Origin of the sequence: Pseudoalteromonas sp. McH1-7 (genome assembly GCF_013366255.1) — a bacterium.
Taxonomy (GTDB): Bacteria; Pseudomonadota; Gammaproteobacteria; order Enterobacterales; family Alteromonadaceae; genus Pseudoalteromonas; species Pseudoalteromonas peptidolytica.
On record NZ_JABWPQ010000017.1, the window covers coordinates 1 to 115,343 of the forward strand.

The window sequence follows — 115,343 nt, forward strand, 5'->3', positions numbered from 1 at the left end:
TTCTTCTAGCTCTGGTTGTGATTCATCTTGTGCTTCGTCCAACAAAGCATCAATGTCATCCCCTGCAAGTATATCCGTCTCTTCTTCTAGCTCTGGTTGTGATTCATCTTGTGCTTCGTCCAACAAAGCATCAATGTCATCCCCTGCAAGTATATCCGGCTCTTCTTCCAGCTCTGGTTGCGATTCATCTTGTGCTTCGTTCAACAAAGCATCAATATCATCAGCATTGATTAAACTTTCGTTTTCAAGGTCACCATTGAATTCAGGCTCTTCATCCAATGCACCATCTAAAATGGAGTCAATGTCATCGTTAGTTTCTGCACTGACTTGTTCATCAGCTAGTTCTTCACTCAATGCAGCCAGCGCATCATCACTAACGTCGACCTCCTCATCCTGAGGCTCATTAAAGAGATCGTCTAAATCACCGTCACTCAAGATATCGTTGCTATCGTCAACATCTAGAGGGATCTCATCGCTAGAGTCCTCGAAGCTTTGCTGCATAAAGTCTTCTTCATGACTGTCGTCAAACGAAATATCTTCATTTAGTAAGCTATCAAGTTCATCTTGATCTAGTGTATCGTTGCCATCTTCAAAATCATCGTCGAGAGAGTCAAATGTGATCTCATCATCCTCTGGCAGTATGTCATCATCGAGTTGTACACTACTTCCTAAAGTATCCTCATCACCGACACCAATATCTAGCGGATCCGGCTCTGCTGCAAATGTCGCGGCAGCTGCTGTGGCTGTGGCTCCTGCAGCAGGTGTGCTTGGTAAAAACTCATCATCATCTTCAGCTTGAGGTGCTTGATTTTTTCTGCGCATAAACATGATGAACCCAGCAAGCGCCAGTAGTGCCGGTAAAGTCGCTAACAACACAATACCTGGCATAGAACTGAAGAAATCTCCCAAACCGTCGCTTTCCTCAGCTTTTGCCTGCGCGGCCTGTTGTTCAATCATTTCATTTTGCAGGTCGATTACCGCTTTAAGTTGTTGTTGTATTTCACTATCTTTACCAAGCTGAGTTCGTACTGTTTGAAGTTCTGTGGAAATCGCACCAAGTTGCTGCTTCAACTTATTATTTTCTGACAGGATCTCTTCTACATTGCGCACTGAAGATTTGAACTCTTTTTGTAAGTCCATCAACCGCATATCTTGCTCCATTTTTAAAGAGCGTAATTGGTTGGTTAGGTCTTCTTTTGCTTCTTCAACGTCGACTTTGCGCGCTTGTGTGACTTTTTTATCCGCTTGCTCTATCGCATTAGGGTTTAGCAGCCCTTTGCGTTTCATGTCCCACAGCCTATCGTCCTGATCGGATTTTTGCTTGGCAAGCGTAGGATCTACGCTGCGGATTTCATTAATGGTTGGAATGCGCAGGTAGGTACCGTACTGCATGTGGTTGAGGTTTTTATCTAAAAATGAGTTCGGATTCTTGTCATAGAGGGCCTTCATCACTTGATAAATAGTGACTGAATCGTCCGGACGCACTTTTTGTGCTATTCGCCATAGTGTATCCGTGGGTCTGATAGGCCCTATAGATCGACCTTGAGCCCCGTAGTCAACCCCTTTAGGGCCCTTTAACACTACCCCCTCTTGGGTGTATACCGGTGTTGCAAGTAGTGCGAATACAAAGATACTAAAAAAGGCTAAACCGCGCATGCCGATCCTTTACTCAAATGTTTAACACTCGTTAAACGACATTTTATTATTATGGCTTTGAAGCAAGCTCTATTCCAAATGCAAACTATAAACCAGTTACACCTGAATATCCATTGCAACGTATTGAAAGTTAACATGGTTGTAATGCTTTTTGCTGATGTAGAAAAAGCATAATATAGAAGAAGAATAGTCAACTAATTGACTTTTCGGCAAACTTATTGGCATAAGTTTGCCGCAATGGTCAGCTATTTTTAAAACTTTAAGGGGGGACCGGCTTAACAAAGCACCTTAAAGATAACTTTCAATCAATGCTTCAGCTATTTGAATACTATTGGTTGCCGCACCTTTTCTAGTATTGTCAGAAACAACCCATAGATTAAGCCCTAGAGGATGCGAAATATCTTGTCTTACTCGACCCACGTATACAGTATCATTACCGCTTGCGTCGCTGACCGGTGTTGGGTAATCGGTTTCATCTTCAATTAACTCAACACCAGGTGCATCCGCCAGTAACTGCTTTACATGCTCTAGATCAAAAGGCATACGTGTTTCAAGGTGAATAGCCTCGGCGTGACCAAAAAATACAGGGACACGAACTGCTGTTGGGTTTACCAACACGCTAGAGTCACCTAAGATCTTTTGAGTTTCCCACACCATTTTCATTTCTTCTTTGGTGTAGCCATTTTCTTGGAAAGCATCAATCTGTGGAATAACGTTAAACGCAATTTGTTTCGTGAAAACTTCATTTTCCATTGGTCTTGCGTTCATTAAGTTAGCTGTTTGCTTGGCTAACTCATCAACAGCTTCTTTGCCTGCCCCTGATACCGCTTGGTACGTTGACACATTTATTCTATCGATGCCATACGCATCATAAATTGGTTTGAGTGCAACTAACATCTGAATTGTAGAGCAATTTGGATTAGCGATGATGTTACGATTTCTAAAGTCAGCTAAGCTTTCCTTATTAACCTCGGGAACAACTAATGGTACGTCAAAGTCATATCTAAAGTGAGAAGTATTGTCTATCACAACACACCCAGCTTCCGCTGCAATCGGCGCGTACTTTTCTGATACCGAACCTCCGGCAGAAAACAGTCCAATATGCGCATTCGCGAAATCAAAAGTTTCAACATCAATGACTTCTACTTTTTCACCTTTAAAGTCAATCTCTTCACCCGCACTGCGACTGCTCGCCAACGGATAAAGTGTATCCACTGGAAACTTTCGCTCTGCTAATAGTTCTATAATCTGCTTACCAACAAGACCTGTTGCCCCAAGCACCGCAACATTAAATTTTTGCGACATTGTTCTTCCTCAATTCTGTAATATACCAATCAAGTTATTAGCTGCTGCACTTTGAAAAGCCAAGCTGATAAAGCTTGTCACTGATTGGAGAGTCATCATTTAATTCAATTGTACTAAATTCTCGGCGCACAGGATATGCTTTACGCAAAGCATCAAACCCTTGTGAAGTTAAGTTAGCTCTCATGATGCCATCATCGCGACGGACGTCATACACCAGATGTACCAAATTTAGTAAGTCGTTCTCGTTTGCTGTATTTTGCAGCTTACATGCAGTAACACTAGGTTTAGGTAAAAAGTCAGCTATCGTTTTTTGCAGCTTAAGATTTAGCGTATTACAAACCGCTTCATATAGCATTTGTGTACCACGCGCTTTGCCCTCGAGTGTATGGCCAGCAATATGTACAGTGGCAAAACGTACGTATGGTAGTAGTGATTGCAAAATATTAGGTTCATTCTCCCACACGTCCAGTACCAACTCTAACGCCTGCCCGCCTTCTAGCGCCCTTAATAAAGCTTGGTTATCAATAACATCACCACGACTTGCATTGATTAACACCATACCTGGCTTTAATGACGCAATTCGTGCTTCATTCAATAAATGTATGGTTTTATGCTCACCATTTTTTACAAGTGGAACGTGAAATGAAACAATATCTGCGGCCTTGAGTGCATCATCAAGCTCGATATGAGAGTCCAAACTGCCGTCTTGGTATCTTAGCGGGTCGCACAGCAATACTTTGAGGCCCAACGCGCCAATTTTTGCAGCTAAACATTTACCAATATTCCCAACCCCGACAATAGCAATGGTTTTCCCTTGCAAGGAAGTGCCGCTTTCTTGTGCATAGGCCATGATAGCGCTAATCACATATTCTGCCACTGCAATCGCGTTACACCCAGGTGCACTGCTAAATGCGATACCTGAGCTTGCCAGTAATTGTGTATCGATGTGGTCAATACCGATAGTTGCTGTACCAACAAACTTAAGTTGCTTGGCCTTTGCTAACAAGGCTTCATTCACCTTAGTCACTGAACGAGTAAGGAGAATATCAGCATCGCTTAATTCTTCTGGGCGCAGGTTGCGGCCGTCAAAACGGATAACTTCACCAATATCTGAGAAAAAAGACTCTACCAGGGGCATATTTTGATCGGCTAATATACGCATCGGGGTTCCCTATAACCAATTTTATCAAGTTCAAGTGCGAAAACTGTTCACTGACGGGAGTCTAACATGGCAAGGTAGGTAACTAATAATAAAACCTTTTATTCTGAGCTACTTCCTTATTGCATCCAAATGCGATCGCAAAAAACATCACACAACATACAAACACCACCGCACCTTTAAGACTTAACCAACCACCAGAGTCAAGTAAGGGACAAAAGGTCATCGCGAGTACATTGATACAGCATAACAAAAGTGCCCATCGAGTGTATGAACGATAGCCAATCAAGGCTGCAAATAAGCTACTAAAAACATTAAAAATTACAGCTTCTGGAAGTAAATGAAAAGCCGCTAACATCGCAACGAAGGCTAAAATAATAATGAGGCAAAATATACTCTGTTGCATCTTGTTTCTCCTTAACATAGACAACAACTATCACCACTTTACTCGAGAAGTCAGTGGCAAAATGAAAGATAAATCAGTTACCAACTGCTCTACTAAAAATGAGCAAGTAATACCAAAACCGAAAAAGTAGATGACACTATTTTGCTGTTCCTTTGCAGTCCATCAATACATTACTTTTCAGATAAGGCACTCCAAAGTGTAGAAGCTTTATAATAGATTTCAATATCAACCTTAGATGAAGTTTTGGCAATTATAGTGGACAGAACTAGGGATTTTTTGAAAGAAAATTCATGTGCATTTTCGCCACATTGCACTACGTTACTTACACTTCAAAAGTATCTAACACTACCGAAGTTAAAAATACTGCTGGTTTTACGGTGATTTTCAAATATGTGTGGCACACGTAAATAAATTGTCACAAACAGACTGCAATTAATTAATCGTGATGATATCAAGACGCTTGAAATATCAGCGTTAACCAGCTAGTCTAACTGGGTGGTCAGACCTCTTATAAGGAAGAACAACATGACACTTATATTTGTTCTCGCTTTGATTGTCTTGCTCAGTGCAGCAAGTTATCATCGCGCAAGCTGGAATACCGCTATCGGGATTGCAGCAGTTACTATGCTCGTTGGCACCTTTGCGGGTGCATTCGGCATTATCTCTTGGTTAATTTTCTTAGCGATTGTTATTCCGCTTTCAGTAACGAACCTGCGTCAGCAGTACATCGTGGCTCCGGCATTTAAAGCGTTCAAAAAAGTTACGCCAACAATGTCAGAAACGGAAAAGTCAGCGATTGATGCTGGTACTACGTGGTGGGAAGCCGACCTATTTTGTGGTAACCCAAACTGGGATAAACTTCATCAGTTTCCAAAGCCACGCTTGAGCGTTGAAGAGCAAGCGTTTTTGGATGGTCCAGTTGAAGAAGTGTGTGCCATGCTTAACGATTGGGAAGCTACGCACGAGCTGACGGACTTACCGCAAGACGTGTGGCAATACTTAAAAGACAACAAGTTCTTTGCGATGATCATCAAAAAGCAATACGGTGGTCTTGAGTTTTCAGCTTACGCGCAATCTTGTGTACTACAAAAGCTTACTAGTAAATCAACTTTGCTATCGTCTATCGTGGGCGTACCTAACTCGTTAGGCCCAGGTGAACTACTTCAGCACTATGGTACTGAAGAGCAAAAAGAACATTACTTACCTCGCCTAGCAGTGGGTGATGAAATCCCTTGTTTTGCATTAACGTCACCGGAAGCAGGCTCTGATGCTTCATCTATCCCTGACTTTGGTGTTGTGTGTAAAGGCGAATGGGAAGGCAAAGAAGTGCTGGGTATTAGCTTAACGTGGAACAAGCGTTATATTACCTTAGCGCCCGTTGCGACTGTACTTGGTCTGGCGTTTAAAATGCGTGACCCGGACGGCTTACTAGGCGATAAAGAAGAGCTAGGTATTACTTGTGCCCTGATTCCTACTAACACACCAGGTGTAAAAATTGGTCGTCGCCACTTCCCTCTAAATGTGCCATTCCAAAATGGTCCAACACAAGGTGAGAACGTTTTTGTACCACTCGATTTCATTATCGGTGGCGCAAAAATGGCAGGACAAGGCTGGCGCATGCTAGTTGAGTGTTTGTCGGTTGGTCGTGTTATTACGCTTCCTTCAAACTCTGCCGGTGGTATTAAATCTCTTGCAGTGGCAAGTGGTGCGTATAGTCGTATTCGTCGTCAATTCAAACTACCTATTGGTAAAATGGAAGGGATTGAAGAAGCACTTGCGAAACTGGGTGGCTACGCGTATAGCTCTGATGCTGCGGTTACCATGTCAACTGGCGCGGTAGATTTAGGTGAAAAACCTTCAGTAGTTTCTGCCATTTTAAAGTACCACCTAACCGAGCAAATGCGAGCTTCCACCATCCATGCTATGGATATTCATGGTGGTAAAGGAATTTGTCTAGGTCCAAACAACTACGTTGGCCGTGGTTACCAAGGTGCACCAATTGCAATTACGGTAGAAGGTGCAAACATCCTAACCCGTAACATGATCATCTACGGTCAAGGCGCTATTCGTTGCCATCCATTTGTACTGGCTGAACTTGAAGCTTGCTCTATCAAGGATAAACAAGAAGCGCTTGACAGCTTCGACAAATCCCTGATGGGTCACATCGGTTTCACCATGTCGAACTTGGTAAGAACTAAATGGCTAGCACTGACCGGTGCACGTTTCACCAAAGTACCATTTAACGATGAAACCGCAGTTTATTACCGTAATGCTGCCCGTTACAGTGCATCTTTGGCATTAATGTCTGATATTTGTATGGCTGTATTTGGTGGTTCACTTAAGCGTAAAGAGCGTATATCTGCACGTTTAGGCGACTTATTAAGCTACCTATACTTGGTTTCAGCAACGCTTAAGCGCTATAACGATGAAGGTCGTCGTAAAGAAGACTTACCGTTTGTGCAATGGTCTTGTCAAGAGCACCTATATCTTTGCCAACGTGCCCTTGCTGACTTAATTAACAACATGCCTTCTGCTGCATTACGTGGCTTATTGAAAGTGGTATTGTTCCCATTTGGTCGTCCGGTTCGTAAACCAACCGACAAAATGGAGCATAAACTTGCTCAGCTACTTCAAGTACCTAGCGAAACCCGTGACCGTCTTGCAACACACATCTACTTAAAAGACGAGCCTCTGTGCTTGCTTGGTAAGCAAGAACAAACGCTAAAAGACATTCTTGCCGTAGAGCCTTTATTTGAAAAGGTATGCCGTGGTACTGGTAAAAAGTTACCGTTTATGCAGCTTGATAAAGTAGCAGCAATGGGGCTTGAAGCTGGCGTACTAAGCGAAGACGAAGCAGCGAAATTAACTGCCGTTGAAGCAAAACGCCTTGCCGTTATCAACGTTGATGACTTTGACCCTGAAGAATTACTTGCTGGTAAAGCGAGAACCAAAGAGTCAGCTAAGGCAGACGCAGCATAACTACTTTTGTTTATTAGGTAGTATAAACCATACTATCAATAGCAATTAGCGTGGATAAAGGTCAGAGTTTTCTGACCTTTTTTTCTTGGCAGATTATACCAATTTGACTTGATACTTGCTCAATTTGAAGGAGTAAATCTGACGCTAACAGCGTTAAAAATTTCTTATTTAGAACAACTAAATAAGAAATTTTTGCCTTGCCTACAAGGATGTAGGTACCTTGGCGATAGCAGGATGCGGTAGCGGGGTTATCGACAAGATTTTCTCGCCTCAACATAGACCACTTAATTAAGAAAATTGGTATTAGAGCCGGGGGAACACAGCTCTAGTGATTTAAAATAAATATCGCACCTTAAACGTCACTAAGTCTTGCACTGGCTGTTGCCATAAATCGGCAACACTACCAAACCAATCTCTGCGCCCGACCTGAGACTTTTCAAGTGTCAAAAAGTTTGCTCCTCCTCGTTGATACACTAAAAAAATGTCTGAATATGCCCCCATTCGATGACGCAGTTTTATCTGGCTCGCCAAGCGCCTATCGTCAAAACTCGTGTCACCATGAACTTCGCGAAGATCACCATTGGTAAGTTGATAAATTGTCTTACTTCGCGCTTCAAGTACCGTCCACTGTAGCGAACCACTAAGCTCAAGGTTGTCAGTGATCCGGCCATTAAATTCAAATTTATTGGAAAACTCATCTCTGTCGTATTCACTCAAGCGGTTGTGCCCGTTTGCCATTAGCCAGCCATCACCGCTTCTAAAGAAATTACTCAACTTAAGGTTCCAGTTATAATGTGGCATCCACGTCAAATCCACGGCGTACTGCTGTGCTGAGCCTGATATTCCCTCTTGGTCAAGCTCTATACTTGCAGCCCAAGAAAAATCTCCTACATAAGGGCTTTGATAAAATACCCGAGACTCCGTACGACTTGGCATTTCAAACATCTCTGTGCCTCGCCCTAAATTATCTTGTTTACCGCTGGTGTAATAATCTAGACCGAGATTGAGCTGACCACCATTTGCCAGCAAAAACTGTGCTAAATATGCTTGTCTGGCCGCTAAGCCTGTTCCTGCATTATTTTGCTCATGTCTTAATGTGAGTGACTGCTTTAATCTGGTAAACCAGCTGTCTTTTGGATGCATTGAGTATTCACCATAAAGCTCTCTCACCTGCCAGTCGTTTCGTTTCATATAGCCGAGATCACGATTATCAAATTCGTCATCCACTGCAAAGTAGCGCGCAGCGAACTTTGTCTGTAACGACTGTTGATACTCCGCCTCTAGCGATACACCTTCACCTGTAACACGTTGCTTTTGTGTTTCTACCTCAGTTTGTAATAGCGCACCTTTGAAAGACCAAGTATCACTACGATACTGACCATCAAGGGCATAACTTGTGGCATCACGCTCAAGAAGCGGTCTGTCTGTTTTGGTTGCAAGCACACCAGCCTGCCAATCTTGCGTGCGATAATTAGCTCTTGCGGCAAAAAACTGCTTACCGATATCATCCGAAAAGTCCGACTCAGACACAGCAAAAGTACCAAATTGTACCGACTTACCTTTATGTACAAATCGTAGCGCAGCATCTATGGGGGAGATTGCACGTGTACCATCATCACTTGATGCCCCTATACGACGGGTATGAATAAGCTTAGTGCTTTCAAGTGCAGCAACTTCAAACAGGCTGATATCTTGGGTGAAAAATGGACGTTTATCGGTGCGAAGCGTTTCCACGGCCGAATAATTCACATCAACATCATCGATATCCACCTGGCCAAAGTCGGGATTCACGGCAAGACTTACCTTCTGATGATGAGAAGGCTTGTAGAATAAATCAAAACCAACATCGAACTGATGTTGGCGCTCGGAAGGCGAAGTGCTTAGAGGTGCAAATTGAGCTTGATGCGCAAAGTAAGGCACAAATGCCAATTGAGAATGCGCGGGGATATGTGCTGCGATCTTTGGCATAGACAAAAAGAAGTCGTTGTTTGCTGTTGTATCCTCATGGTTTGCATAGATAAAATTACTTTTAAGCTCATATAATTGTACCGAAACCCCAATGTTTTTAAGCCCCTGCTCATCTCCCGGCTGAAACGACACGGTATGCCAAGGGATCAATAACTCTGTGGTCCAATACGTATCGTCAATGTGATTGGCATAGTGCCAGTCCCCATCCCAATCGTAATCCACGTTTAAGCTTGGGGTTACAACACCATCTTGCGAGCCGCCACCTAATGTCACCGAGAATTGATATGCGCTGCTGCCGTCACCTGAAAAGTCCACAACTACCCGATTGAAGTCAGCTTGCATAAAGCGGTCATGGATATTGAATTGTCGCTTACGCTCGGCTTTATGCTGGAAGTTTTTAATACCAATATAAACACCGTCGGTGGTTGCAAAGGCTTTTGCTGTAATTTTGTCATTGGCAGATGCCAAAGTTACAGGCACAACCTGAACAAATTGTTCAAAGTGCGTAGCAGAGCCCCACTGCGCTTCATTTAACTTACCATCAATCACGATAGGTTCCGCAAGTACAGCTCCTACCATTATGGGATAACTTAAACCAAGCCAAAATTTATTGCTTTTATTCATACATACTTTCCTCAGAGTTATGCCTGCTATTGCAACAAACTTTGCCGTAAAAAGTTCTTAACTTTTTCTGAAGAAAGCTGACTTAACCTTTATAAACATTGACTTAATCTTAAGAAACGCTAACGTTATAGGAACAATTGGCTTTGATTATTGAAATTGGTACTCAGCGTGCAGGCACAGGAAGTAGAGATGGTTTGTTTTGGACATTGGCAGTTTGATCTCCAGCAAGACTGCCTAACACATAGGCAAAGCCAAGAAACCGTAAAACTTGAGCCACAAATGGCAAGGTTACTCGCACTTTTTATTGAGCATCATAACGAAGTACTAGAGAAATGTTGGCTTACTGAGAAGCTATGGCAACACGCGGTTGTCGAACCTAATAGCCTGTATCAGCTACTGACTAAACTGCGAAAAGTGCTTGGGGATGACCCTAAAAATCCGATTTATATCAAAACTATCCCCAAACGGGGTTATCGCTTTATCGCGCCACTTACAAGCCATGATAAGGTGTCTCAGCATACGATAAAACCCGTAAAAACAATAACCAAGTCCCACTTTTTCTCTTTTAGCGCCGTTGTTATGGCAGTGTTATGCTTTGGCGCAATCGCCTTTTTTAATCAAACACCGACTGAAAAAACACCATCACGCTACGAAACCTCGAGCCTTAGCCATGATCTAGGCCTTGAATTTGACGTTGATGCCCACCAAAGCCAAGATCTCATCGCCTACATTAAAGATTTTACTCACCTTGTGATTGCCAACAAGCAAGGCTATCAGTTAAATGCACACCATTTCGACTCTCGTATTAGTTTTCCAAGTTGGAGCCCCGACTCAGATAAGCTGGCGTTCTGGCAATATCAAGGCAGTGGCTGTCAACTTCACGTGATGACTGCTGCGGGGCAATTTTTCCACAGCTCTCAAATTATCCCCTGTCAGGTTGGTACTAAACCTGTCTGGAAAAATGATAAGGAACTTATTTTAACGTTCGGCCAATACAATGCCAAAGCAGCGCACCTTTACCGGCTAGAGTCCCATCAAATGGTCAAACTGCCACTCGCTTTGGCAGCCAATGAGCAGTTAAAAATGGCAATTCGAGGTTGGGGAGGCAAAACCTATTACTTAGTGCAAGATAAACAGAGGCTGGCAAGACTTCAAACACTCGATGGTACGGTTCATATAAAATGGCCTGTCCCTGTGACTTCCGTGGCATTTGATATTTATCATCAAGCCGTGATTGCGAGTCAATATGGCAGCTTGTCACGGCACTTTAGAGACGGTGACATTCAGGCTATAAAAGAAACGGAGATTGGCCTCTATACAAGCTTTTCGAGCGATCAACATGGGGATATTTTTGCCGCATTAGAAAGCTTCCAAGTTAATATTAAAGACCGGGACAACCTCCCCTTATTTTCAAGCTCAAGCATCGATTACCTGCCACTGACCAACAGCTTGGGGGAAACCGCATTTATGTCTAGGCGCAGCGGCGTATGCGAGGTGTATCTTTATCGCGATGATAAAATCAGCCAGCTTTCTTTTCATCAGGGACATGAGTACGTTGGCTTTTTAGTATGGAGCCCAGAGCTAAACTATTTGGCCTCAAACCGTGATAACGATTTAGTGATATACGACCGAAAACGTCCACTCACTCAGTTCGACTCTCAACTGAGTCAGCCAGTCAGAAGCATGGGCTGGATTGATGAACAGACACTATGGGCTTATGACGGTGAAACTTTAAATCAATACAGTTTGTCTGGGGCGCTTATCAGTAGCCATCAAAGCGCAGCGGATTTTGTCTTTTATCACCCCACAAGACAAACTTGGTTTGTGCTACAACAACCCCTACTGCTTGAGTACGAAACGCTCTTCGAAAGCGACTCAGAAGCAATAAATAAATATTCGCTAAGTCAAAAACAAACTAATCAATTTAGTAACTTAAGAATTCGCGGCAACGACATCTATTGGCAATCTGCTTGGTCAAAAAAGGACTACATTTGGCAACTCACATTGATGCCAGAGCAACAGCCTAGACTTAAAAAAGTAGGCCACCTGATCTGGCACTACGATATCGACGCCCTTGGCAATCTGCTCATCGCGAGAATGGAGAGTATCGAAGGCGATATCAAAAAACTGACTCGCCTTTCTGAAGCTGCAAATTAGCAGTTGGTATTATACCAATTTGACTTAATACATACTCAATTTGAAGGAGTAAATCTGACGCTAACAGCGTTAAAAATTTCTTATTTAGAACAACTAAATAGCAAAATTTTTGCCTTGCCTACAGGACGTAGGTACCTCGGCGTGAGCAGGACGCGGAAGCGGTGTTATCGACAAGATTTTCTCGCCTCAAAATAGACCACTTAATTAAGAAAATTGGTATTAAAAAAGCACAAACGCTGTATAGCTAAGTACTAAAGTACTGAGCCAAGTCATGGCTAAATGTTGTGGACCTTTTAATGCACTTAAAACCAAAAGTGGTAGAAAAACGTAAGGCAATAAACTGACTACAGTCATCCCTAACAAAATATAAACCGGTACGGAAAAGCCAATGGCTGCCGTCAGGACAATTATCCAAATGCTCTGCTTAGCCGATTGCAGTTTATCGAGACTCAACCAATATGCCACACGACCGTATATCTCAGGTTTTAGATCGATAGCCAGGCTCGACCACCACAATAAAATTAAAGTCACAAGCCCCGGCACATAATTGGCAACTAAATCTGGACGTTCAGTTTCTAAAATTACACCAAACCACAGCACCAGAGCACTCAACACAATTCGCCAAAGCAACACAAAGTAGTGGTTATAGGCAAAACTTAGCCAAAATGTCGCTAACCCCGTAACAGATATTGACATCAAGAGTGTGCGTGGCAGCAGCGTTGAACATCCCAGTATAATGAGGTTTAAAGCAACCAAGTACCACGTAATGTTAGTCGTATATAGCGCTATGGCCGCCGCAAGTAACAACCCACTTCCAGTACCAAGCGGACGATAAATAAAACAAACCGCGACAAAAAACTGCGTTACGACAAACAATATTAGCTGCCATGCTTGTGTCAGTTTCTCAAGTCCCATCGAATAACAAATAATCAAACTCATCAATAATAAAGGATGAACAATAAGCAGAGATACGCCATCGGCTAGCTTTTGATGAATCGTTTGGGTCAATATGGTGTGATGATAGCGACGATGTGTCGAGTCCAGCACGGCATCTCGAAATACCAACAAAATAAAGCTCTGCGCTGCAAGTAATCCCCACGCAATTTGCACCTGTGTCGCGGGACTATCGCTTTCAACTATTTTACCTATCCCCATAAATAATATCGCAATAAAGCCTAGTAAATAGATTTGGAACAGCGCCGCAATCATAAGACCAAATTGTTGTATCTGTTGGCCAATCCCTTGGAGAGATAAAACAAAAGATGCTTTTCTGTAACGGTAATAATAAAGCATATCAGTTGCTCGGTTTTGGAATTAGCGGCACGCAGTGAAAACCTACTTGTAGAAATGGCTCTGGTTCGTGACTTGTCATCAGCACCATGCCTTCATAATTGCTGACCACTTCGACGATATATTCGCAACCTGCTGCATCCAAAGCTGCCGTGGGTTCATCCAATAGTAGATAAGGTGTATTACGCATCAACGCATTTATAAGCTGAAGCTTCTTTTTGTTACCAGAGGATAGGTCTTCGTAACGCGTGTTTAAAAATGGGTCAAATTGAAAGTCGTGAATAAGCTCGGCTGGAAAGTCACATTGCCATGCTGTCGACGTGAGATTGAGTAACTCTTTAGCAGGTAAGAAACTAGGATAAGGAATATTATCCGAAGCTAACGCGACACAGTTTTGTCGTTTTTTCACTTCTTTATTTTGCAACAAGATCTGTCCGCTGAACGCAATGTCTACTCCTGCAATCATACATAACAATGTTGTTTTACCAATACCATTGGGCGCAGACAGGCAGGTTTTTTCATGAGTAAATTTCTGAGAGTAGTTTTTAAATAAAGCATTTTTAGAAAAATACTTATCAATATTATTAATTTCTATCATGTTACCTTTTATTCCATTAAAAATTTGGAATTTATTATTTTGTTTAAATTTGTAGCAGATTAAAAATCTAACATATAACAAATCTCAATAATAATCACTGAGTTAAAAGCGTATCTCGCAAATACAACGTACCACTTTTTGTTACAAAGTCTTTCTACTTACAGTTTTTAACATATTCCGAACATCATTAAGCAACGTTTCATTTGGCCATCTTATATTCTTTCTTCGCAATCTGATTAAGTTCGTAATTCAACACATTGATTAAGGAGATCAATAATGAATTTTCGCCCGCTTGCTATTACTACACTTAGTATTTTAGCTGTTGCCTGTTCATCAGAAGATATTGAGACTGCCAACTTTGGTTCTGATCTATACAAGAATGAATACAATTTAGTGAATGCCACCGATTATGAAATTGCATTCCACCTTGCTAATACAAAATTAGATGGCGATGAGCGTAATGCCGCAGATGAAAAATATCGAGTCAAAGTCTTACCCTCCAACTCTGCGCCGACCCGCATTACACATGAGCACAATGTTAATAGAGAAATTAGCTTCTATGCCGAGTCTATTAATAAGCTGGGAATGATAGAACAAAAGAAGGTCAAAGTAAGCAATAACAAAGATTATCATTTTGTAGTCATGCAGCAGGCTAATGACACTTTGGATATCCAACTAGTACGCAAGTCTAAAGAGGATCATGATAATCAATTTACCGTTCGTATCTTAGCCACAGCATCAATGAAGTTGAGCATAAATGAGCAGGAAGTGGAAGTAACAAAAGGTGAAGTAACTGGTTGGTATCAAGTCAATGACTGTAACGAAGATATAATGATGGGCGACAAAGTACTGAGTCTGTGTAACGCCTCTTTAGATCGCTCATACCTTTTAGTGGTTGGAGAAGCTGGTCTAATAAGTACGGTACTAGAGTATTAAAAAAGTCTAACGCTTTTGGTTGCTGGATACGGGTACGCTTCTCAGCGCGGTATAACTTCAATCCATGCAACCTCAATAATCACAGAATAAATCATACCTTTTTACGGGACTCTACATCCATAAAAAATTCACTTTTTTGAACACTTTCATCAATATTATCTATTCCCTCATCCGACCATTGAAAATAGTGACATTTGTCATAAGTCAGTTTTATTAAACTTTTTACCCCTGCAAAAAATAGAGCATTCACTTTAATAATAAATTAATTCTTTATATCTCATTAAGATATAAAATAGTGATTAACAACTCTTCCCTGTCACCAAAACTTAACATTTCAATTATTTTAACGTTAGGTTTAATTAACATTAAAATGGCAAATTTTCAGTGTTGACACCCCAAAATCTCAGACTTAACCTAGCCGCCATTCTTAAAACACAACAATCAAAAAATCACATTTAATAATTTTTATTTACAAACAAAATAATTATGTAACAAAAATAGTGACAATAGTATCGCGATAGAATTGAACATATAAACAGGTTTAGAACTCACGGGACGTTGGTTAAGTAGTACTCGCCTATAACAGGGTGTAACTCACATTCATAGAGTATGTCAGTTACAGCAAAAATAAACATTGTGAACAACACAATCAGAATCATTATTTTAGTCAGAGTAGGAAAGTCATGAACCAGTACAACACAGAAAAGGAAACAATTCAGGTCGAGAAGCAGCTCGGTAGTATTGTTTTTATCTCGCAAGATCAATCACTTTCTCTAGAGTCAGTACAAGAGTATGCAGGTCAACCAACTTCTAAAGTTAAACTAGATGAGTTAGCACTTAAGGCAAGAATCGATCAGAATCGTCAATACCTTGATGACAAACTAACCAATCAAGAAGACATTTATGGTGTAACAACTGGTTTCGGTAACTCAGCAAGCAACCGAATTTCAACTTCACTTTCCGAAGAGTTGCAACAAAACCTTATCGCTTATCATGGCTGTGGTGTAGGCGATTATCTGTCAGAATCTGACTGTGCGGCCACATTGTTAATTCGCATGAATTGTAATGCCAAAGGGTTTTCAGGAGTAAGCTGGGCACTGCTATCTCAAATGGAAACCTTTTTAAACAACCGTATTATTCCTGCGATTCCTGCAATGGGTTCTGTTGGTGCTAGCGGCGACTTAACACCACTTTCATATATCGGTGCTGCACTTGGCGGCAAACGCAAAGTCTATTATCAAGGACAAATTCGTGATACTGCTGAGGTGTTGGAAGAACTCAATATAACGCCTTACAAACTCAAGCCTAAGGAAGGCCTTGCAATTATGAATGGCACCTCTGTGATGTCAGCCATCGCAACCAATGCACTCAAAGACATTCAGCGTGCAATTGACCTTAGCTGTAAGCTAATTGCCCTGTATGTAGAACTGATAGAAGGTCGTGCTTCTCCATTCCATAAACGTGTACACGAATTAAAACCACACCGTGGCCAACAAATTTGTGCCGCAAAAATACTCGAGCGCCTAACCAATGTTGATCAACGTTTAGGGCGCAGAAATCGTACCGACGACAATATCGAGTTTGGTAAACAGGAAACCTTCAGACTACAAGATAGCTACTCAATTCGTTGCTCACCACAAGTATTGGGGCCATTAATTGACGCGCAAATGTGGGCCTCACAAATTCTCACCACAGAGATCAACTCAGTAAATGACAACCCACTTTTTGATGATGAAAATGACCTTATCCTCAATGCTGGACATTTTTACGGCGGCCACGTTGCGGCGGTATGCGATACCTTAAAGCCACTGGTTGCAAACATGGGAGCATTACTTGAGCGCGAGCTGGGCATTTTAGTTGACGATCGTCTAAATGGCGGCATTTCTAACAACTTAGTGGCCCGCGATGACTTAGGCGACAAAGCATGGGTACACCACGGCTTCAAGGCAATGCAGATCACCTCCTCTTCGCTTGTTGCTGAAGCGCTAAAAAATGCAGGCCCAATGTCAGTATTTTCACGCACAACAGAAGCATTAAACCAAGATATTGTGAGCATGGGAACCATTGCTGCACGAGATCTGCGCCGTATTACCGATCTTATCAAGCCAGTTATTGCCATTCAGGCAATGGCAATCAGACAGGCATTTTATGTTGATGGAAAAGATGCGAAAGCGGAAAAACTCAACCAGCTTTCTCGTGAGTTTTTCGACGAAATTAGCAGCAACTTCCAGCCTGTAATCGAAGACAGACCGATGGATGCTGAAATCAACAACATGGTTAATGCCCTTTTTAACGAGCAATAAACCTCTCTGAGCCGTTTTTTGAGCTGACAGACTTACTTGGCTGACGTGTGAATACGTCAGCCACAGGCTGCTGTTGCTCCAAAACTCTCAAAGAGTCGCTTAACACACACCGCACAAAAATCAAAAAGGATATAAAAATGAGTAACTTAGAGTCAATAACACAATTTATTAAGCAAGATATCATTGTTGATAATTTGGAAGTAGTAGACAGCATTGAAGAAATCGAGGATGACGCCCCGCTTATCGGTGATGGCTTAGATTTGGATAGCATTGAAGTGCTAGACCTTGTGGTATCGATTGAGAAGCAATACAGCCTCAAGTTTAAAGATTACCCAGAACAAACCATTCAGGAAAAAATGAAAAATGTCGCTACATTAGCTCAATTTGTGCACGAGCAAGTTGCAGCTAAAGCGACTGCCGAAGCTTGTTGATCTACTAGTAACCATTTCGCTTGGAAGGACACCATGCAAACAAACAGTGCCATTCGTTCAACACTCATACAGCTGATTGAAGCTGAGTTAGAAGTAGATATAGAACAATTAAACCTATTAGATGATGATGCCAACTTGCTAGAGGCGCCACTATTTCTCGATTCGGTCGACCTCATGCAGTTATCCGCAGCATGTAAGAAAGCATTCAAGCTCAGTGATTTGGGCGAATTGAGCACTGTTACTCTGAACACACTAGCAGAACAAATCATCACCAAGCTTACACAGCAAAAGCAAGCTAGCCTGTTAGATACTTGGACAGATCAACATTCCGCACTAGGTGAACAGGCACTATTAACGCTTATTCAGGCAAGCAAAGATATTGAGATTACCGGCACAGTAAGAGTAATAAAAGATAGTGCACCATGCGATATTATTAAAAGTGTGATGATCTTACTTGCACATAACATCACACCTGTACTCTGTGCCACCGCTACAACCTCACAAGATGCTTTTAGTTGGAAAGACTTAGTCATCACACCTCAACATGAGGTAGTACAACCAGGCTCCATTACCCAGTTCTTACAACAATATAGCGATAAAACCATTGGCTTTGAAACCTCGGGTAGTACTGGTAAGCCGCAAATTTGGCAAAAGTCCATCGCTTCTCTTCATGCTGAGGCTGTTACCTTTGCCGATACCTTTGGCTTTGGCGACGTCGATTACTTTTGTGCGTGTGTCGATATTCGCCATATGTTTGGGTTTATTTGGGCATTTATGCTCCCACTCCAGCTTGGTAAGCCTGTTTGCTATGAGCTGGGATCGACACCGGACTTACAACCTATCAAAAACAAGCATATTGCCGTGATATTGACACCAACCATGTTTGATTTTGTTGCAGATCAAATCAGTTACCAACACCATTACTTGATTAGCTCTGGTGCCCCCTTCAAAGGTGAGAAGGAGCAAAAGCTAACTCAATTGACTGAGCAAAAAGCGTTATCAATCCGTGCTTTTGAGGTACTAGGAAGTACTGAAACTGGCGGTATTGGGTATCGGCCACTTGCTTGTAACGAAACCTTATTTACCAAATTTAGTGTCGTCGACATCTATCAAAATGCTGAGCAAAAAACGATGCTCCGCTCCCCATTTTTAGTGGTTGATTGTGAAGCATTTGAACTCAAAGACAAACTGGTCTTTAGCAGCCACCAACAGTTTTCTCACGCGGGTCGAGCTGATCAGATTTTTAAATATGCCGGTAAGCGTTTCTCATTACAAAGTATCGAAAAAGTCCTCACGGAGCATTTTGCCGGGCTGCGCCACAAGGTCTTTTTTATTGAAGATAGTAATAACAATAAAGGAGGCGAGCTAGTCGCCTTTGTCGAAGGATTGTCACACACACCAGCACTTCAAGATATTAGGAGTTGGTTTAAAGACTTACCCACGCCACAAGTTCATTTTCTCGCGCAGTTTCCTGAAAACGAACTCGGCAAAATCACCCTCTCGGCACTACAGGAAAGCGTACATGAATAATAAACAAGAAACTTTCATCACTGGATATGGCGTACTCTGTGCTGCTGGCGAAAATCGCCAAGCGATGCTGACTTGCATCAAAAAAAACCGTACGGGGATCGGCCGTATTCACCGTTTTGACACTCAGGGGCTTGCACATAATGTGGGAGCGCTCGCCGTCAATTTTGAAGCATATGTTGCGGATAATTATGAAATGGATCTGGCAAGTCAGTATGCCATCCATGCTGTAGAAGAAGCACTAACACATGCAGATTTAGTATTAGGCGAGGTCGACAACACTAGGGTTGCTTTTATTTTAGGTAATGCTAACTGTGGCATGTTTTCATTAATAGAGAGCATAAAAGGTAAACATCAAAAAGGATTTAAGTTTTACCCTCCACATCAGATAGCAACTGATGTAAGCCGTCACTTTGGTATTCAGGGGCCGATAATGACGTTTACCTCAGCCTGTACAGCAAGCAGCAGCGCCATAGCTTTTGCCAAACAACTTATTGAGAACGACCAAGCTGATGTAGTGATTGCAGGTGGCGCCGACGCGCTAAGTGAGCTGGTCTATGGTGGCTTTCAATCGGTACAATCACTGAGTCCTGAACCTTGTGCCCCGTATAGTGAAAAAATGGGCTTAAGCCTTGGTGAAGGTGCTGGTTTCTTAATCTTCGAGTCAGCACAACATATCAACAAACGCGGTGGGGCGGCACGCTATCAATTGCTGGCTACAGGTTCTAGTTTAGATGCGCACCACGCCACCGCTCCCAACCCTGAAGGCGACGGTGTGCGCCGAGCGCTATTACAAACACTCTCTTTTGCGCCTGTTACAGCCAGCAATATTGAATACATCAATAGTCATGGTACCGGTACTCCTGCAAACGATGGCGCAGAGCTCAATGGCATTCAAACGGCAATTGGCACTCAGGCGATGCAAAAAGCATGGGTTTCCAGCAGCAAATCTTACTTTGGCCATACCCTTGGCGCAGCCGGTGCGGTAGAGCTTATCTCAACACTTGTTAGCCAAGATGACGGACTATTACCCGCAACACTTGGGGTTGATTCAGTTAGACCATGCTGCAAAGACTATCAATTAGTCACTAACCAGCCAAAGTCTCACACTGTCGATGTCTTTGCCGTGACTAACTCAGCATTTGGCGGTCATAACACTAGCATGCTACTTAGTCACCAAGAAAAGCCCATACCCAGTCAATCGCTACAACCAGTTTATTTACTCACCGCCACCAGCCTCTGTGATGAAAGAGTCTACTTCGCCAGAGAAAACAAAACCGATGGCTTTAGTGAGTTTAACTTGAAAAAGCAATTCCCATCGCTATTTCAGCGTCGTACGCCAAATGTAACCCAATTTGCCTTGGGCGCCTGCCAGTTTGCATTGCAAGACAGTGAACTTGACCTAACTCAATTACCACTTGCCGAGTTCGCCGCGTACTACGCTAACCCCATAGGCTCGTCAGAAACACTCAATAAAAACTTAGCGTCGTTCTGTGAAGGTATTGCAGAGCTTAAAAGCACGCATTTTCCAAACACAGTCGTCAATGCCACTTTGGGGCAGCTAGCTTTGGGGTTTGGTTTCAAAAACTCCGCTACGTGCGTGAGTGACTTAGGTAACGATTTTTTACATGCTTTATGGAGTGCAACGCTTGATATGCGTGAAGGCCGTAGCCGTTACGCAATGGTATGTGGGTCACAAGATGACACAGCGCTGTCAAAGCAAGTGTGGGCTGCCCATCAGTTCAATGCGGATATTGGCCATTTTGCTAGCGCAGCACTACTTGCCACCAGCGCAGTATTGCCTGCAGGTTACCAACCCCTTGCTGAAATAATCGAGTTTATTCAAATCAATGATACACAACAGCCTAATTCACTAGATAAGCTGCTGAAAGCTCACGCTAGGAAACTGAGTCGAGTCGGCAATATCGTGTTAAGTGCCCATCACGACAGCGCCTTTGGTGCAATCGCAGCCAGCTTAGATTGTCATTTACCACAAGCGCAACTTATCAAGTATCAACCTCAATGCGTACCACGACATAGTACTGAGTTAGCGGTGCAAGCTTTAATGCACGCACTAAATACACCAACGAATAATACCGAGTTAGATCAAACCCTTCTCCTGAGCGTTAATCTCGCGGGAAGTATGACGGGATGTATTTTACGAACAGTAAGGAAATAACATGACAACCGTGATTGAAGTGAAAAACTTAAGGAAGGTCTATAAAAGAACACGCAAAGTCGCTGTAGACGATGTGTCGTTCAGCGTGAGCGAAGGAGAATGCTTTGGACTGCTTGGCCCCAATGGCGCGGGTAAAACAACCACGTTGGAAATACTTCAAGGGCTGCGCAGTGCCACTGCTGGCGAGGTGATTTTGTTTGGACTCAACTGGAAGCAGGATGAAACGAAATTACGCAGCCTGATGGGTGGTGTAATGCAGCACAATAACCTCTACGAAAAACTCAAAGTAAAAGAATGCGTTGAGTTATTTGCCAGCTTTTACCCAAGTTATACGCCAATTGACACTCTGTTAGCGCGCTTCAATTTGAGCGAGAAAAAAGATGCTTGGCTGAGCGAGCTCAGCGGCGGGCAAAAGCAACGAGTATTTCTCGCCATGGCTGTTGTGGGTAACCCAAAACTGGTGTTTTTAGATGAACCAACCACAGGGCTTGATCCCACCAGCCGCCAAGAATTTTGGCATATCATCAAAGATCTTAAAGCAGCAGGAACCTGCGTGTTGTTAACGACCCATTACATGGATGAAGCCGAATTTTTATGTGACAACTTGGCCATTATCAACTCAGGTCAAATCATTGAGTCAGGTGCACCAAGCGCCATCATTAATCGCACCTTTAAAACACCAGTGATCAAAGAACCAAGAAAAGCCACGCTCAACGACGTATTTTTAAAACTTACAGGTTCCACAATGGAGGCGCAAAGCTATGCCTGAGTTAAGTCAAACTAAGTTAAACCAAACGCAGCCAAGTCAAACAAAGCTATATCCTTTTTGGCAATTAATGATGGTCAATATTCGGCCTTTCTTCCGCGATAAAGCGGTGTTGCTATGGACGTTCGGCTTGCCTATTTTCATCGCTTTATTGCTCATTCAGGCCTTCTCTGGCGGACCAAAAATGTCACCAATTAATGTAGTCGTAATGCATGGTGAGCAAATTGAACAAAAGTGGTTAAAAGCCATGGAGGAAGACCCACTGATCACCGTTACCCGCCTGTCGCAAACGGACTCAATTGTAATCGAAGACAGTTTCGCATCGGCACAATTGGCTGAAGTGATTAGCTCTCCTGGGTCCGTGTTGCGTAAGTTACAAAATGAGATAAGCCCTGAAGTATATCTCGCACCAAATGCGATGTTTTCTACCCATAACTCCGATGAGTCGTTAATGGCACGTAATTATTTATTGCGCCTAAAAGAGCAAGCTAACGGTCAGGTGATGCAAAGTAATGTGGTTAGCGTCAAAGGCTACCGTTATACAGATTGGTTGATCCCTGGGATCATCGTTTTGCAGGTTCTGGGCCTGGCACTAGTATCGATTGCCAATAGCCTAGTATCTGATAGGCAGAACGGCTTTTTCAAACGCCTTCGCCTCTCCCCTTTTAAGCGTCGCGATTACATTATTGGGATCGTGCTTGCACGTTTGTTCTTGCTGGTATTTCAAATGGCTATCTTGTTTGTGGCATTTCACTTTTTATTTGGCTACACGCTACAGGGCAATGTTGTCGACATCATTTTAGTCATGGCGTTAGGCTCATTTTGTATCTGTATGCTCGGTGTTTTAGTTGGCGCACGCAGCCAACGCGTCGAAGTATCTTCTGGTATTGCCAACCTACTTTATTTTCCATTGATGTTTTTATCAGGCATTTACTTCGACACCGCCAACTTCCCTACTGTGTTACGGGAAATTGTGTCGCTCCTGCCCACTACTGCTTTTTTGGATGCCCTGCGCTTAGTAGCCAACCAAGGTGTTGAGCTTGTGGCTGTCAGTCGACAATTGATTATTTTAGGTGTCACCAGCGTGGTGTTTTTTCTCATTGTTTACTTTTGCTTTGACTGGGGAGATGAAAAATCATGATCACCGACAACTTGCCACATCAGGCACCATTTAAATTCGCCGACAAGATCATTGAACACTCACCAGGTGAGATGATTGTTGGGCTTAAGTTTATCTCACATAACGAGCCGGGGCTTCAAGGGCACTTTCCCGATGAGCCTATTTTCCCTGGGGTACTCATTATTGAAACCATGGCGCAAATAAGTGGCCTTTGCTGCAACAATTCCCATACAGGAGGCATGCTGTCTTCAATTGAGAAGGCTAAGTTTAACCGCCCTGTACGCCCGGGCGAGATCATAAAAGTGACTGCGAAATTAGAGACCGAGTTTGGCGCGCTGGCTCGATTCAAAGCGCAGGCACATGTTGAAGATGAGTTGGTCGCCAAAGCCGAACTCACCATTGTTTACACGGATTAAGGAATTAGCTTGTGTTTACTGGAAAAACAGTCGTAGTAACTGGCGTATCCAAAGGGATAGGCAAAGGCATTGCACTGGCCTTTTTACAAGGGGGTGCTCGCGTATACGGTCTTTGCCGCACACAAACCCCGATTACAGAATTACATCAGCCTGAGTATGAAGCTCGCTTTGTCCAGCAAAGTGGCAATATTATTGATTGTGAATTTGTAAATGCAGCTATTCGCCGAGCAGTTAACGACACAGGTCGAGTCGACGTGCTGGTGAATAATGCTGGCGTCACCCAAGATAGTTTGTTTTCGCAAATGTCTTACGACGCATTTCACGACGTGTTAGACATAAACTTTAAAGGCACGTTACAGTGCTGCCAGGCCGTGTTGCCTGTAATGACAAAACAAAGCGCTGGCAAAATTATCAACATGGTGTCGCAAAGCGGGATCAGCGGCCGTGAAGGACAAGCCAACTACGCCACTTCAAAAGGCGCAATCATTGGGTTAACTCGGACAATTGCTCGCCAATATGGGCACTGTGGCATTTATTGTAATGCCCTCGCGCCAACCTTTATCGCCACCGATATGATTGATGATATTCCTGCCAGTATTATCAACCCGGTGTTAAAACACACCGCCCTTGGCCGCGTTGGGAGCGTAAAGGAAATCGCGGATGCCACGCTTTATCTCGCTTCAAGTGCGTCAAATTATCAAACTGGAAATGTCCTCCGGCTAGACGGAGGGCTTGCGGTATGAATGCTCAAGCGTTTATTTTGCTCTATCCAACTGGTGAGTTTGATAACCACTTTATTGCCCATTTATTATCACAAAAACACCCGATACTGCTGATTAATGCCAGCCCTTTGGTTGTTGCACAAAACCCAGAAGCTACATATCTATCTTTAGATGCGCCGCTCAGTACATCTGACACCGCAGTACTATTAGACTGGTTTGAAACCCACAACAAGCAACAAGAAGTGATGGTGTTACATTGTGCCAATCGCCTCGATGAGAGCAAGTTGCTTGAAGACATCAGCGTCGGTGAGCAAGTGATAGCTCGGCTGGAAAATGCCTTTGTTGTGCTTAGAGTAATCGCCGATAGCTTACGGATGAGTGGTGGTAATCTGGTGTTTTTGACCCAATCAGACACGCTAAATTACGAATTAGAAGCCACTGCTAGTGTCTGTAATCACGCCCATAATGCGCTGATGATGACACTCGCTCGAGAGTATCAAGGCAGTAAGCTTGCGGTAAATAGTTTTGTGCTCCCATTGCTTGCAACTGATAGCAAAGCCGCAAGAATGCAAAAGCGCAATCTTAAAGGCGGTGTACTCGGGGCCCGCCCTGCGGTGTTTAGCCATCAAGATCTCGTTGAATACCTAGTCAACTTTATGAGAACCAACACCATGCTAACCGGCCAGTCGATAGCATTTACCCCTACGTTGGAGCTCAAGCTATGATGCCAGTTGATCTCTATTGCTTTCATCACGCCGGCGGCTCATCACTGTTTTTTCGAAAGTGGACACAGTATTTACCTGACCATTGGCAGCTGCACGGTATCGACTTACCCGGTCGCGGTACTAAAGCAGGGATACAATCTCAGCAGGATTGGGAAGAAGTACTTGATCACTTAAGTAGAAATATGCAAATTCAGTCACGCAGTGAGCGGCTTTGCGTATTCTTTGGTCATAGCCTCGGTGGCATGGTGGCGTATAAGCTCGCTGATCACCTCCGTAAACATGCCTTGGCAACCCCAGATTTAGTGTGTCTATCAGCCTGTCGTGCTCCTTGTATTCCATCTGTGACACAGTACGCGAAACTGAGTGATAGCGACCTACTCGCTACTTTGTATCAGCTTGATATGCTGCCAGCGCACCGCCTAAGCCAAGAAGTGGAAACCGTAATCACAGGTATGTTTAAGGATGATTTTACCCTCGCGGAGCAAACCGTAAGCACGGATATTACCCTTACCATGCCTGTAGAGCTTATTTTGGCAACACAGGATCATTTAGTAAGCCCGGAGTCTTATCGCGCTTGGTATCCCTACTGTGAGAACCATTTTCAGCACCATCATGTTGTGGGCGATCACATGTATTTACAACCTCATCCAACGCTTGCATGTGAGGTGATCACCCGTGCAGTAACACGGCATCTAACCCGCATACAACAAACCAAATACCACAAAGTAAATTGGCAAAAGCCGCTGTGTTAGAGCGAAAAAAGGATAACGTAATGAACTCACTGTCTATTAACGCCAACTTCAAGCCTCTTTCAACAAGACAGCTTCACGTATGGCAAGCGCAACAACTTGATTTGGCCAACCCGGTTTATAATATCGCTTGTGCTGTGACATTTACCGGCGAGCTTAACAAGCCGGTGTTACAACAAGCCCTCGAACTTTTATTTGTACGCCACCCTATCCTGTCAAGCTGCATCAATGACACAAAAAATGAGCCGCAACTGGAGTTACTCAGCACCCCTCCTTTATTACTTAATGTTGCGCCAGAATTCATTTCACACACTGATGCTGACACCGCTAAGACAATAATTGAACAGGCTATCAATATCGAAAAAGAAACCTTTCAGTTTTATGTTTGTGGATCTGACACTAGACTGTTACTGATCATTAAAGGTCATCACATCAATTGTGACCAGTGGGCGCTGCAAGTGCTCATGAGTGACTTACTCGCTTGTATTGAGGCGGTGCTTGATAACACGGAGCTTAACCTTGCACCACTTGATTACAACGTGATGTTTGAGGAAAAGCCATCCCGCGACAGCAAATCAGAAAACCAAGCGCTCTATCCAATCGACTTTTATCAAAGTAATACCGAGACACTCAAACACCATTACGACGGTATTGCCTTTCGCGAAGAAAATCCGCAGGCATTAAAACAAGTAAAACAGGCAGCCGCTCAAGCTGGCGTGACCAGCTTTAGCGTGGTGCTCGCCAGTGTCTTTTTGACTTTATTTCATACTACCGGACAAACCGACTTAACCATTGGTATTCCAATGGCTCGTCGTACCCGAAAAACGCGAGCAATTTTGGGTCACTACTCTGACGTGGAAACGGTTTCTATTTGCGATATTGAGCAATACAGTGGCGCGTCGCTTATCAATGAAGTCAGTAACCAGCTGACGCAGTTATTACTCTCTGGTAACAGCAATAAAGACGCTGCAAAACATATTAATGTCACCTGTAACTACTTGGCCAGATTAAAAAGCAATGGTATTCGTCCGGGGATCACCCCGTTGATGATTGGTCGTCAGGGGTATGAACTGACTCTAGGTTCAGCAGGTAACACTCTCGTTAAAGGCGTATCTATTGAGCCTGGCGTTTCTCAATTTGATATCGAGTTTACCCACTTTGAAACAGAAGGCGGCCTGTGCCGCAAAGTGGTCGCGGCAAAATCTGTGTTCTCTCGTGTCGCCATGACACGGATCACCGATATTCAAGCACGCTTTATTGAATTACTTACCCACTCAAGCGATATAAATGTGGCCGAACTTCCCGTACTTGATGAGGCAGAGCAACAGCTTATTTTGGCACGCAGCAACCAAGAAAATAAAACCTTCTTCTCAGACATCACCCTAAATCAATGGTTTGAGAAAGCGGCAATCGAGCACCCGCATCGGATTGCACTACGAACCCAAACGCAGTCTATTGATTATCAAACCCTGAACGCCAGAGCCAATGCCCTTGCTCTGCATTTACGAGACCAATACCAGTCTGAGTATCAACAGCCACTTAGCGCTGATACGTTAATTGCGCTATATATGCAGCCTTCTATTGAGATGCTAATTGCAATTATTGCGGTGGCTAAAGCGGGTGCGGCTTATGTGCCACTGTCTCCTGATCATGCCAGCGAGCGGACAACGTTTATTTTGAGCGATACCAACCCAAGTCTATTACTAGTCGATGAACAGCAGTACGCGGCAGCGCAAGATAAATGTCATGTGGCGCAGGTGACTTGTCCATTAGTTACACCACTTGCTCCCCAGCAACAGTGCAATGAAGCGCCAAAAATCAATCAGTCGCCGAAAGATTTGGTCTACATCATTTATACCTCAGGTACGACAGGCAAACCAAAAGGCGTAATGCAAACCCACGAAAATGTTGCCAGGTTGTTTAGTGCAACCGCAAAAGACTATGGCTTTAACCACCAAGACGTATGGGTCTTATATCATGCCTATACCTTCGACTTTAGTGTTTGGGAAATGTGGGGGGCGCTGCTGTATGGCGGCCAACTGTGTATTCCTGACAATCGTCTTATTCGTGATTTTGAAGCATTTGCACAGTATTGCTCAACCAACCACATTACTGTACTCAATCAAACGCCTGCAGCCTTTTACGAATTTAGTGCCGCCGCCCTTCGTGCCAAATTAAACTTTGACCAATTGAGATATGTGATTTTTGGTGGCGACAAGCTTAACCCTGAAATGCTCAACCCATGGTGGCATCACTATGGCGATGAACAGCCTCTACTAGTCAATATGTATGGGATCACAGAAACCACCGTCCATGTAACTTATAAAGCATTGCAACAGCACTCTAGCTCTAAGGCGTCACACATTGGCAGACCGATTGCTGATATGAAAGCCTACGTATTAAACAGCAAATTGCAATTAGTCGAACCCGGCGCAAGCGGAGAGTTATATATTGGCGGAGCCGGTCTAGCTCGGGGATATTTAAACCGTGAAGAGTTAACCCAAACACGCTTTATTAGCAACCCATATGCAACCGAGCAAGATGTTCAACAAGACCATGTCAAACTCTATAAAACCGGCGATTTAGCAAGACGCTTACCGGATGGAGAACTGGAGTATATTGGTCGCAACGACAACCAAGTGAAGATCCGAGGCTATCGCATCGAGCTTGGTGAAATCGAGGGCGTACTCAACCAACTGCCTGAAGTCGCCCAAGCTGTAGTTATTGACCGCACCTTACAAAACGTCCCATACCTGGCCGCTTACTTGAAGTTTAACCCTGAATTTATGGGCCAAATTGAGCAAGTCAAAGCACAAGTATCACAAGCGCTTCCTAATTACATGCTACCGAAAACTTGGACAGAATTGACTGAAATTCCATTAACCGGTAACGGTAAGTTAGACCGCAAAGCCTTGCCTGAGCCCGTGCTTACAAGCCAAAACGAATACGTGGCGCCAGAGGATGAAACCCAAGCCCTGCTATGCGAGGCATTTAAATCGTTACTGGGGATTGAAAAGGTCAGTACCAAAGACGACTTTTTCGCCATCGGCGGCGACTCAATTTTGACAATTCAGCTCGTTGCTTCACTCCGACAGCAAGGTATTGAGCTACAAGTTAAAGATATTTTTGACTGTCCAACAGCATACACGCTGAGTAAACGCATTCTCAGTGTGCAGGCAACTCAACGCGAAATCGTACAAGAACAGGGGCTATTAACTGGGCGTTTTGATTTACTGCCAATACAACAGTGGTTTTTCAATAAGGAATTACCTGATGAAAACCACTGGAACCAAGCCTTTGCCATTCGAATCCCAACTGGTTATAGCCACGCTCAACTGCAAGAAGCATTACATAGTTTGAGTGAACAACACGATATGTTGCGCACAACTTTTATGGAATTTGAAGGCCATATTAGCCAAGAATATCGCGATACTAGCACGATGGCAGCGCTTGATACCCTGGATGGCCAGTCTCCTATACTTGTTACCGAACTAAACAAACGACAAAGTCAGTTTGATATTTGTCACGGCCCGCTTTGGCAAGTCACGCATATCCAAGCATTTTGTGAAGAATATGACCTACTTCACTTTGCGCTGCATCACTTAATTATAGATGCTGTTTCTTGGCGGATCATTGCCCAAGATCTGCAAACACTGCTAGAGCGTGGTGAGCTGCTCGCTAAACGTACCAGTTATCGTCAATGGGTGGAGATGATGCAGTCTTATCCTGCGGCACACCCTCAAGAAATGACATTTTGGCAACGTGTAGCAACCAACTTGCCTAGCTATCCACCAGTTATGGCAGCCACTCCTTCAACAGTTTGGTTGGAATTAGACGCAAAAGCTACGACTCACTTACTGCGTGACGCCAACGCTGGGTTTAATACCCAAAGTGAAGAGTTATTACTGGCGGCATTATGCCAAGCGTTGAGTAAAACATTTAGACAAACTCAGCACGCCGTTACCCTTGAAAGCCATGGCCGTGAAATGTGGCGCGATGATGTTGACATTAACCAAACTCTCGGTTGGTTCACCTGTTTATATCCACTACGGCTGACACAACAGCGCACCCTGGGCGACACCATTATTGATGTCAAAGAGGCCCTGCGCCAAATCCCGAACAAAGGACTTGGTTTTGGTTGTGCACAACTGCAAGACACCAGCTTAACATTGCCAAGCATCAGTTTTAATTACCTAGGTCAAATGGGCAGGCAAAGTGATGCGCTATGGCAGATAGACAACCAGCTACAAACTGAGACAAGTTCAGCTCAGAACAACTCAAATTTACTTCTCGATATCAATGCACTAGTTCAAGGGGAACTGCTGAGAATAAAAGTAGATTCCTTGCTTGATGGCAATCTCACCGAGGCATTTGCACGTCATTTAACACACGCATTATATGAAGTAATTGAGGTAGCGCTTGAGGCTAAAGCCCATGGTGGAGTAAGTACACCGAGTGACTTTGGTGCCGAATCCCTTTCACAGGAGCAACTCACCGCATTGCAATCTCAGCTACATGAAACACCACAAGAACACACCTCAACTCAGTCTGAAAAAACACAAGAATTAGAGATATAAACCATGTTGAATTTATGCCAATCACTTGCAAAGGATAATATTGCGCTTTGGGCCAACGTAGACAAGTTGAAGATTGTCCACGGTGAACAAGGACTCAGCCAACAGTGGGTTGACTACCTCAAAGCAAATAAGACCGTATTACTTGACTATCTTACGTCGCAGCAGGTTTTTTCTGAGCAGGACTTTGAACAACTCCTCGCGACAGAGCGCAAAAGAGCCTCTGAGATCCGTGCTATTTATGATGCCAACAGCATGCAAAAAGGCTTTGTTTACCATCACCTTGCCCAGCCTAACGACGATGCGTATCGCGTCCAATTAGTGATTGATTACCATCAAGCGCTCGACATTGATGCTTACCAACAAGCTTGGATACTGGCTTCAATGCGCTACCCTGCACTACGTACCGCATTTAACTGGGATAATGAAATTATTCAAGTGATCAAAGGAGGAGCTGGGTTCACTCCAGATCACTTTAGCTTTTACGACTTCAGTACATTAGGCCAAATCGAGCAACAAGCACGTATAGATAAATTAATACACGATGATCGCCATACGCCATTTGACCTCACTAAACCTGGATTAATGCGCTTTGCTATCGTTAAACGCAGCGCTACACACTTCACCTTGATTAAAGCAGAGCACCATAGTATCAGCGATGGTTGGAGCTTTCCGGTAATGTTACAAACCGTGCACCAAAACTATGGCAAGCTCGTTAATGGCGAGCCGGTGATCGTAGAAGAGGAAACTGCGTACCTAGAAACGCAGGCGCTGTACCAGCAAAACCAAAAATCTAGCGACACGTATTGGCAGACTCAAAAAGCAAAATTTGCTGAGCCCAATGATATCAATCGATTATTAAGCAAAAGTATTGACCAATCCGGCTCTTCACAAATCAGACAAGCAGCGGCAAGGGAGTTAAAACTCTCCTCAGAGCGTTATCAGCAACTTAAGTCGTTTGCTAAGCAACAAGGACTAACATTGAATGTATTGATGCAGTTTGCTTGGCATAAATTATTGCAATACTACTGCGATGCTGAGCAAACCATTGTCGGTACGACAGTTTCTGGTCGTGAGTTACCGGTTGATGGGATCCATACCAGTGTTGGCTTATACATCAACACCCTGCCCCTGGCACTGGAATGGCAAGAAGACGCTAGTATTGCCACCCAACTGAGCGCTTTGAAAGACAAAATTGCTGAGCTTAACGGCCACAGTAGCGTTTCATTGTCACAGCTACAGGAGCCAAATACTCGCCTGTTCAACAGTTTATTTGTATTTGAAAATTACCCAACGCCAGCAGGGCAAGATGTACTCAAGTGGTCATTCGATAAAATGATTGAGAAAGTAGACTACCCGCTCACCATCAGTGTCGTTGAACAGCAAGACATTTTATTACTCAAATTAAGCTTTTGCGAAACCATGCTAGCACCGAGTAAAGCACAGCGATTGCTCTACCAGATGACATTGGTGTTAGATGCCCTGGTTGCTGATGAGAACCAGCCGCATAGTCAAATTTCTTTGTTAAGTGCTGATGAGCGAGCGCCAATGGTTGAAGTAGATGAGCATGCGGATTATTTGCACACTACTATCCATGAATTAGTTACTCAGCAAGCACAAAAAACGCCGACGCGAATCGCGCTGGTTGAGAACGAAACACAGCTGACATATCAAGAATTAGAACAAAATGCGAATAGGCTTGCCGCCTACATTAAAGATCATGTAGACCTTAGTGTTAGCCAGCGCTTTGTCGGTCTATTCTGTCAGCGCTCTGCCGATATGGTTGTGGCGAAGCTCGCGATTTTAAAGGCCGGATGTGCATATGTGCCGCTGAACCCTGATTACCCAGATCAGCGCATCGAATATATGCTCAGCGATACTCAGCTCGGCCTTATCTTGACCCAAAGTGAATTGCGCCCACGCATTGCAGCGCTGGTTTCAAGTTGTCAAGCTCACCCGCAAATCACCTGTTTGGATAGCCTAGTGCTTGCAGGCGCACAACCTGTGTTAACAGATGCAAACGCACACACAGAAGCCTATGTGATCTACACATCGGGCACAACGGGCGAACCAAAAGGTGTGGTCGTACCCCATCGTGGTGTGGTTTCTTTGGTGCAAAACACCGACTTACTAAATACCTCTGAAGACGATGTATTTATTCACCTATCTAATCCAAATTTTGACGCCGCCACGTTTGAAATCTGGACACCGCTGATAAACGGCTGCAAATTGGTCGTAGCAAGTGCACAACAAGGTGCTGAGCCTGACAGCCTATCGAGATTAATCAAACAGCACAGCGTAAGTGTGCTTTGGTTAACGCGAACATTATTTGATTCACTGTATTTACAACAGCCAACTATCTATGACCATGTGCGCTGCGTTATCACAGGCGGTGAAGCTATCACCCCAAGCATAGTGAAGAGTATTCTTGCCAGAAGCGCTCGACCAGAGCTGATTGTTAATGGTTATGGGCCGACTGAAAGCACCACATTTACTACGTTTTATCCGTGTGCCGAGGTTGACGGTCCAGTCCCCATTGGTCAAGCCATCAATCATCGCCAAGTACTGTTGTTAGACAAATACCAAAAACCCGTACCTCATGGAGCAACAGGCGAGATATTTATCGCAGGTGCCGGACTTGCGTGCGGTTATCTGAATAAACCAGAGATGACGGCGTCGCGCTTTATCGATAATCCATTTGCAAGCGAAAAGGCCAAACAACTTGGGCTGGATAAACTTTATAAAACAGGGGATTTAGCACGTTGGTCTGAATCAGGGGCGTTAGAGTTCTTAGGCCGTAACGATCACCAAGTGAAGATCCGCGGGTTTAGAATTGAGCTTTCTGAAATAGAAGCACAACTGAATGAATTGGCACAAATCAAAGTGGCTGCCGTGGTGGTATTCGAGCAAGCTGGCAACAAGCAGCTTGCCGCTTATATCGTGCCAGAGAACGGCGAACTAGACTTAACTGCCGTAAAGCAGGAGCTGGCTCAGGTTTTACCAAGCTATATGATCCCAAGCTACTTTGAAATCATGTCGGCATTACCGGTTAATAACAATGGTAAGCTTGATCACAAAAAACTGCCTACTCCCACCGTGGTGGATGAGGACAATTATCAAGCACCCAGCAGCGAATTAGAAAAGCAACTATGCAGTATTTGGCAGTCAGTATTGGGATTAGAACAGGTGGGTGTCAACGATGACTTTTTTAGAGTCGGTGGCGACTCTATTGTCAGTATTCAACTTGTGTCTGCACTGCGTAAAGCTGGTTTTAACCTTCAGGTTAAAGACATTATTGACGCCCCAAATATCGCAGCGCAAGCTTATCTCATTCATCATGTTAGTAACGACACCATTGAGCTACGTACAGAGCAAGGCACGTTAAGTGGCGAGTTTGCACTACTGCCAATCCAAAAGTGGTTTTTTGATTTGGCGCTACCAGATCCAAATCATTGGAACCAAGCATTTACTCTTAACTTGCCAAAGCACATTGAACATCGTGCACTGACGCAAGCTATTCAAGCGCTGAGCGCACATCATGATATGCTACGTTGCCACTTTGTTCAGACATCCAGCGGGATAAAACAAGCGTATCAGGAGGCAATGGAGTTTGAAGTGCCATTACTTGATGCAACCGAGCTAAGTAAAAGTGTATTGTTTGACGAGCTGACCAAACTGCAAAGCCAATTTGATTTATTTAATGGCCCACTGTGGCAGGCAGCGTTAGTAAAAACAGCACAGGGCAATCAGGTATTTTTTGCCTTCCACCACCTCATTATTGATGTCGTATCGTGGCGTGTGCTAAGCCAAGACTTACAAACCTTATTGAGTGGCAAAGCACTGACTGACAAGCTCACCAGTTACCGTCAATGGGTAGATGCCATTGCAGCCTACCCTGCAACTCACCCAGAGCAGGCGTATTACTGGCAAAAAGTACAACAAGGATTTACCAGCCAACCTACTTACTCAGCACAATCACAGCACAGCATCATGTTAGAACAAGAAGCAACCGCTAAGCTGCTACGAGAGGCCAACCTGGGTTTAAACACTGAGATAAACGACTTGCTGTTGGCCGCCCTCAATATTGCCCTGTACAGCACGTTTGAAGAAAGTAGCATCAACCACATTCAACTTGAGGGCCATGGCCGAGAAAATATCGACCCTGGCTTGGATGTGTCACAAACCCTAGGCTGGTTTACCAGTATGTATCCGGTGCGCCTTGAACACCACAACGACGTTATTACAACCATCGCAAACACCAAAGAAATGCTGCGCCACATTCCAGATAAAGGCGTAGGTTATGGCGCTTTTGTACAAGCAGATAAAGTCAGTGCAATCCGCCCTCAGGTGAGCTTTAACTACTTAGGTCAATTGAATCAGCAGCAGCAAAACCAAGACTGGCAGCTAGATGATACTCATGCAGGTTATGTGATGACTAAGGCGAACGCTCAGGCTGATAACACACTACTACTCAACATCAATGGTGCAGTTCGCGGTACTGCGCTTCACTTTGATGTAGTTTCAAGGTTAACCCCATCGCAGTCTTTGGCATTTGTTGAGCACTTTGAAATGGCGCTTCTCCAAGTCATCAATGCAGGCTGTGAACTAGCCGCGCAAGCGCCGCAGCAAACCCCAAGCGACTTGGGGTTAAATGATTTGTCTTATGACCATTATCAAGCGCTGAGCAAGCGCTATAATATTGAAGCGCTTTACCCTGCTAATAGTTTACAGCAAGGTTTTATCTATCATGCCGTAAATTTCCCAACAGATGATGCCTATCGGGTGCAACTCGTCATGGATATTGAGCAAGCACTAGAGATTGAGCATTTTATTCATGCTTGGCGTTTAGCGTCGGTTCGCTTTCCAATTCTTCGCACCGCTTTTGATTGGCAAGAGTGCCTACTTCAAGTGGTGTGTCGCGATGCCAGTATTGACGACAGTCACTTTACCATCACAGATCTGTCATCCCTTGACGAACACAGCCAACAACAAGCTATTCAAGAGGCGCAAGCCGCAGACAGACAAATACCGTTTGATCTGAGCCAACCTGGGCTTATTCGCTTCAGCTTATTTAAGCGTGGTGAAAACTTCTACACGCTTATCAAAACCGAGCACCATGCCATTAATGACGGCTGGAGTGGACCGTTAATGCTGCAAGCGGTTGCGGGATATTATCGTCAACTTTGTGCTGGGGATACACCTGAGGTGCAAACCCAGCAAACCTATTTAGAAGCGCAAGCTTATTATCTTAAAAATGCAAAGAAAACGCAGGCCTACTGGCAGCAGCAACAAGCTGACTTTAATACCGCAAACGATATAAACTTGTTGCTTGGTGGCCAGTATGACTTGTCGCAAAGTCGAATTGTTGAGCAAGTGCAATCGGTACAGTTTAGCCTTCAAGGTGAGACATTTAGGTCACTACAACATACTTGTCAGCAAGCTGGCGTCACCCTCAACGTGGCACTGCAATTTGCTTGGCATAAGTTACTGCAAACCTATTCTGGTGATAACCAAACGATTGTTGGCAGCACCGTATCTGGCCGTGAAATTCCAGTCAATGGGATTGAACAAGCAGTCGGTTTATTCATCAACACCTTACCTTTAGTGGTGAATTGGCAAGCAGAGGCAAGTTGCAATGACATCCTCAAAGCGATTCAAAAAGGCGTAGCTGCACTCAATAGCCACAGCGACATGAGCTTGTCGAAATTACAGCGTGATGGTCAACGCTTGTTCCATACCCTCTTTGTATTTGAAAACTACCCGACTCCAGAAAATACTGGCAGCTGGAAGTTCAGAGAATCAATAGAAAAAGGTGACTATCCACTTTCTGTGGTGGCTCAAAGCGAGTCAGACCGCTTAGACTTTGTAATGCACTACAACGCTGAGTGGTTAAGCGCAGCGCGGGCAGAATGGATCCTTGACCAAGTGCAAGCCATTTTGATTCAGCTGGGGGAGCGGCTAACACAACGCCATCAAAGCATTAGCTTGGTCAATAAGCAAATGCAGACAACGCTCAGTCAATGGCACGACAACGCCGAGTTATTTGCCACCGATAAAGATCTGGCAAGCATCGTGGAGCAGCATGTCGCGAGTCACCCTGAACAAACAGCCATATTAACCAGCAGCGGTGACGCACTGTCTTATGCCGAGCTAAACGGTAAAGCCAATGCCCTTGCCAACCACATCATTACTCAGCACCCCAAAGCCCAAGCTGGCCTATTGCCTGCCGATACCCCTATCGCGCTTTACTTTTCTCGCAGCAGCGAGATGCTCATTGCTATGTTGGCTGTGCTCAAAGCCGGTGGTGCCTATGTCCCTGTTTCACCAGACTACCCCGAAGCTCGGGTTGAATTTATTTTAACCGACACCAATACCGACTTGGTGCTAACGCAGGAAAGTCACTTACCCTCACTTAACCCTGTGCTTGGAAAAGGCGTGAAAGCGCTCCGTGTCAATACCCATGCACTGGCGGTGGAGCATGAGAATTTAGTGCGTCCAACGGCTTTGACTAACTTGGCTTATATCATCTACACCTCAGGGACAACCGGGCAACCCAAAGGCGTGATGCTCACTCAGCACAATGTGCTCTATTACCTTCATGCCTTAACCCGCCAGTTAGGGGATAAGTATCGTAACATCGACTTTTCGTCTAACTACTGTTTTGACCTGTCAGTCACGACCACCTTATGTCCGCTCCTCGCGGGGCAAACCGTGTGTGTCTATGAAGGCGATATTCTTGATGCTGCCGCCTTTAGAGTTCACCTCAGCGCCGCGAATATTGGTTTTGTAAAAACCACACCGAGTCTTGCCATGGCACTCTTACCAGGCAGTAACGCACAAGTCGATACCCTAATGCTCGGTGGTGAAGCGCTGACTGAGCAGGCCATTGACGCCTTAAGCGGCCATGTTAATGCTATCTTCGACGAATATGGCCCCACGGAAACCACTGTCGGTGCGATGCTGGCACAAGCGTACCCTCGCCTTCATCAAGGCATAGGTAAAGCCTATCCTAACGTTAATCTTCATGTATTATCTGAGTCGCTCCAGCCCATGCCTATTGGCGCACCGGGTGAGTTGTATATTTCAGGTCTTGGGGTTGCCCGCGGTTACTTAAATCGCCCTGAGTTTAATGCCGAGCGCTTTATTGATAACCCGTTTAGTCATGACCCCGGCCATAACAAACTCTACAAAACAGGTGACCTTGCCCGCTTCCTAGACAACGGCGACTTGGTGTATCTCGGTCGTAACGATGAGCAGGTAAAAATCCGTGGTTATCGCGTTGAATTAGGTGAAATTGCCGCTGCCATTGCCAATCAGCAAGGCGTACAAAACGCCGTGGTGATTGATGTACCTGCACCGCAAGGCAAAGCATTGGCCGCCTACCTTGTTGCAGAGTCTACTCTTGAAATTACCGAGTTAAAGCTTGCCCTAAGTGCTGCATTACCAGAGTACATGGTGCCCAGTCACTTTATCCTAGTTGAACATATTCCACTCACCGGTAACGGCAAGCTTGACCGTAAGGCTCTGCCTGCACCAGAGCTTCAAGCCGATAACCTCTATGTGACACCGCGCAATGCTTTAGAAACCCAGCTTTGTGAGATTTGGCAGCAGGTACTTGGTCTTGAGCAAGTGGGCATTGAAGATAATTTCTTCCAAACCGGCGGCGACTCTATCTCAGCTATCCGGTTGATGAATGCGTGTAACAAAGAGCTGGATTTAAACATCCCAATTTCGGCTTTGTTTGAGCATACCCATATTGCCGCAATCGTCGACAACCTAGAAACACTGAGCGCCGATATCGAGATCAAAGCAGACTCGGGATCACAACAAGAACAAACTAATAGCATGAGGATTTAGCCATGTTGTCATTGCTCGCTGAACTCAAAGATCACAATTTCTCAATCTGGTTGCAAGATGGCGGACTAGAGCTGTCATTTGGCGCGCAAGCGCCAGATGCAGCGCTTGTTGCAAAGTTAAAATCAAACAAAACGCAGTTAATGGATTACCTTGAAGCAAAAGCAATTTTTTCAAAGGATGCGTTTAACACATTACCTGAATTAAACCGCTATCCGCTTTCGTTTGCGCAAGAGCGGTTACTCTTTATCGAACGCTTAGAAAATGGCACCAGCGCTTATCATATCCCCTTTTTGGTGAGACTCTCTGAGCACACCGAACTGACACATTTAGCAAACGCGCTAAATATCGTGTTAGATAGACATCAAGTACTTCGTAGTGTCTATCGTCAAGACAAGCAAGGCCATGACTATCAAGAAGTATTGAGCGCCAGTATTGATATTGCGCCGACCTCGGTAGCTGACTTAGCGGCGCTTAATGCGGCTGTGAAAAAAGCGATCAGTACACCATTTGATTTAGCCAATGAGCCTATGTGCAAGGTTTGCTGTTGGACGTTGGGCGCTGAACGTTACGTGCTATTTATGTGGCATCACATTGCGTTTGATGGTTGGTCTACAGAAATCTTTATGCGTGAACTACATCAAGCCTATTTTATGCTAGCTTCAGGCAAAACGCCTGAGCTACCAACGCTTGAGTTACAGTACAAGGATTACGCCAAATGGCAGCGCGAGTACCTCAGCGGCGATACCTTAACTACGCTTTTAGAGCACTGGACTGAGGCGCTCTCAGGCGCTGAGCAGCTCGAATTACACTCACCCCTACCACGGCCAAAGGAATACCAATATCGCGGTGCCGATCATCGTATTCATTTGGGTAAGGAAAGAAGCGAAGCCTTAAAGACCATAGCCAAAAAGCAGCAAACTAGCCTTTATGTTGTGCTGCTTAGCAGCTGGGCACTGACCTTACAGGCGACCAGTGGTCAGTCAGACTTAGTCATCGGCACCCCGTCTGACAACCGCCACCTAAGTCAGACGCAAAATCTTATTGGCTTTTTGGTCAATAGCTTAGCCCTGCCAGTTCATATTGATAACGCACTCGACTTTAATGCCTTAGTGCAACAAGTGCACCAAACCCTAAAAGCGGCCAAAGCACACCAAGATTTACCATTTGATAAATTGGTCGACGCCCTGAAATTACAACGAGATCCGTCTCGCCATCCACTATTTCAGATGATGTTTTCACTTGAGCAGTTTAAAAATAATAGTGATGACAACAGTCAACAGCTATTTACACCTGAGGATGAGTCACAAATAAAAGCGCTCCATAAAGTCGCTAAGTTCGACATTAGTTTACTGCTACAAAATGGGAACCAAGAAGTATTTGGTGATATTAACTACGCCACCGCACTATTTCCCAGTGACTGGATCGCAATCCTTGCTGAGCGCTTTATTAATATTATCGATCAGGTAATCGCCAGAACCGCACAGCCACTTGCAAAAGTAGCGCTACAAAATAAATTGGAGACTGACACACTCCGTACTTGGCACGACAACGCCGAGTTATTTGCCAGCGATACAGATCTAGCAAGCATCGTGGAGCAGCATGTCGCGAGTCACCCTGAACAAACAGCCATATTAACCAGCAGCGGTGACGCACTGTCTTATGCCGAGCTAAACGGTAAAGCCAATGCCCTTGCCAACCACATCATTACTCAGCACCCCAAAGCCCAAGCTGGCCTATTGCCTGCCGATACCCCTATCGCGCTTTACTTTTCTCGCAGCAGCGAGATGCTCATTGCTATGTTGGCTGTGCTCAAAGCCGGTGGTGCCTATGTCCCTGTTTCACCAGACTACCCCGAAGCTCGGGTTGAATTTATTTTAACCGACACCAATACCGACTTGGTGCTAACGCAGGAAAGTCACTTACCCTCACTTAACCCTGTGCTTGGAAAAGGCGTGAAAGCGCTCCGTGTCAATACCCATGCACTGGCGGTGGAGCATGAGAATTTAGTGCGTCCAACGGCTTTGACTAACTTGGCTTATATCATCTACACCTCAGGGACAACCGGGCAACCCAAAGGCGTGATGCTCACTCAGCACAATGTGCTCTATTACCTTCATGCCTTAACCCGCCAGTTAGGGGATAAGTATCGTAACATCGACTTTTCGTCTAACTACTGTTTTGACCTGTCAGTCACGACCACCTTATGTCCGCTCCTCGCGGGGCAAACCGTGTGTGTCTATGAAGGCGATATTCTTGATGCTGCCGCCTTTAGAGTTCACCTCAGCGCCGCGAATATTGGTTTTGTAAAAACCACACCGAGTCTTGCCATGGCACTCTTACCAGGCAGTAACGCACAAGTCGATACCCTAATGCTCGGTGGTGAAGCGCTGACTGAGCAGGCCATTGACGCCTTAAGCGGCCATGTTAATGCTATCTTCGACGAATATGGCCCCACGGAAACCACTGTCGGTGCGATGCTGGCACAAGCGTACCCTCGCCTTCATCAAGGCATAGGTAAAGCCTATCCTAACGTTAATCTTCATGTATTATCTGAGTCGCTCCAGCCCATGCCTATTGGCGCACCGGGTGAGTTGTATATTTCAGGTCTTGGGGTTGCCCGCGGTTACTTAAATCGCCCTGAGTTTAATGCCGAGCGCTTTATTGATAACCCGTTTAGTCATGACCCCGGCCATAACAAACTCTACAAAACAGGTGACCTTGCCCGCTTCCTAGACAACGGCGACTTGGTGTATCTCGGTCGTAACGATGAGCAGGTAAAAATCCGTGGTTATCGCGTTGAATTAGGTGAAATTGCCGCTGCCATTGCCAATCAGCAAGGCGTACAAAACGCCGTGGTGATTGATGTACCTGCACCGCAAGGCAAAGCATTGGCCGCCTACCTTGTTGCAGAGTCTACTCTTGAAATTACCGAGTTAAAGCTTGCCCTAAGTGCTGCATTACCAGAGTACATGGTGCCCAGTCACTTTATCCTAGTTGAACATATTCCACTCACCGGTAACGGCAAGCTTGACCGTAAGGCTCTGCCTGCACCAGAGCTTCAAGCCGATAACCTCTATGTGACACCGCGCAATGCTTTAGAAACCCAGCTTTGTGAGATTTGGCAGCAGGTACTTGGTCTTGAGCAAGTGGGCATTGAAGATAATTTCTTCCAAATCGGCGGCGACTCTATTGTCAGTATTCAGCTGGTTTCACGCTTAAGAGAAGCTGGATTAACGGTACAAGTTAAAGAGATATTTGCCGCCCCAACTCCGGCGCGGCTGGCAAAACTTCTCAATGCCAATGGCGATAAGCAGGTTGAGATAAAAACCGAACAAGGCCAGCTTGAAGGCGAGTTCGATCTGCTGCCTATCCAGCAGTGGTTCTTTGCCAATCAGTTTGCTCATCCTGCACATTTTGCCCAAACTTTTGCCACAGTGATGCCAAGTGCAATCAGTGATGAGCGATTAGTCGAACTCTTGTCTGCATTGGCTGAGCAACACGATGTACTACGCCTAGTGTTCAATCAAAAGACTGCGCACTTTACCCAACAGTACCAAAAAAATAGCACCATGGCGCCTTTGGCTAGGCTCGATGCAGATACACTCAGTGACGACGAACTTGCCAAGCAGTTAACCCGTTTGCAATCACAGTTTGCGTTAAGTTCAGGCCCGTTATGGCAGCCAATTCGCGTCAAACGCCAAGGCCAAGATGTATTGGTATTGGCCTTCCATCACTTGATCATTGACTTTGTCTCTTGGCGGATCCTAATTGAGGATTTAAATAGCCTTTATCAAGGCAAAAAATTAGCACAAAAAACGTCAAGTTATCGCCAGTGGGTTGAGACCTTAGCCCAATATGCACAGGTTCAATCTGAACAAATTAACTACTGGCAGGAAGTACTTGATACTTGCCAAACGCACTTAACAGCCAAGAGCCCACCGAAAAACCGAGTGATTAAACTAGATTCTGCATTCACGCAACCGTTGCTATTTGAGGCTAATCAGGGTTATCACACCGAGCCTAGGGATCTTGTTGTTGCCGCGCTATCACTGACACTTGCTCATATTACTGGTAGTAACAATCAGGTTATTGCCCTTGAAGGGCATGGTCGTGAGCACATTGCAGAAGACATTGACCATTCACGCACTGTTGGTTGGTTTACATCATTATATCCACTGGCACTCCATGCAGGTGAAAGCCTCGAAAACGCTATCGTCAATGCTAAGGAGCAGCTGCGTAATTTACCAGATAACGGCGTTGCTTTTGGTCAGTTTTATTTTGCCAAACAGGTAACCGGTGCTTTGCCAAGCGTTGCATTCAACTATTTAGGCCAAATCGGTGGCACAAAAGTGCAACAACCTAGTGGCGACTTCTACTTAACCGAGGCCATTACTGGTCAACAAGTCGCCGCCGAGAATAACGGTCATTATGTGTTGGATATCAACGCAGCTATTATTCATGGTCAACTTGTGTTGAATTGCACCACAGCATTATCTGATGAACAATTTGCTCTGTTCCAAAGCCAATTCACCGCCAGCCTTAAAGCGGTGATCGATAAAGCATTGAGTACCAAAGCGCTTGGTGCCAAACACACACCGAGCGACTATAACCTGACGGGTATCAGCTTCAGCCATTTAGATGCCCTGTGCACACGCTACGACCTAGCCGCAGTTTATCCTGCAACAAACTTACAGCAAGGCTTTATCTTCCATCAGCTTAACAACCCCACAGACACCGCTTATCGAGTGCAGTCACAGATGCAGTATTTCGACAAAATTGACCCCTCACTCTACCTACAAGCATGGCAGTTAACCTCACTACAATATCCGGCTCTGCGCTGCGCCTTTGATGTTGAAGAAACCATGCTACAGCTTATCGTTAATCACACTTGTGTTGATGATGATAACTTTAGTGTGATTGATATGAGTCAATATCCTCAAGATGAACAAGAGCAGCACATCGCAGCGCTGGCAAAAGAAACGCTCGCCCAGCCGTTTAATTTTGCAAGACCGGGACTATTTAACCTGCATGTGGTCAAACGCGGTGAAACCCATTATCACTTAATAAAAACTGAGCATCACAGCATTTGTGACGGCTGGAGCGGTCCACTCGTTATGCAGACCGTTCACCAGAACTACACGCAATTACTACAAGGCCAAGCGCCTGTTTTTCAGGTGGATAATGCCTATTTAGATGCCCATGCTTACCTAAGAGACAACCAAGCTGCCACCAAAGCTTTTTGGCAAAATCATGTCGCTGATTTATCACAGGCAAACGATCTGAATACCTTGTTTAGTCACTCAACAGATTTAGAAACACTGCGTCATAACCACGACCCACGGACACGACATTTTACTCTGCCAAACGAAACATTAAGTAAGTTGCAACAAGTGTGTCAGCAACACTCGGTCACACTCAATGCAGCCGTTCAATTTGCTTGGCATAAACTTATCCAGATTTACACGCGCGACGAATTTACGCTTGTTGGCACAACTATCGCAGGCCGTGACTTACCAATTGACGGGATCGCGCAAAGTGTTGGTGCTTATATTAATACGTTACCGCTTTATCTTGATTGGCCTAGCGATACCACCATCGCGCAGCAACTTGAGAAGATCCAAACGGCCATTTTAGACTTAAATAGTCATGCGAATGTGTCACTCGCATCACTGCAACAAGGTGGCACGCGTTTATTCCAAAGCCTAGTTGTTTTCGAAAATTACCCAAACCTTGAAAACGAACAAGCTGAAGCCCAGCAAGCTCGCTGGCAGTTTGACGCAGCGCCAGAACAAGTTGAGTACCCACTGGCGCTAATCGCAAAAGAGCAAGGTACCTTGCAACTTGAACTAATGTATGACGGCAGTTTGCTCAGCGCGCTACGCATAGAGCAATTACAAAACCAACTACTGCTTATCCTTGAGCAGATTGCTGTAGATCCTCACCTACTACACAATCATATTGAAATAATTACTGCTGAAGAAAAAGCACGTATTCTTAATGAATGGAACCAAACTGAGCGTGCACTATGCAAGTTCAATAATTTTAATGACTTGCTTTGCACTCAGGTCGAGAGTACCCCCGATACAGTCGCTGTAGTTTGCCACGATAAACACTTAACTTATGACGCACTCAATCAGCAAGCTTGTCAGCTGGCGCAGCAGCTGTTGCACTACAAGGCTGAGATATATGGTCATGAGTACCAAGGGGATTTTCCGGTATTGTTGATGCACGAAAAACAGCTGGACTCGATTGTCGCCATCCTCGCTATTCTCAAAGCTGGCGGTGGTTACGTGCCAATCTCACCGGAGTTTCCTGACTCAAGAATTGACTATATTGCCAAAGACTGTGATGCAAAAATCGTTATCACTCAGTCTCAGTGGCTAAATAAACTAGCAAGCTCACCATTAGCTGCTCTGGACTATCTAGTCAGTGACGCGCCATCACATGAAGCCACCGTTGAGCCCAAGGTATCTGTACAACCATCTGATCTGGCATATATTATTTATACCTCTGGGACCACTGGCAATCCAAAAGGCGTAGAGGTAAGCCACGAAGCATTGTTAAATTATGCTACTGACGACCACTTTATTGACGCCACCTTGTTAAACAATGTGCTTAGTCTGTCAAGCATTACCTTTGATGCCTTCATTTTTGATTGCTTTGTAACGCTTTGCCATGGAGCAACATTACATCTAATAGACAAACATACCCAACTTGATCCAACCAAGCTCGTAAGCTATTGCCTGCAAAATCATGTTGATACCTGCTTCGTCACAACTGCGCTATTCAACCGTTTAGCCAACGAAGATTTTTTTGTGCTCGCAGGACTGAAACAAATTAACTTTGGGGGTGAAGCCGTTGATTTGACTATGGTTGAGCAAGTAAAAAGTCAAGCCCCCAATCTCAGTCTCTATCACGCTTATGGCCCTACAGAAACAACCGTCTATGCAACATGCTGTTTACTCAATGACACCACTCAAGGCGCGCCCATCGGCCGTGCTACTGCTAATAAGTCTGCTTACGTGTTGTCACCTACAGGAAAATTACTGCCACCAGGAGTCGCAGGAGAGCTGTATATTGGTGGCGCAGGTATGGCAAGGTGCTATTTGCACCGCCCAGATTTAACTGAACGAGCATTCTTAATTAATCCATTCGCATCGACTAAGTATCTCGAAAATGGTTGGAACAAAATGTATAAAACGGGCGACTTAGTTAAGTGGCGTGAAGATGGCCTACTTGACTACGTTGGACGAAGCGATTTTCAGGTTAAAATTCGCGGCTACCGTATTGAGCTTGGGGAAATTGAAGCTGCCATTAAACAGCATCCACACGTTAAAACAACCTTTATAAAGGTAAACGAGCAAGATGGAATTAAACGTATTGTCGCTTACTTGGTACTCGCAAACACAGAGTCATTCAATGAAGCTGCACTAGAGCAATCGCTGTGTCAACTACTGCCAAGTTATATGCTGCCCAGCGCCTACGTGGTGTTAGATGCGCTACCTGTAACAATAAACGGTAAAATTGATGCTCGCGCGCTGCCAGAGCCAGAGTTTTCTCACGCACAGCACCGCCGAGTACCACAGACAGCGCAAGCAAAACAGATTGCACAGATTTGGTGTGCAGTACTTGGACTCAAGCAAGTGGGGCTGGATGATAACTTTTTCCATATTGGCGGCGATTCCATTATTAGTATTCAGTTGATGTCCGCGCTAAAGCGCGCAGGTTATGCTTTATCCACCAAAGACATCTTTACCTATCCTACACTTGACGCACTATGCCAGTTTTTAGCAACGAGTGAACTGGTAATAATCAATGCAGAGCAGGGCGAACTTGATGGCAAGATCCCTCTTCTGCCAATTCAGCAGTGGTTTCTTACCTCTCATTACCAACATAAAGCGCATTTTAATCAATCTGTAATGCTGGCGCTGCCACATGATATTACACTAGATGCGCTAGAGAATGCCCTTGCTCAGCTTCATTGTCACCATGACATATTACGAGCACAGTTTAGCCAAGGTGAAACATGGCAATCTCAGTATCAAAGCACCAAAAGCTGCCCTGTGCCAAAGCTGATCCACTTAGATACGACTTCCCTTGATGCTGAGCAAACGGCACAAGCACTGACCAATATACACGGGCGCTTTGAATTAGGGAGTGGCACCCTTTGGCAACCTGTCCTGTTGAACAGTGAAACCTGTGCGCCTAGACTGGCCATTATTGTCCATCACTTAATCATCGATGGTGTGTCATGGCGGGTGTTTGTTGAAGATCTCAACAATTTGCTCCAAGGAGGCATGCTTGCAAATAAAACAAGTAGCTATCGTCAGTGGTCAGAAGTATTAGCCCAACATCCGTTTGAGCCACAAATCCCATACTGGAAAAATGTGCTACATACCCACCAGCCACTCAATGCAACAGCTCCACAGCAACACTTTACACATCGCTTCGATAGGCATTTTACCGAGCAGCTTTTACGCCATGCGCCTGCTGGTTTCAATACTGAAATCAATGACTTGTTACTGAGTGCATTTGCCAGAGCATGGTGTCACAGCTTCACCACAGACTACTGTCACCTGACATTAGAAGGCCACGGCCGCGAACATTTGAGCAATGAGATTGATACTTCCAGAACACTTGGCTGGTTTACCAGTATGTTCCCCGTTGCGTTAAAAAATGAGGACGACTTGTCTACCTTGATTATTAGTAGCAAAGAAACGCTTCGGGCTATTCCAGACAAAGGGCTTGGCTTTAGTGAGCTGGTAAGGCGTGGCGAGTTTGCTTTTAGCCAACTGCCCAAAGTAAGCTTCAATTATTTGGGACAGCTTGACAACAATAGCGATACTCAGGGTAATGGTATAAGTATGCTAAGCGCTGACTCTGGTAAAGCAAGCAGTGAAGAAAACCGAGACGAGATGGCATTAATAGTCAATGCGCAAGTGCGTCAAATGCAGCTGCAACTTACCTTTGCAAGTCAGTTAGGTGACAACCAAACGCAAAAATTTATCACTGCATTTGCAGCGACGCTAACACAAATTGTTGAACATTCACTTGGCGCGTGTGAACAAGGTAGTCTAAAAACCCTAAGCGATATAGAAGTCGGTGCATTAGTGAATGGCACGGATACCCCTATTGAGTGGTTTTTATTTCCACCTGGAGGTGGAGGCGCTGAGAGTTACTTACAATCGCTTGCCCCGAAACTTTCGTCACCCTGTTATTGCTTCAACAACATTTATGCTGCGCAAGACAAGTGCGAAGGCTCACTGGCTTATGAATACTACCAGTTCCAAACGCTAGCCCTGCAATATGTTATCCACCTTAAAAAGTTAAAACCAAGTGGCCCTTACCGACTTTTTGGTTGGAGCTTTGGGGCAACACTGGTACTAGAGGTCGCAAAGTTATTACAGAAAAACGGCGACACGATTGAGCACATTGTGTTTGTTGACCCATGTTTTGACTACGCAAAAGTTAATGATGAAGCTTTTACTTTATACCCCGAATTTGCAGCGCTAGCACCTGATAGTATTAATTACAATTACTGTGCTGAACCTCGATTTGTATGCGATGCAAAAGTGACCCTGTTTAGTGCCGGATCAGAGGTAGAGATCTCCCCCTCGGACAGTTTAGAACTACAACTATCCAATCGTATTATCAACTTATATCTCAACAAAAAGCATAATCTTATTAATACAGTCATGGATATTAAACAGCTCCAAGAAATCGTGATGACAGGCTCTCACAACAGCTGGATTAAAACCCCTGATGACTTAATAAAAATGTCAGAAATTATGAACACTATTTAACAATTTCACTGTTAATATAATGTTAAATTAAAATCCTAGTGTGATGCTTAAGTGTATCACTCTAGGACTAACTCAATGCCACATTTCTCACAATATATGATTAAGGAATTACAAAATGGCTAAGGAAAATGTAGATGTACTTATTATCGGTGCTGGACCCGCCGGCACCATGACCGCAGCAAAACTTATCAAAGCTGGACTCACAGTAAAAATTGTTGAGCGTAGCCACTTCCCTCGCTATGTCATCGGTGAAAGTCTTCTACCACAAAGTATGCAGCACTTAGAAGATGCGGGATTTATGGAAGCCCTTGTCGCACGCAATTACCAGAAAAAAATTGGTGCCAATTTTAAGCAAGATGATTTCCACGAATTTTTCGACTTTTCAAAAAATTATACTGATGGCTGGACTTGGACTTGGCAAGTACCTAGAGACGATTTTGATAATGTACTTGCAGAAGAAGTACAAAAAATGGGCGCACCTATTGCGTTCGGTACATCAGTTGTTGATGCTAATATGGAGCTTGAATCACCTATTGTTAAAGTAGTAAACGAGGCCGGTGAGCAACAAGAAATCCAAGCAAAATTCGTAGTTGACTCCAGTGGTTATGGCCGTGTGCTAGCTAACTTATTGGACTTAAACGAGCCTTCTTCTTTACCTACACGTGCAACACTGTTCGCACAATTTAAACCAGCAAACGGTGTCAATACAGGCGCTGAAAACAATAAAGTCACTATTTTAGTTCACGAAGAAGAAGTTTGGGCGTGGCTGATCCCTTTCTCAGATGGCCGCGTTTCCGTTGGTTTTGTTGGTGATCCGGTTTATTTAGAGAGCGCAGAAGGTGATACCAAAGCACGCTTTTTAACTTATCTTGCTCGTGATAAACATGCCTCCGCGATGCTAGAGGGAATGGAGCTTTGCATGGAGCCTAAGGAGATTAAAGGTTATTCCAAAGGGATTAAGCAGCTTTATGGCAAAAACTTCGTGCTAACTGGTAACGCTAGCGAGTTTATTGATCCTGTTTTTTCAGCGGGAGTTATGTTTGCGATTGAGTCCGGAGCTAGAGCCGCAGACTTAATAGTCAAGCAACTTGAGGGTAAAGCCGCAGACTGGCAACAAGAGTATGAGCAGCACATGCTTGATGGTATCGCAGTGATGCGCACCTATATTGAAGGCTGGTATGACGGTCGTCTGCGCCGTTTATTCTTTTCAAATAACAAGCCGGAAAAAATAAAAAGCCAAATCACTTCTGTTTTGGCTGGTTATGTTTGGGACGACACCAACCCATTTGTGAAACGTAGTGAAAAAACATTAAATTTACTTTCGGATCTTCACAATAACCCAGAGGTAGCGTAAGTTAACCTGACGTGAATATAATGATGCACGTCAAATTATACTAATAAGATGCGTTTCAGTAGTAGTGAAAGTAGTTGTGCGAACTCTAAGAGCTCACGAGATTAATACTCGGTCTTAGGCTAGTTATAGATGTGTCACTTGGCGCTTTAAAGGACGAAGACAATGAAAACTAACTTTGTATACACTGCTGTTATTTCAGCGTTATTATCCGGCGTGGCACTTAGCACTCCGGTACAGGCCGCAAACTATAAAACCATTCTTATCCATGGCTTTCAAGCGGATCAACTAAACCGCCCAACTAGCACCAATGTTGAGCTTGAAGGTCAAGAGTACTGGTCATCTTTTTGGATAAACCATGCTGATGCTCGCATCGATTGGCCTTCTTATGAGCGCCTAGAAGGTAAAATTGCCACTGACTTTATTTGGCCAAAATTAAAGTCATTTGCCGAGAATGGCACCTGTGATCCAGGGTGTGTGTTTGTGACTCACTCAACCGGTGATCTAGTCGCACGTTATATCTTAGATAACCAAGCAACTTGGTTGCAAAATGCAGGCCTTTCTCCTTTGAATATTGTCGCTACCTTTGATTTAGCAGGTGCCGGTGGGGGCAGTGAATTAGCTGACACCGCAATTAACGCGGCAACTTCTGGTGGCATAGTCGGTGGACTAACACGTCAAGCTATTGAAGCGTGGCTAGGCAGTATGCCCGAAGAGTTTGGGATAATGTGGGATTTAAAGGTTAATAATGCCAGACAAGTCTCGCAATACCCGAGTGACAATGCGCCACGCCTGCGATTTGTTGCTGATGCAAGTGACTATTTTGGTCTCACGTCAGGCTTTTTACCTGGCAATGACGATGGTGTGGTATCTACTCATTCCTCTTGCGGTGCGTCGGCAAAAGGCAGTTTTGGAAGCTGTAGTAGCAGTGTTGCTATCAATGGTCAGCTCACTGCACAAGATGATGCAGTAACAAACTTTATGCCCTATCACTACCCACTTCTCATGAGTGCTGAGTATAGTCACGGCAATCTTCCTGATAGAGACTATCAAGGCAAAGTAACCGCAGCACGCACCCAGTTCAATGCTGGATATAAGACTATTCGCTTCAACACTTACGAAGAAACAACTGGCAGTTGGTTTTGGAAAAAAACCTATCGCTACGTAAGCGAGTCTGACTCTCAAAGCTTTTCACAATTGATTTTAAGTTCACTGTGATCACAGTGTCACTTTACTAATTTCTATGTTGAGGAACTGACTTGCGCAGTTCCTTGTATTAACAGAGTAAGTTTATGAAAAAGTTTTTCTTAATCAGCACGCTTTTAGTCATCGTCTGTATTGCGGCAGTTTTTTTTGCCTTGCAGCGCCCAATGCCTCCCTCACCTACACCCGCCTTGCAGGCAACTCCTCCCCTTAATGCAAGTGCGATAACACCAACTCCGAAGGCGGCTACAGCGCAAGCCACAGCGTCAAAAAAACAACCTCTCATCGATGCCCTGCCCCTTGCACAAGCAGCGCAATCTGCGGCAGCACATTATGAGTACAGCATCTCCTTGCCACCCTATTCACAACCACTTGGGAAAGGGGATTTTGACAGACTCAACCCCAACCATTTTTACGCCGTTACTATGTTATTAGAAGATACCAACCAACAGGTGTCTTTGACATTAAATCAATATCGCTTTATTCATCCAGCAACCATCGAAGTTAGTTTATCTGGCAGTCAGTTTTCCAGTGCGGTTGCTACAATCGTTGATCCAATGACACAACAGACCATCGCAACCTCTCGATTAATAAAAAAAGCAGAGGTTTGGCAAGGAGAAATTGCAGGACAAGCAGACTGGCCACCTGAGTTAAATATCCAAGTTAGAGCAAACCCAACCAATGCCAAGCCCGTGGCACTAACCGCCAATGCTCGTTACTATCAACCCAGCGCGACTTTACTAACGATTGCCCAGCCATATCCCCATAAAAGCGATTTAGTCATCCCGCTTCAGCTTGAGGTAAAACAAAGCGGTAGCTATCGGATCCGCGCAAACCTGTTCACACCTGATGGCACTCCCGTAAGTCATCTAGTAGAAAAACAAAAGCTCAGCGAGGGTAAACAGGTCTTTCATTTAAAAGCCCATCACTCAGTGCTTGAGCCATTTTCAGCGAAGTCAGGCCCTTCACGATTTACACTAAAAACCTTTGTTATTGAGAAAATGTCACCCATGCCAGGAAAACGGGCACAATTTGGCGACAGTAAAGTCTCTGAGTATGAGATCACCGATTTTTACTTTGACGCATTGGAGCGTCAGCCATATCAGCCAAGCGCAGCGGAGCAACAGCGCCTTAGCTACTTACAGAAAATGGCTGGTAATTAATACCAGTTAAAAAGGTAAGCGGTGATACAGGTTCGAACACCGCATATACTGTGAGCGCGGGATATTTACGAAGCTTCAGCGGCCACGCTTGGTTTTACCTGAGCAATACGATAAAAACCAAGCGCCGTGATTGATACTAATGCCATTACTATAAACAACATCATCCCTGAGTGCAGATCCAAGATAAGTCCACCTATTACTGGTGCCACAGCATATCCTAGGGAACAAAGTCCAGCGGCACCAAAGTAACTAGCTTTTAAATTATCAGGAGCCAACCTATCGATGTACACATTGATATTTGTGAACATAATCGCCTCGCTTAAACTCAACACCATCATTGCTGCTATCCAACCCCAGACATTTTGTACATCATTGATAGCCATCATCAATTGAGATATCACCAAAACTATCCCGCCTGCATATAGTCGATGTTCAATTCGCCAATTTTTCATCAAATGGAGCAGCGGAAACTGACAGATAATAATGACACTTGAGTTCGCTATTATGAGGCTTGAGATCAACCATGCTAATTCAGGTACTTGAGCACGGGTAAGGTATTGAACTAAGCTCGAATCACACTGAGCATATACTAAGTACACCAAAGTCGTGGCAACAAGCACTATCAGAAATACTTTATCTTTACGTAAAATCCCAAGCCACTTTGAAAACTTTGGTACAGATTTAGCTACTGACTGAGCAGTTGCAAGCTGTGCTTCACTCAACTTAGGTCGAAAATAAAGCAGAGCAAATAGTAGACCGATATAAGATATACCGGTGTAGATAAAACTAAATTGCTCCCCGTTGAGCCCCGCCCATAACCCATAAAGAGGCCCAAGCGCTGCTCCTACATTGACTAAGAAATAGAGAAGGTGAAGCGCTAGTTCTCTGTCTTTTACATCTGCCAGTTCTTCGGTAAGTAACGCCTTACTAGGTGCATCCCAAAGCGTTCTGGGCAAACAGGCCAAAAATACCGATGTTGCGAATAGCCATAATGACTCTGCCACCGCTAGCATAGAAAAAGAAATCGCTCCTATGCTGACAGCAATGTATAACATTTTGGTGCGACCAAAACGATCAGCCAAATTACCGGTGTAAAAGCCTAAAAAGACTGCGACCGTCGCAGATAACGTCAGCAGCAAGCCTACCTCAGTAGCGCTTAGCCCATAGTTTTCATACAGTATTACGGCTAAAAATGGCCACACCATGTAATAGCTGGCACGAACAAAAAAGTTGCCAATTAGCATCACCCAAACTAATGGGGTGAAACGTGTTAATCGTGTAGTTACAGAGCTTATTTCCATGGTTCTTCCTGCTTTATTATTGTTTGGAAAAAGACCTTAATTCCTAAACCTAAGTTTAGGTCAAACTTTTGTTCGCAGTATTACACCTGAACTCAAGATAAAAGGTTATAAAATACCCAATCTCAAAAGGCGTAATATAACGCTAGTCAGAAGTTATTTGTCGTTACAGCTGAACACTGCGGCCAAAACATCCCTAAAACAGCAACATCAGCAGGTAGATTCTAACGCGTTACCAAAGGAAAATAATCGTGAAATAAGTAAGAAAAGATTTCATCCTTGAAATCATAAAAGGGAGAAAAAACCGTTGTGCAAACCGGATCCGACCTGTTTGCAAAATCACGCTAAGGTTGAGCAATAACAGCCAACCTACTGTTTGAATACGAAAGTTGGTTTAGTAAACCGTATTAGAACCGCCTAACGTAAAATAAGTTAAAGAAATCCAGACCTGGATTATGATCACTTAGACCAGCATTTGAGTAATGTAAGTACCTCATTCCCACTTTGCTATATGGTGTTACGCTTAAATTGATACCAATTCGGTCTTCAAATTGATAATGCACACCAATATCTTTACCGGCAAAACGTGTGTCACTGACGTATGACATGCCAATACCAAATTCAAAATTAACAGGCATCGTGCCGAGTTTGGTTATTGGCACATTGAGCACTGGCGATAAAGCAATTGCAAAACTGGTGTCTGAACGTTTTGGGTCGCCATACTCCCAATAGTTCGTACTCAACTCAAAGTAAATGTACGAACCTTCACTAAACCCATATTCTGAAATACTAAAGTATGCTGGCCGATAACCAAGCCTTAAGCCTTTAACGTCACCCTCTCCCATCACATAATCCAGTGCAACTTCACTACTATATGAAGGGATAGACACCAATAAGAAACCTAGCCAGACCATTATCAATGAAACAAAACGCATAACAACTCCTCAACCACGGAGACTAGTTTACGTCATTATTTAATTCTATAAACACACCAAAACGCACTTTAATGATGCCATAATGACACCAAATAAAAATTATCAAGGCACAAGGAAAACCAATACCAAATTATGAGTTATACTACCTAAAACGACCTTGAGAACGTTATATGCAGTATTTCATTGGGAGCGTTATCGCTATATTCAGTGCTTTTTATACACACGCTGACATACCAAAGAAAATAGATATCTACACCGAGCATTTTCCTCCTTATCAAGTCAAACAAAAAAATGGCGCCATCGGCGGTTTTGCTAGCGAAATTGTCAGACTCATTATGTGGGAAGCCGATTTAGGCTATCAAATCTATATGTTGCCATGGGCACGAGCCAAGTCATATGCCAGTAAATCGCCTTACGCATTGCTGTACTCATTAGCCAAGACCAGTGATCGAGAAGCGAATTACACTTGGATTGCACCGCTGTGTGAATTGAACGTCGCGTTTTATAAGCGTACCGATGTAAACACTCACTCTCAGTGGAGTATAGAAAAAATAAAACAACATGTTGTTGCCGTTGGTGCCGACCAACTCTCAGAGAATTACCTGAAACAGCACGGTTTTAATCCTGACAATAACCTTGTATCGGTCAGTAGCTTTAATCGAGCTGGCGGTCTGCTTGAAAAAGGTAGAATAGACTTCATCTTCGGTGCGGAGAATTTTGTTGAAAGAATGGCAACTAGAATGGGCGCTCGTGCGCAATGGGATAAAGTCTTAGAAGTCCCCGACTTGAGTAAAACACTTTACCTCACTGCTCGTAAAAATGCGCCAGAAGCTTACGTACAAAAATTAAAAAAAGCAGCAGCTCAAGTACTTGAAAAACGTCATATGACTGACGTTGGCTGTCAAGTTAGGCCGTAACACCCAGCTGATCATTTTACTCGCAATCTCGATATGATAAGTCTACAGTACAGACTGGAGGTATTAATACCAGTTTGACTTAAAACTTGCTCAATTTGAAGGAGTAAATCTGACGCTAACAGCGTTAAAAATTTCTTATTTAGAACAACTAAATAGCAAAATTTTTGCCTAGTTATCGACAAGATTTTCTCGCCTCAAAATAGACCTCTTAATTAAGAAAATTGGTATAACCTTACAAATTTTACTGCGATTTAATTGGTATTGGGCTGTAGTCTGCGTCATACAGCTAACACAGCCTTACAATGCTTCATCTTACCAATTTCGCGCTCTTATTCTCAGTTATAGGTAGGTAACTATGAATTGGTTCTATCGCATTTACCATTTTGCACTCAAATGTATTGTGATTTTTATTGGTATTCCAAGCCCCAAACTACATCAGGGTAAACAAGGATTAGACAGTGCGATACAAGCACTGGGATTGCAAAAAGGGGACAACGTTCTGGTTGTCACAGATAACGTCCTATTACAGCTAAACCTCCATAACATCGTTGCAGAGGCATTAGAAAAAGCCAATCTGGTCGCGCATTATTACAGTGAGGTATTACCCAACCCTACCATAGACAACATTGAAAATGGTGTCGCGACATATCATCAAAAACACTGTAAAGCTATTATTTCTCTTGGCGGTGGCTCGGTATTAGACAGCGGCAAACTCATTGGTGCAAGAATTGTCAGGCCTCACAAGCAAGTTACCCAGCTAAAAGGCCTGTTTAAAGTACTCAAGCGCTTGCCTGCCAATATTGCTATTCCAACCACCGCAGGAACTGGATCAGAGACTACCGTTGCAGCTGTGGTAAACGACCCACAGAGCAATACAAAATACGCTGCAACAGACTTCTGCTTGGTGCCCCATCACGCTGTGTTGTTGCCAGAATTAACCACCAGCATGCCTGCACATATTAGCGCAACCACTGCGATTGATGCCTTAACTCACGCAATTGAAGCGCTCCTCAGTATCAACTGTTTGAAATTTAGTCAAGAGCGCGCGCTTTGCGCATGTAAAGCCATTTTTGAGTTTTTACCTAAAGTGCAACAGACCCCTAATGATTTAAACGCAAGAGCGCAGTTGCTACTCGCTTCTCATTACGCTGGTCAAGCCTTTACCAGAACATCTGTAGGTTATGTACATGCTATTTCGCATCAATTAAGTGCACAGTATGGCACGCCTCACGGCCTTGCCAACGCAGTGTTATTGCTACCTGTACTCAAATGGTATGGTGATAGAATAAACCAGCAGCTAGCCTTAATCGCCAGATACTGTGGCCTTACTTCGTTGGACTACCCAATAGAACGACAAGCAGACGACTTGCTTAACCACATAGAAAACTTGCTGCGCGAGCTAAATATTCAAACCAAGCTTCATGAAGTTCTACAAAGCGACGTGGCATATTTAGCAGAGCTTGCATTAAAAGAAGCCCACCCAGATTATCCGGTACCACACTTTATGGATCCTTGCGCATGTCAGGGAATTATAAAAGACATTGCTTGTTAGCTGAATACGGTAACGATGACACTGCACTTCGTAACGTGCGTTGTCATCATCACTGATATTACAATTTAAATCGCTCAACTAGTGTAGCAAGGCGATGCGAGAAACTACTTAAAGACTCGCTGCCCCTTGCTAAACTTTGCATAGCTTGAGCGTTATCGCTTGCAGTGCTCTGTGCGTCTAGCATCACTTGCTCTATTTGTTGACAGTCTGTCGCTTGATGTCCCGCAGCTTGATTTACTTCTTCACTTAGCGTAGTCACTTGTGCAATCGCGGTGGCTATCTCATCCATTGCCAGTGCAAGCGCTTCGCTTTGTTGGACACTGAATTCAACATCTCGTTGGCCAGAGTTAATCGCCTCGGCGGCAGTATGTGTATCTTGTCGCAGTGCAACAATTTTTTGATTGATTTCATTAGTTGATTCTTGCGTGCGAGACGCAAGTGTTCTTACTTCATCAGCAACCACTGCAAAGCCCCGCCCCTGCTCTCCAGCACGCGCAGCTTCAATAGCAGCATTTAACGCCAGTAGGTTAGTTTGTTCAGCAATAGAGACGATAGTATCTAAAATACTGCCAATACTTTCACTGTGTGAGGTCAGCTTGGCCATACTCTCGACCGCCTCTGACATACGTGTACTCAAAGACAAGATATGCTGCTTATTTTCTTGTGCATTTTTGCTCACTTCGGTTTTGTGTTGGTTGGCAGTGTGAATGCTTGCAAGACTCTCAGAAGAGCGCTCAGACACAGACAAGGCACTGGCTGAAATACTTTGTGATAGCCGGTTTGCATTGTCCATACGTCGCATCTGCTCTGTGGCATTCCCTGCTATTTGCTTACTTTCCCGCAGTGAAGCTTGTGATAATGCTTCGAGCTCATGTACCTGCTTGTTAATCGACTCTAACAACTCCCTTAAGTTGTCTTTTACTTGGTTGATGTTATCAATTAACTGTCCAAACTCATCGTCATTACGTTTGCTCATTTTTTTTGAAAAGTCACCAGCAGCTAAGTGCCTCAACATTTTATTTACCGCAGCCAAAGGCCCTAACATCGCACGGCTGGTTGATACAGAAATAAACGCCCCCAGCACAATAAACACCACAACTAGTATCATAGTCACATTTTGTGCCCGCTCGATTAGTACACTGATCTCGCTTTGTGCACGATTAAAAGCAGCATTGGCATTTTGCTGCATTTTTTCAAGCTCAGCTAAAATGGTAAAACCATGCTGCTCAGATTGTTTATACAGTGTAGCGGCTTGCTGTTGCTTATTTAGCTTCTCTTTTACTGCGCTATAAAGGTAACCTGGCGTTTCTAGCTTTTCCCTCAGTCTAGCCATTCCCTCACCAAACTGCGCCAGTAGCGGCTCCGCATTCATTCCTACAGCTTGGCGCTGTAAAAATGCCACGTTATTATCAATATTATCCAGTAAAAACAGCATGTCTTGTTGATGAGGCGTTAGCTGTTGAAGTGATAGCCCACTTATCCTCTCACTGTTGTTTTCAAGGGTAAAGAGCATGTCATCAATACGAACCCCTGTACCTATCATTTCCTCTAATTGTCTCGTATTGCTGGTCTCTAGTAACTCAAGATCCAGCATCGCATTGCTGGCCGTTTCTTTATCTTTTTTCAACGCTTGATATTGCTCATGAATGCGTTGTTGTGCTTCTACAGCATCGGCTTTAGCCTGTAGCATTTGCTCTGCTGCAAGACTTAGTTTACGACCAAGGTTAAGTGTACGTTTTAGCGGCTCTGCAAACGTAGGCATGGATTCCGTTAATGATGTCAAATGCTGTTGGCGCTCAACATACAACGCGTTTCCAGCAGCGAATCGCTGCTTTGCGTCACTTATCTCGGCTGCACTTTCTAATGTGTAAGCTTGGGCAATAAGCTTGCTGAGTTTAAGTTGTTCAAGCTGCAGAGCATCAGCACTGCGCTGAATTGGTAGTGTGACCTCGCCCATATCTTGATTGGCTGATTTGATTTGCGCTAACGCTAAGTAGGCTAGGATACCTGCAATTAGCAGCAGCAAGCCTAATGCACTAAAGCCTAAAGTAATTTTTTGTTTTATTGTTAGTTTACTTAGCATAATGTCATTGCTCTAATTTGAGTAACCAAACTATGTTACAAACGGAATAAAAAACCAAGTAAATACTCTAAATTTTATGAACTCAACTATTAAAAAGGTAGCTACAAAACCTTACTTTTGCTTACTTACTTTTTGATTTTATTTTTAGTTTTAGCGATCATAGTGGAAAACCACCTGATTATTTATGAGCATATTACAGTGAGAAAAACTGCTATCATAGAAGCTAAGGCCTTGTGTCAAAAACATAAGAGCGCGTTTTTATCTACCCTATCAAGCAATCAAAAAGGGTTTCCTTTTTCCTCTATCGCCCAATATATCTTTCTTGATGATAACCACTTTTATTTTTTTATCAGCGATATAGCACAGCACACGAAGAATTTAATTAAACACTCTGAGCTTTCTTTTATGATTTTAGACGATGGTGATGTCGCAGACGTTGAAAATGCTCGAGTCACTATTTTAGGCCATGCCCATAAATTATCGAGAGATGAAAGCCGCGCGCAAATTGACCAGTTTATTGCCACCCATGAAAAGGCACAGCAATATGCCATGCTCGGCGATTTTAACCTTTGGCGAGTGGTTGTTACACGAGTACGGTACGTTGGTGGTTTTGGACGCGCATTTTGGCTTGAAAAAGGTGAGTGGTATTAAACGGCGAAGTCGAATGTATTTTGACTTTGCTTCGCAGACTTGCCTTTGGTATTCAAAACAGCATGCCAAAATGCACGAGAGCTGGGTGTATCGCCCTCTTTCTTGACCTTCCAGCATCCCTTATAAATAGACCAGATATGCGCCATAAACTGGCTGGCATACCCTTTTCTGCGTTCTGAGGGAATAATATAGAGTGCACAGACCTCAAACTCTCTGCGGCTTGAAATACATATCGCAATGAAGCCCACCAACTTGCCATCTACATATAATAAATATGCCATGTTCGTTGCACAGCATAACTCAAACAAGCCAAGTTGACGCGGATAATCGCTCTGCTCCAACAGATGTGTCATTGTCTGTTCACTGTATTTATCAACTCGAATAAGTTCTAATTCTGCCACGCTCGCTCCCCCTAAACAGTAGGCCTATATCATCCGCAACGTTTGTGGGTAAATTGTGAAGTTAAATAAAATTGTTCGATTTGCACTTAATATCTGAAATTTGGTTTGCGTGATTGTTTGTCATAATGCAACAAATCAGCCTGGTATCAATACAAGCTTTGATTAAGACGCAGGGCTTATATGTCCCAATCAGCGTAACAAATTAACCTGCCATAATTACACTCTTTTACACTTCCATCCCGTACCTAAGTTAGTATATTTTCTGACCTTAATTGATACCAATTTTCTTAATTAAGTGGTCTATTTTGAAGCGAGAAAATCTTGTCGATAACACCGCTACCGCGTTCTGCTATCGCCAAAGTACCGACGTCCATGCAGGCAAGACAAAAATTTCTTATGTCGTTGTTTTAAATTAGAGATTTTTAACACAGTAAACGTCAGATTTACGCCTTCAGATTGAGCAAGTATTAAGGTCAATTGGTATAAAAGGTTGCTCTACTTATTATGAATTACAGATTCGCTAACCCGTTTCACTATTTTGACTCAGCACTTGAGCTGTTTGAGGAAGTACATAACTAAGATTGCGTTAATAGCCTCTTTCTAACATCACCAGATGGAGTCCCCCATCACCCAAATAGGTACTTTGTTAGATGGAAACGTAATGTAGATAAAATCTTATTGCCTCAATACAGAATGCTGAGTAAAGCAAATGGTGTTACTTTTGAAAGGATTTTATTATGCGTGTAATACTGACTATACTCGTTTGCGCTACCACATCGCTGGTAGGCTGCGGTGGAAGCGCTTCAGACTCAAACACTGTGCCTCCCCCAAAAAATATTGCTCCCAACCCTGCGCCTAACCCTCTGGAAAATAAACTCAACCTCAGCGCACTTGATCAACAAAATAGCCTGTACTCCAGCGATTTGGGTTACACCACAGCTTTGGAGCGCGTCTTTAACTTAAAAAATGACAAGCTATTAGTGCTAGGAGAAACGTCAAGTATTGAAGAATCGGGAAATAAAGAAGGTTTTTATGCCATCACTGATCCTAACGGTCAAACTTATCAGTTCGAACAATCGACTGAGGGGTTTGTTGATGCTTGTGTATTCGATTCGGGTGAATACATTCTTGGTCGATTTATACAAGAAGGCGACGATATATTCAGTGTGCAACTAGAGCGTTATGATGAAACTGGCGTACAGCTAAAAAGCGCACCAATGCAAGCACTATCAATGGATGTCAAATATGATATACCCACTGACAAAAACGCTTGGCTTCTCAATCCTTTCACTATCATCCCGACAGGTGACCCTCTTAGCGACACAAAATACACTCAAACCAGTATCACGTGGTGGCGCTTTAATAATGCTAAGTTCACCTGCCATGATGAAAACTTATATGTTAGTTATAATAATGGCGGACGAAAAATTGCAAAATATGACGCCAATTTACAACTAATGTGGCAAAAACCTATCGATATTCGGTATTGGGGTAATAGCTCTCGGGCTTCAGAAGCAATAGAAATTGCCGTCTCTGATAATGGCTACCTTTATAGCGCTCAAAACATCAGCACAGATGCAATCCCCGCATATAACCATAAATTTTCGACGGTTCATGCAGTCCCCCAAGATGTTGCGCAAAGTGACATGCACGTCATTGTAAAAACATATGACCTCAATGGCGAGTTGCTTAATGAGCAGTTTATTAGCGATGAACACTCTTCTTTGATTGACGATATCAAAGTGCATCAAGATACCGTGTTTATCGGTGTATCAGCGCGGCGAAGCAAAGCAGATAGTACGCGCTATTCTAGTGAATGGGATGTTGGTTTAATACAGGTTTATCATGGTGAACGAATACCTCAGCGGTATTGGTATAACATAGACAAAGAAGATGTGCTGAGAGGGTTGGCAATAGCTGATAATACACTTTATCTTTACGGTCATATCGGTGGTGTGCAAGTAGACACAAATAGCTGGGTTGAACACACCAATGGGTTTATCGGACAACTGGACATAGAAAACTTGTCTGATCTATCCATCGAAACATACCACACCGAGCGCTCTGCGAGTATTCAAAGTTTATCGGTACATGACACAGGTACTATTACCGCTGTTGGTATTGAAAATGCACCGATGACGCACTCCGCAGATACCTCTATGGCGGGACTGTTTATAAAAGTGAACAGTAACCCATAATGTTACTCTCGCGAAGCGCTATATAAATGAAATACTTAATCTGAGGTTTGGGGATAGCGATGCAACTTCATTGGCAATAACTGGTTGCCAGCAAGGCGTTAATCACCCCAAACCCAGATCTGGTAATATCAATTATTTTAATTAAGTAGCCTATTGTGAGGCGAAAAAATCTTGTCGATAACTCGGCAAAAATTTGCTATTTAGTTGTTCTAATATAAGAAATTTTTAACGCGGTTAGCGCCAGATTTACGCCTTCAAATTGAGCAAGTATTAAGTCTAATTGGTATAACAGACGCTCTGTACAATTAGCACAAAGGAAACGTGATCAGCGCTTTAGCCCCTTGATTGTCCGCTAAATTACTCAAGTACAGCTCGCCTTGTTGATTGCGAATGATTTCTCGACTGAGTACTAAACCAATGCCCGAACCGTTCGGTTTAGTGGAATAAAATGGGACAAAAAGATTATCTAAATTATCAATGCCACCGCCATTATCTTGTAGGCAAAGTTGCCATTGTTGCCGTTTTTCAATGGTGAGTGTAATACCTTGCTTCGAAGCTAATTGATTTGCTTGTAGTGCGTTATTCACGAGATTAATCATGGCTTGTGTGAGCTGCGGTTCATCACAATACAGTACACCTGAACTCAGTACGTCTATTTGCACTTCAGGAAAGAGCGCTTGCCAGCGGTTAGCTAATACTTCAACCGCTATCGTTTGTTTTTCTACCGCAGGTAATTGAGCAATTTGCGCATAATTTGCAACAAATTGCTGTAAGTGTGCCGCACGACTCTCTATCACCCCTAGCATTGTTTGCTGCGTTACCAATGGAATTGCGTCTCTGTCTTGTTGTAATGATTGCGCCATGGAAGACACGGGAGTAAGGGAGTTACGAACCTCATGGTTTAGCACTGAAAGTAACTTTTGCCAGACTTGTTTCTCGTTGTCTCTTAGCGCTTGCTCCACCGATACAAAAACCAGCAATTGATAGACACGCTGCCCGCGATAAAGTGGGTGTGATGCTATCTTGTAGCGCGAAGAGTGTTGTTGTAACTGCCACTGTTCATCGACCTGATTTAATGCCAATTTTGACGCTGGTATCCCATCTAGGGTCATATTTGGATATATGTCCGCCATAGCACGATTGGCAAAATAAACCTGTTGGTGACCATCAAGCACAAGTACTGGCAGTGTTAGCTCACTGATAAAATTAAAGACAAAAGCCTCGTTTTGACCATATTCTTGCCGTTTTTGCTGTAATCGTTCAACAACTAACTGAATTTCGGCTTTTAGCGCTGCGACTCGACCACCTTGATAGCTAGATAATTGCCATACAGTTAGCTCCTCGTTGGAGATGCTATCTAGCTGCACAGCAAGGTTATCAAGTACTGACATCACCTTGTTGTAGCTATACCAAAGTGACAGTAAAGAAGGCACTAGTAAGGCTAAAAGTAAGGTTATTGCCCCCAATAAAGTCAGCTCAAAATAAATAATGGTCGCAATTAATAGCACAGCAAGAGTGACTAAAGGGACCGCAAAACCAAGCCATAGTTTTTGCTCAACGGATGTGAGCTTAGCCACCTTGGTTGCCCTTTAATTTGATTTCATGTTTTTCTACACGTCGATAAATTGCAGATTTACTCAGCCCCAAAAACTCACCAGCGGCAACCACATTTCCCTCAAAGTGACGAATAGCATTTTCTATCATCCGCTTTTCAGCCTCTTCAAGGCTTAGCAACGGCATATCTTGCTCGTGAAAATCTTCATCTAACTCAAGATCTTGTGCACCTATCACAGAGTGCGCCCCTAAAATCACTGCACGCTCAATCACATGGGATAATTCTCGAATGTTGCCAGGCCACGAGTATGCTTTCATTTTTGCAATTGCTGCATTACTTAAGCTGCGTTCACCACCGGTGTCATTGCCATGGCGCTTGGTATGTAGCGCTAAGAAATGAGTCGCTAAACTGGGTAGCTCATCGACTCGCGCTCTAAGTGCAGGGACGGTTAAGATAACCGTATTTAAACGATAGAGTAAATCTTGGCGAAATAGTCCAGTTTTCACCGCGTCGCTTAGATCAACATTAGTAGCCGAAATTATCCTCGCATTACTGTTACTGGTTTTTGAGTCGCCGAGCACTTCATACTCTCCGCTTTCCAGCACTCTGAGCAGTTTTGCCTGTTGTGCTACCGGCAAACTGCCAATTTCATCCAAGAATAAAGTCCCATTTTGAGCCATTTCAAAGCGCCCTGTGCGATTCGCTTTCGCATCAGTAAACGCCCCTTGGCGATGACCAAACAACTCACTTTCAAATAGCTCTGTGGGAATTGCGGCCATATTAACACTAACAAAAGGCTGCTCACTACGTAGACTATTGTTATGGATGTACCTTGCTAACTGGCTCTTACCACTACCATTTTCTCCCAATATCAATACATTTGCATCGGTTTTTGCAACCCTTAGTGCCTGTTGTAGTAAACGACTGGGCATTTTATTTTGCGTGTTATTTGTGGGTGGCTCAGTAGTTGTTTGCCTTGTTTCAATGTGGCGTTTAACGGTTTTTAACAAGCGCTGGTTTTGCCATGGTTTTTCGATTAGATCACACGCACCTAGCTGCATTGCTTGTACCGCCAACTCGACTTTGGCCCAAGCCGTGATGACTACCACAGGCACCTCTATCGACACTTGCCGAAGCCACATCAAAAATTGCAGCCCTTCTTTTCCCGAGGTAGTGTCTTTATTGAAGTTCATATCCAGTAAAATCAGTGCAACAGGTTGCTCTGCAAGTATGACTTTTGCCTCGTCAGGGTGTGAAGCTTCGATACTCTGATAACCGTGGCTTTGCAGCAAAATAGTTGCAGACATACGCACATCAGGATTATCTTCAATGATTAAAACAGCTGTCATCGTTTCCTACTTCTTGTTTGTTTATACCAATTCTCTTAATTAAGTGGTCTATTTTGAGGTGAGAAAATCTTGTCGATAACAACGCTTCCGCGTCCTGCTCACGCCGAGGTACCTACATCCTGTAGGCAAGGCAAAAATTTTGTTATTTAGTTGTTCTAAATAAGAAATTTTTAACACTGTTAGCGTCAGATTCACTCCTTCAAATTGGTATTAGGTTCTTACCCACACTTTTATTGCCTTATTGCGCTCATTGGAGCGGAATTGATGAGTTGTCTCATCGGATATACTGCACAGAAAAGTGCAAAAGTAAGTAGTGTCATCAGCACTACCAAAAACCAGCTTGGCTTGACTAAAACCCACTCAGATGATGGCGCGCTCAAGTACAGCCCAACTACGACTGTCACAGCGACAAAAATTGCCGCACAAACTGGTATCAGCGTGTCTGATATTAACAAGCGATATAAACGATGTTTTTTCGCACCCAGCGCCATGCGCATACCAAACTCATATCGTCGTTGCTCAAAGCTATAGCTGAGCACGCCGTATATACCTACACCGCATAACAATAAGCTAAAGCCACATAGCCCAAAGCTTAACAACAATGTGAGACGTTCTAAATATGTAAGCTTATGATATGTTTGTGTTAGGTCTAAAAACCGCCATATACCAGCCTGACCTGCTACGGATTGAATAGCCGATTGAACTTGAGCACGCGTCAGTGTTACATCAGGTTCCATTTCAATAATAAATGGGTAACCAAAAGGAAGCGCAGGCAACCAAGCCGTCTTGCCTTGAAGCTCGGTATAACGTTTTGGATGGTTGAAATTTTGTGAGATCCCGACCACTTCAGCTGGGACATCGGGGTTAAATATAAAGAATGTATCTCCGAGAACATTGCCCCCCGGCTTTAGCGCATGTGCGGCTGCTTCTGATACAATGACTTCTTCTTTGTCCCCCCTAATCGCCGCTTCACTAAATGTGCGCCCAGCAATCAGCGAAAGCCCTGTTAATGCAAAATAATCTGGACCTACATTTGCTCGGATCATACTTGGCATCCATTCACCAGCCAGATCCCGCATCGCAACCACCGCTAAGTCGTTTTGTAATGGGCTTTCACCATGTGCTACCCCCACCACACCGGGTATTTTTCTGAGTGCCTGTTTAAAGTCTTCAATGTGTGTGTAGCGCTTGGGAAATGGCGTCGAGTCATTTGGTATATGTAGCATCACACTGTACATATTATCTACCTGAGTTCCAAGGGGTCGCAACAGTGTATCCGCACTTTTGCTCAGCACAAGCGTTGCACCAAACACCAGCACGGTGGTAAAAAATAGCTGAACCGCAACCAGTGTTTTGGTCATCTGCATGCTGAGCGCTTTCACACTCCCTTTGCCCGAAGTACGTATGCTTTGACTGAGTTGATTAAAATTAACCATACGCGACGTTACAAAAGCAAACAATAACGCCAACAACAGCACTATCAAAACTGCGCTAAGCAACACAGTAGAGTCCAGAGAGAGTGTATCAATAAGCGGTAAGTAACTGTGAGTCAGGGATTGTACTAGCCGCAGTTGCCACGCCGCAAAAAATAGCCCAACCACCACGGCACTTGCAACTAGCAATAACGCTTCGAGGAAAATGCCACGAAACAATACACCACGCTTTGCACCAAGCATTGCCTGCAGCACAAGCTGTTGTTGAAGCGTGTGAGCGCGAGAGATGAATAAGTTACTTACATTAAAAATGGCAATGAGCACCAAACACATCACACTGAGTAGCACAACAATAGCCAAGGTATCATGGCCTGCTACTTCTACATCCCGGTATAGACGTATGATAGGTTTAATATCCTGTAATTCTTGCTCTGCTGATTGCCATTCTCCTCGATGCCTGAGACTGTTTTGATAAAGCTGCTGCGCTAAAGTGCTGTGTGTGCCTTGCTCGGTAAGTATCGCCAATAACTTGAGATTTTCCTGCCTACTTGTCCATGGATGATATTCACCACGCTTGGTACCAAAAAATCGTTCATTCTCTGAGAAGCTTAACCATAGCTCTCCCTTACCTTGGTTTAAAAAATAAGGGTCTGAATAGGCCTGAGCAGCGACACCGACCACGGTATATAGCTTATCAACAATCCGTAAGCTCGCGCCCAGCACGCGAGCTTCACCATTGAAATACTTTTGCCACAATGGATAGGAAATAATCACTTCAGGGTTTTTCTGATTAATATCTTCAGTCGTAGTCAAGTATCGACCCAGCGCAAGTGGCATTTTCATCATAGTGAAGTAGTCATCACTTACAAAACTCAGCGTCAGTTTAGGTGAGCCTGGTAGGTTTTCGACGACATCCGAAAAACTACTGATCAAAGCACGCTTTTGATAAAGCGCCTCGGTTTGTCGCCAATTAAGCATGTTTTGAACACTTTGCATGCCTTCAAATACCCGATCTTGATAGATATTGCTTTGCTCAATGACCACAAAGCGTGACTCACTCTCTATATCAAGAGGTTTAATAAAAAAGCCGCTAAACAGGCTCAGTGCAACAAAAAAACAGCTTAGTGTCAGCGCCAAGGTCAACACTAATGTAATACAGAAACTAGGCACTTGAAGTAAGCTTTTGATGGCCAGTGTGGTTTGCCGTTGGAGCTGCATCAAAGTCATCACATAACCTCCGATAAATCAGCTGAGTGAGACTCTTTGCTTTTTGACACCAATACTCCATCCAGCAGTTGAATTTGCTGTTTTGCGTAGCCTGCATAGCGGGTGTCATGAGTAACCATACAAATGGTAACACCTTGTTCATTGAGGCTGTTTAGCAAGGCCATCACCGCATCACCATTCTTAGAATCTAAGTTACCTGTGGGTTCATCCACCAGCAAAATACTTGGCTCGCCCGCAAGCGCTCTGGCAATAGCTACGCGCTGTTGCTGACCTCCTGATAATTGACTCGGTTTGTGATTGGCTCGGTGGGACATCTCTACTTGCGTTAACGCTCGTATCACGCGCTGTTCGATTTCTTGAGCTGTGAGAATTGGTTCTCGGTAGTGTAGCGGTAACGCAACATTGTCAAATACGGTTAACCCATCGAGCAGATTAAATGATTGAAATACGAAACCAATATGTAAATTCCTCAGTTCTGCCTGAGTATCTGCATCGAGTGAACTGGTTTCAACACCTTGAATGCAATAGCTGCCTGAGGTGATCTCCTCTAGTAGCCCTAAAACACTGAGTAACGTCGACTTACCCGAGCCGGATGGCCCTGTAATTGCGAGATAATCACCTGCTTTGATGTTTAGACTGATGTTACTAATCGCATGGGTTTCTACATCCTGACCGTAGTAAACCTTGCTTACTTGGTGCAATGCCAAAATTGTATTATCCATTTGCTTTTCCTTTACCGATTGAGTGATGTAATTGTTATTTTTTTTAAGTGTTGATGAGCTGACATATCTGACATCACCACTTGCTCACCGGCTGAGCCGCCTTCAAGTATTTCAATGGCATTGCCGGCTAGTTTACCAAACTTGAAACTTTTTTTGATGAGTACATTTTCTTGTTTATCTAAAACAAATAAGTCGCTATTGGATTGTGGAGACAGCCACGGTAATTGGGGGATTGAGAGCGCGTCCTGTATCCTTGCAGTAAAGATTTTACCCTCAATGGTCAGCGCCGGACGCGCGTTACTTGGCAGGGTCCCCATTAACGCCAGCTCAATGGCGATACGACCGTCTTGAACAACCGGTACAACACGACTCACCGTTGCAGCAACTTTACCGACAAAGGTATTGATCATCGCCGGCTGCCCTATCACTACCTCACTGGCCTCTCGTTCAGGTACTAACAAGTCTGCCACCAGCAGACGTTCACTGCCCACCACCGCAAGAGTTTGCCCCGGTGTAATTGCTTGCCCTTGACTCACATTCACAGCTTGCAACATCCCTGCGATCCCAGCTTTGACGTTCAGTTGTTCCACAGCTTGTTTTGCTATGTCATGGCTCAGCTCATATTCTTTTAGCAACTCCTGCTCAATCTCAATACTTCTTGTATGTAGTGCTTGCATTTGTTTAAGTTGTTGCTCACTGAGTAAAACGCGGGTTTTTAGCTGTTCAAGAGTCAGGACGGAGCGCTTATGATCAAGTTCTGAAACAATGCCTTGTTTCACTAACAGTCGCTCAGCTTGCTCTCGGAGTTTGGCACTCTCACACTCACTATGGAGCAGTGCTATTTGCCCTTGCAAGGTAAGTAATTCACTTTGCTGACTGAGCTTCAATGCGTCAACACTGGCGCGTTGCCTAGCAAGTGTTAACCGTTCACGCTGCAATCTTTGCGTCAGCTCAGGATTAATCAAGCGCATAATAACGGTATCTGGCTCCACTTTTGTGCCTGCAAGATACTCGACCGTGCTTACTTGAGCGGAAAATGTTGTGGTGATTTCTCGGCTAAGTTTCGAACGTAATTTTCCATACCCAGAAACGCTATACTGTATCGAGCTTTTTTGAATTGGTGCAAAGGTAATCGTATTCGCATCAAGCTGATTATGCTCTTGAGATAGCAAAAAACTCAGTGCCACAAACACACTAAGCGTTATACCTAGCCACCGCCAAATGGGTGACTGACGAGAGGATTTATTGCGGCTGATTTTAATGTCCATAGTGTTATCGCACTGTTTTTTGATTTCATAAAGCGAACACCATGCCAAAAGTAACCTGTTGATATATAGTCAATTTAACAGTCTCCTTTTCGTTTACTCTCCCAATAATGGGACAATATTCAACAGCGCTGGGACAAGCATGTAGTGCGCGTCGCCAAAGTCTGTAGTTTGTGATTGCAGTTGCTAATTTTTTGAGCTAAGTTAGTCCCTGATACATTAACGAAGGAAAGTAATAAAATGCACCGCTTACTCATCTGCTCTGTTAGTGCAGTACTGGCGCTTTCAGGCTGTAATTCAACTCCACATAACGACACACCCGCAGATAAAAACCTGACTGTTGGTGTGGTTCAAAAAGAAATCAAAAATGGCCTTCCGGCCAGTGACGTCGCTATTGCATTAGGCAGCCCTAATATTGTCAAGACCGATCCTGATGGCAAAGAAGTGTGGATCTATGACAAATTTACCAAAGAGCAAGTGTTTCAAACGAACTCGGGAACATTGGGCTACTTTTCAGGGAATGGCGGTGGCATAGTGTCAACGGGCTATGACAAAAGTAAGGTTAGTACTAAGACGCTCACGGTTGTCATCAAGTTTGATAAGAGAGATACAGTCGAAAAAGTAGCGTATCATACCAGTTCGTTCTAGGAGCAATAATCAATGAACGCCCTAGTAACAGCAACCGTTAAAGGTGTCGTACTTGCGACAACACTGCTTATGCTGAGTGGATGTAAAAGTTCCGCGCCACAAATGTCAACGATGGAAGTGCGTAGCTTACAAACCAAAGAATATAGCGATGCAGAGTCTATTTTGGTTTACCGTGCACTTGTCAACGCACTGCTGGATAGAGAGTTTACTATCAGTGCGTCAGACTCATCTTCAGGTGTGCTAATAGCAAATTACTCCACCACCCAAACCAATACCACCGAAGCGGTCACCAAAGCACTGGCAACCTATTTCACCCTCGGCTTAAACTGGATATTTGGTGACAACAACATGGATGATATACTTACTGTTGATGTCTCTGCCAATGTTGCCCCAATAAAAAGCGGTAGTCGACTTAGGATTAATGCGGTGGCTAAACGCCTAAATAGCGATGGTGAAATCGTCGAGTCGCAAATGATAGTCGACCCTAATTATTATCAGGGTATCTTTGAACAAATAGAAAAGTCGGTGTTCTTAGAGCAAAACATCAACTAAACCCAAAAGCTGAGCCTACTACTCAGCTTTTTGATACCCTTTACGTTACTGCGTTCTGATCTTTAAGCAAAGCTTACATTATACCAATTCGCTTAATTAAGTGGTCTATTTTGAGGCGAGAAAATCTTGTCGATAACGAGGCAAAAATTTTGCTATTTAGTTGTTCTAAATGAGAAATTTTTAACGCTGTTAGCGTCAGATTTACTCCTTCAAATTGAGCAAGTATTAAGTCAAATTGGTATTATGCTCATGAAGCAGTGTGATGATATCGCCAAATTCCCTTAAAGGCTTTACTCGCTAAATAGAAAAATAACAGTGGCATGAGTACTAATTTTAATATTAGTAGCGAAACCACATTCAAAAAATCAATAAATAAAGACTCTGCGGCATTAAGCATATCAGTAATTCCACCAGATACCGCTTTAATTGCTCGACTGAGTGTGCCTTCTGTATCACCTTGAAGCTGCTCATTTAATTCATTAATAGCTTGTTGATGTTGGTCTTTCTCTCTATTAATGAGTGCGATTTGGTTATCTAGCTTTGCCTTTTTACTGTCTAGTTGTTGCTGCTTCTCTATAAGTGGCTTAGCTTCTTCACTTTTAGTAAATGTTAGCCACTGTGACAAACTGCGATTAGCTTGCGCTGCTTCAATGTCTTTTGATAGTGCTTGAAGTTGTGCGCTGAGCTCAGTCGCTTCACCGTGCAGCTGAACTTGTTGATTGGTTAGTTGTTCAATATGCCCACGATGTGTTTGTTTTTGCTCAGTGACCTTGGACTTTAACCTAGCACTTTGGCTGCTGGTCTGCGTCGCCTGTGATTGAAATACATCAACACTACTAGAGACAACTTGGTTTTGTTTATCTATTTCATTATCTAACAACAACTGACTGGTGACGCCTGTCGATAAAATAACGAAAGGTACTAAAAACCGGATCAATATCATAGTCGCTAGTATTTTAGTTCGCACATGTTGCCAAAGCCCCATGTACGAGCACACTATGTAACCAACCACGGTTACCGTAAACGCGATACTAAACATAACATGGGTTGAAATAGAGTATAGAATTCGTTGAATAAACAGTGAGCCTATCGCCAGCTGCATTACATTAGATATGTATTCTGCTAAGTCATTGATAGGATCGAGCAACTGAGCTGGCTGAATACTCGCTACGCCTATGCCGAGTTCTGCCGATTGCAGCAAAGAAATCGCACCATTCACGGTACGAGCAGAAGCATAGACCAATGAAGACTGAAGTAACGCTTCGTCAATAAACGCCATCATCGCAGCGTTAAATGGCGGCAGCCAACTGGCCAACACCAGCATTATTAACAATAAAAAAATAACTAGCTGCCTGCTTTTTATTTGCATCTATTTCTCCCCCTCAACTATAGCCACGCGTTTTATACCAATTTTCTTAATTAAGTGGTCTATTTTGAGGCGAGAAAATCTTGTCGATAACTAGGCAAAAATTTTGTTATTTAGTTGTTCTAAATGAGAAATTTTTAACGCTGTTAGCGTCAGATTGACTCCTTCAAATTGAGCAAGTATTAAATCAAATTGGTATTACATCAAGCTTAACGAGTAACCGCGTTTGTTGCGAGCGAAGTTTTCCGATAGACCTAAATACAAAGCAGGCCATTTTCAATCATGTCTAATACTTCTGCATAAAAGCTAGATATAAGCCTCTTTACAGCATTAATTTATGCAGACAAGAACAAGATGGAGTTTTTCCTACCACTCGCCTTTCGTCAATTAATGAGATTTAGGTTTTATCGAGCGACCAGGTTTTTCTTCTAGCGGCTTATCTGGCCAACGGTGCTTGGGGTATCGGCCACGCATCTCTTTAGCTACATCAAAGTAAGAGGTGCGCCAAAAATTTCCTAAGTCACTGGTAGTTTGAATAGGCCTTTTGGCTGGCGACAATAATTCGAAGCGTACCGCAACCTTACCACCAGCCAACATGGGTGACTCTAGCTGTCCAAACATTTCTTGCAGCACCACGGACACCGTCGGACCTTGATGCTCGTCGTAGCGGATCAAGACACGTTTTTCACTGGGTGTAATATAAAATTCGGGAGCCTGTGACGCTAATTGTTGCTGTTGATCCCACGTCAGTGTTGCCTGTAGCAAATTAAAGATGTCCAATTGTTTTAATTGCTTAATAGTACTCACACCGCTGAGATAAGGCAGCAACCACGTATCTAACTGCGCGATTAAATGGGCTTCTGAGATACACGGAAATTCATCCACGTGTTCGCCAAGCCATTTCGCTCGTGCAAGCCAAGCTTGACTTTTTGCGGACCAGTTTAATAGCCCAAGTCCTTGTGAAGTTAAAATATCCTTCACACATGACTCAAATTCACAAGCAGGGATCTGACTTAGGTTTTGTTCTTTTAAGATAAGTGCCTGGTAACATAGACGGCGACGCCCAAGTATCGCTTCTTTTTTATTGTCTAGCTGATAATGGGTTTCCTCGCTTAACTGCGAGGCTAACTGTTCAAGGAGTAGGCTCTGGCTCACCGCACAAGCCAGATATACTAGGCCATCTTTGTTTTTCCCATCCACATCACATACCACTAAATATTCCTCACCTTGCAGCGTATCTGCTTCGCGTAGCGTTACGCCTCTACCATTGGCAAGTAAATAACGATTGTCACCGTGAGCACGCTTTTGCGCAGCGCGGTCAACAAAGGCATGCAGTAGCAAACTAGCAGTATGGTTATGTATATCGGTAAGTGAGAGGCGTTCGATGTTTAACACAATACCCAACTTTTTAGCAAAAGACTTGGCTAAAGTAAGTACAACTTCAGTGGTCGCACGATGCAGGCGGTAGGCACTAGTGGCGGTCTTTTTGTCTTTACTATACTCAACTAATGCCAACAATCGCCGAGTAATATCACTGTTTTTGGCTTGTATTTGAATATCTCGTTCACTTAACATCGCTGCTAACAAGCAAGCAATTTGCTGTTCTTGTAATGTGCTACTATGCAATAGCATGCTTGCCAACCTTGGCGCAACCCCCAGCGCCAATGCCATTTGCCCAGCGGTTAAAATTTTATTTTGTTCATCAACGAGGTTTAGCGCGTGATTAAGTTGACGGGCAACCGTAAAGTGTCGTTCTGGCGGTGCACTTAGCCAATTAGCATCTTGGTATTGCGTTATACCCCAAGCACTTAACTCCAACGCTAGCGAGCAAAGATCGGTGGTCGTTATCTCTTCTGGCTGAAAGTCACTCAAGGTATTGTGCGCACTTTCTTGCCATAAACGTAAACAGTACCCTGGCTGTAAACGTCCTGCTCGTCCTGCCCTCTGAGTGGCAGAAGCTTTAGATATCATTACCGTATCCAACCGAGAGAGGCCACTTTTCACATCATAAGTCAGACGCTTTTCAAGTCCTGAGTCAATCACACCCGTGATCCCTTCTATGGTCAGACTGGTTTCAGCAATATTTGTGGCAAAAATTACGCGTCTCACCGCGGCACTTTGTTTGCTCAATACTTTTTCTTGCTCTGCCAATGGTAAACCACCGTATAGCGGCAAGCATATAATGTCCTCTCCAAGTGTGGCTTTGCAGGCTTCTATACAGCGTACTATCTCTCCTTGACCTGGGAGAAACACCAAAATATCGCCACTCTCTTGCACCCTAAGTACCTGTTGCAATGCACGCAGAACATGATCAGACAAATACTGCGACGGTTTACCAAAATAGGCGACGTCAACGGGGTAAGTTTTTCCTGGACACGTCAGTATCGGGGCATCATCGAGATAGCGAGATAACAGTGCGGTATCTATGGTTGCCGACATGACTAGCAGCTTTAGGTCATCTCTGTAAGCTTGTTGTACTTCATATGCCAGCATCAACGCTAAGTCAGCATGAATAGAGCGCTCATGAAATTCATCAAAAATAATCAAGCCAACATTCACCAGCTCAGGATCCGCTTGCAAACGGCGTGTTAATACCCCTTCAGTGACTATCTCTAACCGTGTTTTAGCCGACAGGCGTTTTTCGTTGCGAATTTGGTAACCCACCCGCTCACCAACGGTTTCTCCTAGCTGCTTTGCTAAATAATGCGCAATAGATTTAGCTGCAACTCGACGTGGCTCTAGCATGATAATTTTTTTATCACCGAATAAGCCTGCCTGTAATAATCGCAGCGGTACTAAGGTAGATTTACCTGCACCCGGCTCCGCTTGTAATACCAAACGACTATCTGAGGCAAGTGTTGAAATAATATCGGGAATAACAGCTTCTATGGGTAACAAAACGGGTCGTACTTTTTAGGTTGTTTTACCCTACATAATACACTTAAATGGCGCCATAATGTATGCTATTGCCTGCACAGCTTGTTACCCCGCTTTTCGAGAATAGATAAGATCAGCAAGATTTGAGAGCGTGCTCAGTCTCCCTGTTTGTAAATACGTCTGTAGGTTATGTGCAAGTGGACTGCTGCCGCTAAGCTCCTCACCCTCTCCTGCTAAAACACCGACCCACGCGTTTCTGCGCGATGCTTTTGCAAGATATAACCCACCATCAGCCAATTCTAGTACGTGCTCCCAGCCAAGCTTTTCAGGCTCACTAGGGTAAAAAGGAAAAGGAGCGAAGCCGATTGAGCAAGTACAATTGATAACTTGGTCATTGACGATAAAAGGGTAAATTTCCACTTGCCGCCTGATCCGCTCCATCACTTCCTGTGCTGCCACATAGTCTAAATCAGGCATCATCAACAAAAACTCTTCTCCACCCCAGCGAACTATCGTGTCTGACTCACGGGTGCACTGCTTTAAAATTTCAGAAAAATCTTGTAAAACTATATCACCAGCGGCATGACCAAAAGTGTCATTGATCCCCTTAAAGTGATCAATATCTACAATCACAAAAATAAGATCTGCATTGCCTTTTGGTGGCGCACCGTGCCAAATTTGACGGCATGCTTCAATTTTACTGTCAATAACACTAAAAAAATGATGGCGATTATTAAGGCCTGTCAGGCTGTCTGTAAAGCTCAAGGTTTGCAGGCGTTTGTTGCGCTCAGCAAGCTCTTCTGTTCGTGCTGTGACTTGGCTTTCAAGTCGTTTGGTGTACTGCCTATTTTGCCAGCGCCAATAAATCACTGTGATAAGCGTAAAGGTAAGTAGTGCAATTAACAGCCAACGCTGCTGATTGAGCCTTGCATTCTCAATCTGCTGTTGGTGAGCAATAATAAGCTTTGCCTGCTGAGCATTATCACGCTCAAGTGCATCAAGCGCTTGTTGTTGCTGCGCAAGCGAATACTGCGCTTCGAGTTTCAAAAGTTTGCTATTACGCTTTTGCAAATTTAACGACTTTTCAGTCACAGTATATCGCTTTAGGTATCGATGCGCCTGTTGATAGTTACCTCGCTGGGCATACGCTGCCGCTAATGTCCATTGAAGCTGAGACTGAAACAGCAAAAATCGCGTACCTAATGTGATTTCTAATCCCTGTTGAGCAAGTGTTATCGCATCTTTATATTCACCGGCTTGTAACGCGATCCGCGCTCGCTGCACCGCAGCCATAATGCGCATCCGCTGATTCTTCATCAGGTAGTTTTGCTCATCCAACTTTTGGATAATTGCTCTTGCTTGTGGGTACTTACCGAGCTGCAAATACGCCCATGAACGCGTTAAGCTTAACTGTGCGATAGTTTCTTGACGAACAGAGGAAGCTAACGGCGTGGCTGCGGTTTTAAGTGCCAATCGATATGCGCCTTTATCCATATATAGGCGTGCTTGCCAGAGCATAATCTCAGCATGTATCTGCGCGTTATCGTCAATTGTTTCTATCAATTGTAACGCTTTGTCTAAATACCGCTGTGCAAGATCAAAACTTTCAAGGTCGATATCTAGATGTGCAATGGCAAGATAAGTCGTGGCCTTAAGCATAGTGTTAGCTTCAGATCCAGCGAGTTGCAAAGCTTGTTGATGCAGATCCAGCCCAGCTTCAAACTCACCAAAGTGTTGCACTACACTCCCCTCAAGCAATAGGGTTTTAATTTGCAATTCTTTATCACCCTGTCCCCGTGCTTGCTCTTTGAGGGCACGAATACTGGGCAATAGCGACAAATCATAGTCTTCTTCTACTGAAAGTAGCAAAGCATCGTACATCTGCTGCATGTGTGCTTTAGATTCATAAGCCAACGTACCAAAGGACGGCAAAAGTGCAAAAACGACACCAAACACCATAAGCAAAAATTGCATCAATCTACCTCAACTAACATTTTTGCATTAGCCACCTGCCAATTCGCAACCCTTTTGTTAATAAAGCCAGACTCAGTAAGTGCTCGCTTTATGATCCCCCTTTGCTTTAATACGTGTAAACCACGATTTAGCGCTGCAAATATTTGCTCACCTTCTGGGTGATTTTTACTTACAACGAAATGGCGAGAATCGGGTAATACAACTTTAATGTCTTCTATAGGCACATATTCTTTCCCCTCAAAGGTTAACACCAAAGAATCGCTCACACTGAAGTTGATCAACATGGTATCAACCACATTGCTTTCCACCATCTCTAACATAGTTTCCCATGGACCTATAAAACTCACCATGTGTAAATCTGTATTCATAAGGGCTCGCCAATCAACTGCCCATCTCGGGTTAGAAACCACATCAAGCTGCCTCAATTGGGACAGCGGAGTCTGTTGCAACGCGACATTGCGCTTTGTAACATACAAACCCGCCTCATATTCACCAACCTCAACAATAGGCTCAGAAATAAATAATGCGCCTCGATAATCTACGATACTTTCATGCCAAACACTGCGGGCCAGAATTAAGCTCTCTCCTGCTATCAGATCGGAAAATTCTAAAATATTGACAGATGGTTTTGGGTTGAATACAACTTGGCGGGTTTCACCACCGAGAAACAGCGCTTGTTGCAGTAACACCATTTCGATGATTTCGATATGAGATCCCTTGGTTGTGGGATGAAAGGTGTCAACATCTAACACATGACGACCCGCAAGAAAGTCTTCGTAGCGTTGACTGAAATTTTCACTGCTAATGATGTCTACAACAAGCTGGTTGCTTCCCCAGCTAATGGGCGAAATAAACAAAAGCCAACATACCCACTTCATTTTCATTGTTGACGAAAACCTTATTATTAACAGTTATTCAATCTAGTATACGTTAGTTTAGTCTCCATTGTTAACCACAAAACAACATTATCTAATAAATTTGGATGCTTAATTTATCTAGCTCAAAGTTTGAATTTGGAACTATGTTAATTATTTTATTTAAGTGGTTTATTTTGAGGCAAGAAAATCTTGTCCGTCACATCGCTTTCGCGTCCTGATCACGCCGAGGTAACTACATCTGTAGGCAAGGCAAAACCTTACTATTTAGTTATTCTAAATAAGAAATTTTTAACGCAGTTAGATTTCTGACTTCAAATTGAACAAGTATTAAGGCTAATTGGTATCAGTCATAGGATGTGTTATTTAGCGCAATAAAAAGCCCTATAGAAATAGGGCTATATCATCATCCAGTTTATGTCGTTTCTTAGCCGAGGTTTGGGCTGAGCCAGCGCTCAGCTTCCGCTAATGACATCCCTTGGCGCGTCGCATAATCTTCAACTTGATCTTTTTGAATAGTCGCAACGGCAAAGTACTTAGAATCTGGATGCGAGAAGTACCAACCCGACACCGCAGCTCCCGGCCACATGGCGTATGAACTAGTCAGCTTCATACCGATACGGTTTTCGACATCTAACAGTTGCCAAATTTTTTGTTTCTCGGTGTGCTCAGGGCACGCTGGATAACCAGGCGCCGGACGGATCCCTTGATAGTTTTCACGAATAAGCTCTTCATTACTTAGTGCTTCATCCGCAGCAAACCCCCAGTGCACTTTACGCACTTGCTCATGTAGATATTCGGCAAATGCCTCGGCTAAGCGATCTGCAACTGCCTTAACCATAATCTTGTTGTAGTCATCTTGCTTAGCATCAAATGCCTCTGCTAAGTCATCTTCTTCAAGACCACCGGTGACGGCAAATGCACCGAAATAATCAGGAGTGCCTTTAGGTGCAATATAATCCGACAAACAATAGTTAGGAAAATCGGTTTTTTCGGTTTGCTGGCGCAGCTGACATGACGTAACCAAGACTTCACTTCGTGACTCATCTTTGTAAATCTCAATATCGTCACCCACGCGGTTAGCCGGGAACAAACCAATCACACCAAGTGGCTGCAAACTACCATCTCGCTCTAGTTGATCTAACATGGCATTGGCATCATGAAACAGTTTTTGCGCCTCTTCACCAACCACTTCGTCTTGCAGAATACGTGGATATTTACCAGCCAATGACCAAGTCATAAAAAATGGCGTCCAGTCGATGTAATCGCGCAGAGTTTTGATGCTCACATCTTTAAACTCAGTGATCCCCAACTTACTTGGTACCGGTGGGGTATAGTTTTGCCAATCAAGTTTTGCAGCATTATCCCGAGCTCGCGCTAAGGTAACCGGTTTTGAGCGTGGCTTTTTACGCGCTTGTTGCTCTCGCACTTTGACGTATTCATCCGCGGTTTTTGCCAAAAATTCGGGCTTTTGTGTTTTACTTAGCAGGCTAGATACCACACCAACCGCGCGACTGGCGTTATTGACGTAAATCACACCTTTATCATACTGAGGTTCAATTTTAACTGCGGTATGGGCTTTCGATGTGGTAGCACCACCAATAAGCAATGGAATATCAAAGCCGCGGCGTGTCATTTCTTTAGCGACATGCACCATTTCATCAAGAGAAGGCGTAATAAGGCCAGACAAGCCAATGACATCAGCATTTTCATCAATGGCCGTTTGCAGGATTTTTTCTGCTGGCACCATCACCCCTAAGTCCACAACTTCGTAGTTATTACATTGCAGTACCACGCCCACGATGTTTTTGCCGATGTCGTGTACATCGCCCTTAACTGTGGCCATGATCACTTTACCGTTACTTGAGCCCTCTTCTTTTTCTGCCTCAATGTAAGGGTCGAGGTAGGCCACCGCGCGCTTCATCACTCGAGCAGATTTCACCACTTGTGGCAAAAACATTTTGCCCGCGCCAAACAAATCGCCAACCACGTTCATACCATCCATCAGAGGCCCTTCAATCACTTGGATTGGCTTATCAAACAGCTGACGACAGGCTTCGGTGTCTTCGTCAATAAACTCTGTGATCCCTTTAACTAGCGCGTGTTCCAAGCGTTTTTCAACTGGCCAAGAGCGCCACTCTAGATCTTCTTTTTTGTCTGCTTGCGCCATACCTGAATATTTAGGCGCTATCTCAACTAATCGCTCGCCAGCACCAGCGTCGGTATTGAGGATCACATCCTCAACGGCATCACGGAGCTCTTTTGGAATATCGTCATACACTGCAAGCTGACCGGCGTTAACAATCCCCATATCCATACCCGCTTTAATCGCATGGTACAAAAATACAGAGTGGATAGCTTCACGCACGGGATTGTTACCGCGGAATGAGAAGGATACGTTCGATACGCCCCCAGACACTTTACAGTGCGGTAAGTTTTGCTTGATTCTGCGCGTGCCCTCGATAAATTCAACGGCGTAATTATCGTGCTCTTCAATCCCCGTGGCGACCGCAAAAATATTTGGGTCAAAAATGATGTCTTCTGGCGGAAACCCAAGCTCATCAACCAAGATTTTGTAAGAGCGCTGACAGATCTCAAACTTTCTATCTGCGCTCTCCGCTTGACCAACTTCATCAAACGCCATAACTACCACGGCTGCACCAAAACGTTTGATAATTTTAGCTTGATGAATAAATGGTGCCTCACCCTCCTTTAAGGAGATTGAGTTTACGATGGCTTTACCTTGAATACATTTCAGGCCCGCTTCAATGACTTCCCATTTAGACGAGTCAACCATGATGGGAACTTTTGAAATATCTGGCTCTGACGCTATCAGATTGAGAAACTTTACCATCGCTGCTTTTGAGTCCAACATGGCTTCATCCATGTTGATATCAATTACCTGAGCACCATTTTCAACTTGCTCTCTAGCAACATCTAATGCAGTTTCGTAATCCTCTTCTAGAATAAGGCGCTTAAACCTTGCTGAACCCGTCACATTGGTACGCTCACCGACGTTAGTAAATACTGCTGTTTGTGTCATGGTGAATTCCTAATTTAAGTTACAGGCTTCAAGTCCTGCCAAACGCATCCGCACTTCGATGTCAGGCAAGTTACGCGGCGGGGTTTGTGCAAGACCACGTGCAAAGGCGCTAATATGCTCAGGTGTGGTGCCGCAGCAACCACCAACTATGTTGATAAATCCTTCTTTACCCCAATCGATAATTTCTTTTGCCATATCATCGGCTTCTAAGTCATATTCACCAAACTCGTTGGGAAGCCCAGCGTTTGGATGCACAGAGGTAAACGTTTCACATACCCGTGATAGCTCTTCTACATATTGTCTTAGTAAATCTGGGCCTAGCGCACAATTCAGACCAATGGAAATGGGTTTAATATGGCGAATGGAGTTATAAAACGCTTCTGTGGTTTGCCCTGACAGCGTGCGCCCTGACGCGTCGGTTATAGTACCTGAGATCATCACAGGTAATCTCACCCCAGCTTGCTCAAAGGCTTCCTCCACACCATAAGACGCGGCTTTGGCATTCAGGGTATCAAAAATAGTCTCAATCAAAATAAGGTGCGCACCGCCTTCAATAAGGGCAAGCGTTGACTCGACATAAGCTGCAACCAACTTGTCGAAAGTGATATTGCGAAAACCAGGGTCGTTTACATCAGGAGAAATGGAGCAGGTTTTTGATGTTGGACCAAGTACACCTGCCACATAGCGAGGCTTGCTGGGGTCTTGGGCGGTAAATTCATCGCACACCGCACGTGCAAGCTTCGCCGATTCGAGATTAATCTCTCGACTCAGGCTTGCCATATCATAATCTTCCATTGAGATAGTGGTGGCATTAAAAGTATTGGTTTCAATGATATCCGCGCCAGCAGCGAGATAATCACGATGGATCTGCTTGATAATCTCAGGTTGTGTCAAGCTTAGCAGATCGTTGTTACCTTTGATAAGGACATGCCAATCTTTAAAACGTTCACCACGATAGTCCTCTTCTTCTAATTTGTGCTTTTGGATCATTGTACCCATCGCACCGTCTAAGATCAGAATACGTTGCTGCATTGCTTGCTTAAGCTGCGCTGCAATTTGCTCACCGTTTACGGCTACATTATTCGGCATAATTGTTAGTCCTTACATCTTGGCTAACTAAGTTAATATCATAAGGTGTGGTTTGGTAAACATAGTAGTTTAACCAATTTGAGAATAACAAAAACGCGTGACTTTGCCATGTTTTGGAGGGGCGCTTTGTGGTGTCATTCTCAGGAAAATAGTTCTCGGGCAGTGGTGCATTAGCCATTTTCTCACAGTCACGTAAATATTCTTTTTGTAACGTGTCAGCATCATACTCTGGATGACCGGTGATATAGACTTGGCTGCCGGAATGGTTTTTTATTAAGTAAGCACCCACTTTTTCTGAACCAGCTAAAATTACAAGGTCTTTACATGTGTTAATTTTGTCGACATCAATATGGCCATATCGAGAATGAGGCACTAAAAATTCATCGTCAAAGCCGCGAGTCAGCGCCCCGTGGTCAAAATAACAGTGGTGCTTAAACACACCGCACAGTTTGTCCTCTTTGAGTTCCCGTTTTAAGCCATAGTGATGATACAAACCGGCATGCGCTGCCCAGCAAGAAAAGAGCGTTGAAGTAACATGGTGCTCTGCCCAATCAAAAAACGCCTGTAACTCTTGCCAATACACCACATCGTCATACTCAAGATGCGCCAGTGGTGCGCCAGTGACGATCAAGGCATCATAGTTTTGCTCTTTTACATCTGAAAAATAGCGGTAAAACATGTCTAGGTGTTGCTCTGAATTTTCAGAACTGCGGTGAGTGTCTAGCCGTAGTAAATCGACATTCACTTGCAAAGGCGTATTGGCCAATAGCCTAATAAATTGCACCTCAGTTTCCACTTTATTTGGCATCAAGTTTAATATGGCAAGTCGCATAGGGCGGATCTCTTGCGTTGATGCACGGCTTTGTGGCATCACAAAAACATTTTCATGACGCAGTTGGGCAATGGCTGGGAGTTCGTCGGTGACGGTGATTGGCATGCGCTGCTCCAGACTAATCGAATGGCATTATTATGGACAAAAACAGGAAAATTTCAACCTCTAGATGTATGGACGTCCAAAACCCCATAATAACGATTTGATCTCGCTCCCTCCCCATTTTTTGTTCAATGTATGTATACTTGCCACCAAATTAATAAGCACAAGCAGCGTGGTATATATGATTGGCATTGGGGAAGCGGCAGCAATTGCAGCAGCCGGAGTATGGGCTGGTTCAACAATTTTATACAAGCGATTTAGCCATCACCTCAGTCCGTTTGAGCTAAACGTCAGCAAAGGCGTTATTGCTTCTGCTCTGATGATATTATGTTTACTCGTCACCGCTGATACCATGTACCCCACCTTACTCTCTAGTTGGGGCTGGCTGATTGCCAGTGGCATACTGGGCATAGCGATTGGTGACAGTGCCTACTTTGCTGCACTTAGAAATATTGGCCCTGCACGCACTTTGGTGATTGAAAGCCTAGCACCTGCCATTGCTGGGATCTTAAATATTATTATTCTTGGTGTTTATCTTAGCACATCAGCTTGGCTTGGCATTGCTATCACGACAGTAGGCGTAATGCTCGCAATCAAACCAAGTCGTAGCCAACCAGTAGTAGACAACAAGCACTATATACTTGGCGTTTGCTTCGCGCTTACAGCGGCTGTTTGCCAAGCTGCGGGTATGGTACTTTCCAAAGGCGCATTAACTAACGAAAGCATCAGCAGCTTGTGGGCAGCACTTATCCGTCTCGCCTCAGGTACCTTATTTGTGGCCTTTATTGTCACCTATCTGCGTTCACAAAGCCTACTTAAGGCACTCACGCTGAAACAAATTCAAGGCAAAAACTGGCTGTTTGTTGCGGTGTTTTTTGGTACTTTTATCGGCCTATGGCTACAGTTGATATCCGTTAATCATACCGACCCAGCCATCGCGCAAACCATCTTTGCAACGGCACCGCTTATGGTGATGACGATTGGGCTTTTACGCAGAGAAACTATCACTAAATCAATGCTATGTGGTGGGTTAATTGCGTTAGTTGGGGTATTTTTGCTACTAAGAGGATAGAGTATCGGTGTGATCACAGATATTTGCATTGAAGGCTCGCAAACTATTAACAATCAATTAAACTTCCTTCTACTACATTAAAAAAGGAATGAAGTCATGCGCGTTATCATTGCCATTGCTGCGCTCAATTTAATAGCTTGCAGTAGTACACTTGCTGTACAACAAGCAAATACCAAAGTGCTCGGCGCTTACACTATGTTTGCGCCCTCAACTACTGAAACCCCCAATATTTATGCTCGAGTGATTGTCGATGGTGTACTAACCGACGCCAGCCAATGTCCCTCTCTTATCTCAAATAAAGCTGTCACACCAATGACATTAAGAGCAAAGCGCCCAAACCCGGCGCACTTTCCTGTTACCGTATGTGAAGCAAAGCTAAGATCAAACACTGCCTATACAGTCACCAATAGCGCATTTTCGTTAGCACCAGTCACCTTTGACCCTAAGAAAATCGCGGTTTTCGGCGATACCGGCTGTAAATCGTCAGTGTGTAAAAACAACAGCGCTGCTGAGCCGTTTAAAAGCCTTACGGCGCAAGGAGCACAACAACGACCACAGCTACTGCTTCACATGGGAGATCTCAATTATCGCGGTACTGGCGGCGCAATCTCTGGGGATACCTACGCCTATGACGCAGGTGACGGCGGCTACGGTGGTGCAAGCTGTGGCTTAAATGACACTTACTACAGCCAAAACGCGCTAAATAGCCCCAGGCCAGACACATGGAGTAATTGGCAAGCCGACTTCTTTTTTGCGACGCGTCAACTTTCAACTTCGGCACCATGGATTTTTGCACGGGGAAATCACGAGTTGTGTAGTCGAGCTGGCGTTGGCTGGTTTTACTTTTTTGGCCCAGGGGCAGCCCTCCCTGATGCTGTAGACCAACAACAATGCCCAGCACAAGGTGATTATACTCAACCACCAAAATCTGCAAGCGCGCATATCATTGTGCAAAACTCCTATACCATCAATTTAAAGCCGCTCAGTATTTGGGTAATGGATAGCGCGAATGCGTGTGATGCCAGTGCCGATAATGGGCTAACTAAAGTTTACCAGCAACAATATCAAAGACTAAATGTCAGAAGTGAATTACTAAAAACCAAGCCCATGTGGATCATGAGCCACAGACCCATTTGGGGCGTTGAGAACCCAACAACCAAAGATACCCTAAACGTAATGCTACAAACTGCATTGAAACGCACCAAATCTGGCCAACTGCCCGATCATGTAAAATTATCGCTCGCAGGACATATGCACATTTATCAGTCTTCAACTTTTGCAACAAGCACCGCTAGGCCGCCGCAAATTGTCGTAGGTAACAGTGGTGTTAGTTTAAGTAACACCAATGCCTTTAGTGAATATGATTACAACTTGGATGGTGAAAATGCGGTGGTGAATACACAAGGCAAATTTGGCTTTTTATCAATTGAACTTGGTAAAGGAGGAAAGTGGCAAGGACAGTTTTTGGATGAAAATGGTGCAGCCTTTTTAACTTGTGATAGTGAAATTTCAGACAAAAAAGCGGTGTGCTTAGCAAAATAAAAACGAATATTTCTTAACTAACCTAAGGTTTGGATAAACAATAGATTGGCAGGTTTTGCTTTCAACTTATAACCTTGTGGCATTTGCTAGACTAGGGGCTACTACGCCCCTATTCCATTTACTCTAGACTGAGGTGAGAAGTGAGTTAATATCCTACCGCAGCACTGTCAGCTCGTCTTGGATCTGAGGAACCAAATAGCCCTTTATCGGTAAGCATGATTGACTGGGTCGATCCCATGGCGTTTTTTTCTGAAAGCCTATGCCCTTTACTTTCGAGTAGGCGTCGGGTGTCACCATTTAAACTACGCTCTATCCGAATTTCATCTGGTAACCATTGATGATGAATACGCGGAGCCACGGTCGCTTCAGCGATATTCAAGCCATGATCGATAACATTCATAATGACCTGTAGCGTGGTGGTGATAATTCGTGAGCCACCCGGACTACCTGTTACTAAAAAGGGTTTACCCTCTTTCATGACGATGGTCGGGGTCATCGAACTTAGCGGACGTTTCTTACCTTCAACAGCGTTGGCTTCACCACCGACTAACCCAAAGCCATTAGGACTACCGGGTTTGGCCGAGAAGTCGTCCATTTCGTTGTTGAGTAAAATCCCCGTACCTGCCGCTACAATACCCGAGCCGTAGCTAAAGTTTAGAGTATAAGTGTTACTAACTGCATTCCCCCATTTATCAACGACGGAATAGTGCGTGGTTTGGTTACTTTCAAACGGTAGCAATTTACCGGGCTTAATTTCACTACTTGGCGTTGCCTTATCTGGATGTATCTTTTTACTGCGTTGCTTTGCAAACTGCTTATCAACTAACGCCTCAACTGGTACGTCATAAAAATCAGGGTCGCCTAAGTATTCACTGCGATCAGCGTAGGCACGCTTCATAACTTCAGCCATCAAATGGATAGTTGCGGCGCTGTTATGACCCAGTTCACCAATTGGGTATTGCTCCAACATATTTAACATCTCTATGATATGAACTCCACCTGATGAAGGCGGCGGCATAGAGATGATTTCGTAGCCTCGATATGACCCTGTTAGCGGCTGACGCTCCAGCGCTTTATATGCTTTTAGATCGTCAAGTGTCATAATGCCACCAGCCGCCTCTACTGCCGCAACGATTTTCTTAGCCGTCTCGCCTTGGTAAAAACCCGCACTGCCCTTTTCTGCGATTAGCGTTAAAGAGTGAGCAAGATCAGTTTGTACCAACCATTCATTTGGTTTGTAACTACTGCCATCTTCTTTATAAAATATTGCCTTAGACGCGGGTACATCTAGCATTCGCTGCTTAATGTAATTATGAGATAGTGAGTTGGCTAGATCAGAGGTCACTTTAATGCCATCACGCGCCAGCTTTATCGCCGGTTGCATAACTTGGCTAAGGGTCATGGTACCATACTTTTTTAGTGCTAACTCCATCCCCATAACAGTACCTGGGACACCCACAGCAAGGCCATGTTGAAGGCTAAGTTTAGGGTCTACTTCACCGTTTTCATCAAGAAAAATACCTTTATGGGCGCTACTTGGCGCCATTTCGCGATAATCAATAGCGATGGTTTTATTTTCTTTTGCTAAATGCACTAACATAAAGCCACCACCACCAATGTTTCCAGCCCTTGGTAAAGTTACCGCCAGACTAAACCCAACCGCAACAGCTGCATCAACGGCATTACCACCTTGCTTAAGGATCTCTACACCTATCTGACTGGCAAGTGCTTCTTGACTCGACACCATACCATGCTCAGCCCAGATTGGTTGCGCCGTAGCTTTAGAGCTAAATATGGGTGACTCGTCAGCATGCGCCGTGTTTCCAAGCGCAGCACCTACGCACAAGGAGACAGAGCAAGACCACACCAGTGCTGTTAATTTTCGCATCTTCATTCCGTTTTCAATTATTCTCATGATGCAGTGTTGCATGAATAAAAAGACCAAACAATCTCAATGCGTTGGGCTACTGACAATGTAAATTCACCTATACCCTAGTTGTTAAATTTGTAGCTAGAGAAAGGCTTATCAGCAAGAGTTTAAGCTAAACAGCGTTAGAGAAACTAAAAAGGAAACACACCAAAAACATATTTGACAAAAAATTTACATTAGGTACATTCAATATTGCAGTTTATTTTTTATACGACTATGTCAGCTTTCACGATAAGGACAATAAGATGAAATTAACACTAGCAAAAAGAAATATAAAACAACTCAACCGCACAACAACTTTGGAAAAAGCCCAAACTCCAAATATCGCAGGTGGTTATATTACCGCGGGGTGTGACAGAGAAATAACCGATTTATGTAACAGCAAAGCATTTGGCTCTTGCTATAACTGTGGTTCACTTCGCTGTTAATACTCTTTTACAACTCAAAGGAGATAACTATGAAAATTAAGCTGAATAAAAGACCACTTAAAAACTTGAACAATACTCAAGCTATCGCACCGCAAGCAACTGCGCAAATTGGTGGCGGAGCTAACCGTTTGAGCGATTTAGACTGTGTACCGACTAATCGTCAGGATTGTCACACGGGTGCTGTATCTTGCTACGGTGGTCGCAATTGCGCTTTCACTAATCGCCAATATATGTGTGACTAACCTAAGTTTCGGATAATAAGTTAATTTACTTCTCATCCAAACCTCAGGTTATTTCGCTCGCGCTGGGGCTTACTTTAAAGGTCAACGCTGGTTAAAATGTTAGCCCCAACTCACGCAGCTGGCGCTCAGCTTGCGCTGCGTTAAAAAATTGAATGCCGTGTAAACCAACCTGCTTTGCACCTTCAACGTTCGCCAGGACATCATCGAGGAACACACAATCACCCGCAGCGAGTTGATAGCGCTCCAGTAGATGAGTAAAAATAGCTTTGCCAGGCTTCATGCAGCCAAGTTCAGCAGAAATAATTTCACCGTCAAAGTATTGCCAGAAAGTATGACGTGCTTTTAAGTGGCTTACAATTTCATGTACGTTGTCTGTTAGGGCATAAGCACTATAGCCAGCCGCTTTTAGGCGCTGCATCAATGAAAGCGTGCCATACAGCGGGATCAGTGATTCTTTGATATAAAAGAACAACTCCTCCGCTTGCTCTGAGGTTAATTTGCAGTGCTGTATAAAGGCTTGCTTCGTCTGTGCTTCGCTCAGCTCCCCTCGGTTAATCGCAAACCAAGTCTCACTATGGAACAACTGTTTAGATAACCCGACAACATCACATTCACTGCCAAAAGTAAGGCGTACAATCTCCTCAGGCGACCACCTAACAAAGACATTACCCACATCAAAAATTACGTGCTTAATACGACAAATAGCCATCCTTGAACCTCATTAATTATACCAATTTGACTTAATACTTGCTCAATTTGAAGGAGTAAATCTGACGCTAACAGCGTTAAAAATTTCTCATTTAGAACAACTAAATAGCAAAATTTTTGCCTAGTTATCGACAAGATTTTCTCGCCTCAAAATAGACCTCTTAATTAAGAAAGTTGGTATTACGTTAAATTTGGTATTATTATGCACAGTTTTTATGCTGATGCACGACCAATTCGTTTAACTGCGATGACGTAAAACAGTGCCATGTATTTATAGTACATTACTGATAAAACAGGTTAGGAATACTTTGATTTTAGGAGGCCAAGCTCACTTCAGTGCTTATCATGAGTAAGGCAATACAAACGCCATGCTGGAGTTTACATGTGGCATTTATGTCACTTAAAGGTTCACGTTGGATAAGTAAAAAGCTGCAGGTGTCCTGCCAACAAGCAGTATAAGCGCTAGTCGCTCACGCACGCTAAAATTAATTTAACATCGCAATCAATTGCCGACCCGCAGCAATCGTGTTGGTTTCACCATTATAAATATTATCGCACTGCTTGGCGTCAAATACTTCTTTTATCCACACAAACAAATCTTTATTGAACATCACTAACATTTCAATTGGAATATCGCTATCACTCAAGTGTTGCGTCAAACATACTGCAACCTCATCGATAATTAATGCTCCATCATTAAACTCAACACAAAAGTATAAACTGTTAGCCAGCTCCTTATACAGTTTGATGATCAGCTCAATACGTTGCTGCGAATAACCATTCGCCTGTATCAAACCAACTTCCGCGTCCACCTCATCCACAGCTTCGAGTAAACAAGCAACGTCATCTTCTTCAATTGGGCATTCTAGCCAAAAGCCTTCCGCTGACTCAGGGCCCTTTTGCTGCTTGCTAGAAAAAGCACCTAGATCATCTGGCCCCATGTCAAAAAACGCATCTTCAAATAGTTCCTCGGCCGCTTCAGAGCGCAGGTTACCATTGAGAAGCTTTTCATTTTTTTTAAGCTCAGTTAGTGTTTCATCGAATAACTCTATAGCATCTGGTGTTGATTTACCTTTGATGCGAAAGCGGCGAGCTTCTGGCCCTACAAATGCTTGATTGTGGGTCGCATTAAAGTAAAAACGCTTAAATACTGTGGTTGATTCTTGAATTTGCTCCGCGAGTCGTCGTAGGTTGGTTAGGTCTTTTTGCATTGATATGTAATGAGTCGCAACACCTTGTTCATTGCGCACCGCAGATATGTTCCACTCTACAGGATACATGCTGCCATCTTTACGATAATTAATAGAAGAACCATAGAAAAAGCCATCACGCTCTAATGCCGCACTGAGCTTGGCAATAACACGCTTATTACTCTTCGGGCCTTGCAAAATAGCAGGCGAGTTACCAACCAGCTCAGCTAATTCATACCCTGTGTGAGTACAAAACTTTTTATTTGCATAAACAATGCGATAGCCATTATTGCGATCAGCATCAGTGATAACCACCGCATGATGGGAGTGCATCAATACTTGTTTAAGTAATTCAATTGCGGACGTTTGCTTCAAAAGCTGACTAAAAAAGAGTGTCTCTTCGACATTTTCTTGCTGGATAGGCATAGTACACCCAAAGACCAAAGCCGATTAACCGAACCTCATTTAACATTAGCTCAAATCCACAACTGTGCTAATTTATTGACGCCCAACTTACAACATTAATTTGATACCAATTTGATTTAATACTTGCTCAATTTGAAGGAGTAAATCTGACGCTAACAGCAAGATAACGACCGACGACTAGGGCAAAGCCATTTATTTCTATTGCGTGGGTTCAGCAATCAAGCTAGTGTTGTACCGTGGTAAAAATATTGTCGATGTTCTAGGTATCTGGCCCATACTCTATCCATTTGTAACTGATAAAGCTCAGTAGCACGTGTTGATCCCAGTCCGTGAGCGACGAGAATTTCTGCTAACTGCATACTGCTATTCATAGCATGCAGCATTCCCTGCGACGATAGCGGGTCAAAGCTCATACCGGCATCACCTACTGCAAACCAACCGTCAGCGGCACAACGCTCCAATCGTGCAGAGTTAGCATTCACCATAGGATGCAACCTAGCACCTTGACGATTAACTAAATCAACCAAAGTACTAAACCCTTTCACCTGACGTGCTCTTGCCAAAAATCCATCTACATCAGCTATACCGCTGCGTTTTATGATTTCGGCAGGTGCTTGCCACGAAAAGACTCGTGTCTGCATGCCCGTATTTTGTGATAGATACGCGGCACTTGGTGCACTATACCACCAGCCGTGTGTTTCATCACTGATCACCGCAAGCTGTTTTGAGGTAGCCACTGGTGCCGTCAGCCAAAGCGCCATTTGCTTGTCGCTTAACACTAATTTGGCACCCAGCTGCCTAGCAATGTGGCAACTTCGTCCGGTTGCATCAATCAAAAGCTGGGTCGTCAATTCACTCTGACTTTTTTGACTGGTAACCTGTACCTGCCAGTCCATATCCGCTTTGGTTATCCCTGCTACTTTAGCCGAAGATAACAACGAAATACCACGGCGTGCCAACTCATCTCTGAGTTGCTGTTCAAAGTGTTGCCGATGAATATGCCAGCCAAGACCATCTGGATTTTTGACGTTATCCACTATCGTTGGATAGTCGCTGCCCCAAAAAGAAACCATGCCATGACTGGTTGTATGTTCAGGGCTTTGTAGCAAGTGCGATAAATGCAATTTTCTGAGCACCCTAGACGCAGCTGGAGGTAGGCACTCACCTACCTTTTCTTGTGCCTGTGCCTGCTTATCAATTACGATAACATGGTAATGTGGGTGCAGTGCTAATGCTAGTATGCACCCAGCAATACCTGCTCCCACAATAACAATGTCTGACTTCCTTTTCGTCATCTTCAACTAGCGCTTGCGACTACGACGGTGAGCTTTGTCAGTTTGTGATAGGTCAGGACGTACACCCTGTTTGCCATGCCCACTGGTCATCAACTTCTCTGTTTGCGGTGCAGACGTGTGCGGCGCGATCCCAACTTGCATGGTCGTTGGAAAACCTGTTACACCTGGCTCGCTTTTCGGCAATACGACTGTTAAGTCTGCAAAATTCGAGACCATGCTGTTTATCTGAGCCTGATACAATTCTTTTGGTTTTGTATCCGGCGGGATAGGTAAGTCATCTAACCAAAGCGCTCGGTCATTAAAAGCAGCCTGACGTACTTCTGGTGACAAACACTCATCAATCACGGTATGGTAGTTTTGCTCGGTTAATACATTATTTGGTACACGCGCTGGCCAAAAGGTCGGCAAATATGGGTCATATGCAGCATTGTAACCATCTCGACAGCTAGCTGTATCCGTTTGCCAAGGTATGGCCATCCACCGTGTTATCCCTCCTGCAACTTGTCCTGTTAATATCGGGCCGCTCGAATGTAATGCTATTGCAGGTGTCATTTCTACACCATAATTTGTGCCATGAGTCGGCGCGGTGTTTTGTGCATGGTTAAGGCGAAATGCTTCACTATACAATCCTGCTGTACGCATCGGCCATGTCATTTCACACCCTGGATGAAAAGCATCTGCGAGGCAAAACTCCATCGCGGCTTTGGTTAACATATCAGGCTGTTGCGCCACCGGAACATCATCAAGATACACGGGAGGCTGGTACTTGGGATCATAATCAGACTCAAAGTCGCCGTTCGACCACTGCTGTAGCATGTGCAACTGAATATCTGTCAACGTTACAAACTGTCTTGGAGAATCATCGGCATCAACACTCATTGCATCGCCATATAACCACGGCCACAGCTGTGGCGCGGAGGCTGCAAATTGTGGATCCCACACATTCTTTTTACCCTCAGGTGTTATTTTTTCAACTTTTTCGACTTGCCTGAAATTGTTAAATAAGTTGCGTCTCGCTTCTCTCCACGTGTCAGAGTTATCATTCAGTCGGCTTATCCATTCCTTTGACGTAAAATCAAATGGGCTATGCCAACCAAACCCAGCGGCAAAACCGGCATTAACCCACTGTAGGTTTGTCATACGTTGAAAAATTGGCAGAATATCTTTGCTGAAAGAGGGTTTTCCTGAAGGCGCAGGCAACATATCGGCATCAACAGCCACTTGACGCATTAAGTCCCACATCGTACGAGGTGACTTTTGCATCGGAGCATAATCCGGTGGCGCACAAATTACCCATGCAGGTTTTACTGTTAAACACTTGCCTTGATATTCAACAGATGCCATAACCGGGCCGTCTGAGGTATCGTCGTACCAACCTTCGTTATTACCAAAAGTAACCGCTTCGTGACCTTGTGGGTTTTCGGAAACACCATGACCACCGAGCATTATCAACCTGCCCTGTTCATCCGTGCGCATTTCACCAAGATATACTTTTTTACCCTGAAAGCGGCCTTCAAAACGACTACAGCCACAACCAGAACTAGTACCACTTATCTGACATTCACCGCCGTCGATCAGCAACGCGTTACGGTCTTCCACGTTTAAATTGCGCAGTAAACTAGGATCTGCTTCTGCTGCTTCAGGAATGTCTAATGCTAACTGAAATTCGTACCAAGAGGCTTTTTGATTTGCAAGGCGTGCACGCCAAGTGATTGATGTTTGCTCATCAGAGACTAACTCTTTGACGACATTTCCCTCTGCATCCAAACCATAAATACGAAAACGTGCCGCTTGACGTTTTAATGCACCGGTGCGGTCGCGATAATATTGAGTATCTCGCGGGATTAAAGTATCAACTTCAGGGCCAATGAAAAACTCATCAGGACTGTTTCCGACACGCATCACGCCAATAGGCGGATAGATAGCTGCCGACACAATGGGATTTTGATTGCAGTGGTGTGACATGTTGTAATCCTTTTTTGCAGTTGTTAAATCAAAAAGCATTACTGAGTGTAGAAGTAATTGATACCAGATACCATTACAGCGAATTACAGCTTATGTCATAAGAGGAAAGAGGCCAGAGCCTCAAAATAAGGATGGCCCACATGGAGAAAGGATTATATCTTGCACTTTACGTACATCGGACAATTGCTACCGATTTGCTAAAAAAACACTCAACACGGTATAACTACTTCGCCTGATATAAAAACACCCTATTCGGGACATAGGGAGAAAGGAGACATACCACCCAAGATTCAAACCACGTGGCATGCCTTTTTAATATTTATTTGTCTTCGTACTTGCTCAAATTGGTATAAGGGCTTCACAAGTCAAGTGACTGGCAAAACCTGAATGATTGATAACGTGTTTAACCTCACTAATAAACCAATCACCATCAAGGCTGTCATCAACTTCCTTAATGGTGATCACACCTCCAGCAACCAAAGCAGGATCACCAACAACGCTAAGCGCGACCACACGGTGCGCTCGGGCGAGCCTGCTGAGCATCGCATCCGCCGCCGCTTGCGCCTGTGCTTGTGTGTGGTACACGTAAGTCAGCGCTGTTTTTGGTGTGCCGCTGCCCGCACTCACTTGCTTTTTCTGTGCTAATACTTGGTCATAAAAGTAAGCATCAACCGACTTTATCAACTTATGGTGATTGGCATTGAGCTTCCAAGCGGTGAGCTGCTTTTTACCAATAGTTGCACTGGGTAGGGCTTTACCTGAGAGCGACTTCCCAGTACCTTTTGCCATAAAAATGAGCTTGTCGTCTGCAATTTTCATAATGGCATCAAACTGTACTGCCAGTTTACTCAGCAGCTGCATGTCACTCTCACTTTGCTCAATGTGAGGGATTTCTAGTCCTTGAAAAGTATCTCCAATCTTTGCTTGAAGACCATATTCTGCAGCTATCTCTTTAATGAGTTTATCCAGTAATACCGGTTCATCTTTACCATTTTCAGGCCAAGAGCGTACCTTAAGCGCCTTAAAATCTTTATCCCACAGCACTTTATTGCCGAAAAGGGTTAACGAGCGGTTTGGCCCGGTCAGCTCATAAGCTCCCACTTCAAAAATCCCTAACTTAGTCGATGGTGCACTTTGATCTTTCGTCCCCTCTTTATACCCCATCGCAATTTCTAACTTGTCGCTCGGGGACGGGAGCGCAATGGGAGCTTCAGCTAAGTTGTCAAAACGTACGTAGCAGGTATCACTTGCCAGCCCAGTTCGAGTCGTGACGCTTACTTCAACTAAGCGGTTTTTGAGTGTGCTTGCGACTTCATTTCCATTGGCTTTAATTGAATAGTGTGGCTGTAGGTTCATATTAGTCCCAGATATTAATCACTTTAGATGCCGCAGGTTTTGCAATCTCGGGTAAAAAAATACTGACCTGTTCAGGATAGAGCGGGCCAAGCTCAGCCAGTCCATGATTTGCTTCTAACACTTTTTCCACCATACCGCTGCTGCGCCCGTAGTGTTTAAAGCAGATTAAATCGAGACAATCTCCATCTCGAGTAATATAGGTCACACCTTTGTTCATGTTCACTCCTTAGGGCAAATTGCCGCTAATAGCGGCTAAGCTCCATCGTAAATTGTATTTCTCGCGGGATCCCATCGTTAAAAAACAGAGTACGAGTTTCCGCTATCCGCGTGATCACCCACTTACCCATAACTCGACCAACACTGGGACTAGACTTACCACTTTCCTCTACATATCCAAGGGTCATTGGCTCCCCTTTGGCCGCCTCGTCTCGCATCATGTCTAATTGCTTTAGGCCGTTGTCTACAATTTGTGGAAATATTACGCCTTCTATCGTGAGTCCTTGCTCGCCAACGCCGATGAACTGCATTGGAGGCGAATCTTTGTCAGTTTGCGAATCATGAGTTTCCCAACGATATGTAGACTCATATTGGAGCTTATCAAATGCCGCCGTGCTCACTGAAAATTTATACTTTCCTAGTTGCATCATATGCTTAGCATGGTTTACCTTGCTCATTTAGCCCTCTTTTTTGTTTATGCTACATGGTTGTAATAGCGCGCACTGAGCGCCTGCTCAGCTTGTTGTTGCTGTTGCTCTAAGATGCGTTTCACCTGTTGTGCGATTTCTTGCGCCTGCTGAGCTTCTTTTGCATTCACGGTGATGTTTGCATTCACAGTAACAGAGCCGCCATGTCTGGTTGGTTGTAAGGTACTGTTGGCCGCACTGTCACCGCTGGTGGGCTGCGTACTTAAGCTGTTTGGATCGAGTGTCGCCTCGGGAGCAACCGTTTTAGGCTTTTCATCTGTAAACCACCCTTTAATCGCAGATCCAACTAAGTTATTGGTAAGATACCCCGCCATAGGTGCTGCCATTTTCACATACGGGTTTTTACTTTTTGACATCGCCCCAGTTACGGCATCAGCTGAAAACATACCACCTAAGGTGCTACCAATTACGCCTGACTTTTGCTGTAGTGAAAGGGTGTCATTATTCATCGTCTCCCACACGGTATGTGCGTTAAGCGCTCTGCCTACCATGTCGCCGGCTTTACTCACCCCGTGCACTTTAGTGTTGGCGATTCCATGCTGGGACGCCAATGCCGCAGCGGTACCCGTTGCTAAGTTCAGCTCGTTAATAACATTGTTCTTAACAAAATCGAGCGCCTCGCTAGCGGCCGAACCGGCATTAGGTGTGGCTGGCTGAGCCACAGCTTGTGGGCGACTGTGCTCGCTACCAACCGATGTAGATGTCGTTTCGCCAGGTTGTGTCTCACTTGAAAATAAACTACCCAGTTTATCTCCAAGCCACCCACCGATTGACTCGCCACCCATTGCTCCAAGTGCACCTCCCACTAACCCGCCAATAGCAGTGCCAACCACTGGTACTACCGAGCCAAGCGCCGCACCAGCAGCCGCGCCAGCTAGTGCGCCACCAGCACCACCTGCAGCAGCACTCACTTGGGTGGTTTTTTCTTTTGCGCTAAGGGCAGGATCGGTGAGCGCCGTCATCGCATCAAATGCGCCTAAAGCCACACTCAAAGGAGCTGCCACGCGCCCTAGCAGTCGCTTAGAGCCTTTAAATACGCTGCCAAGTTTACCGCTTTTGACTGCTGAAAAACGCCCCAACTTTTGTACACTGGGATCATTTGCAGCTGCCATAGTTTTGATTTTTTTTGCTTTTCCTTTTGCTTTTTTTGGTTGCTCCGCGTCAGCATTTAGCTGTGCTGTTGCACTTGGTGCTTTGCCCCCGTCAAGCAAACGAAGAAAAGGCTTATTACCTTTACGCTTGCTTGCCTGCTGCGGTGGTTTAGCAGTGCTACCTGAAAGGTTGGTTTTGTTTTTGCGCTTTTTACCGCGTTTTTTGCGACCTTTTTTTGCTTTAGGCTGGTTATCTTTTATATCGGTTTCAAGTTCAGAGAACGACTCCGACAAGTCATCTGCCATTCCTTCAAAACCAAACTCACCAAATAAATCTGGTAGGCTTTTAGTTAATGAAGATAAATCTCCTTTGAGTACACCTTTTATATCAATATTGGAGAGCAAATCTGCGTGCTGCTCCAACACACTCGCGGCATCTTGCAAACCAAATGCGTTTAGTAACTGAGGCCCAGCACTCACTAAGGACTGAATATCGCCACCTAAAATCGCATCCACATCAAGCTTTTCTAATGCTGGTAATGCGTTTTCCAGTACACCTGCGGCGCCATCTAGCTCAAACGCTTTGAGCAATGATGGACCCGCAGCCATCAAACTCGACACATCGCCGCTGGCTATTTGCTTTAAGTTCAGCTGTTTTAAACCAGGTACTGCGGCTTGTAACTTATCTGCGGCATCTCCAAGCTCAAACGCCCGAAGAACTTCTGGTGCAGCATCAACCAAACTGCCAAGCTCACCACTCATTAACCCTTTGAAGTCGAGTTTTTCAGCGATTGGCAGTGCCGCACCAAGCGCTTGTGAGGCAACTTGCATATCAAATGCGTCTAGCAATGCGGGGCCATTTTGCAGTAATGATTGTACATCACCCTCTGCTATCGCCCCCAAGTCCAGCTGTTGCAGTGCAGGTAATGCCGCTGACAGCGTATCCGCAGCCCCTTCCATTCCAGCTGCATCCAGCAAATTAGGTAAAGTGGTAACAAGCGATCCCAACTCACCTTGAGCAAGCCCCGCTAAATCTAGCTGTGCCAAGGCTGGGATTTGTTGAGCTAATGTCTGGTTTAGCGCACCTAAATCAACCGCATCAAGTAAACTAGGTAATGCTTGTTGTAAACTTTGTAAGTCACCTTGTACGATACCCTTGAGATCAAGCTGCTCCATCGCCGGGGCAAACTGGGTCACTACATTTGCAGCCTCATCGAAACCAAACTGAGTTAATAGGGTTGGTGCCGCAGCTGTTAGTGAGCTAAGGTCGCCTTTAAGCACCTCAGTGAACTGTATATCACTCAAGGTCTTGCCGGTTTCAAGCAGCTGAGTTGGCAATGCGGAAACATCTAAATTTGTCATCAATGCCGGCAAAGCTTGACTTAATGACTCAACATCCACACAAAATTGCTGCTGTGGCTCGGCGGCTCCGTGGACTTGCTTTGAAGCTTGCTCTACTACATCCACAGCAGAGGCGACAGAAATACCATTAAAAATCGATGGCACCTGCTGCGCCAACGCCTCTAGCTCAACATCTACGGTTTGCGCCGCACGGCTAAAATCAAGCCCTGCCACTTTGTCAGACAAACCATCTATTGCATGCTTAAGTGAATCAGGCAGTGCCAGCATCACTTGGTCGACTTGCTCTACCAGTTTGGAGCTTTCGCCTGCGCTTGCGCCGGTTTGGCTTGTAGGTATTTGAAATTCAGGGAGGGAAAATGACGCTTCAGGATGCAACACCGCACTGGCATTTAGCTGGGTCATAATCGTGATTAACTGTTGAACTTGTTCACTGGTTGCTGTGGCTGAATTTGCATTTAGTTTGGCAACTATGCTGCCTAACTGTGCCACTTGGTTTGCAAGAGAAGTTACCTGTGGCAACTTATTTTTGACTTTGTTCGCCTCGCGCGAACGAGCCTGTTTACCTTTTTTTGTCATGGCGTTACCTGAGGAAAATAAAGAAAAGTGAAACGCTTTAGCTTAGGCTGCTGAGTAAGTAGCCTAAGCTAAAGCGTCTAAAAATATGGAAATACGCCCCTTAAAGGGTTAAGGGGCGATTGCGGTCATCGGTTTAGCCCGCTTCTGTCGCTTGTTTATGATCAAGCGCTGCTTCGAACCATTCAATGAGTTCATCTTCTGTCAGCGCGTTCAGCTCGGCCAAGCCCCAGCCGGTGTACTTGGCAAGGGCAATGACCATCGCTTTTAAGCGCTTTGGCGGGACACGAGAAAAGCTTGTAGCGTTTCTCGCAACTTAACAAAATCACTCCAATCAAGCTCTTCGATAATGTCAGGAGAAACTTCGCACAAGTGCGAGAAATAACGAATTTCGCTTTCAGACTCGCTAATATCCGCTTTATCCACCATTAACCGATCGCGTACTTTTGGTCGTCTCATTGTCAATTCTGCATATTCATGCCCATCGACCGTAATTGGGAATGCTAAGGTAATGATTTCTTTCATGGATTAAGCTCCGATTGCTGCGCGAAGTGCTGCCATTTGATCCTTACCGTTAACGGTACGAACGTCGTTGTATAGGTCAATTTCATAAATCACATCTTGACCGATTTGTAGTTTGTACTTCTGAATTGCATATTGCAGAGTTAGCTTGGCTTCTTCGCCATCTTTCCAGCTGCCCATATCCACTTCTTTGAAGAAGCCTTCAAGCGTTACCACTACAGGAACAGGCGCTTCGCCTTGCGCTTGGATTGCGCCACGAGCCGTTAATGGCGTTGTTGCACCGCTCCAATCGCCAAGTAGCTTCATCATGTCAGCGTTATATTCAAGTAGCGTAATAGTACCTTCTAGCTTTTCAAGTTGGCCTACATCTAACTCAACTGGCGCTTGGAAACCTGATGTCACTTCGCGAGTTTTTACCGTGACTTTTGGTAGCTGAATTTCATCAGCGATACCTAGATAGCCTTTACCGTCTACAAACAGCTTGAACTTTTTAAGAATTTTTGGAGAGATTGCCATTATACGATTTCCTCTAGGTAGTTGTTAGTTAGAATGCTCTTGAAGGTGATGTGCTCAGCTGGTGTTGGCGGCGTGAAATCAAAGCTAAAGTACACTTTACCTGCTTGAATATTTGCTGGAGTGTTTAGCTCTTCGTCAGCCCAAATTTGACCGCCCAAAATTGCACCTTGTGCTTTTAGGCTATCCAGGTAAGACTGCACACTTTGGGTAACATCTTCGATGTAAGTTTTGGTGATATTACGGTCAACCGCCCACATGTGCGCACGCAGTAGTGAGTCGTTGATCATATCTGCGGTACGTACCACTGATAGGAATGCCCATTTCGGGTCGTCAGAACAAGTACGGTTACCCCAAAGCTTAAAGCCGTTTTGACGAATAATGGTCGACACTTCTTTTTCGTTTAGCATATTCGCACGTGCGTTGGCATCGCCCAGCTGGAAGTCGATAGGACGTGCAGTTGCCACAATACCGTTCATATTGGTGTTACTTGGGCTCCACCAAAAACCTCGGTCGTTGTCCGATTTGGCAATCATGCCCGCAACACGAGCACTTGCCGGTTCAACTTCTGTTTTACCATCGCGGAATACTTTGACATGAGGGTCAACAACATAAACACGGCGCGAACCAAAATCTGCACGATATGCTTTTGCATCTTCATCATTGGTGTTTGGGCCATCTGCGATAATAACCGCACGAAGGCGCTCAGCCACATTTACAAGCTCTGTAACAACCGGGTTGCGATTACCTTCAGGGCGCTGATGTGCATAACCTGGCGCCACAAGAATACGTGGTGTTACGCCAAGTACTGACTCCGCACCTAAGAAAGCTTGCACACCCTCATAAGAACCGTCTGCTGCCACACCGCCAACCATGTTTGACATGATTGCCGCTTCATCAGCACCGTCAACACGCACTACAACCACGACTGCACCAGCTTGGTCAAAAATACCGTCCATTGCCGCAGGTAGTGTTCCTTCGTTACCAAGCGGTGCTGCTTCAGCACGTTTGCCAGCAACCAACACTGGAGTATTAAGCGGAAACTTATCAGGATCTGCACTTGGCGCTGTACCAATTACACCAATTACTGAGCTTTTTACTGTTTTGATTGGACGCGTGCCGGATTGCGCCTCAATGACTTCTACACCGTGTAGAAATTTTGACATAGTTATCTCCTTTAAAGACATGTCAGTTAGAGAATAAAAAAGGCCATACAAGCTGCCTTGTATGGCCCTAATAACTTCATATAAATTAGAGTTTGTTGACCTTATCCCTAACGGATAAGGTGGATAAAAAATAACTTAGATTTGGATACCCTCAATGGTGACAGGCTCCCCGTTGATTAAGTACAGTCCTTTAATTTCGATGGACAGTTTGCCCTCTCCTGCTGGATGTACCGCAACACCATCAAGTTGAAAACGTGGCTCCCACTTTTCAAGTGCTTCGGCTATGGTCATGGTAATGTCTCCCACCAAAGTGTGCGAAAAAGGTCTATCGACAAGTTCGTACAAACCGCAGCCGTAGTCGCGTCGCATCACACGACTACCAAGCGGTGTGGTGACGATATCCCTGATACTTTGTTTTAGATGCTCAACGCCACCGAGTGCTTTACCAGTTTTGGCGTTCATTCCTATCATGTTGAGTTACCCTCCTACGGTAAATGACGCCACACCAGCCGTTGCAAGCTTGCCGCCACAACTGGTGGCATCGCCTATTCTGGCGACGGCTTTACCCGCAATAGTAAAGCTGCCAGCACCAGCGCTGATAGTCGCACCTGCATGTTTTACTCGTGGGTCTGGTGCAAAAACATGGGTGCTAATTGGGTCGCCAACACGTAATATCGGTTTGCCCGCTGCGGTAAAACTCGACTGCGTCGCACTGGCCGTCCCCGGTACAAATTGCGCGTGAACATTCGTGATGTCGCCATCCACTGCGATGACTGGCATAACTCCTTACTCCTGCGCACTAATATTGGCGCCGTTAAGTTTTAACGTGGCGCTGGCTGCAACCTCGATATTGCCCGAGGTTGAGCGCATGCTAATGGTGCTTCCCTCAAGCGATAGCGCATTGGCTGCGGCCACATTAATATTGTTGTCTGCATTTACTACCGCGTTATTACCAACATTGGCGGTTAAGTTATTTGCAACTTGTATATTGGCGTCATTTCCAACAATAACAGTGGCATCTTTGCCACATTCAATATGTACATTGCGTGCTGAGTGCACCTTAATTTGCGCCACATCATTGCCGCTAGTATTGGGCACGTATAAGTGATAAATATGCTGCTCACGATCATATTCCACCATCGCACCATCTTTATATTTAGTACGACTAACCGCTTCTTTATCCGCTATTGCCCCATACGCTTCCCCGCCGTCCAGTACATGCTTTTGGTGATGATGAGGCGCAGCATTGGAATATAAACTACCAAGGATCACCCCCTGTGCAGTATCTCCGTATGGTGCTAGCACCACCACTTGCTCCCCAACCTCTGGCGCTTGCCATGTCATGTCTTGAGCAGCCTGTGCTGTTAACCAAGGTAGCTTAGCGGTGATCCAATCACCCATTTTGACTTTTGCAGTCGCCGTTTCATAATCGACCTCATGTACCGTACCTAAGCTAATTAATTTGTTGACTCGTTGCTGTAGATCAGACATTGCTAGGTCAGAAAAGTGTTGATTTACAATCATGTTGCCACCTCAGTTGCTGGTACTTTGGCGATCAAACGATGTTCACCACCGCGAGGACCAAGGTAAACCTCTGTGATTTCCACTCCCGGCTCTTCAGGATAGTGAACTTGATAATAAAATTGCCAAACCAACGTCGCCTTGGCGAGCATAGAACTGACTTGGTCACTGTAATCAATACTGACGTTTTCAAAAATACAATGTTGCCAAGGGGTGGGCGTTTCGTCCTTTATAATTGCAGCTTCAGCGGCACTGACCACATTATCTAATCGCGTGACAAGGGCGATAGGATCAGCCTCTTCTAACGCCAGTTCGAGCTGCAAGGTCAACACCCTTCTGTCGAGTGCATTTGGGCTCAGGTTTTTATTGGACGCAGGCCCATAGGTGACGCCTTTATCGGCGCCTTTTGCTTGCAATTCACTGGCTTGTCGTTCAGCGATTGGGATAAGGGTAAGCTGTGCACGCTCTGTTAAGTCAGGCTGCTGGCTTGCTTTTAGTAAATTTACTGTTGCAAGCTCAGACAAGCCATCACTCAGACACGTCAACACCTTAGCTATCAAGGTTTGTCGATGCATAGTTGTGCTCTCAAATTATAAATTGGCTAGATGAACAGCCGAAGATGGACGAAACGCCCGAAAGAAGGTTAATTAAATGGAGTGGTTATTGCCTCTCGGGCGAGCTTGCGTAGTTCTTTCACATCAGTAGGAATGGTCACTCCCGTTTCTAGCTCCCTTATCACATACCAATCCGTTTTTTTAAGGTACGCTCTTAATTCACAATCAATGTCGAATTGGCTGCGCTCTCCACCTAGCTCATCTTTTCTCATTACGATTTGTTCTAACATTATAGTTGCCTCTCAAATACTGGTTTTTCAAAATATCCCCATCGATTTGCTGGAACCTTACCTGCAACTACCGAAGGTAAAGCAATTAGGCAGCTAGCTCCTTTTTCTAGATAAATGTGAGGACCAAATGTGTAATTCACACCACCGCTACTAGGCATATTTGATTGTCGAGTTATTTCATGCCATTTGTCATCTGTTGGAACTAAGAAGTCATCGGACGGGTAAGTAAATCGAACCTTTCCTGATTCAGCTTTTATCCAACCACCAAAGGTCAATGGGTTGTTGTAAGGTAAAGCACCTTGATAAATGGAGTACGCATTTTCAAATGCTGGATAATCATCCACTTCTAATGCTTTTACACGTACGATTGCAAAATCAGGCTGATTATATTTTGGAGTACCACCTTGAATTTGATCATACATTGCTCTGATCTCCGGGTGTTTATCTTCTTTGATCTTCCCATGCTCTGAATAGGCTACAATTTCACATTCGTAATGATTACTATTCCTACAACTGTAACCATCTGGGATCCCCTTAGTTCCAGGAGTTAAAGAGCCATTAATTTTCAGCTCTTGATTCTTAGTGATGCGGAAGAAAGGTAGCTCAGCTCTAAATTGACTATCAATAAAACTATTTACCTGCGCTTTCATTCCATTTGTAGCTGCAGTGAGTTCAGCAGTAGAAGAGTCAATATGCTGATCTACCTCCTCAGCTTTATTCTCTAGCGTACTTTGAATAATCCCAACCTGATCTTCAACAGTTTGACACAGTGCATTGGCACGTGTGGCAACCTGACTCAGGCGCTCCGTCATGGTTAAATTGTCATTTGACATAGTGTTTCCTTATTGATGCTCAAGAGTGGTTAATCTGATTTCTTGATTGGTTTGGCGGTTCATCGTATCTAGTTGCACCCGAGTTACATTGGCGAGCTCACCGTTAAATACACCATGAATAGCTTCAACCCTATCGTCTAGTCGCGTCGTGTGTGTTGTATCTAAACGTGTAATTTCATTTGAGAGTAATTGCCTAAGCTCACTCAGCTCACAAGCTTGTTGCTGCAAACGTAGTTCCTGCTTAATTTGCCGGTGCATGGTATCGAGCTGGGTGAGCGTCATCTCAGCCAGCTCTTTGTCGACGATAAGGTTTAAGTTATCGACACCCAATTTAACTTCGATACTTTCACTGGGTAACTGAGCAAGGCTGAGTGTCAGCCACTGCAACACTTTAACGTCAGGTGTACGATAGCCTAAGGTGGTGTTGGCTTTTGAATAAACCCCAAGCAAAATAAGCTCCGGCTCACCACTTGCATCCACTTCACCGCTATCTAAATACACACCGATTTCTCTGATGGCATATTCAAGTGGTGCGTCAAACTTGCCTGCAATTTTAAGGCTTGTGCTTTCACCATCTTGATAATCGCTGTCGGCAATCGCAACGCGCTCTTTTAGGCTGCGCAGCTCGGTTTGATTTTGCGATGGCGTGTACGCCGCGTCACCAAATGCCATGTGACTAATTTGCCCTTTAAAACCACGCGCCTGGGCACTTAAGAGCGCATCCAGTCCAGCGTGGGTAAATTGAAGCGTTAGTGCTGACATTACGTCGCTCCTTGTAATTGATAATGTTGATAATGAAGTCGTTGCATAGCACTGCCCAGCGCGACTCCTTGCGTCATTTGATCAGGCTTTATTCCTTTTCCCTGGCAATCATGTTCATGCGCATTCAACTGTAAAGCGCCAGCCGCAACCGCTACTCTTGCCTTGCTTTCATCAGGTAAAATACCACCACCAGCAACCTGTAATGCTTGATAGCCATACTGATTACAATGACCACATGCCGCCAATCCCGCTACACCTTGAGCGGGCTTAACTCCCAAGCCCAATACGTTGGTATTGCTCAGTCCCAATGGCGTATTACCAAGTGCGGAAATTCCTATTTGCTCTTTAAGCGAAATCCCAAGCTGTAAATCAACATGGATAGCGCCGCGCTTGACTGCATTTACCACACGGCGAATGCGTTTAAGCATTTGGGGGGTCAACAGTCCCTGTTGTCGGTCGTCCAAATTTTGATTAATGAGCGCCCAGATCTGTACCGTTCCCGGGGTCTGGTGGGTTTCCCACCACTCTTTGATTTCAGTTTCAATGTTTAAACTGTCTAGCGCCTTTTGCAGCGCAAACGGTGTGCCTTTATACTGATGTACTGTAAATGCGTCAGCCACCACTTGGCGTTTCACCTGCAAAGACCAGCTTTCATCCCACTCATCCACAGAGTAGTTCCACGCCAAAAATGGCAATAAAGCCTCAGGGCAAAGTTCGGGTTGCCAAAGACTCGTTAAGAGCAGCCGTGTATCGTTCAGTACACAGGCATCACGCAATTGAGTTCGTGCTTCATCATCCTTTAGGGAGAGCCCACTTAATCCAATACTTGTGGCTAGGCGCTCAAGTGCATCTCTTGGGAAAAACACTTGAGAATAAATAATTGGCAGTAGCTTATTACTTGATAAGCGTTTAAGTGCGCTGCGTACATCAAGGCAACTGACCTCTCTCAGCGAGAGGTAACACGCAATTTCAACGAGTTCATCATCGCTGCGCTGATCAATTTTTAAGGCCGCTAATAACCCCGCTCGAATAGTTCGAGGCTTGGCTTGCAGCGCTGCTAACCACTGCTCAAGCGTTGACGCATTATTAGGTAAAAGCTTAGTCATCCTGCCCCCTCACCTTTACCCGCAAATCCATTTGATCACAATACGCCACCTCAATATTGAGAGGTATAATGTCTTCACTTGGCGACTCCAACCTGATGTTCTCGACACCGGACAAAAACAAAGCGTTGCTAATGCCCGCTCGCGTGATCTGTCGACCAAACTGTCGCCTTTCTGTTAAGTAAGCGTCGAGCGCGGCTGAGGCACTGTCTACAATCACCTCAGGCGACGGGCCAGGTAAAATTTCAAGTTCCGCTGCAATGTTAAACGACAATATCTGTGGCTGCTTGATTGTGACTCTATCGCCAAGCGGTCTCACTTTAGAGACTTCAGGCTGAGTTGACGATTCAGGAGTAAAGGCGTCGTGTAATTTACTTAGCAGCTCCGCGCTTAGCGTACCTTTCCCTATTCGACTCAAGGCGGTTAGTTCTATTTCACATGGCCTCGGACTATGAACTTGCACATCGCAAATCTCATTACTCACCGACAATGCATGAAAGCGATAAGAGGCCGCGCTCCCTGCGGTATTGAGTCCATCAAACGCTAATTGCGTTCTCGCTCTTAAACGCTCATCATCCTCATTCCCAAGCCTTGCAACATTAAACCTTGCAGCGATTGCATCTAAATCACTACCTGACGCACTGGCAAGTAAATTGGCATTCACCGCGTCGTTTAGCATGCTCTGCTGCTCTAGCTCACGATACGCCATAAGTTCAAGCAATTTAGTGAGTGGTTCACTCTCAAGTTCAAGCACAGGGTGTAATGCCTCATCTTCCGAGACTAACGCTTGCTTTAATGCTGTTAAGCGCTGCTCAAAGTCTAACTCCTTGATTACTTTTGGGACAGGCAACTGCGATAAGTCCAATTGCTCAAATGCCATGGTCAACTCCTTTTATAAAAAAACCCACCGCAATAACTTGCTTGTGGGCCTTGGAGGTTGGAAGCTTATTTGCTTGTTAACTTTCTCAAGCATAGGTGTATCTTACTGGTTTTTAGGAAGTAAAACAGGTCAATTATGACCGCTTTAGAAAATACGCAGCTTTTAGAGCACTGAGAAACGATACTCTTCTAGTTCAAACACCGGCTGTGGCAAATCAGCGTTAATCAACGCTTGATCCACTATCCAAATACCGTTTGTTTCAAATCTAAGCGGTATGGAAAAGTGACCATCTTTTACTTGTGCAGGCATTAATTGAATGCGGCCAGTGTCAATACGCTTAAATGGTACTTTAAATTTACAGTCGTCTATTGCCAATTGCCCTGTGGCTATTACATCGTTTGATTGTTGTGGAACGGTAAATTCATTGCTGTTGTTTGTGTAACCATCAAGTTGATTGGAGACATTTTCAATAACCACTTTTTTTAAGCGATTGGTTTCGCTTCTTTGCGTAATAAAGTCAGCGACATCGTAGTCACTGGCAAGAGACTTTTCACCAACATATTTAGCAAAAAAATACAGTTCTTCCTCCATTAACACCACCTCTTGCTCTTTAAATAACGTCAGTTCATCTGGCAATTGAGGGGCAATTAATCCTGAGTTAATTTTAAGTAGAATTCTCATTATTATGCCTGCTTAGGTATTCTAATATCATGAGCTGAGTAAATCACATCTGACGCCCAGTCTTCTAACTGTTTTCGGGTAAAAAACAGTGTATTGGTTTGATATATATATTTATAATAGAAAGGAATATCTCTACTACTCATAAACAAATCTTTAGATACTTGCACAATACTATGGAAAGCATTGATGGTGTGACTATGTTCTGTTTTAATTAGAGTTTTATTACTTGACCGATAAAAGTCACAATTCGCGTTAATACCAAAAAACAAGTTCCTGTTGTTTGTTTTGCTATTATAAGTATCAACACCATCAGCACCGCACAATATCAAACTCCCTCTAAAAAGCGAAATACCTGTGAGTGTCATAAACTGATCAACATTAGAAGATCCCCTAAATCTCAAGTTACCAATATAACCGTACTCTTCAACTTCTCCTGTTAATATCATACCATCGATAATAAAACATTTATGAACGCCCCTTGTGTCTTTACAAATAGAAAACAACTGCCCATCTTCAGATATATCAAAACGGACATGAATATAATCAAGCCACGGGCCTTTTGTGATCTCTACACTTTCTAAGTTGATAGAGAAAAAGCATTGCCCCTGGCTACAATAACCATATCCGAAAAGATGCGGCACTCCATTTATTATGTGAATAATATGAGCCCTGCTATCTCTTTGGAAAGAGAAAGTTGATCCCCCGTTATAAACATCATACCGTGAAACGGTCCATTTTATAGTTCCATCTGAGTTATAGTAATTAATTTTGTCATACGACGTTTCAATATAACCTTTCGCTTCGTCGTAGGGGTTAGGTTTTATCAACCCTCCCCCTAAAAATAAGCTAGGGGCAAAGTCTGGTCTGGTTCTCTCAGGCCATGGTAACAGTTGCGATTGACTACCTTGAAATACACCATCTTTAAACCCTCCCTGATTCAAATCTGAAGTATTACCCCAATCAGTTAACGCCATATCTGCCATCCTCCATCAATAAAAATAAATGTTCTTTCAATCCCTGATATTGTCATGTGATATTCAGTATCTGCATTTCCTTCATCGTCTGAAATCGTTTTAGACACAGGTGCCAATACCCGAGCCGGTAACTCTTGAGTCGCCCCGGCATGGGGACTTAACATGACGCTTAAGGTTGTACCATTTTGTGCTTCATCCGGTAATTGCAGTGTAGTTACCGCTTGAAATAAATGACGAGCACCACAAGCGGCAACACTTGGAGCGGCTACCTCAATAAACTTAGACATCAACACTGGTACGCCGCCCAGTGTTTCGCCATCACCGACATAAAGCTGCTTTGTATCTGTTGAAAACCCCGGTTCGCCGTTACCAAGTACAGTCTGTAATCGTGTTGCTTCTGGGCCTCTTCTAAATTGGATCCGTCGCCCCATTAAAATACCCCCCCGTCAATATCACCGCCTTCAACCGCAAGACCTAATGAATTAACCCAGTCTCGCACCCACGCGGTGGTGGCAATATTGGTGCTATTATCTGAGCGTGCTCGTGTGGGGGATTTTGGCGTACCGGTGAACATCGGCGAGGTAAACAGCTGCGATTTCGATAAATTATCAACTTGGCTTAGGCCAACATCTGCTTTGTTAACCGTTACAGCGCCTGTTTTACCATTTACAGACAATACATTATCTGTTGGTGTGCGTAGCAGCACCCAGTTTGCCAAGACATTTGCTGGTGTCGACTTAAGAATATAAGACTTGTTCTCGTCAGTACGAATTGCCAAGTCGCCGGGCTGCGCATGCAGCGCCAACATAGCAGATTGGCTAGCGACCTCAAATGGCTCACCGATGGCAAGACTCGGAAGCACATTTTCAGGAATTTTACCGGCACTGTCTAGCAACAGAACATGGTTGGCACCACTGCCTGCATCACGATGAATGGCACTGCCAAGAGTGGTAAAAATATCTACGCCGCCTGGGGTAGTGCCATCACCAATAAATAATTTTTTGCTGTCGGTCAACCATATTGGTTCACCATTACTCGGCGTAACATTGGTGCGGTTTGCTGCAGGCCCGCGCCTAAATTGAATTTTGTTCGACATTAAATACTGCCTCCGTCTAACGAGGGAACATTAGGGTATGAATCGGAAAACGCGCCACCATCAAGCGATAGCAAGCCAACAAATTTATTAATTTCACTATTTACATAGTTTTGTGTGGCATACACCATAGAGGGATCAACTTTTAAATTAACCATCTCTGACTGCACCACGTCAATTACCGCTTTTATGCCAAGCTCGGCACTGGCATTATCTTCAATATTTGGCTTATACGTTTCAGGGTATTTAACAATGGCAAATGCTTGGTCGTCTTCGGTGTAAAAAGCCGCTTCACGAACATAGAACCCCCCCTCTGTAGCAGGCACAATACCGATAACCTCAAGCATCGCGGGATTGTTATCTAACGTTTTGGAGCTATTGATCAGTCCTCTAAATCGCTCACTCGTGAGATGTTCTGAATCAGGTAAAATATTGCCATCGCCCACAGCAAATTTGACTAAGTTGATTTTAACGCCTGTGCCAATGGCATTGGCTATTTTAGCGCGACCCGCTGGTGTCAGCATGGTCCAGTATAGTGGTTGGGGCATAACTACTCCGAGGGTAAATATGGGTATAACTGCAAGACTGACTGGCTGCGACAAGACGTACTTGGGCATCGCTTACAATTTCGCTTGCATAATAAGGGTACACCGTGACAGAAGAACCAAATAGCGTGGCTGACGCTAGCTGAATTTTTGCTGTGGATAATAAACTGAGCGATAAATCAAACTGAATACTATGGCGCTTATTCGCGGAAATAGTTTGAAAGATCTGCTGATATAACGACTCATCAAGCCCTCTATCAGATACCGCAACATCTATCGCGATAGTTCCTGCTGGGCCTTTCGGTACTTGCTCAAACCATTCTGTGATACGGGTGTCATAGCCAAAAGGCGCTAATGCGTTAATAATGGCAAAACGCGTCCCAAGGTGTTTATGTTGCTCATAGCTTTGCGCAATGATCTGGCGTTTTATAGGCTCTGGCCACTGTTCATTCCACTGCGTAACACTTTGACTCCACGCCAACCAAGGTAGTAATTCAATTGGACAAGTATCTGGTTGCCATAATGCCTCGAGGCAGCTTGCCGCGTCATTCAGTACTTCAAAAATTGGGGATTGAGCGGCTTGTATTTGCTCAAGTAGCTCAGCACCGCGGTGCAAAAGTTGACTCTCACTCACACGTCACCTTCAAATATCACACCTGCGATGTCATTTTCACACCAAGGGATCTCATGACCTTCTACTGTGACATTCTCACTCGGTGCAGCGAGTACAACATCTTCCACACCACTACTATATAAAGTGGCAAACAGTGCTGATCGTTTTATCGCTTTGCCCATTACACCCGTTTGTGCAAAAAAATCTCTCAACTTGGCCAGTACTTGTGCCTTAACTTGTGCTTTGCCGGGTCCAGGGGCTAATTGCACTTGAGCGTGAAGAGTATAGGGCTTCACTGTCACTGGTTTAATTTCAACTCTGTCACCTATTGGCCGCACTTTTTGTAATGCAAGCACATCAGATACGGTATCAACTGTATCCGCTTTCAGTCCAAACGTTGCTTTAAGCTTGTTTAGCAATCCATCTGAAGGTAAGCCATTAGGCGATTCATGGCTTAAAATTGTCAGCACAACATGACAAGGCGAAGGACTCGCAACATGCACATCTTTGACACGACTGTCAGCAGAGAGTGCATGATAGCGATAGCTTTCTGCAGTTCCTGCGGTATTTAAACTATGAAAAGACTGTTGAATACGACTTCTAAATCTATCATCCGGCTCTTGTGGCAAACGACTTACCCCATACCGTACAGCGATATGGTCAAGGTCCGTGCTCGTCGCTGTTGCCAATAAATTACCTTTAACCGCATCGTTGATCCGCCCTTGCAATAACATGCTGTGATAGGCAAAAGTATTGAGCAATTGTGTAAGTGGCTCCGACTCAAGTTTGAGTACCGCGCTAATATCCGGGTTTTGCTCACTGAGCGTACTTTTAAGCTGCTCCACCAGATGTTCATATTCTAGATTGTCTAGCAACTGTGGCAGAGGAAGCGCAGATAAATCAATCAACTTAGATGATGCCATAACATCCTCTTGTGAAATATAAAAATAAAAAAAACCCACAGCAAACACTTGCTTGTGGGCCTTGGAGATTGGAAGCCTGTGCTTGTTAACTTTCTCAAGCATAGGTGTATCTTACTGATTTTTAGGAAGTAAAACAGGTCAATCCTGACCTGCTTAGTATTTAAAACTCAATCACATACGCTAGTAACTCCGCTTTAGTGGTCAAGCGCTGTACCTCAGACTCTAGCTCATCGCTTTTTACTCGCAGTGCTTCTCGCTGCGCCAAAATGGTTTTTAAATTGTCGCGTTGCTGAGTCGCCTCAGCGTCATTACCACTTAGCGTCGCTTGAAGCTCACGCTCCTTAGCCCGCTCCACTCGCCATTGCTGCCCTTGCAATTGTTGATAGGCAAGCTGCTTGACTCGTGCAATTACTTGTTGCTTTAACTGCGCTACCCCGTCGTCATTATCCGTCTGTGCCTTAGCCTTATCCAAAAAGTCCGCTGCCGAGTCTGTATCCCATGGCTTACCTGTTTCTGGGTGCACCTGCCAAAAGTTACCGTTAATACACATGCCCTGTTGTTTATCATAATATGTTTTCATTTTCACTCCTTAAATTGCACGGCATGTTCTGGCGAAACCATACACAAGGTTATTCGTTGAGTTATAAGCTAATACTTCATCTATAATCCCAATCTGCGAATATGGGTTCATCACTTGTATTGCCGTAGCTACAATACCACCATAGCGCCCTAATCTATCTGTCGTAACCCTATAGTGATAAGTGCCTAGTACCTCACCATTTACAGATTCAAGCGCTACCACTACCTCTCCCTCTGAGTTAACCGTCCCGTTAGCATCAGGGTTTCTGGCAGGATCACCATGACTGGTAAAATGATAGTTTATCGGTGCTAGCTTCCGCTCTGCTGTAAATACATAGTGGGCGCTATAGCTATTGCCAGCCATTTTTGTTTCACCTGTAAATACGCCAAAAAATCCATAATAATCTAGCGCATAGCTCGAGATACTGTGCTCATTAATTTCATACTTAATTCTGCCTTTTGGCCATGCTAATGTATTGGCGATAAAAGCCAATGTGGTAAAGTCACCGCTGTCGACATAAGCCTGGTATTCATCACTATTCGCTATGGCAATATTGGTTACATGATTGCCATCACGGTATTTTTCTACCACCAAGTTTGTGCCAGCATCAATGACGACTAAACAATGTTTTTGGTTGTTATACAACACGGCCACGTCGTGGTGTTGATGGCTTGTGCGGGTAGCGATGCCAAATTGGTCTACCGCGTTTAAGTCTTTTTTAGGTAACGTCCTTGATGTGAACCCCTGCTCAGACACAAAAATCCCACCATACTCGGTTACGTTAGTCGATTGAGATTTTTGCGTACTAAACACCACTTGATACTCGATATCATTCGGCTGGTCTTTTAATCCTAAAGGCACCAATGCGCTCGCGCCATATTGATACACTTTTGTTGTTGGGTTTTGCTCAAATGCGTTGTTATATACAAAACTGGTTTTGATTCTGTTAACGCCACTGCCAGTTTCTGTTACCTCAACATGCTCTAATCGACAGGCGTCATTAGCACTATTCGCCGTGTAACTTGGTCGCGTTAGATACGACTTACCACTGCTATCGTATATCGCTAACACGGCTGTGGCGCGGCGGTTATTGGTTGACGTACTCGGCGTATCTATTAATTTGTTTGCAAACAACGTTTTTGGCGCTGCGGCATTGGCTTGGTTAACCGCAGTGCTAATTTGTTGTGCCAGCGGCGCTATTTGATCCAATAAAGCGAGCTTTGCTGCCCTTGTTACCAACTCCGCAGTTGCACCGCCTAGCTCTGCTTTTGCGGTGTCGATATTGTGCAGTGCTGAGGTTGCCACTTGTTGTAAAAGTTGAGTTGACTCATCTAAGTGCTCCTGTGCAACCGCAACGACGGCTTGTTCTAGCTTGGCGTTATCGGCAAGGCGGGTTATTGCATTGCTGACTAAGGTTTGCTCTTCTGCGCTTAGGGGGGTTGTGCCATTCATATCTGCGACAAGTTTGTCGACCATTACTTGAACGGCTTGTTGAATTGTTGCCATGATTTCCTCTTAAAGTCCTTTAAATTGGTAGTACAGATTCACCCAATACTTGATTAAGTCTAAGCCTGTTAAAGCGTTTATTGAGGTCGTGCTGCGCTTGTGCACTGGCAAGTTGTTGTTGGTGAATATCACCGTCAATCGCATGCAGGGCGTTAATCAAACGCTGGACATCTTGCTCAAGTAAGTTTTCTGGGTGAGGGAGTGGATAGTGCTGATAAGGCGTAAATTGATTAATGTCCAATGCGCCTCCTACAAGGTAAATGCACGTAAATTACGCACCCTTGGGCGCTGTGAAGGCGTGCCTTTTAAAACCAGTTTGACTCTTGTTGTGGCGGTATCAACGCCGCTAAAGCGATACGTAAACTGCTGCCAGCCGTCGGTTAATACACTGCTACTATCAAGCTCAAGCGCTAACCACTGCGCTTCTTTTTGCAGTAGTACCTGCACTTCAGAGTGGCTTTGAATATTGGCTTCAAACGTCACCATTACATCGCCACCGAGTCGGCACGGTAATTCACGCGAGATATAGTCACCAGCGTCAGCAACCTGCCCATGTACACATTGGGTTCCTGCAAATAGCAGCGGGGTTAGCGTTTGCGTACCAGTCAGTAAAGCACTGACTTTCACTTTACCAGTGATAGTCTCGCCCAGTGAGCTCGGTTGCCACTCTTGTACATTGAGCACTTTTTCTTTATTACCAGATGGATAGGTAAGCTCAAAAGCAACTTGAGTTTCAGCACTTGGGCGCTGCACGACTGCAAGCAGCATTAAATCGGTTACTTGTTCAACGTCCACAGAGCCTAACTCCACACGTAGGCTTGGCGCAGTAAACTTAGCGGCTTTTAACCTAAAGGTGAGATCTTTATCTTGGTGTGGCGTCCACGTACTTGCGTTACTTGAAGACAACAGCACCCCAACCTGATAAGGCTGTGACGTAACCCAGTTATGCCCTTGGTCAAGCTTGCCCAGCTCAGCAATCGCCACACTATGCTCAGCACCATCGGTGAGCACAACCAAAGCATATTCTTGATCTGCATTTAAAAAAGTTGGCGTAAAAGTAAATGGCGTTGGCTGATCATTTAGCTTTATCTCATCGCTATTTATCTTGCTACTGGCCAGCACAGTTTGGGTAGGAATACCTTGTACTACTTCACGAATTTGCACTTCAACGGCTTCTGGCCCTTTGGCGGTAAACCACAGTTCAACCCCCGCAATAAAGCGTGACTGCTCCAAAATAAAGGTTTGTGCAAGTGGGTCAAAGCGCTGAGTAATAATGTTGTTGACGCGGCGTAGCGTTTCGACTTCTATGATGCCGCTACCGGTATAGCTGGCGCTGCCTGCGGAGCCTTGCTTACCAATAAAGCGCACCAACTTAGTACCTGCGGGCACGTTATTTGGTACTTTAAATCGACCAGTTAACTCACCGCGCGTATTTGCTTGGATCATGCTTGTACCTCTGAAATAATTTCAATCCCATCAAACAGTAAAG

Annotated in this window: 86 protein-coding genes (1 of these 86 running past the window's edge); 29 read left to right on the plus strand and 57 right to left on the minus strand. The window is 44.3% G+C overall.

All coding sequences use genetic code 11. The features are described from left to right. From HUZ36_RS12830 to HUZ36_RS12845, 4 genes are all read right to left on the minus strand, one after another. Positions 1 to 1,656 (minus strand): FimV/HubP family polar landmark protein (locus HUZ36_RS12830; RefSeq protein ID WP_303246183.1); only part of this gene is annotated, 1,656 nt, incomplete at its 3' end. A 288-nt stretch (positions 1,657 to 1,944) separates the two neighbouring features. Then, the gene (locus HUZ36_RS12835; RefSeq protein WP_125254197.1) at positions 1,945 to 2,961 is read right to left on the minus strand and encodes an aspartate-semialdehyde dehydrogenase; all 1,017 of its coding nucleotides are present in this window, start codon (positions 2,959 to 2,961) and stop codon (positions 1,945 to 1,947) included. Positions 2,962 to 2,998: 37 nt separating this feature from the next. After that, positions 2,999 to 4,123 carry a 4-phosphoerythronate dehydrogenase gene (locus HUZ36_RS12840; protein ID WP_128732445.1) on the minus strand — a complete coding sequence of 375 codons (1,125 nt, stop codon included), beginning with the start codon at positions 4,121 to 4,123 and terminating at the stop codon, positions 2,999 to 3,001. A gap of 82 nt (positions 4,124 to 4,205) precedes the next feature. Further along, positions 4,206 to 4,526 carry a DUF6419 family natural product biosynthesis protein gene (locus HUZ36_RS12845; protein ID WP_125254195.1) on the minus strand — a complete coding sequence of 107 codons (321 nt, stop codon included), beginning with the start codon at positions 4,524 to 4,526 and terminating at the stop codon, positions 4,206 to 4,208. Between the two features lie 525 nt (positions 4,527 to 5,051). On the opposite strand from HUZ36_RS12845, the gene fadE reads away from it, so the two are divergent. After that, positions 5,052 to 7,505 carry an acyl-CoA dehydrogenase FadE gene (gene fadE, locus HUZ36_RS12850; protein ID WP_128732444.1) on the plus strand — a complete coding sequence of 818 codons (2,454 nt, stop codon included), beginning with the start codon at positions 5,052 to 5,054 and terminating at the stop codon, positions 7,503 to 7,505. A 333-nt stretch (positions 7,506 to 7,838) separates the two neighbouring features. On the opposite strand, the gene HUZ36_RS12855 is transcribed toward fadE, so the two are convergent. Beyond that, the gene (locus tag HUZ36_RS12855; protein ID WP_176033056.1) at positions 7,839 to 10,097 is read right to left on the minus strand and encodes a DUF5916 domain-containing protein; all 2,259 of its coding nucleotides are present in this window, start codon (positions 10,095 to 10,097) and stop codon (positions 7,839 to 7,841) included. Positions 10,098 to 10,286: 189 nt separating this feature from the next. Here HUZ36_RS12855 and HUZ36_RS12860 point away from each other — a divergent pair, with 189 nt between their 5' ends. Continuing rightward, a complete protein-coding gene (locus tag HUZ36_RS12860) occupies positions 10,287 to 12,254 on the plus strand; it encodes a winged helix-turn-helix domain-containing protein (protein ID WP_176033057.1) in 1,968 nt (655 codons plus the stop codon). Positions 12,255 to 12,473: 219 nt separating this feature from the next. Here HUZ36_RS12860 and HUZ36_RS12865 read toward each other — a convergent pair whose 3' ends face one another. Together HUZ36_RS12865 and HUZ36_RS12870 are read right to left on the minus strand one after the other, a co-directional pair. Continuing rightward, positions 12,474 to 13,547, minus strand: a complete 1,074-nt coding sequence (locus HUZ36_RS12865) for a DUF6136 family protein (protein ID WP_176033058.1) — start codon at positions 13,545 to 13,547, stop codon at positions 12,474 to 12,476. A 1-nt stretch (position 13,548) separates the two neighbouring features. Then, positions 13,549 to 14,142, minus strand: a complete 594-nt coding sequence (locus HUZ36_RS12870) for an ATP-binding cassette domain-containing protein (protein WP_176033059.1) — start codon at positions 14,140 to 14,142, stop codon at positions 13,549 to 13,551. Positions 14,143 to 14,418: 276 nt separating this feature from the next. On the opposite strand from HUZ36_RS12870, the gene HUZ36_RS12875 reads away from it, so the two are divergent. The 17 genes from HUZ36_RS12875 to HUZ36_RS12955 all read left to right on the plus strand — a co-directional run bounded on the left by HUZ36_RS12875 (position 14,419) and on the right by HUZ36_RS12955 (position 51,967). Further along, on the plus strand, positions 14,419 to 15,078 hold the full coding sequence (locus HUZ36_RS12875) for a hypothetical protein (RefSeq protein WP_125254188.1): 660 nt from the start codon (positions 14,419 to 14,421) through the stop codon (positions 15,076 to 15,078). A 683-nt stretch (positions 15,079 to 15,761) separates the two neighbouring features. Beyond that, complete coding sequence (locus HUZ36_RS12880; protein ID WP_125254187.1) at positions 15,762 to 17,381, plus strand: HAL/PAL/TAL family ammonia-lyase; 1,620 nt, start codon at positions 15,762 to 15,764, stop codon at positions 17,379 to 17,381. 137 nt (positions 17,382 to 17,518) lie between these two features. Further along, positions 17,519 to 17,812 carry a phosphopantetheine-binding protein gene (locus tag HUZ36_RS12885; protein ID WP_125254186.1) on the plus strand — a complete coding sequence of 98 codons (294 nt, stop codon included), beginning with the start codon at positions 17,519 to 17,521 and terminating at the stop codon, positions 17,810 to 17,812. Between the two features lie 33 nt (positions 17,813 to 17,845). Beyond that, entirely contained in the window at positions 17,846 to 19,342 is a 1,497-nt protein-coding gene (locus HUZ36_RS12890; RefSeq protein WP_176033060.1) for an AMP-binding protein, read from the plus strand. Continuing rightward, entirely contained in the window at positions 19,335 to 21,518 is a 2,184-nt protein-coding gene (locus HUZ36_RS12895) for a beta-ketoacyl-[acyl-carrier-protein] synthase family protein (protein ID WP_176033061.1), read from the plus strand. The genes HUZ36_RS12890 and HUZ36_RS12895 overlap by 8 nt, the downstream gene beginning before the upstream one ends. Position 21,519: 1 nt before the next feature. Next, a complete protein-coding gene (locus HUZ36_RS12900; protein ID WP_176033062.1) occupies positions 21,520 to 22,287 on the plus strand; it encodes an ABC transporter ATP-binding protein in 768 nt (255 codons plus the stop codon). After that, positions 22,280 to 23,425 carry an ABC transporter permease gene (locus HUZ36_RS12905; RefSeq protein ID WP_176033063.1) on the plus strand — a complete coding sequence of 382 codons (1,146 nt, stop codon included), beginning with the start codon at positions 22,280 to 22,282 and terminating at the stop codon, positions 23,423 to 23,425. The genes HUZ36_RS12900 and HUZ36_RS12905 overlap by 8 nt, the downstream gene beginning before the upstream one ends. After that, positions 23,422 to 23,820 (plus strand): 3-hydroxyacyl-ACP dehydratase FabZ, encoded by a 399-nt coding sequence (fabZ, locus tag HUZ36_RS12910; RefSeq protein WP_147390328.1) that lies wholly within the window; start codon positions 23,422 to 23,424, stop codon positions 23,818 to 23,820. The genes HUZ36_RS12905 and fabZ overlap by 4 nt, the downstream gene beginning before the upstream one ends. A gap of 11 nt (positions 23,821 to 23,831) precedes the next feature. Next, positions 23,832 to 24,563 carry an SDR family NAD(P)-dependent oxidoreductase gene (locus tag HUZ36_RS12915; RefSeq protein WP_125254180.1) on the plus strand — a complete coding sequence of 244 codons (732 nt, stop codon included), beginning with the start codon at positions 23,832 to 23,834 and terminating at the stop codon, positions 24,561 to 24,563. Continuing rightward, positions 24,560 to 25,267 carry a hypothetical protein gene (locus HUZ36_RS12920; RefSeq protein ID WP_147390329.1) on the plus strand — a complete coding sequence of 236 codons (708 nt, stop codon included), beginning with the start codon at positions 24,560 to 24,562 and terminating at the stop codon, positions 25,265 to 25,267. The genes HUZ36_RS12915 and HUZ36_RS12920 overlap by 4 nt, the downstream gene beginning before the upstream one ends. After that, positions 25,264 to 26,019, plus strand: a complete 756-nt coding sequence (locus HUZ36_RS12925; RefSeq protein WP_176033064.1) for a thioesterase II family protein — start codon at positions 25,264 to 25,266, stop codon at positions 26,017 to 26,019. The genes HUZ36_RS12920 and HUZ36_RS12925 overlap by 4 nt, the downstream gene beginning before the upstream one ends. 20 nt (positions 26,020 to 26,039) lie before the next feature. Beyond that, on the plus strand, positions 26,040 to 30,593 hold the full coding sequence (locus tag HUZ36_RS12930) for a non-ribosomal peptide synthetase (protein ID WP_176033065.1): 4,554 nt from the start codon (positions 26,040 to 26,042) through the stop codon (positions 30,591 to 30,593). 3 nt (positions 30,594 to 30,596) lie between these two features. Beyond that, positions 30,597 to 38,447, plus strand: a complete 7,851-nt coding sequence (locus tag HUZ36_RS12935; protein WP_176033066.1) for a non-ribosomal peptide synthetase — start codon at positions 30,597 to 30,599, stop codon at positions 38,445 to 38,447. Between the two features lie 2 nt (positions 38,448 to 38,449). Next, the gene (locus HUZ36_RS12940) at positions 38,450 to 48,250 is read left to right on the plus strand and encodes a non-ribosomal peptide synthetase (RefSeq protein WP_176033067.1); all 9,801 of its coding nucleotides are present in this window, start codon (positions 38,450 to 38,452) and stop codon (positions 48,248 to 48,250) included. Between the two features lie 115 nt (positions 48,251 to 48,365). Continuing rightward, complete coding sequence (locus HUZ36_RS12945) at positions 48,366 to 49,604, plus strand: NAD(P)/FAD-dependent oxidoreductase (RefSeq protein WP_128732484.1); 1,239 nt, start codon at positions 48,366 to 48,368, stop codon at positions 49,602 to 49,604. Positions 49,605 to 49,766: 162 nt separating this feature from the next. Continuing rightward, a complete protein-coding gene (locus tag HUZ36_RS12950) occupies positions 49,767 to 50,819 on the plus strand; it encodes a hypothetical protein (protein ID WP_176033068.1) in 1,053 nt (350 codons plus the stop codon). 74 nt (positions 50,820 to 50,893) lie between these two features. Continuing rightward, positions 50,894 to 51,967: a hypothetical protein gene (locus tag HUZ36_RS12955; RefSeq protein WP_176033069.1), complete on the plus strand. Its 1,074-nt coding sequence runs from the start codon at positions 50,894 to 50,896 to the stop codon at positions 51,965 to 51,967. A 65-nt stretch (positions 51,968 to 52,032) separates the two neighbouring features. Here HUZ36_RS12955 and HUZ36_RS12960 read toward each other — a convergent pair whose 3' ends face one another. Next, entirely contained in the window at positions 52,033 to 53,268 is a 1,236-nt protein-coding gene (locus HUZ36_RS12960) for an MDR family MFS transporter (protein WP_176033070.1), read from the minus strand. A 404-nt stretch (positions 53,269 to 53,672) separates the two neighbouring features. Continuing rightward, positions 53,673 to 54,200 carry an acyloxyacyl hydrolase gene (locus HUZ36_RS12965; RefSeq protein WP_176033071.1) on the minus strand — a complete coding sequence of 176 codons (528 nt, stop codon included), beginning with the start codon at positions 54,198 to 54,200 and terminating at the stop codon, positions 53,673 to 53,675. Positions 54,201 to 54,370: 170 nt separating this feature from the next. Between HUZ36_RS12965 and HUZ36_RS12970 the strand changes: the two genes are divergently transcribed. Both HUZ36_RS12970 and HUZ36_RS12975 read left to right on the plus strand, forming a co-directional pair. Further along, positions 54,371 to 55,117 (plus strand): substrate-binding periplasmic protein, encoded by a 747-nt coding sequence (locus HUZ36_RS12970; RefSeq protein ID WP_176033072.1) that lies wholly within the window; start codon positions 54,371 to 54,373, stop codon positions 55,115 to 55,117. Positions 55,118 to 55,472: 355 nt separating this feature from the next. Further along, positions 55,473 to 56,669, plus strand: coding sequence for an iron-containing alcohol dehydrogenase (locus HUZ36_RS12975; protein WP_147391293.1), 1,197 nt, complete (start codon positions 55,473 to 55,475; stop codon positions 56,667 to 56,669). A 58-nt stretch (positions 56,670 to 56,727) separates the two neighbouring features. Here HUZ36_RS12975 and HUZ36_RS12980 read toward each other — a convergent pair whose 3' ends face one another. Then, on the minus strand, positions 56,728 to 58,752 hold the full coding sequence (locus HUZ36_RS12980) for a methyl-accepting chemotaxis protein (RefSeq protein WP_176033073.1): 2,025 nt from the start codon (positions 58,750 to 58,752) through the stop codon (positions 56,728 to 56,730). A 198-nt stretch (positions 58,753 to 58,950) separates the two neighbouring features. Here HUZ36_RS12980 and HUZ36_RS12985 point away from each other — a divergent pair, with 198 nt between their 5' ends. Then, positions 58,951 to 59,403 (plus strand): pyridoxamine 5'-phosphate oxidase family protein, encoded by a 453-nt coding sequence (locus tag HUZ36_RS12985; RefSeq protein WP_125254412.1) that lies wholly within the window; start codon positions 58,951 to 58,953, stop codon positions 59,401 to 59,403. Here HUZ36_RS12985 and HUZ36_RS12990 read toward each other — a convergent pair. Then, positions 59,400 to 59,804: a GNAT family N-acetyltransferase gene (locus HUZ36_RS12990; RefSeq protein WP_241651738.1), complete on the minus strand. Its 405-nt coding sequence runs from the start codon at positions 59,802 to 59,804 to the stop codon at positions 59,400 to 59,402. The genes HUZ36_RS12985 and HUZ36_RS12990 overlap by 4 nt on opposite strands. 737 nt (positions 59,805 to 60,541) lie before the next feature. On the opposite strand from HUZ36_RS12990, the gene HUZ36_RS12995 reads away from it, so the two are divergent. Next, entirely contained in the window at positions 60,542 to 62,002 is a 1,461-nt protein-coding gene (locus HUZ36_RS12995; RefSeq protein ID WP_176033074.1) for a hypothetical protein, read from the plus strand. Between the two features lie 305 nt (positions 62,003 to 62,307). Here HUZ36_RS12995 and HUZ36_RS21975 read toward each other — a convergent pair whose 3' ends face one another. The 5 genes from HUZ36_RS21975 to HUZ36_RS13020 all read right to left on the minus strand — a co-directional run bounded on the left by HUZ36_RS21975 (position 62,308) and on the right by HUZ36_RS13020 (position 69,556). Continuing rightward, on the minus strand, positions 62,308 to 63,579 hold the full coding sequence (locus tag HUZ36_RS21975; RefSeq protein WP_176033075.1) for a sensor histidine kinase: 1,272 nt from the start codon (positions 63,577 to 63,579) through the stop codon (positions 62,308 to 62,310). Then, positions 63,572 to 64,906 carry a sigma-54-dependent transcriptional regulator gene (locus tag HUZ36_RS13005; RefSeq protein WP_176033076.1) on the minus strand — a complete coding sequence of 445 codons (1,335 nt, stop codon included), beginning with the start codon at positions 64,904 to 64,906 and terminating at the stop codon, positions 63,572 to 63,574. Before HUZ36_RS13005 ends, HUZ36_RS21975 begins: the two co-directional genes overlap by 8 nt. A gap of 230 nt (positions 64,907 to 65,136) precedes the next feature. Next, positions 65,137 to 67,566, minus strand: a complete 2,430-nt coding sequence (locus HUZ36_RS13010; RefSeq protein WP_176033119.1) for an ABC transporter permease — start codon at positions 67,564 to 67,566, stop codon at positions 65,137 to 65,139. Then, the gene (locus HUZ36_RS13015; RefSeq protein WP_176033077.1) at positions 67,566 to 68,288 is read right to left on the minus strand and encodes an ABC transporter ATP-binding protein; all 723 of its coding nucleotides are present in this window, start codon (positions 68,286 to 68,288) and stop codon (positions 67,566 to 67,568) included. The genes HUZ36_RS13010 and HUZ36_RS13015 overlap by 1 nt, the downstream gene beginning before the upstream one ends. A gap of 11 nt (positions 68,289 to 68,299) precedes the next feature. Then, positions 68,300 to 69,556: an efflux RND transporter periplasmic adaptor subunit gene (locus HUZ36_RS13020; protein ID WP_176033078.1), complete on the minus strand. Its 1,257-nt coding sequence runs from the start codon at positions 69,554 to 69,556 to the stop codon at positions 68,300 to 68,302. 237 nt (positions 69,557 to 69,793) lie between these two features. Between HUZ36_RS13020 and HUZ36_RS13025 the strand changes: the two genes are divergently transcribed. Both HUZ36_RS13025 and HUZ36_RS13030 read left to right on the plus strand, forming a co-directional pair. Continuing rightward, a complete protein-coding gene (locus tag HUZ36_RS13025) occupies positions 69,794 to 70,201 on the plus strand; it encodes a hypothetical protein (RefSeq protein ID WP_125254406.1) in 408 nt (135 codons plus the stop codon). A gap of 12 nt (positions 70,202 to 70,213) precedes the next feature. Next, the gene (locus tag HUZ36_RS13030) at positions 70,214 to 70,753 is read left to right on the plus strand and encodes a hypothetical protein (protein ID WP_128732846.1); all 540 of its coding nucleotides are present in this window, start codon (positions 70,214 to 70,216) and stop codon (positions 70,751 to 70,753) included. 247 nt (positions 70,754 to 71,000) lie between these two features. On the opposite strand, the gene HUZ36_RS13035 is transcribed toward HUZ36_RS13030, so the two are convergent. The 7 genes from HUZ36_RS13035 to HUZ36_RS13060 form a co-directional block, all read right to left on the minus strand. Beyond that, on the minus strand, positions 71,001 to 72,122 hold the full coding sequence (locus tag HUZ36_RS13035) for a hypothetical protein (protein ID WP_176033079.1): 1,122 nt from the start codon (positions 72,120 to 72,122) through the stop codon (positions 71,001 to 71,003). 384 nt (positions 72,123 to 72,506) lie between these two features. Further along, positions 72,507 to 75,017, minus strand: coding sequence for an ATP-dependent helicase HrpB (gene hrpB, locus HUZ36_RS13040; RefSeq protein ID WP_176033080.1), 2,511 nt, complete (start codon positions 75,015 to 75,017; stop codon positions 72,507 to 72,509). An 84-nt stretch (positions 75,018 to 75,101) separates the two neighbouring features. Then, on the minus strand, positions 75,102 to 76,970 hold the full coding sequence (locus HUZ36_RS13045) for a tetratricopeptide repeat-containing diguanylate cyclase (RefSeq protein WP_176033081.1): 1,869 nt from the start codon (positions 76,968 to 76,970) through the stop codon (positions 75,102 to 75,104). After that, positions 76,970 to 77,854: a hypothetical protein gene (locus HUZ36_RS13050; RefSeq protein ID WP_176033082.1), complete on the minus strand. Its 885-nt coding sequence runs from the start codon at positions 77,852 to 77,854 to the stop codon at positions 76,970 to 76,972. Before HUZ36_RS13050 ends, HUZ36_RS13045 begins: the two co-directional genes overlap by 1 nt. 418 nt (positions 77,855 to 78,272) lie before the next feature. Next, positions 78,273 to 80,888: a methionine synthase gene (metH, locus tag HUZ36_RS13055; protein WP_217704675.1), complete on the minus strand. Its 2,616-nt coding sequence runs from the start codon at positions 80,886 to 80,888 to the stop codon at positions 78,273 to 78,275. Positions 80,889 to 80,897: 9 nt separating this feature from the next. Beyond that, positions 80,898 to 81,977 carry a homocysteine S-methyltransferase family protein gene (locus tag HUZ36_RS21620; RefSeq protein WP_217704676.1) on the minus strand — a complete coding sequence of 360 codons (1,080 nt, stop codon included), beginning with the start codon at positions 81,975 to 81,977 and terminating at the stop codon, positions 80,898 to 80,900. Beyond that, the gene (locus HUZ36_RS13060; protein WP_147390864.1) at positions 81,967 to 82,914 is read right to left on the minus strand and encodes a homoserine O-succinyltransferase; all 948 of its coding nucleotides are present in this window, start codon (positions 82,912 to 82,914) and stop codon (positions 81,967 to 81,969) included. Before HUZ36_RS13060 ends, HUZ36_RS21620 begins: the two co-directional genes overlap by 11 nt. Before the next feature lie 178 nt (positions 82,915 to 83,092). Here HUZ36_RS13060 and HUZ36_RS13065 point away from each other — a divergent pair, with 178 nt between their 5' ends. Together HUZ36_RS13065 and HUZ36_RS13070 are read left to right on the plus strand one after the other, a co-directional pair. Then, positions 83,093 to 83,983 (plus strand): DMT family transporter, encoded by an 891-nt coding sequence (locus HUZ36_RS13065; protein ID WP_128731612.1) that lies wholly within the window; start codon positions 83,093 to 83,095, stop codon positions 83,981 to 83,983. Between the two features lie 96 nt (positions 83,984 to 84,079). Beyond that, a complete protein-coding gene (locus tag HUZ36_RS13070) occupies positions 84,080 to 85,525 on the plus strand; it encodes a metallophosphoesterase (RefSeq protein ID WP_176033083.1) in 1,446 nt (481 codons plus the stop codon). Between the two features lie 145 nt (positions 85,526 to 85,670). Here HUZ36_RS13070 and ggt read toward each other — a convergent pair whose 3' ends face one another. Next, positions 85,671 to 87,413, minus strand: a complete 1,743-nt coding sequence (gene ggt, locus HUZ36_RS13075) for a gamma-glutamyltransferase (protein WP_147390867.1) — start codon at positions 87,411 to 87,413, stop codon at positions 85,671 to 85,673. Positions 87,414 to 87,700: 287 nt separating this feature from the next. Between ggt and HUZ36_RS13080 the strand changes: the two genes are divergently transcribed. Together HUZ36_RS13080 and HUZ36_RS13085 are read left to right on the plus strand one after the other, a co-directional pair. After that, positions 87,701 to 87,883: a hypothetical protein gene (locus tag HUZ36_RS13080; RefSeq protein ID WP_176033084.1), complete on the plus strand. Its 183-nt coding sequence runs from the start codon at positions 87,701 to 87,703 to the stop codon at positions 87,881 to 87,883. Between the two features lie 29 nt (positions 87,884 to 87,912). Beyond that, positions 87,913 to 88,125, plus strand: a complete 213-nt coding sequence (locus tag HUZ36_RS13085) for a hypothetical protein (RefSeq protein WP_128732767.1) — start codon at positions 87,913 to 87,915, stop codon at positions 88,123 to 88,125. 91 nt (positions 88,126 to 88,216) lie between these two features. Here HUZ36_RS13085 and HUZ36_RS13090 read toward each other — a convergent pair whose 3' ends face one another. The 33 genes from HUZ36_RS13090 to HUZ36_RS13245 all read right to left on the minus strand — a co-directional run. Then, positions 88,217 to 88,834, minus strand: a complete 618-nt coding sequence (locus HUZ36_RS13090) for an HAD family hydrolase (RefSeq protein WP_176033085.1) — start codon at positions 88,832 to 88,834, stop codon at positions 88,217 to 88,219. A gap of 484 nt (positions 88,835 to 89,318) precedes the next feature. Further along, positions 89,319 to 90,449, minus strand: a complete 1,131-nt coding sequence (locus tag HUZ36_RS13095; RefSeq protein ID WP_176033086.1) for a PAS domain-containing protein — start codon at positions 90,447 to 90,449, stop codon at positions 89,319 to 89,321. Between the two features lie 218 nt (positions 90,450 to 90,667). Further along, positions 90,668 to 91,744: an NAD(P)/FAD-dependent oxidoreductase gene (locus HUZ36_RS13100; protein WP_176033087.1), complete on the minus strand. Its 1,077-nt coding sequence runs from the start codon at positions 91,742 to 91,744 to the stop codon at positions 90,668 to 90,670. A gap of 6 nt (positions 91,745 to 91,750) precedes the next feature. Further along, positions 91,751 to 93,709 carry a LodA/GoxA family CTQ-dependent oxidase gene (locus HUZ36_RS13105; RefSeq protein WP_176033088.1) on the minus strand — a complete coding sequence of 653 codons (1,959 nt, stop codon included), beginning with the start codon at positions 93,707 to 93,709 and terminating at the stop codon, positions 91,751 to 91,753. 339 nt (positions 93,710 to 94,048) lie between these two features. Beyond that, complete coding sequence (locus HUZ36_RS13110; protein WP_176033089.1) at positions 94,049 to 95,065, minus strand: phage late control D family protein; 1,017 nt, start codon at positions 95,063 to 95,065, stop codon at positions 94,049 to 94,051. 1 nt (position 95,066) lies between these two features. Next, positions 95,067 to 95,282, minus strand: coding sequence for a tail protein X (locus HUZ36_RS13115; protein WP_125253363.1), 216 nt, complete (start codon positions 95,280 to 95,282; stop codon positions 95,067 to 95,069). A 25-nt stretch (positions 95,283 to 95,307) separates the two neighbouring features. Continuing rightward, the gene (locus HUZ36_RS13120; RefSeq protein WP_125253364.1) at positions 95,308 to 95,739 is read right to left on the minus strand and encodes a phage tail protein; all 432 of its coding nucleotides are present in this window, start codon (positions 95,737 to 95,739) and stop codon (positions 95,308 to 95,310) included. A 17-nt stretch (positions 95,740 to 95,756) separates the two neighbouring features. Further along, positions 95,757 to 98,798: a phage tail protein gene (locus HUZ36_RS13125; RefSeq protein WP_176033090.1), complete on the minus strand. Its 3,042-nt coding sequence runs from the start codon at positions 98,796 to 98,798 to the stop codon at positions 95,757 to 95,759. A gap of 133 nt (positions 98,799 to 98,931) precedes the next feature. After that, positions 98,932 to 99,057, minus strand: coding sequence for a hypothetical protein (locus HUZ36_RS21870; protein ID WP_263972633.1), 126 nt, complete (start codon positions 99,055 to 99,057; stop codon positions 98,932 to 98,934). Positions 99,058 to 99,062: 5 nt separating this feature from the next. Further along, on the minus strand, positions 99,063 to 99,320 hold the full coding sequence (locus tag HUZ36_RS13130; RefSeq protein ID WP_125253366.1) for a phage tail assembly protein: 258 nt from the start codon (positions 99,318 to 99,320) through the stop codon (positions 99,063 to 99,065). Between the two features lie 3 nt (positions 99,321 to 99,323). Next, positions 99,324 to 99,833, minus strand: coding sequence for a phage major tail tube protein (locus HUZ36_RS13135; RefSeq protein ID WP_010378397.1), 510 nt, complete (start codon positions 99,831 to 99,833; stop codon positions 99,324 to 99,326). Further along, positions 99,833 to 100,996 carry a phage tail sheath subtilisin-like domain-containing protein gene (locus HUZ36_RS13140; RefSeq protein WP_128732082.1) on the minus strand — a complete coding sequence of 388 codons (1,164 nt, stop codon included), beginning with the start codon at positions 100,994 to 100,996 and terminating at the stop codon, positions 99,833 to 99,835. Before HUZ36_RS13140 ends, HUZ36_RS13135 begins: the two co-directional genes overlap by 1 nt. A gap of 135 nt (positions 100,997 to 101,131) precedes the next feature. After that, positions 101,132 to 101,467: a GPW/gp25 family protein gene (locus tag HUZ36_RS13145; protein ID WP_125253368.1), complete on the minus strand. Its 336-nt coding sequence runs from the start codon at positions 101,465 to 101,467 to the stop codon at positions 101,132 to 101,134. 6 nt (positions 101,468 to 101,473) lie between these two features. After that, positions 101,474 to 101,776: a PAAR domain-containing protein gene (locus HUZ36_RS13150; protein WP_125253369.1), complete on the minus strand. Its 303-nt coding sequence runs from the start codon at positions 101,774 to 101,776 to the stop codon at positions 101,474 to 101,476. 6 nt (positions 101,777 to 101,782) lie between these two features. After that, positions 101,783 to 102,520: a phage baseplate assembly protein V gene (locus tag HUZ36_RS13155; protein ID WP_125253370.1), complete on the minus strand. Its 738-nt coding sequence runs from the start codon at positions 102,518 to 102,520 to the stop codon at positions 101,783 to 101,785. Beyond that, positions 102,517 to 103,092 carry a hypothetical protein gene (locus HUZ36_RS13160; protein WP_147389597.1) on the minus strand — a complete coding sequence of 192 codons (576 nt, stop codon included), beginning with the start codon at positions 103,090 to 103,092 and terminating at the stop codon, positions 102,517 to 102,519. Before HUZ36_RS13160 ends, HUZ36_RS13155 begins: the two co-directional genes overlap by 4 nt. A 68-nt stretch (positions 103,093 to 103,160) precedes the next feature. After that, on the minus strand, positions 103,161 to 103,361 hold the full coding sequence (locus HUZ36_RS13165) for a hypothetical protein (protein ID WP_125253372.1): 201 nt from the start codon (positions 103,359 to 103,361) through the stop codon (positions 103,161 to 103,163). After that, positions 103,361 to 104,194 carry a hypothetical protein gene (locus HUZ36_RS13170; protein WP_176033091.1) on the minus strand — a complete coding sequence of 278 codons (834 nt, stop codon included), beginning with the start codon at positions 104,192 to 104,194 and terminating at the stop codon, positions 103,361 to 103,363. The genes HUZ36_RS13165 and HUZ36_RS13170 overlap by 1 nt, the downstream gene beginning before the upstream one ends. A 9-nt stretch (positions 104,195 to 104,203) precedes the next feature. Then, on the minus strand, positions 104,204 to 104,956 hold the full coding sequence (locus HUZ36_RS13175; protein ID WP_176033092.1) for a phage tail-collar fiber domain-containing protein: 753 nt from the start codon (positions 104,954 to 104,956) through the stop codon (positions 104,204 to 104,206). Next, complete coding sequence (locus HUZ36_RS13180) at positions 104,956 to 106,062, minus strand: phage tail protein I (RefSeq protein WP_176033093.1); 1,107 nt, start codon at positions 106,060 to 106,062, stop codon at positions 104,956 to 104,958. Before HUZ36_RS13180 ends, HUZ36_RS13175 begins: the two co-directional genes overlap by 1 nt. Next, a complete protein-coding gene (locus HUZ36_RS13185; protein WP_176033094.1) occupies positions 106,055 to 106,939 on the minus strand; it encodes a baseplate assembly protein in 885 nt (294 codons plus the stop codon). The genes HUZ36_RS13180 and HUZ36_RS13185 overlap by 8 nt, the downstream gene beginning before the upstream one ends. Positions 106,940 to 107,101: 162 nt before the next feature. Then, positions 107,102 to 107,620, minus strand: coding sequence for a hypothetical protein (locus tag HUZ36_RS13190; RefSeq protein ID WP_176033095.1), 519 nt, complete (start codon positions 107,618 to 107,620; stop codon positions 107,102 to 107,104). A gap of 2 nt (positions 107,621 to 107,622) precedes the next feature. After that, positions 107,623 to 108,594 carry a hypothetical protein gene (locus HUZ36_RS13195; protein ID WP_176033096.1) on the minus strand — a complete coding sequence of 324 codons (972 nt, stop codon included), beginning with the start codon at positions 108,592 to 108,594 and terminating at the stop codon, positions 107,623 to 107,625. Next, positions 108,585 to 109,025 (minus strand): hypothetical protein, encoded by a 441-nt coding sequence (locus tag HUZ36_RS13200; RefSeq protein WP_128732093.1) that lies wholly within the window; start codon positions 109,023 to 109,025, stop codon positions 108,585 to 108,587. The genes HUZ36_RS13195 and HUZ36_RS13200 overlap by 10 nt, the downstream gene beginning before the upstream one ends. Continuing rightward, positions 109,025 to 109,690: a hypothetical protein gene (locus HUZ36_RS13205; protein ID WP_176033097.1), complete on the minus strand. Its 666-nt coding sequence runs from the start codon at positions 109,688 to 109,690 to the stop codon at positions 109,025 to 109,027. Before HUZ36_RS13205 ends, HUZ36_RS13200 begins: the two co-directional genes overlap by 1 nt. Further along, a complete protein-coding gene (locus tag HUZ36_RS13210) occupies positions 109,690 to 110,235 on the minus strand; it encodes a phage tail protein (RefSeq protein ID WP_176033098.1) in 546 nt (181 codons plus the stop codon). Before HUZ36_RS13210 ends, HUZ36_RS13205 begins: the two co-directional genes overlap by 1 nt. Next, positions 110,186 to 110,866 (minus strand): phage tail protein I, encoded by a 681-nt coding sequence (locus HUZ36_RS13215; protein ID WP_176033099.1) that lies wholly within the window; start codon positions 110,864 to 110,866, stop codon positions 110,186 to 110,188. Before HUZ36_RS13215 ends, HUZ36_RS13210 begins: the two co-directional genes overlap by 50 nt. After that, complete coding sequence (locus HUZ36_RS13220) at positions 110,863 to 111,768, minus strand: baseplate assembly protein (protein WP_176033100.1); 906 nt, start codon at positions 111,766 to 111,768, stop codon at positions 110,863 to 110,865. Before HUZ36_RS13220 ends, HUZ36_RS13215 begins: the two co-directional genes overlap by 4 nt. 160 nt (positions 111,769 to 111,928) lie before the next feature. Next, entirely contained in the window at positions 111,929 to 112,348 is a 420-nt protein-coding gene (locus HUZ36_RS13225) for a hypothetical protein (RefSeq protein ID WP_176033101.1), read from the minus strand. Positions 112,349 to 112,357: 9 nt separating this feature from the next. After that, positions 112,358 to 113,854, minus strand: a complete 1,497-nt coding sequence (locus tag HUZ36_RS13230) for a hypothetical protein (RefSeq protein WP_176033102.1) — start codon at positions 113,852 to 113,854, stop codon at positions 112,358 to 112,360. Between the two features lie 19 nt (positions 113,855 to 113,873). Further along, entirely contained in the window at positions 113,874 to 114,095 is a 222-nt protein-coding gene (locus HUZ36_RS13235; RefSeq protein ID WP_128732100.1) for a hypothetical protein, read from the minus strand. 8 nt (positions 114,096 to 114,103) lie between these two features. After that, on the minus strand, positions 114,104 to 115,300 hold the full coding sequence (locus HUZ36_RS13240; protein ID WP_176033103.1) for a hypothetical protein: 1,197 nt from the start codon (positions 115,298 to 115,300) through the stop codon (positions 114,104 to 114,106). Continuing rightward, positions 115,297 to 115,343 carry the final stretch of a DUF4815 domain-containing protein gene (locus HUZ36_RS13245; protein WP_176033104.1) on the minus strand. Its footprint extends 1,918 nt past the window's final position, so the window shows 47 of its 1,965 coding nt (coding positions 1,919–1,965); its start codon lies beyond the right edge, outside the window; the stop codon is at positions 115,297 to 115,299. Before HUZ36_RS13245 ends, HUZ36_RS13240 begins: the two co-directional genes overlap by 4 nt.

What these genes read in the sequence shown, in the direction of transcription:
- fabZ (WP_147390328.1), top strand. Translation starts at nt 23,422, where the DNA reads ATGATCACCGACAACTTGCCACATCAGGCACCATTTAAATTCGCCGAC.
- HUZ36_RS13035 (WP_176033079.1), bottom strand. Translation starts at nt 72,122, where the DNA reads ATGCAAATAAAAAGCAGGCAGCTAGTTATTTTTTTATTGTTAATAATG.
- HUZ36_RS13090 (WP_176033085.1), bottom strand. Translation starts at nt 88,834, where the DNA reads ATGGCTATTTGTCGTATTAAGCACGTAATTTTTGATGTGGGTAATGTC.
- fadE (WP_128732444.1), top strand. Translation starts at nt 5,052, where the DNA reads ATGACACTTATATTTGTTCTCGCTTTGATTGTCTTGCTCAGTGCAGCA.
- HUZ36_RS13100 (WP_176033087.1), bottom strand. Translation starts at nt 91,744, where the DNA reads ATGACGAAAAGGAAGTCAGACATTGTTATTGTGGGAGCAGGTATTGCT.
- HUZ36_RS12840 (WP_128732445.1), bottom strand. Translation starts at nt 4,123, where the DNA reads ATGCGTATATTAGCCGATCAAAATATGCCCCTGGTAGAGTCTTTTTTC.
- HUZ36_RS13190 (WP_176033095.1), bottom strand. Translation starts at nt 107,620, where the DNA reads ATGAGAATTCTACTTAAAATTAACTCAGGATTAATTGCCCCTCAATTG.
- HUZ36_RS13205 (WP_176033097.1), bottom strand. Translation starts at nt 109,690, where the DNA reads ATGTCGAACAAAATTCAATTTAGGCGCGGGCCTGCAGCAAACCGCACC.
- HUZ36_RS12875 (WP_125254188.1), top strand. Translation starts at nt 14,419, where the DNA reads ATGAATTTTCGCCCGCTTGCTATTACTACACTTAGTATTTTAGCTGTT.
- HUZ36_RS13220 (WP_176033100.1), bottom strand. Translation starts at nt 111,768, where the DNA reads ATGGCATCATCTAAGTTGATTGATTTATCTGCGCTTCCTCTGCCACAG.
- HUZ36_RS12865 (WP_176033058.1), bottom strand. Translation starts at nt 13,547, where the DNA reads ATGCTTTATTATTACCGTTACAGAAAAGCATCTTTTGTTTTATCTCTC.
- HUZ36_RS13200 (WP_128732093.1), bottom strand. Translation starts at nt 109,025, where the DNA reads ATGGGGCGACGGATCCAATTTAGAAGAGGCCCAGAAGCAACACGATTA.
- HUZ36_RS13110 (WP_176033089.1), bottom strand. Translation starts at nt 95,065, where the DNA reads ATGAACCTACAGCCACACTATTCAATTAAAGCCAATGGAAATGAAGTC.
- HUZ36_RS12955 (WP_176033069.1), top strand. Translation starts at nt 50,894, where the DNA reads ATGAAAAAGTTTTTCTTAATCAGCACGCTTTTAGTCATCGTCTGTATT.
- metH (WP_217704675.1), bottom strand. Translation starts at nt 80,888, where the DNA reads ATGACACAAACAGCAGTATTTACTAACGTCGGTGAGCGTACCAATGTG.
- HUZ36_RS12870 (WP_176033059.1), bottom strand. Translation starts at nt 14,142, where the DNA reads ATGATAGAAATTAATAATATTGATAAGTATTTTTCTAAAAATGCTTTA.
- HUZ36_RS12925 (WP_176033064.1), top strand. Translation starts at nt 25,264, where the DNA reads ATGATGCCAGTTGATCTCTATTGCTTTCATCACGCCGGCGGCTCATCA.
- HUZ36_RS12845 (WP_125254195.1), bottom strand. Translation starts at nt 4,526, where the DNA reads ATGCAACAGAGTATATTTTGCCTCATTATTATTTTAGCCTTCGTTGCG.
- HUZ36_RS13095 (WP_176033086.1), bottom strand. Translation starts at nt 90,449, where the DNA reads ATGCCTATCCAGCAAGAAAATGTCGAAGAGACACTCTTTTTTAGTCAG.
- HUZ36_RS13015 (WP_176033077.1), bottom strand. Translation starts at nt 68,288, where the DNA reads ATGGATAATACAATTTTGGCATTGCACCAAGTAAGCAAGGTTTACTAC.
- HUZ36_RS13185 (WP_176033094.1), bottom strand. Translation starts at nt 106,939, where the DNA reads ATGGCATTTGAGCAATTGGACTTATCGCAGTTGCCTGTCCCAAAAGTA.
- HUZ36_RS13030 (WP_128732846.1), top strand. Translation starts at nt 70,214, where the DNA reads ATGAACGCCCTAGTAACAGCAACCGTTAAAGGTGTCGTACTTGCGACA.
- HUZ36_RS13175 (WP_176033092.1), bottom strand. Translation starts at nt 104,956, where the DNA reads ATGTCAGCACTAACGCTTCAATTTACCCACGCTGGACTGGATGCGCTC.
- HUZ36_RS12970 (WP_176033072.1), top strand. Translation starts at nt 54,371, where the DNA reads ATGCAGTATTTCATTGGGAGCGTTATCGCTATATTCAGTGCTTTTTAT.
- HUZ36_RS13225 (WP_176033101.1), bottom strand. Translation starts at nt 112,348, where the DNA reads ATGAAAACATATTATGATAAACAACAGGGCATGTGTATTAACGGTAAC.
- HUZ36_RS12930 (WP_176033065.1), top strand. Translation starts at nt 26,040, where the DNA reads ATGAACTCACTGTCTATTAACGCCAACTTCAAGCCTCTTTCAACAAGA.
- HUZ36_RS13085 (WP_128732767.1), top strand. Translation starts at nt 87,913, where the DNA reads ATGAAAATTAAGCTGAATAAAAGACCACTTAAAAACTTGAACAATACT.
- HUZ36_RS12945 (WP_128732484.1), top strand. Translation starts at nt 48,366, where the DNA reads ATGGCTAAGGAAAATGTAGATGTACTTATTATCGGTGCTGGACCCGCC.
- HUZ36_RS13195 (WP_176033096.1), bottom strand. Translation starts at nt 108,594, where the DNA reads ATGGCGTTAACTGATTGGGGTAATACTTCAGATTTGAATCAGGGAGGG.
- HUZ36_RS12995 (WP_176033074.1), top strand. Translation starts at nt 60,542, where the DNA reads ATGCGTGTAATACTGACTATACTCGTTTGCGCTACCACATCGCTGGTA.
- ggt (WP_147390867.1), bottom strand. Translation starts at nt 87,413, where the DNA reads ATGCGAAAATTAACAGCACTGGTGTGGTCTTGCTCTGTCTCCTTGTGC.
- HUZ36_RS13080 (WP_176033084.1), top strand. Translation starts at nt 87,701, where the DNA reads ATGAAATTAACACTAGCAAAAAGAAATATAAAACAACTCAACCGCACA.
- HUZ36_RS13065 (WP_128731612.1), top strand. Translation starts at nt 83,093, where the DNA reads ATGATTGGCATTGGGGAAGCGGCAGCAATTGCAGCAGCCGGAGTATGG.
- HUZ36_RS12965 (WP_176033071.1), bottom strand. Translation starts at nt 54,200, where the DNA reads ATGCGTTTTGTTTCATTGATAATGGTCTGGCTAGGTTTCTTATTGGTG.
- HUZ36_RS12960 (WP_176033070.1), bottom strand. Translation starts at nt 53,268, where the DNA reads ATGGAAATAAGCTCTGTAACTACACGATTAACACGTTTCACCCCATTA.
- HUZ36_RS12855 (WP_176033056.1), bottom strand. Translation starts at nt 10,097, where the DNA reads ATGAATAAAAGCAATAAATTTTGGCTTGGTTTAAGTTATCCCATAATG.
- HUZ36_RS12895 (WP_176033061.1), top strand. Translation starts at nt 19,335, where the DNA reads ATGAATAATAAACAAGAAACTTTCATCACTGGATATGGCGTACTCTGT.
- HUZ36_RS13140 (WP_128732082.1), bottom strand. Translation starts at nt 100,996, where the DNA reads ATGTCAAAATTTCTACACGGTGTAGAAGTCATTGAGGCGCAATCCGGC.
- HUZ36_RS12885 (WP_125254186.1), top strand. Translation starts at nt 17,519, where the DNA reads ATGAGTAACTTAGAGTCAATAACACAATTTATTAAGCAAGATATCATT.
- HUZ36_RS12900 (WP_176033062.1), top strand. Translation starts at nt 21,520, where the DNA reads ATGACAACCGTGATTGAAGTGAAAAACTTAAGGAAGGTCTATAAAAGA.
- HUZ36_RS12880 (WP_125254187.1), top strand. Translation starts at nt 15,762, where the DNA reads ATGAACCAGTACAACACAGAAAAGGAAACAATTCAGGTCGAGAAGCAG.
- HUZ36_RS13170 (WP_176033091.1), bottom strand. Translation starts at nt 104,194, where the DNA reads ATGTCAAATGACAATTTAACCATGACGGAGCGCCTGAGTCAGGTTGCC.
- HUZ36_RS12980 (WP_176033073.1), bottom strand. Translation starts at nt 58,752, where the DNA reads ATGCTAAGTAAACTAACAATAAAACAAAAAATTACTTTAGGCTTTAGT.
- HUZ36_RS13180 (WP_176033093.1), bottom strand. Translation starts at nt 106,062, where the DNA reads ATGACTAAGCTTTTACCTAATAATGCGTCAACGCTTGAGCAGTGGTTA.
- HUZ36_RS12890 (WP_176033060.1), top strand. Translation starts at nt 17,846, where the DNA reads ATGCAAACAAACAGTGCCATTCGTTCAACACTCATACAGCTGATTGAA.
- HUZ36_RS12920 (WP_147390329.1), top strand. Translation starts at nt 24,560, where the DNA reads ATGAATGCTCAAGCGTTTATTTTGCTCTATCCAACTGGTGAGTTTGAT.
- HUZ36_RS13120 (WP_125253364.1), bottom strand. Translation starts at nt 95,739, where the DNA reads ATGAGCAAGGTAAACCATGCTAAGCATATGATGCAACTAGGAAAGTAT.
- HUZ36_RS13060 (WP_147390864.1), bottom strand. Translation starts at nt 82,914, where the DNA reads ATGCCAATCACCGTCACCGACGAACTCCCAGCCATTGCCCAACTGCGT.
- HUZ36_RS13020 (WP_176033078.1), bottom strand. Translation starts at nt 69,556, where the DNA reads ATGGACATTAAAATCAGCCGCAATAAATCCTCTCGTCAGTCACCCATT.
- HUZ36_RS13155 (WP_125253370.1), bottom strand. Translation starts at nt 102,520, where the DNA reads ATGATTGTAAATCAACACTTTTCTGACCTAGCAATGTCTGATCTACAG.
- HUZ36_RS12935 (WP_176033066.1), top strand. Translation starts at nt 30,597, where the DNA reads ATGTTGAATTTATGCCAATCACTTGCAAAGGATAATATTGCGCTTTGG.
- HUZ36_RS13135 (WP_010378397.1), bottom strand. Translation starts at nt 99,833, where the DNA reads ATGGCAATCTCTCCAAAAATTCTTAAAAAGTTCAAGCTGTTTGTAGAC.
- HUZ36_RS13005 (WP_176033076.1), bottom strand. Translation starts at nt 64,906, where the DNA reads ATGACAGCTGTTTTAATCATTGAAGATAATCCTGATGTGCGTATGTCT.
- HUZ36_RS13045 (WP_176033081.1), bottom strand. Translation starts at nt 76,970, where the DNA reads ATGCAATTTTTGCTTATGGTGTTTGGTGTCGTTTTTGCACTTTTGCCG.
- HUZ36_RS12975 (WP_147391293.1), top strand. Translation starts at nt 55,473, where the DNA reads ATGAATTGGTTCTATCGCATTTACCATTTTGCACTCAAATGTATTGTG.
- HUZ36_RS13145 (WP_125253368.1), bottom strand. Translation starts at nt 101,467, where the DNA reads ATGATAGGAATGAACGCCAAAACTGGTAAAGCACTCGGTGGCGTTGAG.
- HUZ36_RS13150 (WP_125253369.1), bottom strand. Translation starts at nt 101,776, where the DNA reads ATGCCAGTCATCGCAGTGGATGGCGACATCACGAATGTTCACGCGCAA.
- HUZ36_RS13025 (WP_125254406.1), top strand. Translation starts at nt 69,794, where the DNA reads ATGCACCGCTTACTCATCTGCTCTGTTAGTGCAGTACTGGCGCTTTCA.
- HUZ36_RS13115 (WP_125253363.1), bottom strand. Translation starts at nt 95,282, where the DNA reads ATGAACAAAGGTGTGACCTATATTACTCGAGATGGAGATTGTCTCGAT.
- HUZ36_RS13010 (WP_176033119.1), bottom strand. Translation starts at nt 67,566, where the DNA reads ATGACTTTGATGCAGCTCCAACGGCAAACCACACTGGCCATCAAAAGC.
- HUZ36_RS12860 (WP_176033057.1), top strand. Translation starts at nt 10,287, where the DNA reads ATGGTTTGTTTTGGACATTGGCAGTTTGATCTCCAGCAAGACTGCCTA.
- HUZ36_RS21620 (WP_217704676.1), bottom strand. Translation starts at nt 81,977, where the DNA reads ATGCCGAATAATGTAGCCGTAAACGGTGAGCAAATTGCAGCGCAGCTT.
- HUZ36_RS12835 (WP_125254197.1), bottom strand. Translation starts at nt 2,961, where the DNA reads ATGTCGCAAAAATTTAATGTTGCGGTGCTTGGGGCAACAGGTCTTGTT.
- HUZ36_RS13210 (WP_176033098.1), bottom strand. Translation starts at nt 110,235, where the DNA reads ATGCCCCAACCACTATACTGGACCATGCTGACACCAGCGGGTCGCGCT.
- HUZ36_RS12950 (WP_176033068.1), top strand. Translation starts at nt 49,767, where the DNA reads ATGAAAACTAACTTTGTATACACTGCTGTTATTTCAGCGTTATTATCC.
- HUZ36_RS13070 (WP_176033083.1), top strand. Translation starts at nt 84,080, where the DNA reads ATGCGCGTTATCATTGCCATTGCTGCGCTCAATTTAATAGCTTGCAGT.
- HUZ36_RS13105 (WP_176033088.1), bottom strand. Translation starts at nt 93,709, where the DNA reads ATGTCACACCACTGCAATCAAAATCCCATTGTGTCGGCAGCTATCTAT.
- HUZ36_RS13240 (WP_176033103.1), bottom strand. Translation starts at nt 115,300, where the DNA reads ATGATCCAAGCAAATACGCGCGGTGAGTTAACTGGTCGATTTAAAGTA.
- HUZ36_RS12940 (WP_176033067.1), top strand. Translation starts at nt 38,450, where the DNA reads ATGTTGTCATTGCTCGCTGAACTCAAAGATCACAATTTCTCAATCTGG.
- HUZ36_RS21870 (WP_263972633.1), bottom strand. Translation starts at nt 99,057, where the DNA reads ATGGTCATTGCCCTTGCCAAGTACACCGGCTGGGGCTTGGCCGAGCTG.
- HUZ36_RS13165 (WP_125253372.1), bottom strand. Translation starts at nt 103,361, where the DNA reads ATGTTAGAACAAATCGTAATGAGAAAAGATGAGCTAGGTGGAGAGCGC.
- HUZ36_RS13230 (WP_176033102.1), bottom strand. Translation starts at nt 113,854, where the DNA reads ATGGCAACAATTCAACAAGCCGTTCAAGTAATGGTCGACAAACTTGTC.
- HUZ36_RS13160 (WP_147389597.1), bottom strand. Translation starts at nt 103,092, where the DNA reads ATGCATCGACAAACCTTGATAGCTAAGGTGTTGACGTGTCTGAGTGAT.
- HUZ36_RS13125 (WP_176033090.1), bottom strand. Translation starts at nt 98,798, where the DNA reads ATGACAAAAAAAGGTAAACAGGCTCGTTCGCGCGAGGCGAACAAAGTC.
- HUZ36_RS12905 (WP_176033063.1), top strand. Translation starts at nt 22,280, where the DNA reads ATGCCTGAGTTAAGTCAAACTAAGTTAAACCAAACGCAGCCAAGTCAA.
- HUZ36_RS13050 (WP_176033082.1), bottom strand. Translation starts at nt 77,854, where the DNA reads ATGAAAATGAAGTGGGTATGTTGGCTTTTGTTTATTTCGCCCATTAGC.
- HUZ36_RS13130 (WP_125253366.1), bottom strand. Translation starts at nt 99,320, where the DNA reads ATGAAAGAAATCATTACCTTAGCATTCCCAATTACGGTCGATGGGCAT.